Annotated in this window: 102 protein-coding genes and 1 tRNA gene (2 of these 103 running past the window's edge); 61 read left to right on the top strand and 42 right to left on the bottom strand. The window is 55.8% G+C overall.

What is annotated here, in order from left to right:
- Positions 1-446: the 3' end of an alanine racemase gene (gene alr / locus LMS44_RS16770; protein ID WP_022522361.1), read on the top strand. It extends 655 nt beyond the left edge of the window; 446 of the gene's 1101 nt are visible here — the last part of the coding sequence; the start codon falls outside the window, past its left edge; the stop codon is at positions 444-446.
- A gap of 12 nt (positions 447-458) precedes the next feature.
- On the top strand, positions 459-1373 hold the full coding sequence (gene lpxL, locus LMS44_RS16765; protein WP_022522362.1) for an LpxL/LpxP family Kdo(2)-lipid IV(A) lauroyl/palmitoleoyl acyltransferase: 915 nt from the start codon (positions 459-461) through the stop codon (positions 1371-1373).
- A 1097-nt stretch (positions 1374-2470) separates the two neighbouring features.
- On the opposite strand, the gene speD is transcribed toward lpxL, so the two are convergent.
- The 5 genes from speD to LMS44_RS16740 form a co-directional block, all read right to left on the bottom strand.
- Positions 2471-3265, bottom strand: a complete 795-nt coding sequence (gene speD / locus LMS44_RS16760) for an adenosylmethionine decarboxylase (protein ID WP_022522363.1) — start codon at positions 3263-3265, stop codon at positions 2471-2473.
- Positions 3262-3690: an OsmC family protein gene (locus LMS44_RS16755; RefSeq protein ID WP_022522364.1), complete on the bottom strand. Its 429-nt coding sequence runs from the start codon at positions 3688-3690 to the stop codon at positions 3262-3264. The genes speD and LMS44_RS16755 overlap by 4 nt, the downstream gene beginning before the upstream one ends.
- Before the next feature lie 71 nt (positions 3691-3761).
- Entirely contained in the window at positions 3762-4184 is a 423-nt protein-coding gene (locus LMS44_RS16750; RefSeq protein WP_190374749.1) for a gamma-glutamylcyclotransferase family protein, read from the bottom strand.
- A 3-nt stretch (positions 4185-4187) separates the two neighbouring features.
- Complete coding sequence (murU, locus tag LMS44_RS16745) at positions 4188-4856, bottom strand: N-acetylmuramate alpha-1-phosphate uridylyltransferase MurU (protein WP_141440747.1); 669 nt, start codon at positions 4854-4856, stop codon at positions 4188-4190.
- The gene (locus LMS44_RS16740) at positions 4853-5863 is read right to left on the bottom strand and encodes an aminoglycoside phosphotransferase family protein (RefSeq protein WP_022522367.1); all 1011 of its coding nucleotides are present in this window, start codon (positions 5861-5863) and stop codon (positions 4853-4855) included. Before LMS44_RS16740 ends, murU begins: the two co-directional genes overlap by 4 nt.
- A gap of 70 nt (positions 5864-5933) precedes the next feature.
- Between LMS44_RS16740 and LMS44_RS16735 the strand changes: the two genes are divergently transcribed.
- The 5 genes from LMS44_RS16735 (at position 5934) to apaG (ending at position 11919) form a co-directional block, all read left to right on the top strand.
- A complete protein-coding gene (locus LMS44_RS16735) occupies positions 5934-8384 on the top strand; it encodes an LPS-assembly protein LptD (protein ID WP_278371487.1) in 2451 nt (816 codons plus the stop codon).
- Between the two features lie 48 nt (positions 8385-8432).
- Positions 8433-9458: a peptidylprolyl isomerase gene (locus LMS44_RS16730; RefSeq protein WP_498945775.1), complete on the top strand. Its 1026-nt coding sequence runs from the start codon at positions 8433-8435 to the stop codon at positions 9456-9458.
- Complete coding sequence (gene pdxA / locus LMS44_RS16725; RefSeq protein WP_498945773.1) at positions 9458-10525, top strand: 4-hydroxythreonine-4-phosphate dehydrogenase PdxA; 1068 nt, start codon at positions 9458-9460, stop codon at positions 10523-10525. Before LMS44_RS16730 ends, pdxA begins: the two co-directional genes overlap by 1 nt.
- A 192-nt stretch (positions 10526-10717) precedes the next feature.
- Positions 10718-11545 carry a ribosomal RNA small subunit methyltransferase A gene (gene rsmA / locus LMS44_RS16720; RefSeq protein ID WP_498945771.1) on the top strand — a complete coding sequence of 276 codons (828 nt, stop codon included), beginning with the start codon at positions 10718-10720 and terminating at the stop codon, positions 11543-11545.
- Positions 11542-11919, top strand: coding sequence for a Co2+/Mg2+ efflux facilitator ApaG/CorD (apaG, locus tag LMS44_RS16715; RefSeq protein WP_022522372.1), 378 nt, complete (start codon positions 11542-11544; stop codon positions 11917-11919). Before rsmA ends, apaG begins: the two co-directional genes overlap by 4 nt.
- On the opposite strand, the gene LMS44_RS16710 is transcribed toward apaG, so the two are convergent.
- Together LMS44_RS16710 and LMS44_RS16705 are read right to left on the bottom strand one after the other, a co-directional pair.
- Positions 11916-13364 (bottom strand): GMC family oxidoreductase, encoded by a 1449-nt coding sequence (locus tag LMS44_RS16710; RefSeq protein WP_498945769.1) that lies wholly within the window; start codon positions 13362-13364, stop codon positions 11916-11918. The two genes, apaG and LMS44_RS16710, sit on opposite strands and share 4 nt — an antisense overlap.
- Positions 13364-13543, bottom strand: coding sequence for a hypothetical protein (locus LMS44_RS16705; RefSeq protein WP_081742558.1), 180 nt, complete (start codon positions 13541-13543; stop codon positions 13364-13366). Before LMS44_RS16705 ends, LMS44_RS16710 begins: the two co-directional genes overlap by 1 nt.
- Before the next feature lie 219 nt (positions 13544-13762).
- On the opposite strand from LMS44_RS16705, the gene LMS44_RS16700 reads away from it, so the two are divergent.
- Together LMS44_RS16700 and LMS44_RS16695 are read left to right on the top strand one after the other, a co-directional pair.
- Positions 13763-14584: a symmetrical bis(5'-nucleosyl)-tetraphosphatase gene (locus LMS44_RS16700; RefSeq protein ID WP_286902837.1), complete on the top strand. Its 822-nt coding sequence runs from the start codon at positions 13763-13765 to the stop codon at positions 14582-14584.
- On the top strand, positions 14581-15738 hold the full coding sequence (locus LMS44_RS16695; RefSeq protein ID WP_052475663.1) for a tRNA nucleotidyltransferase/poly(A) polymerase-related protein: 1158 nt from the start codon (positions 14581-14583) through the stop codon (positions 15736-15738). The genes LMS44_RS16700 and LMS44_RS16695 overlap by 4 nt, the downstream gene beginning before the upstream one ends.
- Before the next feature lies 1 nt (position 15739).
- Here LMS44_RS16695 and folK read toward each other — a convergent pair whose 3' ends face one another.
- Both folK and folB read right to left on the bottom strand, forming a co-directional pair.
- Complete coding sequence (folK, locus tag LMS44_RS16690; RefSeq protein WP_009287322.1) at positions 15740-16288, bottom strand: 2-amino-4-hydroxy-6-hydroxymethyldihydropteridine diphosphokinase; 549 nt, start codon at positions 16286-16288, stop codon at positions 15740-15742.
- A complete protein-coding gene (gene folB, locus LMS44_RS16685; protein WP_022522378.1) occupies positions 16285-16665 on the bottom strand; it encodes a dihydroneopterin aldolase in 381 nt (126 codons plus the stop codon). The genes folK and folB overlap by 4 nt, the downstream gene beginning before the upstream one ends.
- Positions 16666-16755: 90 nt before the next feature.
- On the opposite strand from folB, the gene plsY reads away from it, so the two are divergent.
- Positions 16756-17328: a glycerol-3-phosphate 1-O-acyltransferase PlsY gene (gene plsY / locus LMS44_RS16680; RefSeq protein WP_022522379.1), complete on the top strand. Its 573-nt coding sequence runs from the start codon at positions 16756-16758 to the stop codon at positions 17326-17328.
- Here the strand turns inward: plsY and tsaD are convergent.
- A complete protein-coding gene (gene tsaD / locus LMS44_RS16675; RefSeq protein ID WP_498945765.1) occupies positions 17325-18374 on the bottom strand; it encodes a tRNA (adenosine(37)-N6)-threonylcarbamoyltransferase complex transferase subunit TsaD in 1050 nt (349 codons plus the stop codon). The two genes, plsY and tsaD, sit on opposite strands and share 4 nt — an antisense overlap.
- A 223-nt stretch (positions 18375-18597) precedes the next feature.
- Between tsaD and rpsU the strand changes: the two genes are divergently transcribed.
- The 3 genes from rpsU to rpoD all read left to right on the top strand — a co-directional run bounded on the left by rpsU (position 18598) and on the right by rpoD (position 23028).
- A complete protein-coding gene (gene rpsU, locus LMS44_RS16670; RefSeq protein WP_008956349.1) occupies positions 18598-18813 on the top strand; it encodes a 30S ribosomal protein S21 in 216 nt (71 codons plus the stop codon).
- 269 nt (positions 18814-19082) lie between these two features.
- Positions 19083-20951, top strand: coding sequence for a DNA primase (dnaG, locus tag LMS44_RS16665; protein ID WP_190374758.1), 1869 nt, complete (start codon positions 19083-19085; stop codon positions 20949-20951).
- Positions 20952-21177: 226 nt separating this feature from the next.
- Positions 21178-23028: an RNA polymerase sigma factor RpoD gene (gene rpoD / locus LMS44_RS16660; RefSeq protein WP_027958016.1), complete on the top strand. Its 1851-nt coding sequence runs from the start codon at positions 21178-21180 to the stop codon at positions 23026-23028.
- A gap of 119 nt (positions 23029-23147) precedes the next feature.
- Here the strand turns inward: rpoD and LMS44_RS16655 are convergent, their stop codons facing one another.
- Positions 23148-23795, bottom strand: a complete 648-nt coding sequence (locus tag LMS44_RS16655; RefSeq protein ID WP_022522383.1) for a hypothetical protein — start codon at positions 23793-23795, stop codon at positions 23148-23150.
- Positions 23796-24004: 209 nt separating this feature from the next.
- Between LMS44_RS16655 and LMS44_RS16650 the strand changes: the two genes are divergently transcribed.
- Positions 24005-25372, top strand: a complete 1368-nt coding sequence (locus LMS44_RS16650; RefSeq protein ID WP_159177236.1) for an L-serine ammonia-lyase — start codon at positions 24005-24007, stop codon at positions 25370-25372.
- Between the two features lie 11 nt (positions 25373-25383).
- On the opposite strand, the gene LMS44_RS16645 is transcribed toward LMS44_RS16650, so the two are convergent.
- On the bottom strand, positions 25384-26280 hold the full coding sequence (locus LMS44_RS16645; protein WP_190374765.1) for a LysR family transcriptional regulator: 897 nt from the start codon (positions 26278-26280) through the stop codon (positions 25384-25386).
- 130 nt (positions 26281-26410) lie between these two features.
- Between LMS44_RS16645 and LMS44_RS16640 the strand changes: the two genes are divergently transcribed.
- The 4 genes from LMS44_RS16640 (at position 26411) to mtgA (ending at position 30227) form a co-directional block, all read left to right on the top strand.
- Positions 26411-27394, top strand: a complete 984-nt coding sequence (locus LMS44_RS16640; RefSeq protein ID WP_498945761.1) for an MBL fold metallo-hydrolase — start codon at positions 26411-26413, stop codon at positions 27392-27394.
- Positions 27395-27439: 45 nt separating this feature from the next.
- Positions 27440-28549, top strand: a complete 1110-nt coding sequence (locus LMS44_RS16635) for an S-(hydroxymethyl)glutathione dehydrogenase/class III alcohol dehydrogenase (protein WP_027958011.1) — start codon at positions 27440-27442, stop codon at positions 28547-28549.
- Positions 28550-28645: 96 nt separating this feature from the next.
- Complete coding sequence (gene fghA, locus LMS44_RS16630) at positions 28646-29500, top strand: S-formylglutathione hydrolase (protein WP_027958010.1); 855 nt, start codon at positions 28646-28648, stop codon at positions 29498-29500.
- A gap of 10 nt (positions 29501-29510) precedes the next feature.
- Entirely contained in the window at positions 29511-30227 is a 717-nt protein-coding gene (mtgA, locus tag LMS44_RS16625) for a monofunctional biosynthetic peptidoglycan transglycosylase (protein WP_009288686.1), read from the top strand.
- Between the two features lie 394 nt (positions 30228-30621).
- Here mtgA and LMS44_RS16620 read toward each other — a convergent pair whose 3' ends face one another.
- Complete coding sequence (locus tag LMS44_RS16620; protein ID WP_138801566.1) at positions 30622-31560, bottom strand: DMT family transporter; 939 nt, start codon at positions 31558-31560, stop codon at positions 30622-30624.
- A 144-nt stretch (positions 31561-31704) separates the two neighbouring features.
- Between LMS44_RS16620 and LMS44_RS16615 the strand changes: the two genes are divergently transcribed.
- The 4 genes from LMS44_RS16615 (at position 31705) to LMS44_RS16600 (ending at position 36448) form a co-directional block, all read left to right on the top strand.
- Positions 31705-32097 carry a DUF4168 domain-containing protein gene (locus LMS44_RS16615; RefSeq protein WP_022522390.1) on the top strand — a complete coding sequence of 131 codons (393 nt, stop codon included), beginning with the start codon at positions 31705-31707 and terminating at the stop codon, positions 32095-32097.
- A gap of 262 nt (positions 32098-32359) precedes the next feature.
- The gene (locus tag LMS44_RS16610) at positions 32360-34270 is read left to right on the top strand and encodes a DUF294 nucleotidyltransferase-like domain-containing protein (RefSeq protein ID WP_027958007.1); all 1911 of its coding nucleotides are present in this window, start codon (positions 32360-32362) and stop codon (positions 34268-34270) included.
- Between the two features lies 1 nt (position 34271).
- Positions 34272-34997, top strand: coding sequence for a 3'-5' exonuclease (locus LMS44_RS16605; protein WP_022522392.1), 726 nt, complete (start codon positions 34272-34274; stop codon positions 34995-34997).
- 93 nt (positions 34998-35090) lie between these two features.
- Positions 35091-36448, top strand: a protein-coding gene (locus tag LMS44_RS16600) for an IS3 family transposase (protein ID WP_223827930.1) whose coding sequence is annotated in 2 segments (ribosomal slippage) — positions 35091-35570 and positions 35573-36448 — 1356 coding nt in all. Because the reading frame shifts where the segments join, the coding sequence is not laid out codon by codon here.
- A gap of 124 nt (positions 36449-36572) precedes the next feature.
- On the opposite strand, the gene LMS44_RS16595 is transcribed toward LMS44_RS16600, so the two are convergent.
- From LMS44_RS16595 to LMS44_RS16580, 4 genes are all read right to left on the bottom strand, one after another.
- Positions 36573-38213: a BCCT family transporter gene (locus LMS44_RS16595; protein WP_498945757.1), complete on the bottom strand. Its 1641-nt coding sequence runs from the start codon at positions 38211-38213 to the stop codon at positions 36573-36575.
- Positions 38214-38456: 243 nt separating this feature from the next.
- Positions 38457-39332 carry a glycine betaine ABC transporter substrate-binding protein gene (locus LMS44_RS16590; RefSeq protein ID WP_022522395.1) on the bottom strand — a complete coding sequence of 292 codons (876 nt, stop codon included), beginning with the start codon at positions 39330-39332 and terminating at the stop codon, positions 38457-38459.
- Positions 39333-39499: 167 nt separating this feature from the next.
- Positions 39500-40330, bottom strand: coding sequence for an ABC transporter permease (locus LMS44_RS16585; RefSeq protein WP_009288360.1), 831 nt, complete (start codon positions 40328-40330; stop codon positions 39500-39502).
- On the bottom strand, positions 40330-41532 hold the full coding sequence (locus LMS44_RS16580) for a quaternary amine ABC transporter ATP-binding protein (protein ID WP_009288359.1): 1203 nt from the start codon (positions 41530-41532) through the stop codon (positions 40330-40332). Before LMS44_RS16580 ends, LMS44_RS16585 begins: the two co-directional genes overlap by 1 nt.
- Positions 41533-41928: 396 nt before the next feature.
- Here LMS44_RS16580 and LMS44_RS16575 point away from each other — a divergent pair, with 396 nt between their 5' ends.
- The gene (locus LMS44_RS16575) at positions 41929-42366 is read left to right on the top strand and encodes a hypothetical protein (protein ID WP_035538192.1); all 438 of its coding nucleotides are present in this window, start codon (positions 41929-41931) and stop codon (positions 42364-42366) included.
- Between the two features lie 161 nt (positions 42367-42527).
- On the opposite strand, the gene LMS44_RS16570 is transcribed toward LMS44_RS16575, so the two are convergent.
- From LMS44_RS16570 to LMS44_RS16550, 5 genes are all read right to left on the bottom strand, one after another.
- Positions 42528-43928, bottom strand: a complete 1401-nt coding sequence (locus LMS44_RS16570) for a sigma-54-dependent transcriptional regulator (RefSeq protein WP_027958616.1) — start codon at positions 43926-43928, stop codon at positions 42528-42530.
- Positions 43929-43939: 11 nt separating this feature from the next.
- A complete protein-coding gene (locus LMS44_RS16565) occupies positions 43940-45385 on the bottom strand; it encodes an ATP-binding protein (RefSeq protein WP_022522398.1) in 1446 nt (481 codons plus the stop codon).
- Positions 45386-45438: 53 nt separating this feature from the next.
- Positions 45439-46617 (bottom strand): PQQ-dependent sugar dehydrogenase, encoded by a 1179-nt coding sequence (locus LMS44_RS16560; protein WP_414727632.1) that lies wholly within the window; start codon positions 46615-46617, stop codon positions 45439-45441.
- Positions 46618-46709: 92 nt separating this feature from the next.
- Positions 46710-47585, bottom strand: coding sequence for an AEC family transporter (locus LMS44_RS16555; RefSeq protein ID WP_138801624.1), 876 nt, complete (start codon positions 47583-47585; stop codon positions 46710-46712).
- Between the two features lie 78 nt (positions 47586-47663).
- Positions 47664-48578, bottom strand: coding sequence for a LysR family transcriptional regulator (locus LMS44_RS16550; protein ID WP_022522401.1), 915 nt, complete (start codon positions 48576-48578; stop codon positions 47664-47666).
- Between the two features lie 203 nt (positions 48579-48781).
- Between LMS44_RS16550 and LMS44_RS16545 the strand changes: the two genes are divergently transcribed.
- On the top strand, positions 48782-50746 hold the full coding sequence (locus LMS44_RS16545) for a ligand-gated channel protein (RefSeq protein WP_022522402.1): 1965 nt from the start codon (positions 48782-48784) through the stop codon (positions 50744-50746).
- A gap of 294 nt (positions 50747-51040) precedes the next feature.
- Here the strand turns inward: LMS44_RS16545 and LMS44_RS16540 are convergent, their stop codons facing one another.
- On the bottom strand, positions 51041-51277 hold the full coding sequence (locus LMS44_RS16540; protein ID WP_498945754.1) for a hypothetical protein: 237 nt from the start codon (positions 51275-51277) through the stop codon (positions 51041-51043).
- On the opposite strand from LMS44_RS16540, the gene ltrA (LMS44_RS16535) reads away from it, so the two are divergent.
- Positions 51276-52664, top strand: coding sequence for a group II intron reverse transcriptase/maturase (gene ltrA, locus LMS44_RS16535; protein WP_498945752.1), 1389 nt, complete (start codon positions 51276-51278; stop codon positions 52662-52664). The two genes, LMS44_RS16540 and ltrA (LMS44_RS16535), sit on opposite strands and share 2 nt — an antisense overlap.
- A gap of 176 nt (positions 52665-52840) precedes the next feature.
- Here the strand turns inward: ltrA (LMS44_RS16535) and LMS44_RS16530 are convergent, their stop codons facing one another.
- Complete coding sequence (locus LMS44_RS16530; protein ID WP_498945750.1) at positions 52841-55051, bottom strand: TonB-dependent receptor; 2211 nt, start codon at positions 55049-55051, stop codon at positions 52841-52843.
- Between the two features lie 244 nt (positions 55052-55295).
- Here LMS44_RS16530 and LMS44_RS16525 point away from each other — a divergent pair, with 244 nt between their 5' ends.
- The 5 genes from LMS44_RS16525 (at position 55296) to LMS44_RS16505 (ending at position 61169) form a co-directional block, all read left to right on the top strand.
- Positions 55296-56252 carry an ABC transporter substrate-binding protein gene (locus LMS44_RS16525; RefSeq protein WP_498945748.1) on the top strand — a complete coding sequence of 319 codons (957 nt, stop codon included), beginning with the start codon at positions 55296-55298 and terminating at the stop codon, positions 56250-56252.
- A gap of 53 nt (positions 56253-56305) precedes the next feature.
- On the top strand, positions 56306-57274 hold the full coding sequence (locus LMS44_RS16520; protein WP_498947302.1) for a FecCD family ABC transporter permease: 969 nt from the start codon (positions 56306-56308) through the stop codon (positions 57272-57274).
- A gap of 8 nt (positions 57275-57282) precedes the next feature.
- A complete protein-coding gene (locus tag LMS44_RS16515; protein ID WP_498945747.1) occupies positions 57283-58410 on the top strand; it encodes a FecCD family ABC transporter permease in 1128 nt (375 codons plus the stop codon).
- Positions 58407-59225, top strand: a complete 819-nt coding sequence (locus LMS44_RS16510) for an ABC transporter ATP-binding protein (protein ID WP_089691369.1) — start codon at positions 58407-58409, stop codon at positions 59223-59225. Before LMS44_RS16515 ends, LMS44_RS16510 begins: the two co-directional genes overlap by 4 nt.
- Positions 59226-59357: 132 nt before the next feature.
- On the top strand, positions 59358-61169 hold the full coding sequence (locus LMS44_RS16505; RefSeq protein WP_022522408.1) for an ABC transporter ATP-binding protein: 1812 nt from the start codon (positions 59358-59360) through the stop codon (positions 61167-61169).
- 17 nt (positions 61170-61186) lie between these two features.
- On the opposite strand, the gene LMS44_RS16500 is transcribed toward LMS44_RS16505, so the two are convergent.
- Complete coding sequence (locus tag LMS44_RS16500; RefSeq protein ID WP_498945744.1) at positions 61187-61762, bottom strand: hypothetical protein; 576 nt, start codon at positions 61760-61762, stop codon at positions 61187-61189.
- Between the two features lie 127 nt (positions 61763-61889).
- Here LMS44_RS16500 and LMS44_RS16495 point away from each other — a divergent pair.
- Positions 61890-61966: transfer RNA gene (locus LMS44_RS16495), tRNA-Ile, on the top strand.
- A 110-nt stretch (positions 61967-62076) separates the two neighbouring features.
- Here LMS44_RS16495 and LMS44_RS16490 read toward each other — a convergent pair.
- Positions 62077-62388, bottom strand: coding sequence for an AzlD family protein (locus LMS44_RS16490; RefSeq protein ID WP_476488432.1), 312 nt, complete (start codon positions 62386-62388; stop codon positions 62077-62079).
- Entirely contained in the window at positions 62385-63107 is a 723-nt protein-coding gene (locus LMS44_RS16485; RefSeq protein WP_476488431.1) for an AzlC family ABC transporter permease, read from the bottom strand. The genes LMS44_RS16490 and LMS44_RS16485 overlap by 4 nt, the downstream gene beginning before the upstream one ends.
- A 173-nt stretch (positions 63108-63280) precedes the next feature.
- On the opposite strand from LMS44_RS16485, the gene LMS44_RS16480 reads away from it, so the two are divergent.
- The 5 genes from LMS44_RS16480 to LMS44_RS16460 are packed head-to-tail and all read left to right on the top strand — an operon-like array spanning position 63281 to position 68205.
- On the top strand, positions 63281-64417 hold the full coding sequence (locus LMS44_RS16480) for a C4-dicarboxylate TRAP transporter substrate-binding protein (RefSeq protein ID WP_035584972.1): 1137 nt from the start codon (positions 63281-63283) through the stop codon (positions 64415-64417).
- 56 nt (positions 64418-64473) lie between these two features.
- On the top strand, positions 64474-65103 hold the full coding sequence (locus LMS44_RS16475; protein ID WP_022522413.1) for a TetR/AcrR family transcriptional regulator: 630 nt from the start codon (positions 64474-64476) through the stop codon (positions 65101-65103).
- Complete coding sequence (locus LMS44_RS16470) at positions 65100-65600, top strand: TRAP transporter small permease (protein WP_498945741.1); 501 nt, start codon at positions 65100-65102, stop codon at positions 65598-65600. Before LMS44_RS16475 ends, LMS44_RS16470 begins: the two co-directional genes overlap by 4 nt.
- 10 nt (positions 65601-65610) lie before the next feature.
- On the top strand, positions 65611-66918 hold the full coding sequence (locus LMS44_RS16465) for a TRAP transporter large permease (protein WP_022522415.1): 1308 nt from the start codon (positions 65611-65613) through the stop codon (positions 66916-66918).
- A gap of 60 nt (positions 66919-66978) precedes the next feature.
- On the top strand, positions 66979-68205 hold the full coding sequence (locus LMS44_RS16460; protein ID WP_476488430.1) for a metal-dependent hydrolase family protein: 1227 nt from the start codon (positions 66979-66981) through the stop codon (positions 68203-68205).
- 136 nt (positions 68206-68341) lie between these two features.
- On the opposite strand, the gene LMS44_RS16455 is transcribed toward LMS44_RS16460, so the two are convergent.
- A complete protein-coding gene (locus tag LMS44_RS16455) occupies positions 68342-68608 on the bottom strand; it encodes a hypothetical protein (protein ID WP_236557335.1) in 267 nt (88 codons plus the stop codon).
- A 218-nt stretch (positions 68609-68826) separates the two neighbouring features.
- Here LMS44_RS16455 and LMS44_RS16450 point away from each other — a divergent pair, with 218 nt between their 5' ends.
- From LMS44_RS16450 to LMS44_RS16440, 3 genes are all read left to right on the top strand, one after another.
- A complete protein-coding gene (locus tag LMS44_RS16450) occupies positions 68827-70890 on the top strand; it encodes a TonB-dependent siderophore receptor (RefSeq protein ID WP_498945738.1) in 2064 nt (687 codons plus the stop codon).
- Positions 70891-71059: 169 nt separating this feature from the next.
- A complete protein-coding gene (locus tag LMS44_RS16445; RefSeq protein ID WP_498945736.1) occupies positions 71060-72403 on the top strand; it encodes a serine hydrolase domain-containing protein in 1344 nt (447 codons plus the stop codon).
- A gap of 36 nt (positions 72404-72439) precedes the next feature.
- Positions 72440-72649 (top strand): FitA-like ribbon-helix-helix domain-containing protein, encoded by a 210-nt coding sequence (locus LMS44_RS16440; protein ID WP_278369873.1) that lies wholly within the window; start codon positions 72440-72442, stop codon positions 72647-72649.
- Between the two features lie 50 nt (positions 72650-72699).
- On the opposite strand, the gene LMS44_RS16435 is transcribed toward LMS44_RS16440, so the two are convergent.
- Positions 72700-73536 (bottom strand): ABC transporter ATP-binding protein, encoded by an 837-nt coding sequence (locus LMS44_RS16435; protein WP_498945734.1) that lies wholly within the window; start codon positions 73534-73536, stop codon positions 72700-72702.
- A 282-nt stretch (positions 73537-73818) separates the two neighbouring features.
- Between LMS44_RS16435 and LMS44_RS16430 the strand changes: the two genes are divergently transcribed.
- Positions 73819-75957: a TonB-dependent receptor gene (locus LMS44_RS16430; protein ID WP_278369875.1), complete on the top strand. Its 2139-nt coding sequence runs from the start codon at positions 73819-73821 to the stop codon at positions 75955-75957.
- Between the two features lie 85 nt (positions 75958-76042).
- On the opposite strand, the gene LMS44_RS16425 is transcribed toward LMS44_RS16430, so the two are convergent.
- The 7 genes from LMS44_RS16425 to sstT form a co-directional block, all read right to left on the bottom strand.
- A complete protein-coding gene (locus LMS44_RS16425) occupies positions 76043-77086 on the bottom strand; it encodes a FecCD family ABC transporter permease (RefSeq protein ID WP_498945732.1) in 1044 nt (347 codons plus the stop codon).
- Positions 77083-78087, bottom strand: a complete 1005-nt coding sequence (locus LMS44_RS16420) for a FecCD family ABC transporter permease (protein WP_498945730.1) — start codon at positions 78085-78087, stop codon at positions 77083-77085. The genes LMS44_RS16425 and LMS44_RS16420 overlap by 4 nt, the downstream gene beginning before the upstream one ends.
- Positions 78081-79025 carry an ABC transporter substrate-binding protein gene (locus LMS44_RS16415; protein ID WP_414727631.1) on the bottom strand — a complete coding sequence of 315 codons (945 nt, stop codon included), beginning with the start codon at positions 79023-79025 and terminating at the stop codon, positions 78081-78083. Before LMS44_RS16415 ends, LMS44_RS16420 begins: the two co-directional genes overlap by 7 nt.
- 108 nt (positions 79026-79133) lie before the next feature.
- Positions 79134-79469, bottom strand: a complete 336-nt coding sequence (locus tag LMS44_RS16410; RefSeq protein WP_022522425.1) for an AzlD domain-containing protein — start codon at positions 79467-79469, stop codon at positions 79134-79136.
- Positions 79466-80206, bottom strand: a complete 741-nt coding sequence (locus LMS44_RS16405) for an AzlC family ABC transporter permease (RefSeq protein ID WP_022522426.1) — start codon at positions 80204-80206, stop codon at positions 79466-79468. The genes LMS44_RS16410 and LMS44_RS16405 overlap by 4 nt, the downstream gene beginning before the upstream one ends.
- Positions 80203-80733: a helix-turn-helix domain-containing protein gene (locus tag LMS44_RS16400; RefSeq protein ID WP_498945726.1), complete on the bottom strand. Its 531-nt coding sequence runs from the start codon at positions 80731-80733 to the stop codon at positions 80203-80205. The genes LMS44_RS16405 and LMS44_RS16400 overlap by 4 nt, the downstream gene beginning before the upstream one ends.
- Positions 80734-80889: 156 nt before the next feature.
- Entirely contained in the window at positions 80890-82110 is a 1221-nt protein-coding gene (sstT, locus tag LMS44_RS16395; protein WP_498945724.1) for a serine/threonine transporter SstT, read from the bottom strand.
- Between the two features lie 597 nt (positions 82111-82707).
- Between sstT and LMS44_RS16390 the strand changes: the two genes are divergently transcribed.
- The 5 genes from LMS44_RS16390 (at position 82708) to LMS44_RS16370 (ending at position 90083) form a co-directional block, all read left to right on the top strand.
- A complete protein-coding gene (locus LMS44_RS16390; protein ID WP_022522429.1) occupies positions 82708-84357 on the top strand; it encodes an SLC13 family permease in 1650 nt (549 codons plus the stop codon).
- A gap of 151 nt (positions 84358-84508) precedes the next feature.
- Positions 84509-85657, top strand: a complete 1149-nt coding sequence (locus LMS44_RS16385) for an exonuclease SbcCD subunit D (protein WP_498945722.1) — start codon at positions 84509-84511, stop codon at positions 85655-85657.
- Positions 85654-88719, top strand: coding sequence for an AAA family ATPase (locus LMS44_RS16380; protein WP_476488419.1), 3066 nt, complete (start codon positions 85654-85656; stop codon positions 88717-88719). Before LMS44_RS16385 ends, LMS44_RS16380 begins: the two co-directional genes overlap by 4 nt.
- 129 nt (positions 88720-88848) lie before the next feature.
- A complete protein-coding gene (locus tag LMS44_RS16375; RefSeq protein WP_498945720.1) occupies positions 88849-89595 on the top strand; it encodes a tellurite resistance TerB family protein in 747 nt (248 codons plus the stop codon).
- Positions 89595-90083 carry a phosphatidylglycerophosphatase A family protein gene (locus LMS44_RS16370; RefSeq protein ID WP_009288337.1) on the top strand — a complete coding sequence of 163 codons (489 nt, stop codon included), beginning with the start codon at positions 89595-89597 and terminating at the stop codon, positions 90081-90083. The genes LMS44_RS16375 and LMS44_RS16370 overlap by 1 nt, the downstream gene beginning before the upstream one ends.
- 89 nt (positions 90084-90172) lie before the next feature.
- Here the strand turns inward: LMS44_RS16370 and LMS44_RS16365 are convergent, their stop codons facing one another.
- The 3 genes from LMS44_RS16365 to LMS44_RS16355 form a co-directional block, all read right to left on the bottom strand.
- A complete protein-coding gene (locus tag LMS44_RS16365; RefSeq protein ID WP_278369886.1) occupies positions 90173-91555 on the bottom strand; it encodes an NAD-dependent succinate-semialdehyde dehydrogenase in 1383 nt (460 codons plus the stop codon).
- A gap of 200 nt (positions 91556-91755) precedes the next feature.
- Entirely contained in the window at positions 91756-92379 is a 624-nt protein-coding gene (msrA, locus tag LMS44_RS16360) for a peptide-methionine (S)-S-oxide reductase (RefSeq protein ID WP_498945717.1), read from the bottom strand.
- Between the two features lie 95 nt (positions 92380-92474).
- Complete coding sequence (locus LMS44_RS16355; protein WP_498945715.1) at positions 92475-93383, bottom strand: LysR family transcriptional regulator; 909 nt, start codon at positions 93381-93383, stop codon at positions 92475-92477.
- A 150-nt stretch (positions 93384-93533) separates the two neighbouring features.
- Here LMS44_RS16355 and LMS44_RS16350 point away from each other — a divergent pair, with 150 nt between their 5' ends.
- The 11 genes from LMS44_RS16350 (at position 93534) to LMS44_RS16300 (ending at position 108377) form a co-directional block, all read left to right on the top strand.
- Positions 93534-95045, top strand: a complete 1512-nt coding sequence (locus tag LMS44_RS16350) for a CoA-acylating methylmalonate-semialdehyde dehydrogenase (RefSeq protein ID WP_022522446.1) — start codon at positions 93534-93536, stop codon at positions 95043-95045.
- Between the two features lie 26 nt (positions 95046-95071).
- On the top strand, positions 95072-96757 hold the full coding sequence (locus tag LMS44_RS16345; RefSeq protein WP_052475598.1) for a GMC family oxidoreductase: 1686 nt from the start codon (positions 95072-95074) through the stop codon (positions 96755-96757).
- Positions 96758-96961: 204 nt separating this feature from the next.
- Entirely contained in the window at positions 96962-97168 is a 207-nt protein-coding gene (locus LMS44_RS16340; protein ID WP_022522448.1) for a cold-shock protein, read from the top strand.
- A 542-nt stretch (positions 97169-97710) separates the two neighbouring features.
- Positions 97711-99099, top strand: coding sequence for a group II intron reverse transcriptase/maturase (gene ltrA, locus LMS44_RS16335; protein WP_022521957.1), 1389 nt, complete (start codon positions 97711-97713; stop codon positions 99097-99099).
- A 235-nt stretch (positions 99100-99334) separates the two neighbouring features.
- The gene (locus LMS44_RS16330; protein ID WP_498945712.1) at positions 99335-101104 is read left to right on the top strand and encodes an SLC13 family permease; all 1770 of its coding nucleotides are present in this window, start codon (positions 99335-99337) and stop codon (positions 101102-101104) included.
- Between the two features lie 90 nt (positions 101105-101194).
- Positions 101195-101860 (top strand): alpha/beta hydrolase, encoded by a 666-nt coding sequence (locus tag LMS44_RS16325; protein WP_159177167.1) that lies wholly within the window; start codon positions 101195-101197, stop codon positions 101858-101860.
- A 40-nt stretch (positions 101861-101900) separates the two neighbouring features.
- The gene (locus LMS44_RS16320; RefSeq protein ID WP_022522452.1) at positions 101901-102599 is read left to right on the top strand and encodes a hypothetical protein; all 699 of its coding nucleotides are present in this window, start codon (positions 101901-101903) and stop codon (positions 102597-102599) included.
- The gene (locus LMS44_RS16315; protein WP_490203966.1) at positions 102596-104086 is read left to right on the top strand and encodes a complex I subunit 5 family protein; all 1491 of its coding nucleotides are present in this window, start codon (positions 102596-102598) and stop codon (positions 104084-104086) included. The genes LMS44_RS16320 and LMS44_RS16315 overlap by 4 nt, the downstream gene beginning before the upstream one ends.
- The gene (locus LMS44_RS16310; RefSeq protein ID WP_159177164.1) at positions 104083-105588 is read left to right on the top strand and encodes a complex I subunit 5 family protein; all 1506 of its coding nucleotides are present in this window, start codon (positions 104083-104085) and stop codon (positions 105586-105588) included. The genes LMS44_RS16315 and LMS44_RS16310 overlap by 4 nt, the downstream gene beginning before the upstream one ends.
- Positions 105585-107357 carry a complex I subunit 5 family protein gene (locus tag LMS44_RS16305; RefSeq protein WP_498945709.1) on the top strand — a complete coding sequence of 591 codons (1773 nt, stop codon included), beginning with the start codon at positions 105585-105587 and terminating at the stop codon, positions 107355-107357. The genes LMS44_RS16310 and LMS44_RS16305 overlap by 4 nt, the downstream gene beginning before the upstream one ends.
- A 36-nt stretch (positions 107358-107393) precedes the next feature.
- Entirely contained in the window at positions 107394-108377 is a 984-nt protein-coding gene (locus LMS44_RS16300; protein ID WP_035538190.1) for a YihY/virulence factor BrkB family protein, read from the top strand.
- Positions 108378-108451: 74 nt separating this feature from the next.
- On the opposite strand, the gene LMS44_RS16295 is transcribed toward LMS44_RS16300, so the two are convergent.
- Both LMS44_RS16295 and LMS44_RS16290 read right to left on the bottom strand, forming a co-directional pair.
- Entirely contained in the window at positions 108452-109861 is a 1410-nt protein-coding gene (locus tag LMS44_RS16295; RefSeq protein ID WP_022522457.1) for a PhoH family protein, read from the bottom strand.
- 215 nt (positions 109862-110076) lie between these two features.
- Positions 110077-110946, bottom strand: coding sequence for a LysR family transcriptional regulator (locus LMS44_RS16290; protein WP_474191849.1), 870 nt, complete (start codon positions 110944-110946; stop codon positions 110077-110079).
- 115 nt (positions 110947-111061) lie between these two features.
- Between LMS44_RS16290 and LMS44_RS16285 the strand changes: the two genes are divergently transcribed.
- Together LMS44_RS16285 and LMS44_RS16280 are read left to right on the top strand one after the other, a co-directional pair.
- Positions 111062-111928, top strand: a complete 867-nt coding sequence (locus LMS44_RS16285; RefSeq protein WP_498945706.1) for a cation diffusion facilitator family transporter — start codon at positions 111062-111064, stop codon at positions 111926-111928.
- A gap of 101 nt (positions 111929-112029) precedes the next feature.
- Positions 112030-112302, top strand: a complete 273-nt coding sequence (locus tag LMS44_RS16280; protein WP_039860484.1) for a hypothetical protein — start codon at positions 112030-112032, stop codon at positions 112300-112302.
- 62 nt (positions 112303-112364) lie between these two features.
- Here the strand turns inward: LMS44_RS16280 and LMS44_RS16275 are convergent, their stop codons facing one another.
- A complete protein-coding gene (locus LMS44_RS16275) occupies positions 112365-112550 on the bottom strand; it encodes a DUF3008 family protein (protein ID WP_498945704.1) in 186 nt (61 codons plus the stop codon).
- A gap of 331 nt (positions 112551-112881) precedes the next feature.
- Between LMS44_RS16275 and ybaK the strand changes: the two genes are divergently transcribed.
- The 3 genes from ybaK to LMS44_RS16260 form a co-directional block, all read left to right on the top strand.
- Positions 112882-113349, top strand: coding sequence for a Cys-tRNA(Pro) deacylase (gene ybaK / locus LMS44_RS16270; protein ID WP_022522462.1), 468 nt, complete (start codon positions 112882-112884; stop codon positions 113347-113349).
- A 99-nt stretch (positions 113350-113448) separates the two neighbouring features.
- Positions 113449-114882: an ATP-dependent RNA helicase gene (dbpA, locus tag LMS44_RS16265; protein WP_498945702.1), complete on the top strand. Its 1434-nt coding sequence runs from the start codon at positions 113449-113451 to the stop codon at positions 114880-114882.
- A gap of 33 nt (positions 114883-114915) precedes the next feature.
- A protein-coding gene (locus tag LMS44_RS16260; RefSeq protein ID WP_159177155.1) for a PA4780 family RIO1-like protein kinase crosses the window boundary here: on the top strand, positions 114916-115343 show its 5' end (the start). It continues 448 nt past the right edge of the window; only the first 428 of its 876 coding nucleotides appear in the window; the start codon lies at positions 114916-114918; the stop codon falls past the right edge of the window.

Here is a 115343-nt window from a genome sequence, read left to right as displayed (position 1 = left end):
CCTTGGAAGTTGCCAACGAAATCACTCAGCAACTGCAGCCGGTGATGACCCTACGCTCGGAAATAATTGCCCTGAGGGAGCTGGAAGAGGGCGAGCCCGTGGGCTATAGCGGGCGCTGGCGCGCACCGCGGCGTTCACGCATTGCCGTGGTCGCCTGCGGCTACGGTGATGGCTATGACCGTCATGCCCGCGATGGCACGCCGGTACTGGTCAACGGCCAGCGCTGTGCGATTGCCGGAAAAGTCTCCATGGATATGTTGACCGTTGATGTGACGGACGTACCCGACGCCGCGATTGGCAGCGACGTTGTATTGTGGGGCAGGGCCAGCAACGGCGAGGTGCTGTCGGTGGATGAAGTGGCCCGCTACTGCGATACCATCAGCTATACGCTGCTAACAGGGGTACTGCCTCGGGCGCCGCGGCGTTATCATGGGCGTTCTGCTTAAACGGTTGTTTGCATGTCGAAATCACGTTACCCGCGCTCATTCGCCCACCCGCGTTACTGGCCCACATGGCTGGCTATTGGTGCCATGTATATCGCTGCCTGGTTGCCTTGGCGACTAAAAATGGCCATTGGCAAAGGGCTTGGACTGCTCGCCTGGCGCTTTGCCAAACGGCGGCGCCATATTACCGCAACCAATATAGCGCTCTGTTTTCCCGAAAAGAGTCCCCAGCAACAGTATCAGCTCGTTAAAGATACCTTTATTGCCAATGGCATTGGTCTGATTGAAACCGCAACCGGCTGGTGTCGCGATGGCGAAAGCCTACGCCACCGGGTCGCTTACATCGGCGAAGAGCATATGGCCCGCGCCGAGGCCCGGCGTAAAGGCGTGATCATTGTGGGGGTTCACTTCTCTTCCCTCGATTTAGGGGGTGCCCTGCACGCGCTGTTTTTCTCTGCCGATGCGGTCTATCGACCGCATAATAACCCGCTGTTTGAGCGTTTTATGACCCGCGCCCGCGGGCGCAATTTTGGTGTTGCCCTCGACCGTTATGACTTGCGTGGCGCGGTGCGTCAGCTCAAGGATGGACGTATGGTGTGGTACTCACCGGATCAGGATTTTGGCCGCGATGTGAGCGTATTTGCGCCGCTATTTGGTCAGCAGGCCGCGACTATTCGCTTAACGGCCAAGCTTGCGCGTATGACCGGCGCGTCAGTGGTGCCGATGATGTTTCACCGCAACCCGGATAACGCCACCTATACCATTGAAAGCCTGCCTGCCCTGGAAGGTTTTCCCAGCGGCGATGAAGTTGCCGATGCCACACGAATCAACCAGTTTATTGAACTGGCCATTCGCAAGCATCCCGAGCAGTACCTCTGGCTACACCGACGTTTTAAGACTCGCCCTGAAGGCGAGCCAAGCGTTTATTAAACGGCGATAGCTCTTCCTGTCATCGCGAGCGAAGCGCGGCGATCTCGACTTGAGTGCCCACCGTAGGTAGAGATTGCTTCGTCGCAGGCTCCTCGCAATGACAGATAAGCCAGGCTCCTAATGCCCTTCCTGTCATCGCGAGCGAAGCGCGGCGATCTCGACTTGAGTGCCCACCGTAGGTAGAGATTGCTTCGTCGCAGGCTCCTCGCAATGACAGATAAGCCAGGCTCCTAATGCCCTTCCTGTCATCGCGAGCGAAGCGCGGCGATCTCGACTTGAGTGCCCACCGTAGGTAGAGATTGCTTCGTCGCAGGCTCCTCGCAATGACAGATAAGCCAGGCTCCTAATGCCCTTCCTGTCATCGCGAGCGAAGCGCGGCGATCTCGACTTGAGTGCCCACCGTAGGTAGAGATTGCTTCGTCGCAGGCTCCTCGCAATGACAGATAAGCCAGGCTCCTAATGCCCTTCCTGTCATCGCGAGCGAAGCGCGGCGATCTCGACTTGAGTGCCCACCGTAGGTAGAGATTGCTTCGTCGCAGGCTCCTCGCAATGACAGATAAGCCAGGCTCCTAATGCCCTTCCTGTCATCGCGAGCGAAGCGCGGCGATCTCGGCTTGAGTGCCCACCGTAGGTAGAGATTGCTTCGTCGCAGGCTCCTCGCAATGACAGATAAGCCAGGCTCCTAATGCCCTTCCTGTCATCGCGAGCGAAGCGCGGCGATCTCGACTTGAGTGCCACCGCGGGTAGAGATTGCTTCGTCGCAGGCTCCTCGCAATGACATATAAGCCAGGCTCCTAATGCCCTTCCTGTCATCGCGAGCGAAGCGCGGCGATCTCGGCTTGAGTGCCCACCGTGGGTAGAGATTGCTTCGTCGCAGGCTCCTCGCAATGACACATAAGTCAGGCTCCTAATGCCCTTCCTGTCATCGCGAGCGAAGCGCGGCGATCTCGGCTTGAGTGCCCACCGTAGGTAGAGATTGCTTCGTCGCAGGCTCCTCGCAATGACATATAAGCTAGTATATTTAGTTGATATGAAAAAAAGCCAGCGTTCGCTGGCTTTTTGGTGTTCTGGTGCTGCGTTGAGTCCAGTTTGGGGGCTTAATCCAGATTGCGGGAGTAGAAAATTTCCAGCATCTCTTTACGCAAACGGCCCTCGATATCCCGGGCTTCTTCAAAGGTAATATCGCGACGCGACGTGCCGAACAGGTAGTTATCCAGTTCGAAGTCTTTGAGCAGCATCTTGGTGTGGAACATGTTCTCCTGATACACGTTGACGTCCATCATCTGATACGCATTCTTGGTGTCTTCAGCGAGGTAGTCTTGAATGGAAGTAATACCGTGATCGATAAACAGTTTTTTGCCATCCACATCGCGAGTAAAGCCACGCACCCGGTAATCCATGGTGACGATATCGGAGTCGAAGCTGTGGATCAGGTAGTTCAGCGCTTTTAATGGGCTGATATGACCACAGGTGGAGACATCAATATCCAGGCGGAAGGTGCTAATACCGTTGTCGGGGTGCGACTCGGGGTAGCTGTGCACCGTCACGTGGCTTTTATCCAGGTGGCCAACCACCGTCTCCGGTAGCGGGCCGGGACCTGGCTCAATTTGCTCAGGCGCCGCCTCATCAAGCTCATGTTCGGCAATCAAAATCGTCACGCTCGCGCCGTGGGGCTCGTAGTCCTGGCGGGCGATATTGAGCACATGGGCGCCGATGATATTGGTGACGTCTTTAAGAATCTGCGTCAAACGTTCGGCGTTATACAGCTCATCGATATAGTCGATGTAAGCCGCCGTCTGCTCTTCGGTTTTGGCATAACAGATATCGTAAATGTTGAAGCTCAGCGAGCTGGTCAGGTTGTTAAACCCGTGGAGTCGGAGATTGTCTGTCACGTCCGAGCCTCCTCCATAATCTCAAAGGAATGGGTGATCTCAACGCCGCCGTTAACGAGCATGATCGAGGCACTGCAGTATTTTTCAGCGGAGAGCTCAACCGCGCGGGCCACCTGCTTCTCTTTCAGCGCGCGACCGGTCACCACGAAATGGACGTGGATCTTGGTAAAAACGGCGGGCACTTCATCGGCGCGTTCGGCGTCTAGCTCAGCAACGCAGTCGGTCACATTGGCACGCGCTTTATCAAGAATATTCAAGATATCAAAAGCGGTGCAGCTGCCCATGCCCATTAGCAGCATTTCCATTGGGCGAGGCCCTGTGTTGCGACCACCGTGGTCGGGCGGGCCGTCGATCACAACGCTGTGCCCGCTACCGGATTCCGCCACGAATTGGCGGCCTTCTGTCCATTTTACCCGTGCTTTCACGTTGCTCTCCTCATCTAGGCGACGAAAGGTAAGTCGCGCAGCATAACATTTCTTGGCCTGCGCGCCTCTTCTCAGCGCCGCTGTTGAACATTGCTAATGTTCGGCATGCGCCAGCCACTCTCATAAATAGCTGTTTTACCTGTCACACTCGGATTGTAAAGATACACCCAGGCGAGACCAAAACAGGTGGTTATCTGCTGGCGGTCATACTCACCCTCTGACGGCGCATCGATGCGGTAGTCCTCTAGCCAGTCTAGCTGGGCCAGATGGTCAATACTGATCTGATAGACTTCAATCGTCACCCCTTTTGACAGCTGCCATTTGGCACCGGGGTAGGGGCCAATATCGTAAAGCGTGAGCGCTTTAGTAACGTCGCTCCCGAGCAGAGTGGCTCCGTTTAGCCAGTGGGCATTGTTGAAACCTTGCTTGAGCGTGCCGTAGACCGCTACCCGTGGAGTGTTGGCGATTGCCTCACGTAAGTGGTGCGGATGCATAGGCTAACCCCTTTCGCTCTGTAGCTGGCGTTCCAGCGCCGCCAGTCGTTCAGGGGTTCCAACGTCGACCCAATGCCCCTTATAGTGCTCGCCGCTTACCTGGTTGTTATCGATAGCAGTTCTCAGCAGTGGCGCCAAGGCAAAAGCGCCCTGGGGGTGCCCGGCGAGCAGCCCAGGGTGAATCACGCTGATACCTGAGTAGGTCAAACGCTCAGTGCTGGTTTGATTCACGCGCCCTCCTGCTAGTCCAAAATCCCCACTGGCGTGATGAGAAGGGTTTTCCACCAGCATCAGGTGAGCCAGATCATTGCCTTGCAGCGCGTGCTGGGTGGGGAGCGCTGCGCACCAAACATCGCCGTTAATCAACAGAAACGGCGCCTCGCCAAGCATCGGCAGCGCTTGCTGAATACCGCCTCCGGTTTCCAACGGTTCGGTTTCGCGACTCCAGTGAATGTGCAGTCCATAGGCGTCACCATCGCCGAGCGCTGCGATAATCTGCTCTGCACGGTAGCTGACATTGATGACGACCTCATGAATACCTGCCTGGCGAAGACGAGCCAGGTGGTGCACGATTAGCGGCTTGCCCGCCACGGGCAGCAGCGGCTTGGGGCAGTGGTCGGTGAGCGGACGCATTCGCTTGCCTAGGCCTGCGGCTAAAATCATCGCTTTCATGACGGTATTTCCGCTAGTCGTTTCATAATGGCAGGTCTTAAGGTGAGTTGGAGCCACTCAGCGAACTCAGCCTGTTCGGTCAGAAACGAAAAGCTATCTTCCAGATGATCCAGAAAGTGGGGTAAGCGCTCGAGATAGCCACTTTTTTGATCGCGCAGGGTTAAGCGGCAGAAAATCCCCAGCACTTTTAGTGAGCGCTGGGCAGCCATCGCGTGGCACTGGAGCAGAAAAGTGGCAAAATCGACACTGCTGGGCAGTCGACCATCATGGCGGGCCTGGTGATAAAAAGCCTCGACAAAGCCAGCGAACTGCTCATTGCTAAAGCGGCAGTATCGCCCCCGTAACAGCGAGATCACATCGTAGCTGAGCGGGCCAGCCACGGCGTCCTGAAAGTCGATCATAAACAGACGCTGATCGTGCAGCATCAGGTTCATGGCATCAAAATCACGGTGCACAGTCACTACCGGCTGCGCTAAGGCATGCTGGATAAGCTGTTCACGAACAACGTGCCAGCTCTCTGGCGATGGCAGCGTTAACCAAGCGCTGAGACACCACTCGGGAAACAGGTCGAGTTCGCGGCCCAACAACGCCGTATCATACACGGGCAGCGAGTCAGGGCCTGCGCGATTTTGCAGCTCGGCGATCAGCGTGAGAGCCTGCTGATGGTAAGCCTGTATGCTAGCGTCGTCGCTAAACAAACACTGTAGGGGGGTGTTACCCAAGTCTTCAAGCAGCAGAAAGCCGTCCGCCAGGTTGGTGGCGTGCACCTTGGGTACCGGCAGTCCGGCGCTTCGCCAGCGCTTGGCAATGGTTACAAACGGCTGGGAGTCCTCTTGCTCAGGCGGGGCATCCATGACCACCTGGGTGGTGCCGTCGGGTAGTGTTAGGCGAAAATAGCGCCGAAAACTCGCATCGCCCACGGCGGATGAAAGCGAAATATCGGTCTCAGAGAGACCGTTTTGTTGGGCGGCCCACATGGTGAGGGCGTTAATCCGATATGAGGACATGCAAGCTCCTTGCTGGTCGGGCATCATGCGGGCTGTATAATACCGATTCTGGATGCCAAGGATAACGAACATGGGCAAGCGATTTTCGCGCACGTTGCCGGTTGCGCATACGCTGATGGGCAGTTTGCTTGCTGGCGCCTCGTTTACAGCGGTGGCTCAGGGTCAAACCATGTCCGCTGAAGCGTTGGATTGGCAACCCTGGGGGGAAGAGGAAGCGGCTAACCAACTGTGCCGGGGCCGCTATGTAATGCCCAGCTACCGCTTGCCAGCGGAAGATAACCCGGAAACCGTCTCGTTGGAGGCCCGGGAAGTCGATTACGCTGCCGATGGCGAAGCATTGCTACGCGGCGATGTGGTACTGCGCCGCGGCAATGAAGAAGTGGAAGCGGAGCGTATCTTTTTACCCGCTGACCGTCAGCAGGTCGACGCAGAAGGTAATATCGCCATCCGCGATGGGCGCGCTTTGGTGCGTGGCGAACAGGCGATGCTCCGGCTAAACGAAGATCGGGCCACCCTGGGTGACAGCCACTATGTGCTCTACGAGCAGCATCTGCGCGGTCAGGCTAGTCAGCTAGAGCAGACTGGGGAGGGCGAGTACCGCCTGCAAGACGCAAGCTTCACCACCTGTGATCCAGGCGCCAATAGCTGGCAACTGGTCAGCAGCGATATTCGTTTGAACCAAGCCGAAGGCTTTGGCACAGCGCGTCATGCGCGCCTGGAAGTGAAAGATGTGCCGGTATTTTACTGGCCATGGCTGCGCTTTCCCATCGACGATCGCCGCCATACAGGCTTGCTGTCTCCGTCGATTGGCTTTTCAACGGACGGTTTTGACTACGCCCAGCCGTTTTATTGGAATATTGCCGCAAACCACGATGCGACGATCACGCCGCGCTGGATGAGTGACCGCGGGCTGTTGATGAACGGTGAATACCGCTACCTGTTTGAGGAGAGCTCGGGCATCGTTGAAGGCGGCTATTTAAACAGTGATAACGGTGGCTCTGGCGGCGGAGAAAATCGCTTTGAGGGTGATGATCGCTGGTATGTGGATGCCCGCCATGCGGGGCGGGTAAATGAGCGCAGTAATTATCGGCTGCGCTACGGGGCCGCCAGCGACGGTCGCTATTTCGATGACTTCGGCGGTGAGTTTGGCGAGAGCGAGCGCGCCAGTATGGAGCGTTTGGCCCAGGTCGATTACCGCGGCCAGCGCTGGCAGTTGGATGCCCGCGCCCAGGGTTTCCAGCGCTTGGAAGACCCGCTTAGCGATAGCGATAAACCTTTTTATCAACTGCCGAGCCTGAGCGCGAATGCCAACTGGCAGTTCGACAACGGGCTATATACCCAGTGGCGATCAAACGCGACCTATTTTTGGCGCGACGTGGATGAGCGCCGCGTGCCGGAGCGCGAAGCGGCCACCGGTAGCCGTTTGCACCTAATGCCTGCGGTTGGCTGGCGTTTCGAGCGCCCTTGGGGCTATCTGGAGCCGCGTACCGAGCTATGGAACACTGCTTACGAGCTGGATTACGGCGAGCGCGACACACAGCGTAGCGACTCACCCAGCCGCAGTGTTGCGCTGACCTCCATCGACAGTGGGCTCGTCTTTGAGCGTGAACTCGCCCTGGGGGGGCGGGACTACCGCCAAACCCTGGAGCCACGTCTTAACTACGCTTATGTGCCGCGTACCGATCAGAGCGAACTGCCTGACTTTGACAGTCGCGAACGCGCTTTCTCCTGGGATCAGCTTTGGTCAGCCCAGCGCTTTTCCGGCACTGACCGCGTTGGCGATCTCAACCGGCTTTCTTACGGCGTGCAGTCACGCTTATTGGAAGATGCCTCCGGTCGTGACCGGCTCTCGTTCGGGGTAGGTCAGAGCGTTTACTTTGATGACCGCCGTATCGATAGCGAGGGCGACGCCGATACGCTGCCGGATCGGCCGGAAGACAACCCAAGCGTCAATCCGGAAAGCCGCTATCAGGCTACGCGGGATCGTTCGCCTTTGGTCACCCGCCTTGACTGGCAGATTAATGATCGCTGGAGCAGCGGAGCAGAATGGCTCTACGATGACCACCGGGAACGCACCGAACGATCAAGTGTTGATGTTAGTTACCGGCATCCCGAAGGGCACGTAGTGAACCTTGGCTACCGTTGGGAGATCGAAGGGTTCGATCCAGGCGTATTGCCGGGCGATAACGGCTTTCGCGACTATGACCGCGAAGAGTGGGATCTCTCATTTGCCTGGAAAGCCAGCACCAACATTGATTTGATTGGCCGCTACCTGCACGATCAAACCAATGAACGCTCACTGGAGCAATTGGCAGGCGTGCAGTGGAACAACTGCTGTTACGGTCTGCAGTTGGTGTGGCGCGAATGGGTAGATGACAATGACACCGCACCCATTAATGATGACTTTAATGATCGCGGGCTATTTTTACGCTTCGTATTCCGTGGCTTAGGCGGCGTTGGCCAGGATGCGGATAGCTATTTTGAACAGACCATTCCTGGCTATCGTCCGACTGCTCTGTAAATGACTTCCATCGAATGGCTAATGAAGCTAATTAAAGAGACGTTTGTTATGAAAATGAGAAAGCCCCTGCTAGGCCGTATGAAACAGCTCTCTGCGGGTAGCCTGCTCGCTCTGTGTGTAGGTGCAGGCCTTGCGCTGGCCCCGCTTGCACTGCAGGCGCAAAACTTCCAATCCACCCAGCGCCAGGCGTTAGACAGTGTGGTGGCGGTGGTTAACAACAATGTGATTATGCGCAGCGAGCTTAATGACCGTATGGCGCAAATTGAGCAGCAGGCGCAAGCCCAGGGCGGCAACCTTCCGCCGCGCTCCCAGTTGGAGCGGCAGGTGCTTGAGCGCATGGTAATGGAAGAGATTCAACTGCAGATGGCGAAAGATGCCAATTTGAGCATTGATGACACCGAGCTAAACAGACAGGTTCGCTCGATTGCTGAATCCAACGGCATGACGCTGGATGAGTTTGCCGATGCCGTGGAAGCCGACGGCATGACGCTGGCCAGCGTGCGTGAAGACATTCGCCGCGAAATGTTGATGCGCCAAGTGCAGCAGCGTCAAATCAGTAACCGCGTATCGGTCAGTGACCGTGACGTCGAGCGCTTTCTAAATCAGCAGCCCGGACAGTCCAGCGAGCAGAACTTTATTGAAGAGGCGCGTGCCCGCCACGTGCTGATTGCCCTGACCCCTAATCGCGATGAAAACCAGGCCCGCGCACGCGCGGAAGAGGTGCGTCAGCGTTTGGCGCAGGGCGAGGATTTTGCCTCAGTAGCCCGTGAGATGAGTGACGACAGCGGAACGGCCCTCAATGGCGGCGAACTGGGCTGGGTGCGCCCAGGGCAGACCGTTCCCGCCTTTGAAGAGGCGATGCGTGGGCTGGACGTTAACCAGATATCCCAGCCGGTACGTTCTCAGTTTGGCTATCACGTGATTGAAGTAGAGGAGCGTCGTCGTCAAAACGTTACCCAAGAGAGCCAGCGCGAGCAGGTGCGTCAAGCGATCTTCCAGCGTCGCGCTAACGAAGAGTTAGAGACCTGGCAGCAAGAGGTGCGCTCTCAGGCCTTTGTTGATATTCGACTCTAATGGTAGCGATGACTCTACCTTCCGATAGCGAGCTGCCCGTGGTAGTGACCACCGGCGAGCCAGCGGGTATTGGCCCTGAGCTAATGCTGATGCTGGCGGCCCAGGGTAGCCTTCCCGCGCATACAGTGGCGATTGGCGACCCGGATATGCTGCGCCAGCGTGCAGCCGCGCTGAGGCTCAAGGTCACGGTGGTAGAGTGTTCGCCCGGTGAGTACCCAAGTGGCACCCATGGTTTGCCGGTCTGGCCGGTTGCGTTGAACGAACCGGCCACGCCGGGTGTTCTTAATCCGGCCAATGCTGACTATGTGTTGGCGACCTTGGCGCTGGCGGTGGATGCCTGCCAAAAAGGGCAGGCGGCCGCCATGGTGACGGCGCCACTCCATAAAGGCGTGATCATCGACGGCGGCCATCCAAGCTTTACCGGACACACCGAGTGGTTGCGCGATGCTTGCGGTGTCGAGGAGGTGGTGATGATGCTCGCCACCGACATGGCGCTGCATGCGGCGTCACCAAGCTGGCAAGGGGGTGGCGACCTGCGTGTGGCGCTGGTGACCACTCACTTGCCATTGCGCAACGTCGCCGACGCTATCACCTTTGAGCGTGTAACTCGTATCAGCCGCTTGCTGGCGGCCGATTTGCAGCGCCAGTTTGGGATTGCCCAGCCACGCATTGCGGTGTGCGGCTTAAATCCTCATGCTGGTGAAGATGGTCACCTGGGGCGCGAAGAGCTGGATGTGATTATTCCCGCCCTTGATGCGCTACGCGCTGAGGGAGTGGATATCCTTGGCCCGCTGCCTGCCGATACGCTGTTTACACCCAGGCATTTGGCGGGTGTCGATGCAGTGCTGGCGATGTACCACGACCAGGGCTTGGCAGTGTTAAAATACGCTGGCTTTGGTCAGGCCGCTAACATTACTCTGGGCTTGCCATTTGTACGCACTTCGGTCGACCATGGCACCGCACTGGATCTGGCAGGCAAAGGCGTGGCAGGCCCCGGCAGCCTAAACGTCGCTATCACCCTTGCGCGCCGTCTAGCCGCGCAGCGGCTGTCTGCTACTGAAATTTAATCCGGCGCCAGGGTAGGTTGCAGCGAGGGTCTTTTTCCAGGGATGGAAAAAGTAGCGCCCAAGGACGGGTTCACAGCGCCCTCGCGGAAACCTACCCTGGTACTGATGCGAGCAGACAACCCGTTGCAACAGTGCTGGCTGCTACCTACTACCTACTTCCGATTGAATCCGCACTCCAAGGAACACCGTTTGATGTCTACTGTGCCCCAACACCGCGCTCGTAAACGCTTTGGTCAGAATTTTTTACGCGACCTTGGCATTATTTCGCGGATCGTTCGCGCCGTTGGCCCGCGTTCGACGGATCGCCTGGTCGAAATTGGCCCAGGCCAGGGAGCGCTGACCGAGCCGCTGCTGGAAGCCGCGGGGCACTTGGAAGTGATCGAGCTCGACCGCGACCTGATTCCCGGCCTGCGGGTGCAGTTCTTCAACTACCCCGAGTTTGTGATTCATGAAGGCGATGCGCTGAAGTTTGATTTTGCCGCGTTGAAAGGCGATGGGCCCGCGCTGCGCGTGGTGGGCAACTTGCCCTATAACATCTCCACGCCGTTGATCATTCATCTGCTGGCGGCAGGAAGTGCCATAGAAGATATGCACTTTATGCTGCAAAAAGAGGTGGTTGAACGCTTAGCCGCGGAGCCCGGTGGCGCTGATTGGGGGCGTCTGTCGGTGATGGCCCAGTACTACTGCCAGGTCGAACAGCTGTTTATTGTACCGCCCGAAGCCTTTGTGCCACGACCCAAAGTCGACTCCGCCATTGTGCGCTTAACCCCCCATGAAACGCTGCCCCATACGGCGGATGACCCAGCGATGCTGTTTGAGCTGGTGAAGCTCGCCTTTGGTCAGCGGCGCAAAACGCTGCGCAATAACTTCAAAGGGCGGGTGAGTGCAGACACCCTGGAAGATCTGGGCATTGACCCCATCCGCCGTCCGCAAACGTTGACCGTGGCGGAGTACGTGGCGATTGCCAACCGTGTCGCCGCCGATGAGCAGGCAAGCGGTGAGCGGGGCAGCCAAACGTGAGTGGCCTAGCAATCAAAGTGAGCGTCGTCCCTAGCTATCGCGCTGATGAGTCTAACGATGGAGAGTCGCGCTATGTGTTTAGCTACACCGTGACTGTCCACAATCAGAGCCCCCATAGCGTTCAGCTGATGGCGCGCTACTGGAAAATCACCCAGGGCAGCGGCGACTGCCAGGAAGTCCGCGGCAAAGGCGTCGTCGGCCAACAGCCGCTAATTGGCCCCGGCCAGAGTTTTCGTTACACCAGTCGCGCCATTCTGCAAACCCCGGTGGGGGTGATGGAGGGTGCCTATACGCTGTTGGATACCTCTACTCAGCGTGTTTTTGAGGTAGCCATTACTCCTTTTAGGTTAGCCGTACCGCTTCAGCTCCATTAGACAGTTTGGGTTAGCCTGCTCTCCAGGTGATCGCAAAGCCGCAGGGCCAGCTGTACTAGCGTTAACGTCGGGTTGGCGTGCCCGGCGCTGGCAAAAACGCTGGAACCCGCCACATAGAAGTTATCCTGGGCAAACAGTCGGCAGTCGGGGTTAACAATGCCTTCCTCGGCATTAAGACTCATACGCGTGCCGCCCATATGGTGACGGCCAGCCAACTCGCCCTCGGTAGGCAGTTGTACCGGCGTATCGGCCAGCCAGTCAGCCATTTGCAGCCTTCCCACCTCGTGGTCGCGCAGATACTCCCCTAATAGCAGCATGCTCTCGCGGATCGTATGGCGATCCAGCTCGGACTGCTGCCACACCAATCGGCTGCGGGGTACGTCCAGATCATCCAGCTCTTCGCTTAACTCTATGCGATTGTCAAAGCGCGGCTCTTGCTCCCAGGCGGCTCTGAGTACCGCGCCGTGTATCACCCGTCCCTGGGCCTGCCAGACACGCAGTCGTCCCGCCAGCGTGGGGGCCTGATCCGCGAGCTCGTCAATCAGTTCCTGGGTGGCTTCAGCGTTCATGCGGTGCAAGCGCAGCCCACAATTCAGTATTTGGCGTGAGCTGATGGATTGAGCGGTGGGGGAGAGGAACACGTTGTAATCCTCGTCCAGCCCCAGTGCCGCTGGCTCAAAAATTAGCGCCTGACCCACCGTGGCGTGGGGGTGCTCCATCCAGTAATGCCCTAGGGTGTCGGCTTGAGGTATAAGCTGGCCATTTAACTGTTGGTTGCACCACAGCAGCAAGCGCGAGTTTTCGATGCCGCCACAGGCCAGCACAAAGTAGCGCGCCTGAACCTTTCGGTAATCGCCTTGGTAGTTTTTGAAGATAGCGCCGGTGACTTTGCCATTCTGGCTTTCCAGCGCCACCAAGTTGGCCGTTAGGCAGCACTCCAACGTGTTCGATTCGCTTAGCGTGGTGGCATATTTCTCCTTCAGACGCGTCGGGTGGCCCAGTGAGAAATAGATGCGCTTGAGCCCAGAATCCGTGATCGGCTGATCAGCAGGCGTAGGCGCCAAGTCGAGCACGCTGGCCGCGGCGCGGTAGTAGGGCGATAACGCATCCCGGCCAATAGGCCAGGCCGTCTCACTGGCAGCACTTTTGGCGGTAAAGTCATAGCGATCGAGTGGTCGGCAGATGCCACCCCAGTGGTTGGTCGACCCGCCCAAATAGCGCAGGCGAGCGCCATAAAGGGGAATATAAGGGTCGCCGACGACTTCGCCCCGGTAGCACTCCTGGGAGCGTTCGCTGCAGTCCGCATCGCCACCTTCGCAGAGCAGTACGCGGTGGCCCCGCTCCGCCAGGGTAACGGCCATGGAAATGCCCGCCGCACCCGCGCCGATAATGCAGACATCCACTGCATGGCTGTGTTCGCTAATGTCCTCAAAAGCGATATACATCAGCGGTCACTGCTGCGCAGGAGCCAACCATTAACCGTCACCGCAGCGGGCGGTGGGTCAAGCTTGGGAGTGGTGGCTCGTGCGGCTGGAAGAAGCGTTGTGCCGGGGAGTATAAGTGCGCCAAGACCTGCCAGCGTTGCCGCTCGCAATAGCCCGCGTCGAGAGTAATCCATTGTCATAAGCGTACCGTTTTCCTTAACAGTTGTTGCGAGGTGGCTACTCGATTGAGTGGTTAAGCTAGCGAGAAGCTCAAGAGCGCCAAAGCGTACTTTTTATAGTGATCCAGGTTTGTACTTTTCACCAGTGCTAATCATCAACATAAGCCACCAGCGACAGGCATAGGATGTCGGTGAAGTGGTAGTATTTAGCCTACTCATTTTATTAAAAAGGCCTCGTGCATGAGCACCTATGCGATCGGCGATCTGCACGGCTGTCACGCCGAATTTGTAGCCCTTCTTGAAAAGCTTAGCTTCAACCCCGCGCGGGATACGCTATGGCTGGTGGGCGATTTGATTAATCGTGGGCCTGGTTCATTGGAGTGTCTGCGAGAAGTGCGCGCACTGGGTAGCTCGGCACGCAGCGTATTGGGCAACCACGATTTTCATTTGCTGGTCGTAGCGCGCGGGGGCGGCAAGCTGAAAAAAAACGATACCTTGAGCGATATTCTTGGCGCGCCTGATCGCGAAGCGCTGCTGGATTGGCTGCAGAGCCAACCGCTTAGCGTGTTTGAAAACAGTACGTTAATGACCCACGCGGGGCTGCTTCCCCAATGGAGCGTAGCCCAGACCGAATCTTTAGGGCGCGAAGTGCAGATGGCGCTAGGCAGTGAGGCATCCGGTGAGTTTTTAACCCAACTGTTTGGTAACCAGCCGGATAGCTGGCACGATGATTTAGACGGCATGGATCGGCTGCGCCTGACTGTCAATGTGCTGACTCGGATGCGCTTTATTGATGCCCAGGGCCGTTTGGACTTTGCGGCCAAAGAGGGATTGGACAGTGCCCCAGAGGGCTTTCTGCCCTGGTTTCAATACCCGCGTGACGATGACACCCGCCTACTCTTCGGCCACTGGGCGGCGCTGGAGGGGAATACCCCCCAGGCGCGGGTACCCGTTGAGGCGTTGGATACGGGCTGCGTGTGGCGCGGACGTCTAACCGCGCTCAATCTGGACAGCGGCGAGCGAACCAGTGTAGCTAGCCTTCAGCAGGAAAAACGACAGTGAAAGAAACAAACAGTGATCCCCGCTTAGCAGGCTTGAACGTGTATCGGGTAGGCGGCGCCGTGCGCGATGAGTTACTCGGCTGGCCGGTATATGACAATGACTGGGTCGTGGTGGGCACTACGCCAGATGCCATGCGCAAGCGCGGATTTAAGCCCGTGGGGCGCGACTTTCCAGTTTTTCTGCATCCCGAAACCGCTGAGGAATACGCCCTGGCCCGCACCGAACGCAAGTCTGGCCACGGCTATGGCGGGTTTGAAGTGCATGCCAGCCCCGATGTCAGCCTGGAAGAGGATCTATTGCGGCGTGATTTAACCATTAATGCCATTGCCCAGAGTACTGAGGGCGAATTAACCGATCCGTTTAATGGTCAAGGCGATATCGAACGGCGCGTGTTGCGGCATATCTCCGCGGCGTTTAGCGAAGACCCGCTGCGAGTGCTGCGTACCGCACGTTTTCTGGCCCGCTATGCGTCACTGGGCTTCACCATTGCCCCTGAAACCCAGGCACTAATGCGTAAGGTGAGCCACAGCGGCGAACTTGAGCACCTGGCCGCCGAGCGGGTGTGGGTCGAAACGGAAAAAGCGCTGGGTGAGCCAAGCCCAGAGGTCTATTTCACCACCCTTGAACGTTGCGACGCGCTCAACGTCTGGTGGCCAGAATTGGCGGGCGAAGCGTTAGTGAAGGGCTTGGCAGCGATGGCTGAGGTACCTGATAGCGATATGTTCCCATTGGCTCATTGGCGCCATGCGCAGTTGGTATCGCCGCTAAGCGCTGAGCAGCGCGATGCCTTGTCGGAACGACTCAAACTGCCCAATGCCGTTGCCCAATTGGCTCGCCATACCGCGCTTACCTATTCTTTAATAAACCATTCGCTAAAAAACCATGCGCTGCCTTCCGACGCATTAGAGGGCCCCAGCGTGCTACGTTGGCTGGAACGTTTGGATGGTTGGCGTAAGCCTGAGCAGGTCGAGGGACAGCTGGCGTTAGTCAAAGTGTTGGCGCCTGAGCAGGTTGGCCCGCTCGAAAACGCCTGGCAGGCTGCTCGGGAGGTAAGCCCCCAGGCACTGATAGCTGAGGGATATCAAGGCGCAGCGCTGGGCGAGGCCTTGCGAGCGCGCCGCGGGCAGGCCGTGGAGGCGGCGCTAACCAAGTAACTTACCGGCGTGCCGCCGCCAGCAGGGGCTGTTCATCCGCTTGGGAGATCCAGCGGCCGCGCCAGCTGAAATCCACCGCCCAAAGGCGCTGGCTGCCTAGCTCGAAGGCGCTCCATAGCGCGGCATAGGACGTGCCGCAGCGGGGGTGGCACTGATTGGGGAGCAGCTCAGCAAGCGGCTGTAGCACGAACGCATTATGGGTAATTTCGCTACGCGGTAAGGCGATTTCGTCAACCGTGCCGCAAAGGCTGCCCACGGTGAGCAAGTCGATATCCAGCGCGCGGGGGCTAAATTTGGCAAGACCAGGCAGGCGGCCATGCTCTATTTCCAGCTGCTTCCCCCACGCCTGAAGTTCGCCGGGTGTCCAAGCGCTGTGAAACGCCACCACCAGGTTATAGAAATTGCGGCTGTCAGCGAAACCGACCGGCTCGCTTTCAAACACACGGGAGATCTGCAGGGGGCCGAAGGTATCAGCAAGCGCATCCAGGCAGCAGCGAATATGCCGAGTAGGGTGAATATTGCTGCCTAAGCTGACGGTCACCAGGTTCATGCGCTGATCTCCTGGGTTGCCTCCGGCAGGTTGCCGCGGGTGATTTCCAGGCCGACGCTAACGGCGTTGGCAACCGCGCCCGGTTTACGTACCGTTAAGCGCAGCCAAGTGATGGGGAAATCTGTACGCAGGCATTCAGCGAGCCGTTCGGCAAAGGTCTCTACCAGGGCGAACTGATGGGCATCGGCAAACTGCTGAATGCGCTGGCAGATAGCAGCGTAATCCAGGGTAAGGCGCAGATCGTCAGTGGCTGCCGCCGAGCGAATGTCGGTCGCCAACACCAAGTCTAAGCTTAGCGACTGTTGAATCGAGCGCTCCCAGTCGTAGACACCAATCACGGTATCGACGCTTAACGCTTCAATCAAAATGCGATCCATCCAGCTTCCCCCTACGGTAACAAGCGGGCGATTGTACGTTAGGATGGGGCTAAACGACAGTATATCGGGCCACAAAGCGAGCATGGCGCCATGGTATGGATAGTGGTGGGTTATTTAAGTGGCAGTTGGCTGGCAGCGCTGAGCGTTTGCCGCCTGGCGGGTGTGGGCGACCCCCGTCAACACGGTTCATTTAATCCCGGCTTTTCCAACGTACTGCGCCTATATGGCCCCCGCTTAGCGGCAGCCACCCTGCTGTTAGACGCCTTAAAAGCCATGCCTGCTGTTTTGGGTGCCAAGCTGATGGGCTATCCGGTCTGGCTGCAGGGGCTTGTGGGATTGGCAGTATTGCTAGGCCACAGCTTTCCACTGTGGCATGGCTTTCGTGGCGGTAAAGCGGTCGCCAGTGCCTTTGGTGTGTTGTTGGTATTAGTGCCTCAGGTGGCGTTACTGAGTGCATCGATATGGGCGCTGCTAGCGTGGCGATTAAAAACAGCTGCGCTGGCGTCGCTAGTGAGTGCTCTCGTGGCGCCGCTGGCCTGCGGCTGGCTGGCACCGGAGTACGTCATGGTGGTGGGTGGATTCAGCCTGCTGGTGCTGGCACGTCACGGGCTTAATATTCGCCGACTGCGACGCGGTGAGGAGCCACCGTTTCGTGGTTCTTAGGGTGAGACAGGCGGTGTCAACTGATCGAGAGGCCAGCGGGGCGTCGCCTGCATCATGCCAGAAGTGTCGCACTCTCCCGCTGCCAGGCGTTGAGCACCCACATAGGCAATCATGGCGCCGTTGTCGGTACAGAATCGCCCGCGCGGGTAGTAGGCGCGGGCTTGGCGTTTTTCGCACTCAGTCTGCAGTCGTTCGCGCAGGCGATGGTTGGCGCTGACTCCGCCCGCCACCACTAAGCGCTTCAAGCCGGTTTGATCCAGCGCTCGACGGCACTTAATCACCAGCGTATCGACAACGGCCTCTTCAAAGGCGCGGGCAACGTCGGCGCGGGCCTGGGCGTCGAATTCGTCGGCTGTTTCCAACTGGCGAATGGCCGTCATGGTGTGGGTTTTTAGGCCCGAAAAACTGAAGTCTAGCCCTGGCCGGTCGGTCATGGGGCGCGGGAAGCGAAAGCGCTTGGGGTCACCCTGTTCCGCCAGCTTGGCGACCTGAGGGCCGCCTGGGTAGGCCAGTCCGAGCATCTTGGCAGCTTTATCAAACGCTTCACCAGCCGCGTCATCCACCGATTCGCCGAGCAGTTGATAGCGACCCAGCCCCTGAACTTCGACGAGCTGGGTATGGCCGCCGGAGACCAGCAGCGCCACGAAAGGGAACTCGGGTGGCTCGTCTTCCAGCATCGGTGCCAGTAAATGGCCTTCCATATGGTGTACGCCGAGCACGGGGATGTTCAAGGCCCGAGCCATGCCATGGGCGGTACTGGCACCCACCATTAATGCGCCGACTAAGCCGGGGCCTGCGGTGTAAGTGATGCCATCCAGGTCGCGGCGCGTTAGCTTGGCGTCGCCGAGCACTTGCTCGATCAGCGGCAGCAGTTTGCGGGTGTGATCGCGAGAGGCGAGTTCGGGCACTACGCCGCCAAATTCTGCATGCATGGCGATTTGGCTATACAGCGCATCGGCAAGCAGCCCCTGGCCGCCGGTTAACGAGGTGTCGTAAAGCGCGACACCCGTTTCGTCGCAGGATGTTTCAATGCCCAGAACTCGCATAAAAAGGGACTCTCAAAGGCTATTCAAAAGATGTAAAGGTGAAAACAGAAGGGCGCTAGTCTAGCATTATCGCCGTGGATCAGCGTAAGCATTTGCAAAGATGGTCAACGGCGACTAAACTACTGTGCGCTGTAAAACTGGGTCGTACACCGTGTTCTAAAATGTAATATCGCAGTGTACGTACTATCCGAACTCAAGACTCCTTAAGGTAGGTGAGTGCTTAATGCCTTCTGTAAAAGTACGTGATAACGAGCCGTTTGACGTCGCCCTGCGTCGCTTCAAGCGTTCTTGCGAAAAAGCCGGTGTTCTTTCTGAAGTACGCCGCCGCGAGCACTATGAGAAGCCGACTGCTGAGCGTAAACGCAAAGCGGCAGCTGCCGTAAAACGCCACGCTAAGAAAGTTCAGCGTGAGCAAAAGCGTTTCGAACGGCTCTATTGATCCGTACCCGAGGGGGCCGGAGCAGTTAGCTGGTCGTCTCAAGAGGGATGCCAAGCGGCCGCCACTAGGTGGCCGTTTGTTTTTGACTGTTGTTCTTCAAAGCTGTCGTTGCTAAAGGCCGTCGCTGTTTATGATGATCTGATCTGGCAATGGGTCTGATGACCTTAGGCAGTGTTTTAAAAAACTGGTTTTGAAAACTGGTTTTAAAAAACAGGGCTTTTAAAAACAGTCTCGAAAGTTAGCGCTTTGCGCGAGGATGCCCGTAGTTCATGGCAGGCCAAATTCCACAGCGTTTCATTGATGATCTGTTAGGCCGCGTTGACGTGGTCGAGGTGGTTGGTGAGCGCGTGCAGCTTAAAAAGGCTGGTCGTAACTACTCTGGGCTGTGTCCCTTCCATCAAGAGAAAACCCCATCGTTTACCGTCAGTGCTGATAAGCAGTTTTATCACTGCTTTGGCTGCGGAGCTAATGGTAATGCACTACGCTTCTTGATGGAGTACGACAAACTACCGTTTCCTGAGGCGGTAGAGCAGTTGGCCGGTCGCCTGGGTATTGAAGTGCCGCGTGAAGGCGCTGATGACCCGCGTGCCCAGCAGCGTGAAAAGAAGCGCAAAGAGGGTGTTAACCTGCTCGAACTCGCCGCCAGTTTTTATCGCGAGCGATTAAAGATGCAGGAGGGCCAGCCTGCCCAACGCTATTTGTCGGGTCGTGGGCTCTCGGACGAGGTGATCAAGACCTACGGCATTGGCTATGCCCCGGCGGGTTGGGAGGCGCTAAAACAGCACCTCAGCGAGCGCGGTATTGGTGAGCCAGTGCAGGTGGAGTACGGCCTGCTGATTCACCGTGAGGATACCGGGCGTACCTACGACCGTTTTCGTGATCGGGTAATGTTCCCCATTCGCGATTTGCGCGGTCGTACGATTGCCTTTGGTGGTCGAGTGATGGGCGATGACCAGCCCAAATATCTCAACTCTCCGGAAACACCCGTATTCCATAAAGGTCGTGAGCTTTACGGCTTGTATGAGGCGCGCCAAGCCTCGAACAAGCTTGAGCAACTGGTCATGGTCGAAGGCTATATGGATGTGGTGGCACTGGCGCAATACGGTATTCATAATGCTGTGGCGACGCTGGGTACCGCCACCACAGAAGACCATTTGACCCGCCTGTTTCGACTGGTGAGTCGCGTAGTGTTCTGTTTCGACGGTGATCGTGCCGGGAGGCAGGCGGCTAGCCGGGCATTGGAAACCGCACTGCCGCAAATGATTGATGGCCGTGAAGCGCGCTTTCTGTTTCTGCCCGAAGGTGATGACCCGGACACCCTGGTGCGCCGTGAAGGCACCCAGGCATTTCAGGATCGCGTGACCTGTGCCATGCCTCTGTCGGAGTTTCTATTCGAACAGGCGGCCCAAGGGCGCGACTTGAATACCGTGGAAGGGCGCGAGCGGTTTGCCAGTCAGGTGCTCGAAGCATTGAACAAAGTGCCTGAAGGCATGCTCAAATCGCTACTGCTGGAGTCATTGGCAAAGCGTAGTGGGCTGGCGCAAGAGCAGTTGAAAGTGCTGCTCGAAAAGCGTTCCCAGGCGTCGCAGCGATCCGTCACCCAAGGTGATGTTTCGCAGGAGCCGGCAGAGCAGTTGGAGTCCGAATCGGCCTCATCCGCCATGAACGGCGCTGTTTTGGCAGCGCCAGCCCGCTCATCGCGCTCACGTTCTCAGGCGCTCTCCCCGGTTGGGCGTATCGTGCAGCTGTTATTGCATGAGCCCAATCTGGTGGTCACGCTCCCTGATCATTTGGAGTGGTTGCCGGAAGATGGCGATGCGCCGCTATGCCGCGAGCTGATTGAACTGCTCAAGGCAGGGCGCTACCGCAGCCCACAAGTGGTGTTGGCGCATTTTCAAGGCAGCCAGCAGGGGCATGCCTTGGCGGCTTTCGCCAAGCGCGAGCTGTTGATTCCCAAGGCAGATCGGGAAGCAGAGCTGAAGGGATTGGTGGAACACTTGCAGTACGTTCAGCGCCAGCGTTCTCCTCAAGAGGAGTACACGGCGTTGCTGGCGCAGGAGCGCGCCGGGCAAAAGTTGGATAAGGAGCAGCGCCAGCGTTTGGCAAGCTTGGTAATGGAGCTTGCTCAGCGCCAATGAGGCGGTGTCTTGGGCGATGGGGGTTGAATTCCTAGCGTTTCAGCACCAGATATAGGGTCAGCCACCGAGCGTTGGCCTAACCGAACAAACTAACACACCTGAATTACCGCGCAAATACGTCGAGCTGGAAAATTTCTTGCTTTTTACGCTATACTGTACGGCTTGTTGAGTTTAATCGATTCAGCGCTCCAGGTGTTTCATTCTTCTTCGTCGAGATAGGGTTTCTATGGCTGGAAATGCGCAGCAGCAGTCGCGTCTGAAGGAGTTGATCGCTCGAGGCAAGGAACAGGGTTACCTGACCTATGCCGAGGTCAACGACCATCTACCTGAGGATATCGCCGACCCGGATCAAGTGGAAGACATCATTGGCATGATCAACGACATGGGTATAAGTGTCGCTGAAGAAGCGCCAGATGAAGACACTTTGATGATGTCGGATCAATCCACGGACGAGTCCGCTGCGGAAGAGGCCGTAGCGGCCCTTGCCGCCGTGGAAAGCGATGTAGGCCGCACCACTGACCCCGTACGCATGTATATGCGTGAAATGGGCACGGTTGAGCTTTTGACCCGTGAAGGCGAAATCGAAATCGCCAAACGGATCGAAGAGGGTACCCGTGAAGTGATGTCGTCTCTGGCCTATTTGCCGGGTGCCGTCGCGTCTATTTTGGACGCCTATGACGCTACCCAGGATGAAGAAGCGCCGGGGCGTCTTTCGGATCTGTTTTCTGGTTTCATCGATCCCGATGAGGGTATCCCCGGCGTTGCCGAAGCAGAGGTGCCCGAACCGGAGCCTGAAGCCGAGATTGACGACGACGTTGAGAGCGACGGCGACGATGAGGACGAGGATTCTACGGCCAGCGAGGGCGGCCCAGATCCCGAAGAGGCGCGTGCACGTTTCGAGCAGATTCGCGAGCAGAACGCCTTGGTGGAAGAGGCGTTTGCCAAGCATGGCCGCGGCAGTGCTGAGTTAAAGGCCGAGCAAGCCCGCTTGGCGGTGCTTTTCTCGCCTATCAAGCTGGTGCCTAAGCACTTCGAGCGCTTGGTCGGTCAAGTGCGTATCAGTGTTGAGCAGGTGCGTGCCCAAGAGAAAGCGGTCATGCAGCTGTGCGTGAAAAAAGCCAAGGTGCCGCGTAAGACGTTTATCAAGTCGTTTCCTGGTAATGAGTCGAGCAAAACATGGCTGGATGAATTCCAGGCAGCGCAGAGCAAGTACGCAGACCGCCTTGAGCCGTTGCGCGCCGATATTGCTCGTGCTCAGCGCAAGATCGCCTTCGAAGAGGATATGGTGCAGCTCTCGGTTGCCGACCTTAAAGAGGTGAATCGCAAGCTCTCGATTGGTGAGGCGAAAGCTCGCCGTGCCAAGAAAGAGATGGTTGAGGCTAACCTGCGCTTGGTGATTTCGATCGCCAAGAAGTATACCAACCGTGGTTTGCAGTTCTTGGATCTCATCCAGGAAGGCAACATCGGCTTGATGAAAGCGGTCGATAAGTTCGAATACCGCCGTGGTTATAAGTTCTCGACTTACGCCACCTGGTGGATTCGTCAGGCAATTACCCGCTCGATTGCCGACCAGGCACGCACCATCCGTATCCCGGTACATATGATTGAGACGATCAACAAGCTCAATCGCGTCTCGCGCCAGATGTTGCAGGAAATGGGCCGTGAGCCAACGCCGGAAGAACTCGGCGAGCGTTTGGAAATGCCGGAAGATAAAGTACGCAAAGTGCTCAAAATCGCCAAAGAGCCGATCTCCATGGAGACGCCGATTGGTGACGACGATGATTCACACCTGGGTGACTTTATCGAAGACGGCACCATGCTGCTGCCCATTGACATGGCTACCGGTGAAGGTCTTATCGAAGCAACGCGCAACGTGTTAGGCGGCTTGACCGCCCGCGAAGCGAAGGTACTGCGCATGCGTTTCGGTATCGATATGAACACCGACCATACCCTGGAAGAGGTGGGCAAGCAGTTTGACGTAACCCGTGAGCGAATTCGTCAGATTGAAGCCAAAGCGCTGCGTAAGCTGCGTCACCCCAGCCGCTCTGAGCCGCTGCGTTCGTTCCTCGACGAGTGAATGTCGTAAGTGGTGAGTGGTGAATAGAAAGTAGTCGCCGCTAAGACCCAAAAGCCCGCCGTTCTCTGAACGGCGGGCTTTTTTATGGGGACTATTGTTGAAGACGATGTGTGCCGCGCTTAATTGGGTATCTGCCGGGCTTTATAAATGCGGCGAGCCAGTAGTAGCAATTCCAGGGTGGCGATCAGAATCAGGCTATAACCGAGTAGTTCGACGACTTCTTCAGCAACACTCTTAAAGGTTCCTGAATAGCTGTCTTCAAGAACGGCTTGCCAGAACTCTTGCCGCCCATACAGGCGCGAAAATATATAAGTGGTCAGCACGCCTGCCGTAAACAAACCAAAGGCGAAGGTGTTGCTGTAATGAGCGAACTCTGCAAGAAAACGTTGGCGCTGCTTCACCACCCAAAAAAGCGATGGGAGAATAATCAGTGCAACGAGTACCTTCCAGGTGTTATCAGCCACATAGTTATCTAAAAAGTGATCCTGTTCGCGTACCAGGGAGGCGGCCACAAATGCTAGCAGCAGCAGTGTAACGGTGGGCCACACTTTAAGTACATGACGAATGTAAATCAGCATTGCACAGCAGGTGGCTAGCACCAGCGTTTGGGTAAATTCGGTAAAACCCAGCTCAGAAAAGCGTACTGAGGGGAGATAGAGCGCTTCTAAATAGGCACCTTGGGTAATCGCACCGATAAACAGTACGTACAGTACTGCACGTACTAAAATGGTTTGAAATCCGATAGGCCAGGCAGGGGGGGGAGACATACCGACATCCTTTGTGGGTAAGCAGCGTAGCTACTACACAATTTTGCAATGACATGTGCATATAAAAACATGCAGGGTTGAATGTTCATTATATCGTCACAGTTATGTGTTGGCACGTCGATATTGCGGTTAATCACTCGACGTTTGGTCATCGGCGCTGCAAAGTGTCCCATAGGCAGGTAATAACAGTGTTGTGAGGCGTAATAGACATGGCTATTAGTGTGTTTGATCTTTTTCGAATTGGCATCGGGCCATCGAGTTCCCATACTGTGGGCCCGATGCGCGCGTCGCGAGATTTTGCCTTGGCGCTTGGCGATACCCGCGTTACCCGACTGGTGGTAAGGCTTCATGGGTCACTTGCCGCCACCGGGGTGGGCCACGGTACCGATCAAGCCGTCATCATGGGACTGATGGGCGAAGCACCAGAAAGTATCGATCCAGACACGATTACGTCGCGGTTAAAACAACTTGCCGAAGGCGAGCCGCTGTTGTTGGCCAATGGCCAACAGATCGCTTTTGACGCTCATAACGATGTCGAATGGGATGAGGCCTGTTTGCCGTTCCATCCCAATGCCATGGTGCTGAGCGCCTATTGTGATGACGCGCTAGTGGCGACCAATACGTTTTACTCCCTCGGCGGCGGTTTTTATGTCGATCAAGCGAAGGCTGATCAAGGCGAGGTCGGTGAAGATGCTACTGAACTGACTTACCCCTTCAATACGGCGGCCGAACTACTCGCACTATGCCGGCAGCATCAACTGCGTATTAGCCAGCTTATGTTAGAAAACGAGAAAGCCTGGCGTAGCGAATCGGCCATCCGTGAAGAGCTGCTGACCATCTGGCACGCTATGAGCGATAGCATTGAGAATGGCCTACGCGCGACAGGCCATTTGCCCGGTGGATTAAATGTGCGCCGCCGTGCGCAACTGCTCCACCAGCAGTTGCTTCATCCACCGGAAAATCAGCGTCTGATCGTGTCGAGTTTTACCGTAATGGATTGGGTTAACGTGTTTGCGTTGGCAGTAAATGAAGAGAACGCCGCCGGGCGGCGGATGGTCACTGCGCCGACCAACGGCGCAGCAGGCATCGTGCCCGCCGTATTAGCGTACTACTTGAAGTTTGAACCCGACGCTAGCGAAGCTGATGTGGTGGATTTTCTGCTTACCGCCGGGGCCGTAGGCATTTTATGCAAAAAGAACGCCTCCATTTCTGGTGCTGAAGTGGGCTGTCAGGGCGAAGTTGGCTCCGCTTGTGCTATGGCAGCCGCAGGGCTTGCCGAAGTGCTAGGCGGCTCACCTGGGCAGGTGGAAAATGCCGCTGAGATCGGCTTGGAACATAACCTTGGTTTGACCTGCGACCCGGTCGGCGGGCTTGTCCAAGTGCCCTGCATCGAGCGCAATGCGATCGCCTCCGTCAAAGCTATAAACGCTGCAAGAATGGCGCTGCACGGCGATGGAGAACACTTTATATCGCTGGATAAAGTGATCCGCACCATGCGCGATACTGGCCGTGACATGCAGGATAAGTATAAAGAGACATCCAAGGGCGGGCTCGCCGTCAATGCCATTGAGTGCTAGGTCATCAAGTGCTAGGCCAGCGGATTAGGAGGCAGTAAGCTGTCAATATTGGTGACTAGGTAGTCGACCAGCTGGCGGATTTTGGGCGACAGGTGACGGTGGCGAGGGTATACCGCCCAGACAGCGGTATCGTGGTGCTGAAAAGGCTCAAGCACGGCCACCAGCTCACCGTTGGCCAAGTAGGGCGCTACGTAATAGTCGGGCAGTTGTGCAAGGCCGAGCCCTTTAAGTGCGGCATCTAATAAAGCAGGGCCAGAATTACCGCTCCAGCGCCCTTCTACGCGCACCTCGCGTCGTTGACCGTTGACTTCAAACAGCCAGTTGGGCCGTGAGCCAATCAAGCAGCGGTGCTGGCTAAGCTCGCTCAACGTATGCGGGCGTGGCGCTTGGCGAAAGTAGCTGTGTGAGCCGACGATATACTCGCGGCGGTCGCATAACCGTCTGGCGATCAGGCTGGAATCCTTTAATACTCCCATCCGAATGGCAATATCGTAGCCCTCTTCAATGAGTTCTACTGGTCGGTTAGTGAAGTGCATGTGAACATCCAGCTGCGGATGCAAACACTGAAAGTCATTCACCAGTGGGGCGATAAAGCGCTCGCCAAAGGTCGTGGCCGAGGTCAGTTTAAGTAGCCCGCTAGGCTTGGCCTGGAGTTCGCTAAGCGCCTGCTCGGCATCCCGCAGCCCATCAAATAGATGGCGGCAGTGTTCCACGTAGGTAGTCCCCGCGTCGGTTAAGCGAATTTGACGGGTGGTGCGATATAGCAACTGAACACCTAGCTGATTTTCGAGCTGGCTGACCAAACGGCTGATATGCGAGGTCGATACCTTTAGGTGGCGGGCCGCAGCAGAGAACGTGCCTAAACGCACCACCTCAACAAAGGCTTCGATACGGCTCCAGTGCTGCATACTATCTCCCTGGGTTGATAGCGATTGTTGCTATGTGGCAATAATCTTATGAGTGTATCCCGGTTTATCAAGAGCGCCTAGCTGGCCTACACTGCTAGCATAGCTAGCCTATCAATGGAGCCTTTTACTTATGTCTATATCTTTATCTCAGTGGTCTTACGGGGCGCTAGCAGTGGCTGTGAGCGCTGGTTGGGCAGTCAGTGCCCAGGCAGAGCTACCCACCCAGCAGCAGGAGCAGGCGCCAGGTTGGTTTCGCATGATGGTTGGGGAGTATGAGGTAACCGCGCTATACGATGGCCATACTGCTATTGATACCTCCTTGTTAAAAGGCATGGAGCAAGAAGAGATTCTCCGCCACTTGGATGCGCTATTTATCGATGCAGAGAGTGGCATGCAAACCGCGGTCAATGCCTTTCTTATTCACACTGGCGAGAACCTTGTGCTGGTTGATGCCGGCTCAGCTGCCTGCTTTGGCCCCTCATTAGGCCAGGTGGAGAGTAACCTGCGCGCTTCTGGCTACTCGCCGGAGGATGTCGACACGGTGCTGATGACTCATCTTCATCCTGACCACGTGTGTGGTTTGGCCAATGAGGAGGGTGAAGCGGTTTATCCCAATGCTGAACTGCGTGCCAGCCAAGCGGATGCCGATTTTTGGCTGGATGAGGAGCGTGCAGCACAGGCTCCCGAATCTGCCCAGCCCTTCTTTACCATGGCCCAGGATGCGGTAGCGCCTTATCAGGAAGCTGATCGTTTCAACCCCTTCACGGCTGGTGATGAAGTTCTGATGGGCATTGTTGCCCAAGATACACATGGCCACACCGCCGGACACTCAAGCTTTATGCTCAATAGCGATGATGACGCCATGCTGGTATGGGGGGACGTAGTACACAGCTACGGCGTTCAATTTGCTGATCCCACTGTCGCTATCGAGTTTGACTCAGACCCCGAGCAAGCCATTCGCACTCGAGAAGAAGTGCTCGAAAGCGCGGTTGAAGTTAAGCACTGGGTCGCCGGTGCCCACATGCCATTTCCCGGCATTGGTCATATCGTAAAAGATGAAGAAGGCTATCGCTGGCTGCCGATTGAATTTGGCCCAGTGGCTACTGACGAGTAACGCCTTAGTTTTTGTTTTTGAAGTAATGAACATTTAGGAGTCAAAATGAAATCACGCGCAGCTGTTGCACTGGAAGCGGGTAAGCCGCTTGAACTGGTTGAGATCGATGTTGAAGGCCCGAAGGCGGGGGAAGTGCTGGTTAAAATGGCCGCGACAAGCGTTTGCCATACCGATGCTTACACGCTCTCCGGTGCTGATCCCGAAGGTAACTTCCCTGCCGTGTTGGGCCATGAAGGTGCAGGCGTTGTACAGGAAGTCGGCGAGGGCGTTACCAGCCTTAAGCCAGGCGACCATGTTATTCCGCTTTACACCGCTGAGTGTGGAAAGTGTAAATTCTGTTTGTCGGGCAAAACCAACCTGTGTGGCAGCGTGCGTGCTACCCAAGGTAAAGGGGTAATGCCTGACGGTACCTCGCGTTTTTCACTCGAGGGCAAAATGCTTCATCACTATATGGGCACCTCCACGTTCAGCGAGTACACCGTGTTGCCTGAAGTCTCCCTGGCGGTGGTTTCTAAAGAAGCACCCATGGATAAAATCTGCCTACTGGGCTGCGGCGTGACCACCGGCATTGGTGCAGTGCTGAATACCGCAAAAGTAGAGCCGGGCGCCACGGTGGCGGTGTTTGGTCTCGGAGCTATCGGTTTGGCCGTCATTCAAGGCGCGGTAATGGCCAAGGCGGGGCGTATTATTGCTATCGACGTCAACGCTGATAAATTCGAGCTGGCCAAGCAATTTGGGGCCACTGATTTTGTGAACCCTAAAGAGTATTCAGATCCAATCCAGCAGGTCATTGTCGATTTGACCGATGGTGGCGTTGACTACTCCTTTGAGTGTATCGGCAACGTCAATGTGATGCGCTCAGCGCTGGAGTGCTGCCACAAAGGCTGGGGTGAATCGATCATCATTGGTGTTGCTGGAGCTGGTGAAGAGATCTCCACACGGCCATTCCAGTTGGTCACCGGGCGGGTCTGGAAAGGCTCCGCCTTTGGTGGCGTAAAAGGACGCAGCGAGCTGCCGGGCTACGTTGATCGTTATATGAACGGTGAAATCAATATAGACGATTTCATTACCCACGATATGCCGTTCGAGAAGATCAACGAAGCGTTTGAATTACTGCATGCGGGTAAGAGCATTCGTACCGTGCTGCATTACTAGGCCTAGCATTATTAAGTAGTATAGAAAGCACGTTTGAAACGCTAAAACGCGGTAGGGTAGACCTGCCGCGTTTGCTGTATTTAAAGGAACCTGCCCATGAGCATGAGTGAAACTCTAGAACTGGTGTCTGCCAACCGTAGTTTCGGGGGCTGGCATAAGCGCTACCGCCACTATTCCCGTGCGCTGGACTGCGACATGATCTTCGCCGTTTACTTGCCACCCCAGGCGGAAAACGAGCGCGTACCGCTGCTGTGGTGGCTCTCGGGGCTGACCTGTAATGACGAAAATTTCATGCAGAAAGCGGGCGCTCACCGTATTGCCGCTGAGCTGGGCGTGGCGATTGTTTGCCCTGATACCAGCCCACGGGGCACCGACTTGCCCGGCGAGCATGAAAGCTATGATTTAGGCTCTGGGGCTGGGTTTTACGTCAATGCCACCGAGTCACCCTGGAAGCCCCACTATCGCATGTACGACTATGTGATTGAGGAGTTGCCTTCTGTAGTGCGTCAGCACTTCCCGGTCAATGGGCGCGAATCGATTAGCGGACACTCGATGGGTGGGCACGGAGCATTGATCCTGGCGCTGCGTCATCCAGGTCGTTTCCGCTCTGTGTCGGCCTTCTCACCGGTGGTGAACCCGATGAACTGCCCTTGGGGGCAGCAGGCGTTTAACGCCTACTTGGGGGACGATCAGTCCCGCTGGCGTCAGTACGATGCCTGTGAGCTGGTGGCCAACGGCGCATCACGCCAGAGGCTGTTTATCGACCAGGGCGAAGCGGATCAATTCCTGGAGGAGCAGCTTAAGCCAGAGCGTTTAGAAGCCGTTTGCGAAGAGCATGATCATCCGTTAACGCTGCGCCGCCAGCCGGGCTACGATCACAGTTACTTCTTCATTGCCTCGTTCATTGAGGATCATCTGCGCTATCATGCAGATCACCTCATGAAGCGTTAAGGATAACGGGATGCTCAATCGCTTGCTGCGCCGTTTTATGCGTCTGCTATGGCGGATTGTATGGCGCGGCGTTTTAGCGTTTGTACTGTTGTCCGTCGCGCTGGTCTTGCTGTTTCGAGTCGTTCCACCACCGGGGTCGATGGTGATGGTCGAGCGCAAAATTCAGAGCTGGATCCACAGCGATCCGATTCGTATACAGCGCGAGTGGCGAGGCTGGGACTCGCTCTCGGTGAACGCTAAGCTGGCAGTGATTGCCGCGGAGGATCAGCGCTTTCCACACCACGGCGGGTTTGATCTGGTCGAACTGCGCCGCGCATTGCAGGCTAGTCGGGACGGCGGACGACTGCGCGGTGCCAGTACCTTGAGCCAACAAACGGCTAAAAACGTTTTTCTGTGGACAGGTCGCAGCTGGACGCGGAAGGGGCTAGAAGCGTGGTTTACGCTACTGATCGAGATACTCTGGAGCAAGCAGCGTATTTTAGAGGTCTATCTCAATGTCGCCGAGTGGGATCGCGGTGTGTTTGGCCTAGAAGCCGCTGCTCAGCACTATTTTGGCGTCTCTTCAGCTTCGTTAACTGAGCGCCAGGCAAGTCTTCTCGCGGCTATCTTACCCAGCCCGCTGACGCGCAGCGCCGCACGCCCCGATGCCCAGGTTGAGCGGCGAAGTCAGTGGATTCGCCAGCAGATGCGTAACTTAGGTGGGGCTGATTATTTGCAACATCTATAGCTATTTTTATATAGCTATTTTTAGCCACGCTATTCGTATTTAGCGTCGTCAATTTCCGCGAGTGCTTCCAGATTGGGATAGGAGAAGTAATAGCCCTGCTACATGGGAAGACCCAAGGGCAGCAGGCCGCGTGATTCCTCACGGGTTTCAACACCTTCAGCAATTAGCTGAGTGCCCAAGGTTTTTGCTAGTGCCACCAGGCTATGCAGTATGGCTTGGTAGCACTTGTCGTTATCGCCCCCCAATTGATGATCGGTTGAAACACCATCGTGAATGCAAAAGGTACCGGAGAATTGCAACGGTTACAGTGTCCGTTCACCCTGGCACAGTGGTGTTGTGCTGACATGTTTAGCCAAGCCCTAGAATAAAATTATCGACCATTATAAAAATCGGGTCATCGCCTACTCGCCTTAGGGCCGGGTTTCCGTATCACCATCACTACCCCAGTGATGGCCACCAACATACCCACAAGCCCTAACAAGGGAAGGCGTTCGTCAAAGAGCCACCACGCCTGAAGCGCCGTGACTGGCGGCACAAGATAAAAAAGACTCGCTACACGCGAGGCTTCCCCCTTTTTAATCAAGGCCATGAGTAACAGAATAGCGGCAATTGAGAGAATCAACACCAACCAGCCCAGGGTCAGCACAAAGGTGCTGCTCCACTCCACTTGGCGCGTCTCAAAAAGCAGGGCACCAACGCCTAGCAGAGCGCCTGCTGCCAAATACTGAATAACCGCCCCGGAAAGCAGCGGCATGCTGGTGCAGTATCTTTTCTGATAGAGCGTACCCAGCGAAATCCCCATTAACGCGGCGGTGACACACAGCAGAGCACTAATCCCGAAGCCGTCAAACAGCGACTCACCCAGCTCAAGCTTACTGCCGAGGACTAAACTGATACCTATCAGGCCCAGCGCTAGCCCTGTCCATTGGCGCCAAGAGAGCTGCTCACCCAGCAGTGGGCCAGCGAAGGCGGCGGTCAGAAGTGGCTGCAGCCCCACCAGTAAGGCCGCTAAACCGGCGGGCATGCCCAGGTAAATGCCATAGAAGACGCCACCTAAGTAAGCACCATGGACTAGAAAGCCTGATATGGCGATATGTGTCCATAGCCTGGGTGATGAGGGCCAAGGTATCCGCATCACGACGACCAGCGGAGTCAGTAGCAGTAGCGTGAGTACAAAGCGAATAAACAGAAACGTAAAAGGTTCTGCGTAAGGCAGGCCGAACTTCGCACCAATAAAGCCAGTGCTCCAAAGCAGAACAAAAAGTGCGGGCATGGCAGCAAGCCCTGCTGAAGATAAGTCGTTTTTATGTAACTTTCTGAATATGCTAGACATACTATTTCCGAGGTGGCGTGTTTAATTCGTCTTTTAGATACGTTTGGTTCTTTTTGTTACTAACTTTTACATAAAAGATTGAACCTGCTTGAGCATGGCGCGTCACAGAGGGCACATACACAACGCAATATTGAGGTTTCTTCTATGCAACGTATGACTGCTCTGTTCTCCGCTGCCCTGCTCGCGACCGGTTTGATGACGGCCACCGCCCACGCCCAGGAAGAGCAACAAGGCGCTGCACAAGATCCAATGGCAACCCAGCAAGCTCCTGCCCAGGATTTTTCTGACGACCAGCTCCAGCAGTTTGCCGATGCTTCTCAAGAAATTGCGGTTATTTCTCAGGAATATACCCAGCGTCTGCAGGAAGCGGAAGATGAATCAGCGCAACAGGAAGTGCGTACCGAAGCTAACGACCGCATGATCGAAGTGGTCGAAGACAGCGGCCTAGATGTTGATACTTTCAACGCTATTGGTCAATCCATTCAGCAAGATCCGGAAATGATGCAGCGTGTGCAGGAAATGGCTAACCAGTCATAAGTCATACTGCTAAAAGTGGCTGATGTGTTTTTGCTAATTGGGTCTGGCTAATATAGCAACCTTTATTTAGCAACGTTAATATTAGTATGGTTTCGGCCACCAAAGCCCGGTGCATAACTGCACCGGGCTTTTTTTGTGAGCCGATTGGCCTACGGTTAATTTTATTATCCTTAGTGGGGTTTACCTAACTTAGCCTTCCCGCCACACTTTAGATTATGCGTTGATTATCCAGCCTATTGACCGGCAACACCAAGGAGTCCGTATGGATGTCGAACTGTTAGAAATACGCCAACATATGGGACGGTTTCCCCCTTTTGATGGGCTGTCGGATGATCTCCTTGATGCCATTGCTGAGCAGGTGGAAGTGAGCTACTTCAAAACAGGTAGCAGCATATTAACGCTTAACGAGATGCTCAATGATCTTTGCTATATCCGCAGTGGCGCTGTGGAGGTTTATCGTAGTCAGGGCGAGCTGTATAACCGCCTGGGCGAAGGCGATATTTTCGGTCACTTCAGCCTCTTGCGTAACCATAAGGTTCGTTTCCCAGCCCAGGCGATCGAAGATACCCTGATCTATTTTATTCCCAAGGCGGTCTTCCTGCGATTGTGCGAGGAGGATGACCATTTTGCGGATTTTGTCGAATTGGAGCGACCGCGGCTTGAGAGCGCTGCCGAGCAGCAAAAGAAGTCCAACGACATGATGGTGACGCGGATACGCAAGCTGCTAACCCGCTATCCAGTAATGGTGGAAACGTCTACCAGCGTTCAGCACGCCGCGCAGCAAATGAGCGAGGCTCAAGCCTCCGCCCTGCTGGTAATAAAAGAGGGGAGCGATAACCCTCGCTACAGTTTTAAAGATAGCGAAGGCCAAACTTGGCAGATGTGCGGTATTTTAACCGATAGTGATTTTCGTACCCGCATTGTGGCCGAGGGGTTATCGCCACAAACCTCCGTCGGTGAAGTGATTTCCTCGCGGCTAATTACTATCCAGTCTGACGCCTCTGTTTATGAAGCGATGCTGACGATGTTGCGCAGTAACGTGCATCACCTGCCTGTGCTCTATCGTCAGCGCCCTGTGGGCGTAGTGCATCTCTCCGACATTATTCGCTACGAGACCCACAGTGGTCTCTATCTGGTCAGCAATATTTTTAATCAGTCCAGCGCCCAGGGGCTGGCACGCTTGGCGCCGGATGTGAGCGCGGCGTTTGTGCGTATGGTGCAAGAGGGCGCTAACTCGCAGATGGTGGGTAGCGCCCTTTCCACGATCGGACGCAGCTTTACTCGACGGTTGCTGGAAATGGCTGAAGCTGAACTTGGCCCCCCGCCGGTGCCTTATTGTTTTATGGTGAATGGCTCAATGGCCCGCAATGAGCAGAGCATCGTCACTGACCAGGATAATGCGCTGATCCTCTCCGACGAGTTTAATCCCGAAGAGCATGACGACTACTTTTACGCCCTGGCAAAAATTGTCAGCGATGGCTTAGATGCCTGCGGTTACACCTACTGCAAAGGTGACGTTATGGCGACCAACGTTCAGTGGCGTCAGCCGCTCAGCGTTTGGAAGGGGTATTTTCAGGATTGGATGGCCAATCCCACGCCTGAACGGCTGCTGCACAGCTCGATTTTCTTTGACCTGGATAGTTGCTATGGCGAAGACCTTTATGTGGAAACGCTGCAAGATTTGATTGCCGAGACAGCGCCAAAATCACCGCTGTTTTTAGCTGCCATGGCGCGCAATGCCTTAAACCGTACGCCACCGCTAGGGTTTTTCCGTACCTTTGTGATGGAGCAAGATGGCAAGCACAACAACTCGATCAACTTGAAGCGCCGGGGAACTGCGCCGATGGTGGATTTGGTGCGTATTCACGCTTTGGCCTGCGGTTCCAAAGCGCAGAACTCCTTTCAGCGCTTGAATGACATCAGTAAGACCCAACTATTGGCGACCGGCATGAGCGACAAGCTAAGTTATGCGTTTGAGTTTTTATGCATGTCGCGGATTCGCCATCAAATGATTGACCTACAAGAGGATCGCCTGCCGGATAACAATATCGAGCCCGAAAACGTGGCGGACAGCGAACGCCACACCCTGAAAGACGCCTTCCAGGTGCTTAGCAACGCGCAAAAATTCCTCAAGTTCCGCTATCCCATGCCTGCACAACGGCAGGGGCGCTAAGATGCGCGGTATACGTCCACGTCAAAAAATCGTCCAGGCCGATTGGAAGGGCTATATGGCCCAACGAGCGCAACAAGCGAAAAATCCTGCCCTTCAGCAATTCTTTGGTACGCCGTTGCCTGATCCTGAAACGCCCATTTCTGAGGTGCCCATGGTGGCGCTGGATATGGAAACCACTGGGCTGGATGAGAGGCGCCATGCGATTGTTAGTATTGGCCTCGTGCCCTTCACGTTAAATCGTATCAAATTGGCTGAGCGGCGCTATTGGGTAGTGAACCCTTCGCGGCCGCTAGCAGAAGCCTCAATTACCTACCACCACATTACCCATTCAGAGATCGCCCAGGCGCCGGACTTAGATGCGATACTGGACGAACTGCTGGCCCAGCTAGCAGGTCGCCTAGTGGTCGTTCATTTTCGCAATATTGAACGGCCCTTTTTGAATGCAGCTGTCAAAGCCCGACGTGGGGAAGGGGTGCTGTTTCCGATGATTGATACCATGTCGCTGGAAGCGCGGATGCACCGCCAAACCCTATGGGCGCGGTTCCGCCGCTGGCTGGGTCGCCCACCGGTTTCCATCCGTATGCATGCGAGTCGTGAGCGCTATGGCTTGCCCCCTTATCAAGGACATCATGCCCTAGTGGATGCATTGGCCACCGCAGAGCTATTGCAGGCGCAAATAGCCACCCATTATCGACCTGAAACGCCATTGAAAGATATTTGGTGTTGATGCTTAGCTGTCGACATACCAGCAAAAACGGGCAACCCATTGTGAACTGCACCCCAAAAGTTGGACGCTCATCCAACGATTGGGGTGTTTTTCATGACGAAACATAATGAAGCGTTCAAGTTACTAGTAGTGCAACGCTACGCAGAAGGACAGCAGGGTTACAAGAGTCTGGCCAGACAGTACGGTCTTGGCCCTACAACCGTCAGGCGTTGGGTTAAACACTTTGAACAGCATGGTCTAAGTGGCTTGCAGAAAAAGTTCACCCACTACAGCGCTGAGTTCAAATTAGCGGTGTTGCAACAGATGAGGCAAGAGGAGCTATCAGCCTTACAAGCGACGACTCTGTTCGATATTCGAGGTGGTACGAGCGTCGTACGACAGTGGGAAAGCCAGTATCATGAAGGAGGCTTCCAAGCGTTGGAGCCTAAAGCCCGAGGACGTCCGACGAAGATGCCTACAACAGAGCCCCCAAAGCCCCCACTTCCACTGACGGATAAGAGCTCGCTGGAGCAGCTGCTCCAAGAGAATGAGTACTTGCGTGCTGAGGTGGCCTACCTAAAAAAGTTGAGGGCCTTGCGTCAGGCAAAAGAACAAGCCGCGCAGAAAAAGCGCAGATAGTCCTTGAGCTGAAGCAAGGCCACCCTTTGGCGGTGCTGCTAAAAGTAGCAGAATTGTCGCGTAGTACGTTCTATTATCAGGCAAGGGCTCAGCAGTTGGAAGATCGGCATGCTGGTCTGAAGCGACGCATTCACGTCCTCTACGAGCATCACAAAGGCCGCTACGGTTATCGCCGAATCACAGCAGCGTTGCGTCAGTCGGGCGAGCAGGTCAACCATAAGACAGTCCAGCGCCTAATGCAGCATCTAGGCTTGAAGTCGCTGGTACGCCCGAAGAAATACCGCTCCTATCGTGGACAACAGGCCAGTGTTCCCAATCTTCTTGCCCGCCAGTTTCATGCTGAACGACCCAACCAAAAGTGGGTAACCGACGTCACGGAGTTTAATATCCGAGGCGAAAAGCTGTACTTGTCGCCTGTGATGGATCTCTACAACGGGGAAATCGTGTCCTACTCAATGCAGAAACAGCCGCAGTACTCGCTGGTAGGGGGGATGCTCAAGAAAGCCTTGGCTAAGTTGGCCGACCAAGACGCGCCTTTACTGCATTCTGATCAAGGCTGGCAATATCAGATGTCAGCTTACCGGCGTAAGCTCAGCGAGCATGGCGTGATTCAGAGCATGTCACGTAAAGGCAATTGCCTGGATAATGCCGCAATGGAGAGCTTCTTTGGTACGCTGAAGTCAGAATATTTTTACCTGAACCGCTTTGACACCATTGAGCAATTACAGGCGGGCATTCGGCACTATATCCATTACTACAATCACGAGCGGATTAAGACCAAATTAAAAGGCCTGAGTCCGGTGCAGTACCGAAATCAGGCCTTGGCTGCTTAGTTTTTCACTGTCCAAGTTTATGGGGTCAGTTCATTGGGTTGCCCGTTTACTAGCTAAATTTGAACAGTACCAGCAAGCTTTAAACTTATGATTGGTTTAAAACCATGGTCGGTTCAAAGCATCGCTAGACGGCTTTAGGTTCGCTCATCAACCCCTTGATAATGGCATAGCAGGCCACTAGCAGAATGATGGTGAACGGGAAGCCGGTAGAAACAGCCATGGTTTGCAGCGCTGTCAGGCCACCGCCTAGCAGTAGCGCAATGGCAATCGCGCCTTCGATGATCGCCCAGAAAACGCGCTGTGGCGTCGGTGCATCGACCTTACCGCCAGCGGTGATGGAGTCAATCACCAACGAGCCAGAGTCAGACGACGTCACGAAGAACACGATGACTAGCACAATGGCTACGAATGAGGTGATTTGTGATAACGGCAGCTGCTCGAGCATTATGAATAGCTGCAGATCAACGCCTGCATCGCGAACGGCCTCAATGCCTTGGCTGACGTACTGATCAATGGCTGTGCCACCAAACGTGGTCATCCATAGTACTGATACAGTGGACGGCACCAGCATCACCGAGACCAGAAATTCACGCACTGTACGACCGCGGGATACCCGCGCAATAAACATACCGACATACGGAGACCAGGAGATCCACCAGGCCCAGTAGAAGGCTGTCCAGCCCTGGCTGAAGTCGGCATCTTCACGACCAAAAGGATTCGATAACGCAGGTAGATGAACCGCATAGTTCCAAAGGTTTTCAAAGAAGCCCGTGGCAATCATCAGGGTAGGGCCAACAGCAATCACAAAGAAAAGTAGCATTGCCGCAAGAATAATATTGATTTTGGAGAGCAGCTGTACGCCCTTATCAACGCCTGCCACGATTGAGCCGATGGCGATCATCGTAATACCGATGATCAACAGGATCATGGTGATATCACTTTCCGGCGCACCAAACAGGTAAGTGAGGCCTGCTGCTGCTTGGGTTGCCCCTAAACCAAGGGACGTAGCCAAACCAAATAAAGTGGCAAACACTGCCAAAATATCAATCACGTGGCCTGGCCAGCCCCATACGCGCTCACCCAAAAGGGGGTAGAACACTGAACGCATAGATAGCGGTAGGCCCTTATTGAAAGAGAACAGCGCCAGGGAAAGCGCGACCACCGCGTAAATCGCCCAGGGGTGCAGGCCCCAGTGGAAGATGGTTGCGGCCATAGCTAACGCTTCAGCACCGGCAGCATTGCCTTCCGCACCCGCAAGCGGCGCCCAACTGCCACCGTCAAATGAAGTGCCAAAGTGTGTCAGCGGTTCGTTAACACCGAAGAACATTAGGCCAATGCCCATGCCCGCGGCGAACAGCATTGAAAACCAACCCATATAGGTAAAATCAGGCTTGGCATCGGCGCCACCAATGCGGATTTTACCTAGAGGAGAGAAGATCAGACCAATACACAAGATGACGAATATATTCGCCGCTAAAATAAAGAACCACGCAAGGTTGCCGGTCAAAAAACCAAAAATAGCATCATAAATAGGCGCAATCGTATCTTGCAGCGCCAGGGTTAGCACCACAAACAGCAGCACGATGATTGCCGAAATGCTAAACACCTTGCCGTGCAGGTCAAGATTGAGACCCATGGTGTTAGTAGTGATGTTGTCTTGGCCGATGACATAATCGGTATCGATCAGGTTAGCCGGACCGTCTGGGGCGGGTATGCCCTCAGAGGCGGGCTCTTTAGGGGGGCGTTTATCGTCGTGGTTATCCACAGGAACCTCTCTATTTCGATCAAGAAGTGTCGATCAAAAGGGTGAACAGAAACCAAAATGTGGTCATCAACCCACATTGCATGGTGCGCGCTTAGGTGCTCACAGTAGCAAATCTATTATGAGAGTATTCAACGTAATGTGAACCTTGGCGCTTAAACAGTACTTAATAGCAGGGCTTAAAACAGTTCTTAAAACGACAACAGAGGGCCACCCGCCCCCTGCTACCGTAACTGCTTGGCTCGTTTAGCTATCGAGCCACTCTGTGACTACGTCTTGGTTATCTTCAACCCACTGCTTCGCGTTCTCATAGGGATCGCTGCCATCTTCCTGGTTCATCAGCATGACTTCGCCCATCTGCTCAGGCGTCCACTCGAAAGCGTCGAGAATGGCATAGGCTTCTGGCATGTCGTCTTCCAGGCCTTGGCGAACTGCGGTGTGAATCTGCTCTGCACCGCCATAGACGTTTTCAGGGTCTTCTAGATATTTGAGATCAAAGCGGGCAAACATCCAGTGGGGCGTCCAGCCAGTAACAACGACATCTTCCTCGTTATTAATTGCACTCGACAGTGCCGCTGTCATGGTGGCACCGCTGCCACTACGCAGATTCAGCTCAAGGTCATAGGTATCCACAACCTCTTCGGTGAGGCTCATTAAACCTGCACCGGGGTCAATACCGATGATCTCGCCGTTAAAGCTGTCGGCGTTATCGTTAAGGTCTGCAATCGAATCGACGTCAGTATACTCTGGAACCACAAGGCCCAGTTTGGTGCCGTCCAGGTTGGGGCCAAGGTCTTCAATACTATCGCCCAGGCGTTCCATGTAATCGGCGTGAGTGGTTGGCAACCAAGCAGCGACGATGGCATCCGCATCGCCAGTGGAGAGCGCCTGGAACATAGCCGCCGCTGAGAGTGAGGTTAGCTCGACGTCATAGCCCGCTTGCTCAAGTACTGCAGCGACCACGTTAGTTGAAGCGACTTCGGAAGACCACTCTACGTAGGCCAGGTTAACCATGCCTTTCTCTTCTTCAGCCTGCGCCGCGCTGCTGACGGTCACACCAGCACCTGCTAGCAGTGCCAGCGAAGCAAGACGGATACGGAGGTTCAATGTGCGATGTTTCATTCACTTTCTCCCTTGTGTATTAAAATATAAATGTACTGTTTATTAACGTGCATGATGCTTAACGAGCACGGTTGCTGCAAAACACAGCATGGTAAGCAAAGAGCGACTTAGCAAGCTAATGGCTCAACGCAGCCGCTTCTGCTGTTTTACTCTATCGCGCGTTTTCGCTATTGCCGGGTTTTTCTAAGCGATTGCGTCAGGCGGTCAAGCAGCATGGCCAGGATGACCACCGCGATGCCTGCTTCAAAGCCGTCGCCAGGGCGCAAGCGTTGAATTGCGCGCCACACTTCGCTGCCCAAACCATCTGCGCCAATCATGGCGGCGATCACTACCATGGAGAGAGCGAGCATTATCGTTTGGTTGATACCTGCCATTACTGTGGGCAGTGACAGCGGTAGCTGCACTTTGAATAGCTTTTGACCACGGGTAGCGCCGTAGGCATCGGCGGCCTCAATCAGCTCCACCGGTACTTGACGAATACCCAGGGTGGTAAAGCGAATGGCCGGAGGCATCGAGAAGATCACCGTGGCAAAAATCGCCGACACCGAGCCAATACCGAAAAATGGAATAGCCGGGATCAAATAGACGAACGCTGGCATGGTCTGCATAAAGTCGAGAATTGGCATAATGACCCGGTAAAGCCGGTTAGACAGCGCCGCGGCAATACCCACAGGTAACGCGATGACGACTGCCACCATGGTAGCGAACACTACCAGCGTGAGCGTTTCAATCATCGGGTTCCAGAGCCCCAGGTTCCAGATCAGTGCCAAGCCCGCAGCAGCGCCTATGGCTAGGCGAGTGCCCGCCAGCTTCCAGCAGAGCAGGGCGATCAAGCCAAGCAGCGCCCACTCGGGTAACCACATCAAGCCGTCATTTAAAACATCGATACCGGTTTGAGTGAAACGAGAGATGCCGCGGGTAACCAAAGAGTATTCGCTGGTCAACCAAGTCAGGCCGCCTTCAATCCAATCACCTAGCGGGATGCGTGGGATATCCATTATTGCTCTCCTGCTCGTGCCAGTTCGTCGAGTACTGCGCCTTTAACCACCACGCCTAGCAGTTGCTCTTGCTTATCAATAACGGCGATAGGGAAACTCTTTTCACTAAACATGGCAAACAGGTTATGCAGTGGCTCATCCATGGGGACTTTGCGGAAATCCTGGGTTAAGTAGGGAATAATCGAATCGGCACCCTCTTCAATGGCCCGGCTGGCGGCATCGGCCTCGAGTAGCCCGATAAGGCGGCGGTTGCGATCAACCACATAAATAGAGTCGATAGCATGGTCGCGCATGCGGTGTAGCGCCGTGCGTGGGCCATCGCTTTCCCGAGCGGTGGAGCGCAGTGGCCGCATGGCGCTCTCGGCGGTCAAGATACGTGCCCGGTCAACGCCTTCGATAAAGCGACGCACGTAGTCATCCGCAGGCTTGGTCAGAATCTCTTCCGGCGTGCCGATCTGCACCACTTCGCCATCTTTCAGCAACACGATACGGTCGCCAATGTTGAGCGCCTCATCCAGATCGTGGGTGATGAAGACCGTGGTTTTTTGCATTTTGGATTGCAGCTGCAAAAGCTCTTGCTGCATGTCTTTGCGAATTAGCGGGTCAAGTGCTGAGAAAGCTTCATCCATTAACAGTACGGTGGCATCGTTTGCCAGAGCACGGGCGAGGCCAACGCGCTGCTGCATACCGCCGGAAAGTTGATTCGGGTAGGCGTCTTCCCAGCCCTCCAGGCCCACTTGCTTAAGCGCATCATGGGCAATTTTATGGCGCTCTGTTTTCTCTACGCCGCGAATTTCCAAACCGAACTCGGCATTTTGCTGCACAGTGCGGTGGGGAAATAGCGCGAAATTTTGAAATACCATAGAGAAGTGACGGCGGCGGCACTCCAGTAACGCTTTCTCTTTTAGCGTCGGGATGTTTTCGCCGTCGATAATGATCTCACCTTCGGTGGTCTCAATTAGACGGTTAAGACAACGGATCAAGGTCGATTTGCCTGACCCCGAGAGTCCCATGATGACCAGCAGTTCGCCTTCATAGACATCAAACGAAATATTGGATAGCCCCAGCGTCTGGCCGGATTTCTCCAGAATTTCGGGGCGCTTCATTCCTTGATCACGTAGCTCAATGGCTTTTTGTGGGTGCTTACCAAAGACTTTGCTTAATCCGCGCACTTTAATTTTGACGGGTCGTGTCTCGTCCATCGGCGATGCCTTTTTGTTGAGCTGAATGGGCGTGTGTCGTTATTGCGCCATTCATAAAGAAATAAGAGCTTGAGTCGGATAATTTATTAAAAATTATTATACATAGGTGGGGCCTGTGTGTCACAACGGCTCGCTCAACGGGGCAATTAACGCTACATGTGTCATTTTTTACCCACTCGCGCGGGCTGCCTATAAGTACATAATGGCATTGCTAATGTTTTATAAGGCATTGATTATTAATTGTTTATATTGGTTTTTTATGTTTTTGGCACGTAAAGTGATTGTAGTTTAAGTAGAGTGTTGTGAATAACTTGTATACGTGTACGGAAAGCTGACTGTCGATTTTTCCAGTGAAATGTTTAGAAACAAGCAGCGTAAGTAATGGAGGTGGGTATTATGGATAAGCAACACGACCACATTGAGAGCAAGCAAATTTCCAATCGCCCACGCTGGTTAACGCTGTGCATGATGGCGACAGCGGCAAGTGTAATTGTGTTAGCTGGTTGCGGTGATAACGAAGAAACAGCGCCACCTGCTGAAGAGCCTTCACCATTAGAGCAGGATGCCACCACTCAGCCGGAACCGGGTATGAGTGAAGAGTCAGCGATGGAGCAGGATCCAGGCTTAAGTGAAGAGCCAGCAGCAGAAAACAGCATGACGCAATCTGAAGAAACGATGTCAGAAGATCCTATGTCAGAAGAGTCCATGCCGGATGACACCATGGACGAGCCCGCAGAGGGCACTATGAACCCTGACGACGAGCCTGGCTTTGGTGAAGGAACCGAACCTATGCCTGGCGCTGAGGAAGAGGATGAAAATTCGACCAGTAACTAGTCTTTAGCAAGTGTACCGCTCCCTACGATGGTAAATCGCCTCAGCTGTTTGTTCCCTGCGGCTGCTCCACACGATTTGCCATCCTTTCCGCCCCCGCGCCCGCGGGGGTTTTTTTGTCTGTTTTCTAGCTAGCGCATCCCGCCTTATCAGTATCCTGGTAGTTACTCTTCACTGTCTTCCAGGCGACGATAGAGTGTCCGACGAGCAATGCCCAGCACTTCTGCGGTGCGTCGCTTGTTGCCACCCGTTGCTTCTAATACCTTGTTAATATAGCGCTTTTCAACTTCTTCTAGGCTAGGCCAGCGGATTGGCGTTGCCGAGGGCACCTGGCTCCCTGCCAGCACTTCGCCACTGACGGTAGGCACCAGTGGGGTACCGCTTTCCACCGTTGATTGTTCGCGCAGCCGTTCGGGCAGATCTTTATGGCTGAGCGAGCCATCTTCGCTCAGGGTAACTGCCCGCATGATGGCGTTTTCCAGTTCGCGAACGTTACCGGGATAGGCATAGTTGAGCAGGTTGTTGAGCGCTTCTGGCTCGATTTGCTCGATCTGCTTGCCCTGGGCCTCGGAGTGCTTGTCGATAAGGGCAAAAACAAGGTGCTCAATATCGGTACCGCGCTCGCGTAGCGGAGGAATGCGCAGCGAGAACGTTTCCAAACGGTAGAACAAGTCGCTGCGGAAATTCTCCTGCTCGATTTCCTTCTCCAGGTTGCGGTGAGTCGCAGCGATGATGCGGACATCTACTGGCTCTTCGCGCTCGCCGCCCACTGGGCGCACGGTTTTCTCCTGCAAGGCCCGCAGTAGTTTAGCCTGCAGATTGATGGGCATTTCACCAATCTCATCTAAAAACAGGCTGCCGCCCTGAGCGCTTTGAAAGAGCCCTTTGCGCGCCTCATTAGCCCCGGTAAAGGCGCCTTTTACATGACCAAAGAACTCACTCTCCATCAAATCTGCGGGAATGCTCGCACAGTTAACCGGCACAAAGGGTTGGTCATTGCGAGGGCTTTCCTGGTGAATGGCGCGGGCGAGTAACTCTTTGCCGGTACCGCTTTCCCCTAAGATCAAAATGGGGGCATCGCTTTTGGCAAGGCGGGAGGCGTCATGAAACAGTGTCTGCATGACCTGGCTTTTACCCACAATGCCGTGGAAATGGCTGATATCCGTGTCGTGGAAAACCGCCAGGCGTTGGCGTTCCAGCACACGAAATACGGCATCGCGGATGGCATCAAGGTCTAACGGCTTGGTTAAAAAGTCGTCAGCCCCTAGCTTAAGTGCCTCAACCGCCTGATCGATGGTACCGAAAGCGGTAATCACAATAATGCCCAGCTCACTGCCTGCTTGGCGGAGCTGCTGGAGTAGCTGAATGCCGGTCATACCCGGCAGTCGCACGTCGGTAATTACCAGTGAGACGGTGGTGTGGCTTAGTAAGGCGATCGCCTCTTCAGCGCTAGGTACGCCGAGCGTCGTGTAGCCTGCATCCTGCAGTTCTTCTTCTAATAACTCACGTATAGCGGCGTCATCTTCAACCACCAACAAAGGTAAAAGGGGATCCTGTTGGGTCACAAACGTTGTCCTCACGCGGATGCGGTTTCACTAATAGGTAGTGTGATTTCAAATCCAGCGCCGCCAAGGGCGCTGTCAAACACGCCGATCGTACCGCCGTGGTCGTTAATAATGCGATGTACCATAGAGAGTCCCAAACCGCTGCCTTGACCGACCGGTTTGGTGGTGAAAAATGGGTCGAACACTTTGTGATGATGGGCACTGGGTATCCCTGGGCCATCATCTTCCACCCACAGTATTAATTCGTGCTCTTGCTGCTGGGCGCGCACTCGAATTCTGTTCACTTCGGGGGCTTGCGCTGCATTGCGCAGCAAATTGGTCAGCACCTGCACAATTTGTTGGCCGTTGGCGAGTAAGTTGGGTGTCGGCGACGGTAATTCAATGTCTAAACGAATATTGCGTGGCTCCAGCTCGTCTTCAACCAAATCGCTGGCATTCATAATAAGCTGATCAAGCGCCAGTTCGCCTTTCTCTACGTTATGTTGGCGGCCTAATTCCATCAACTGGCGCACAATTTCAACGATGCGCTCGACTTCGCCACGAATACGCCCTAGTCGTGCGCGTTCGTCATCGCCAATCACATCGCGGCGAGCCAAACGCTGGGCCTGGCCATTGATCACCGTTAACGGCGCACCTATCTCATGGGCAACGCCGGCTGCCAGTACGCCCAGTTCAGCCAGCTTTTTCGATTTGCGCAGGCGCTTTTCAAGCTCAATTTCGCGCCGTTGGCGATTTTCGATCTCTTGGTCTTTTTCGGCCATCGCATCCAGCATGCCATTCAAACCGGAGGCAAGGTGGCGATATTCGATAGGGCCGTCTTCGGTGGCGCGTTGGCTGCGGTCACCTTTTTCTACTAACTGCATTACGTGCAGCAGCCGGTTAAGCGGGCGCTCGATATGGCGGCGAAACCCCCACCAAATACTAAACACGATTCCGGCGGCGCCAATCACAAACACCAACACGGCCACAATACTGATAAAACCCGTGTAGTTCTCAATACCGGTATTTAGCCGATTAACCTGCAGTACCCCATATACAGTGCCATCTTGTGAGCGCAAGGGTGTCAATGCAGAGTAGTAATTCCATCCATCGTGTTGGCGATAGTTGCTATATAAGTCATCGCGCTCAATGATTTGTTGAATCTCTTCACGGCTGAAAATATCTTTGCCTAGGCCCAGCCCGTAAATATCGCGACCCTGGGTATCGAATACATAGGCACCGTAAATTCGATGGAAGGAGAACGCCGACTGTAACGCTTCTTCAAGCGGCGTATTGCTATCTGGCGTAACCGCGTAGCTGAGCGACGAGCTCAGCGTACGGGTAATAATCTCAACTTCCGTTTGTAGCTTTGAGCGTACGTTATCTTCGAGCGACTTGATTGCCACTAAGCTAAAAACCACCAGGATGACAAACAGCGGCACAATCACAGTCAAAATAATCAAATTGCGTAGTCGCATGGGGCATCCATGGTGGTTTTAATACGTTTTAATATCAGCCAGTGAATGAAGCGCTACTGGTTCGTTGGCGCTAGGCGGTACAAGCCGCCCTGGGGGGCGTCAGTGAGTAAGTAAATGGCATCATCAGGGCCTTGGCGAACATCGCGAATGCGACCCACTTCGCCTTGTAAAATCAGCTCTTCCTCGGCGACACGGCCCTCTTCCAAGCGCAGGCGCAACAGCCTCTCGCTACCTAGCCCACCGGCTAATAAGTTGCCTTGCCACTCACCAAAGGCGTCACTAGTCACTTCGGCAAGCCCGGCGGGGGCGAAGCGGCCTTCAAATACATACACTGGGTCAACCATGCCGGGGAGCGAATCTTCGCCAATCGGCTCGTTGGTTGCATAGTCATTGCCCTGGCTGACCTTTGGCCAGCCATAATTATTGCCCGCTTCGATATGATTCAGCTCGTCGCCGGTGCGGGGGCCATGCTCTGACGCCCAGGCTTCGCCGTTACTGAGCACGACCATGCCTTGAATATTGCGATTACCCATGGAGTAAATTTCATCCAGGGTGGTGTCATCACCAACGAAAGGGTTGTCATCGGGAACGCCGCCAGTAGCGGTAAGACGCAGGGTAGAGCCCGCGTGGTCATCGCTTGCCTGGGCGCGGGGCGGTTCACTGCCGCGATCCCCAATACTCATTAGCAGGGTACCGTCGGGCAGCCACGCCAACCGCGAGCCGTAATGGCGGCCCGGCCCAGAGGCGCGATCTTGTTCAAACAAGTGTTCGACCTCTCCTAGCTGGCCATTGTGCCATTTTATTCGCGATAATGCTGAACGGCTGTTATTGCCCTCGGGCTTGCTCCAGGTGAAATAGATCCAATCGTTATCACCCTCGCTATTTCCGCCTTCAAAATCAGGATGTAACGCTATGTCTAGCAAACCGCCCTGGCCCTGAGTACTCACTTCGGGCATGCCTTCCAACGTACTGGCTTCACCGCTTTCGGGATCGACAAGTTTCAGTTGCCCGCTGCGTTCGCTCACCAAGTAGCGGCCATCGGGTAAAAACGTCACCGCCCAAGGATGCTCAAAACCATCGGCGATACTCTCAATGGAAAGGTTTAAATGGTCGGTTTCCAGCGATTCCTGGACGATTTCCGCATTTGCCGTGTTAATAGCGCCCGCCAGCACTAGTCCACTGATCCTTGCCCAAGCCCCAGGGGGCAGTGGGCGTTGGGTATGGTTGTTCATGTGAAGCATAGCGTGCCCTCTGGTGACGTTAATCATTGGCATCCTTGCCAGTAGTCTAGCAGTGACCTTTTAGTCACGTGTGGGTTCCACTATTACATGAGCAGGGCGAGTAGCACGGGCAGGTAAAACAGCGCTAACAACGTCGAGCAGAAGACCAAACTGGCTACATAGACGGGTTCGCGCTGGGCGCGCTGAGCAAAGAGATAGTTGAAGACCGCCACTGGCATGCACATCTGCACCACTAAAATGCTTTGGGCCAGTGGCGGAAGGCCCACCCAGCCAGCAATCAACCAGGCGACCACGGCAGCGAGGGGCACGCGCACCAGACTAAATCCGAGCCCTGAACGCAGGTTCTTCACCTGAATGCTGGCTAGCGATACGCCCAGAGTAATGAGCATGAGCGGTACCGTGAACCCCGACATTAAGTCCACCGTATTCGCCAGCCAGGGGGGCAGGGAAGTGCCCGTTAGCAGTAGCGCCATGGAAATCGCAATGGCATACACCGTAGGCGTTTTGGCAAGGGTTTTAAGCGGGTTGCCTTGGCTATTAAGCACAGCGCCTAGGGTGAACTGAAAAAGCGAGACGGTCACCATCACGGTGATGCCGTAGGCAAACCCGGCACTACCAAAGGCGTAAAGCACCACGGGTAAGCCCATGTTGCCGGTGTTGGGGTACATCATGGGCGCAAGCAGTACCCGCCAACTGCGGCGCAGCAGTTTTGCCACGCCAAAGGTCGCCGCCCCCATGGTGATAATCACCAGCGCGGCGGCCAGCATCGTCTGGCCAAAGGTGGTGGCATCGATATCGGCACCCGCCAGGGATGCTAATACCAGTGAGGGTGTGCCAATGTTAAACACTAGCCGGGTAATGAAGTCGACCGGGTAGGGATGGCCTAGGCGTACCCACAGGTAGCCGAGCCCTGCACCCGCCAGCACGGGCGCCATGACGGCAAAAAGTTCGGCAAGCATTGGCTGTCCTTGGCAATCGTTAGCCGCCCATTGTCGTTAATAAGCGGGCTAACTGGCAAGGCAAACACTCGAATTAACCTAGACGGCGGCGGCTGACGTGCGCCACGGGGCGGGCACCTGGCTGCGTAAAAACTCTAACAGCGCGTGGGTACGGCGGGTCTGGTGACCGTAAGCATAAAGCAGTGTGATAGGAAGTGGCACCGGCTCCCAGCCGGACAGGCAGTTAATCAGCTCGCCTGGATGATGCTGTTCGCGTTTTGCGGTTAACCAGTGTGAGAGCAAGCCGATACCCTGGCTGCGCGCAATGGCATCTATATGCAGGGTAGTGAGATCTACCCGCAGCCGTGAACGGGGCGGGTTAAAGGTGTATTCGCCATGCTCTGGATGAGTGAGCAGTAGCCCGTCAGAAGCCGTGCCCAGCAGGTCTATCCAGGCGTGCTGGTTCAGTTCGTCGGGGTGTTGAGGCGTGCCAGCCGCCTCTAAATAGTGTGGGCTGGCATAAAGCCCGCGGGTTAAATGCCCCAAGCGCTCCTGGTTTAGCCCGCACTCATGAGTCGGCCCAAGCCAGACATGCACGCTATTGCTGTGCATTTTAGTGGGCGGTGTTTCCCTGGTGTGTAGCGTTAACTCTACCTTGGGGTGGCGGTTTAAGAAGGCATCAATGGCACTGGCTAACCAGCTGCGGGCCAGGGCACCGTGCACTTCAAGGGTAATTTCTCCGCTAATCTCCTCACGCAGCTCTGCCAGCGCCTCCTGGCTATGAGCCGCCATTGCCAAAAGCTCGGTGCAGTAGTTGTGAAACAGTAACCCCGCCTCGGTAGGAATCAAGCGGTTGGCCTGACGGCGCAGCAGTGGCTGGTTAAGCCGGGTTTCGAGCTGGCTGATACGGCGGCTAAGGGTCGATTTGGCTAATCCGAGCTTTTGAGCGCTGCGAGTCAAACTGCCCGTGGTCATCACATCGGCAAAGGCGGTAAGTTCGTCAAAGTCATACATGGTCAGGCCCACGGAAAAGGGTGAGCGCTAATTGTGCCATTTTTCGGTGCGAATGAAAATAATAGGCATTTGTGTTCCGGTATGCTGAACGTACCGTCTCACCCCAGTGTGCAAAGAGTGTGTAAAAATATTAATGCTAATAATTCGCATTTAATAGAGCAAATGCTTACCCACATTGCTCACACACTATAAAGGACGAAGTTATGTCTCCCTGTTTGCGCCGTACGCTGCTGGCCAGCGCTATCTCTTCGCTTGCCAGTAGTGCTCTTTGGGCACAAGACGCGCCCCGCTTAGACGATATGGTGGTAACTGCGTCAGGTTTTGAACAGCAGATTACCAATGCCCCCGCGTCTATCAGCGTGGTTTCCCGCGAAGAGTTGGAACAAGGCCACTATCAGAGTGTTACCGATGCGCTGCGCGATGTGCCCGGTGTGATTGTCACCGGCGGTGGGAGAGGGGATAACGGCCAGGATATCTCTATTCGCGGCATGCCCTCCCAGTACACCCTGATATTGGTCGATGGGCGCCCGCAGAATTCCCGCGAGTCTCGCCCTAATGGCGATGCAGGTTTTGAGCAAGACTGGCTGCCGCCGTTACAGGCTATTGAGCGTATTGAAGTAGTGCGTGGGCCAATGTCGACGCTCTACGGCTCCGATGCCATCGGCGGGGTCATTAACGTGATTACCCGCAAGGTTGCGCAGGAGTGGCACGGTAATGTGCAACTCGACACCGTGCTTCAGGAAGACAGCGACTCCGGCGATAGCCGCCAAGCCAATTTTTATCTGAGTGGCCCGCTGGTAGGGGAGCGTTTAGGGCTCCAGCTCTATGGCCGTGCCTCTCAGCGCGATGAAGACAATATCCTTAACGGCTACGAAGATAAAAGCCTGCAAAGCCTCACCGCTCGATTTAGTCTTGCCGCATCAAAAAACCACGACTTCACTTTTGAGGCCGGTATCACGGAGCAGGAGCGCGAATCGCTGATGGGCAACTCGGCGCCATCGGAGGGCTGTCGCGGTGGTTGTGAGGATAGCTACAACAACTATACCCATCAGCACGTTGCGTTAACCCACAGTGGCCGCTTCGATTGGGGTACCAGCGAAACTTACCTGCAACGTGAGCGCAGCGAAAATAAATCGCGGGATATTGAAATCACCAACACTACCGCCAAAACCAGCGCGGTCATTCCGCTAGGCATGCATATGGTGACGCTAGGCGCTAACTACGAGGAAGAGTCGCTTGAAGATAGTACAACGAACAGACTGCCTGACTCTGATCGTAGTGAGATTGAGAATAGCCAATGGGCAATTTTTGTTGAAGATGAATGGATGCTTACCGATTCCTGGGCATTGACCGGCGGTTTACGTGTTGATGATGACGACAACTACGGTAGTCATTTAAGCCCGCGTCTTTATAGCGTGTGGAATATGACGCCTGACTGGACGTTGAAAGGCGGCGTTTCAACCGGTTATCGAGCGCCCAACCTGCGCGAGATCACCCCCGACTGGGGGCAGGTCAGTCGTGGTGGCAATATTTACGGTAATCCTGACCTTGAGCCAGAGACCTCGCTCAATAAAGAGCTGGCCCTGCTTTATGCCAACGACTCTGGCCTGAGCGGCAGCGTCACGCTATTCCATAACGACTTTGACGATAAAATTACCCGAATAGCTTGCCCCATCGATATCTGTACGGATGGCGCTAACCAGTTTGGCAGCGACCCGACTTATCGCGTTAACGTTGATGAAGCGGTGACCCAGGGCGTAGAGGCGAGTGTGGCTGCGCCTTTAACCGATACCGTTGAGTTAACGGCCAGCTACACCTATACCGATAGCGAGCAAAAAAGCGGTGAGTATGCAGGCGAGCCGTTAACACAGCTGCCTAAGCACCAGGTATCCGCCTCGTTAGATTGGCAAGTCTCTGCCAAGTTGAGTCAATGGACAAAAGTCACTTACCGCGGCGAAGAGAGCCAACCGACTACTGGCCCTTCGAGCAGTGCCATTGTGGCTCCTTCCTACACCTTTGTAGATGCAGGTATTGGCTACCAGCTAAATGAATCGACTCAACTGAACGCGGGTATCTACAACCTGTTCGACGAAGCGATTGACTACGATGAGTACGGCTATGTGGAAGATGGCCGCCGGGTTTGGTTAGGTCTCAACGTCGCCTTCTAAACGCTAGGTTCCCGTTATAAACGCAGTACTGCAGCGGCTATCCAGCGATGGCCGCTTTTTTTGTGGTGCGCCAGGCATGGCGCGCAGCGCCTTGACTGGCGCTGTTCCTGAGGGTGGTGCCTCAGGATGACTTGGGGGTGAAAGTCCCCTGCACGCCCGGCAAGGGGAAGTGCTAGCCGACGGCAAGGGTGTCCCTCGCGAGGGGGAATCTGAAGGAAGCCCAAGGCAAAACGCTGGCCTGACGAACAGGAAGCGGATACGAGGCGTCATGGCGGGGTGAGATGGCCACAATCATCAAAGCCCAGTACTTGCACGGAACGCCATGACGTAGATCCGACAGGCATAAGCGGGAAGGTCGCGCGTCTTACCCTGGGAGGTCTGGTGATCTGCCACGGTGCTACCGGCGTCGAGAGGCGACGGGAGGGACCACCAGACGCCAGCCGAGGCCATAGTAAGTGCCGGTTCACCGCGGCACCAAGGGCCGAACATGAAGAACCGCGAGTAGGCGATAACGTCTCGAGGATCGATCATGAAGACAGAAGCTGACGCTAATACCGTCACTCACCCAGAGGGGCAGGGGCAGTACTCCGAGTCCCAGCCGGTGAGCGTCGAGACGAGCCCGGCGTCGTTATCGTGGACGAAAGCGGAGCCAACCTCGCTCATGGAACGGGTCGTTGACCCGGAAAACATGGAGCGAGCTTACCGTCGGGTGGTTGCCAACAAAGGCGCACCGGGTGTCGATGGCATGACGGTGTATCAGCTAGCCGACCACCTAAAGACGTACTGGCCAACGCTGCGCGAGCGGCTGCTGGCCGATCAGTACCACCCCAGCCCGATCCGAGCAACCACGATCCCTAAGCCCAAGGGTGGGACGCGGCAGCTCGGTATTCCCACGGTTACCGACCGCCTAATCCAGCAAGCGCTGTCCCAGGTACTGATGCCGATCTTCGACCCGGGCTTCTCCGAGTCGAGTTACGGCTACCGCCCCAAGCGGAGCGCCAAGCAGGCCGTCTCGGCCATGAAGGCCCACGTCACCGCCGGTCACCGCTGGGTGGTCGATCTTGACCTGGAAGCCTTCTTCGACCGAGTGAATCACGACCTGCTGATGGCACGGGTCGCGCGGCGCGTTGACGACAAGCGTGTACTGCGTCTGATCCGTCGCTATCTGGAGGCGGGTATGTTCCAGCATGGCTTGCCCACGCCGAGGCGGCGGGGGACACCCCAAGGCGGGCCCCTCAGCCCGCTACTGGCGAACATCCTGCTGGACGACATGGACAAGGCGTTGGAACGCCGAGGCCACCGCTTCTGCCGCTACGCCGACGATATACAAATCTATGTACGGAGCCGACGAGCAGGCGAGCGGGTCATGGGCAGCTTGAGTGAGTATCTCGAGAGCTCACTTCGGCTGACGGTCAATCGCCGTAAAAGTGCGGTGGATCGGCCATGGCGACGCGGATACCTGGGCTACAGCCTCACTCGGCACAAGCAGTCGAAACTGACGCTCGCCAAGACAAGCCTGACACGCATGATGCAGCGTGTCCGTGAGATCCTGAAACGTGGTAGGGGGCGTAACATCCAACGGATAATCGAAGAGCTGAGGCCCATCCTGCGAGGATGGGCCCACTACTTCAGTCTCGTTGACGTGAAACGCCCCTTGGAAGCGCTGGATCAATGGATACGTCGCCGCTTACGCGGTCTGATCTGGCGGCAATGGAAGCGCCCAAAGACCCGGTGTTGCAAACTTATGACACTGGGCCTGGACGCGCGTCGTGCTTGGAAATCGGTGGGTAATGGTCGAGGTCCCTGGTGGAATGCCGGGGCTTCGCACATGAACCAGGCCCTGCCGAGGAAATGGTTTTATGACCAGGGACTGATCTCGGTACTGGATACGGTAAGATGGCTTAACCGTTCTGCATGAACCGCCGTGGTACGGAACCGTACGCCCGGTGGTGTGAGAGGACAGGGGAGGCGACTCCCCTTCCTACTCGATCTGTTAGGAAAGGACAGGGTAGTCAACAAAAAAAGCCCCGGCGTATGGCCGGGGCGGAAGGAGAGCATCGAAACAGAAAGTGGAACCTTAAGTGTTAGAACTGATTAAAACTCATAGGTTGCAGATACCCAGAAGCTGCGCCCATCCAACGCTACCCCATCGGTAGAACGACCTGACTGTGTAAAGTTGTAGGCACGCAGCGTTTCGCCGTTATGCTCAAAGGTATCGGAGCTGGTGAAGTCTTTATCAAATAGGTTGTAAATAGAGCCGGTTAACCGCACGTTGTCGGAGAAGCGGTAGGAGCTACGCAAGTTAAACAGCTCGTAACCATTCAGCTTGTTACCCAACTGCTCATAAAGAGAAAGCGATTCGCCCGAGGTAGGCAAGCCAGCGGAAAAACGCTCGCGAGAAGAGTAGTACTCGCCTTCTAGGGTAGTGCTCCAGCGCTCATTAATCGCCCAGGTTAGGTCGGCAGTTAGTTTGTGGTCAGGCGTGTTAGTTAACACCATGCCTTCGTTTTCGCCGGAGGTGATTTCAGAGTCAGTGAAGGTGTAACCGCCGCTAACGCGCCAGGCCGGTGCGATTTGATAACTGGCTGTTAGCTCAACGCCGCGGGTTTCAGCTTTGTCGATATTGGTCAGTTGTCCAAAGCTTTCCTGCTGAGTAAAGTTGCCTATGCTCAAGCAGTTACCCAGCCCCGCATTGGGGGTGTCGCCATTGCTGTCCACAAACTGGCAGTTGGGTAAGTCAGCGGCGCTAGCAATACGATCAGAAAAGCGGTTGTAGAAAAGCGTTGCCCCGGCTGAAAAGCTATCTTGGTTGTCGTAAATGGCGCCGATTTCGTAGTTGGTACTTTTTTCCGGCTCAAGATCAGGCGAACCAATAGTGACCGTGGTGCCTTGGCCTGTAAAACCGTTAATACCATCATGAAGATCATTTAACGAAGGTGTTTTATATCCTCGGCTAACGCCCCCTTTCAACGTCCACTCAGGGGTTGTGTTCCATACTAGGTAACCACGTGGACTGAAGTGCCCACCAAACGCATCGTGATGCTCATAACGACCGCCGAGCGTTAGGGCTAAACCGTCATTTAGTAGCCACTCATCCTCAGCAAACAGTGCCCAGCTGTTTTGCTGAAACTTTTCACTACCTGCAATGGCATCTTCTAACTCGGCATCAACGTACTGTCCACCGATAGTGGCTATATGGTCGCCAACTGGTGCCACAAATTTGGTGTCAACGACAATGTCACGGTTTTCAAGAATCCGGTCTTCGCCGCCCTGAGCTTCATAGCCGTAGTCAGGTGCGCTGCCTGCGGGCAGGGTGCGGCCTAAGGATTCCGTCGTGCTATGGGTAACGCTGCTTTCCCAGGTGCCTGGTGCGTAGTGACCGGTATGGCCAACCGCAATTTGGTCGCGGTTAAAACGCAATTCGTCTTTATAGCCATTAAAGGTACCGGGGGAGGGAGCGCCGCTGCGGTTCGTGCCGTCTTGAGTTCCCAGCCGGTTATCGTCGTTGGAGTAGGTCTGACGTGAGCGTTCGGCATCTAGCCATAATTCATTTGACTCATCCGGGGACAGGTTCAAGCGCCCACCGATAGAATAAATACGCGCCTCCACTGGGCGTGGATCGCGACCTGAACTATCTGCAATCATGCGCTCAGAGCTGTCGCGATCAAACAGACGACCACGCAGTTGTAATCCCAAGGTATCTTCTACCAGCGGGCCTGCCGTGTAGAGGTTAATGGCCGAGCTGTTGCCCGCGTTGCTATCTTCCTGAAAATTGTTCTCAACCGTGACAGAGCCCGCCCAGTCTTCACCTATACGGCGGGTAATAATATTGATGACCCCACCCATAGCGTCAGAGCCGTAGAGGGTCGACATGGGACCACGAATCACCTCAATACGCTCAATAGCAGACAGTGGCGGCATAAAGCCTGTCGATGTTTCACCGAAACCATTGGGCGTGACACTGCCAGAGGTATTTTGACGGCGTCCGTCGATCAAAATAAGCGTGTATTCGCTCGGCATGCCCCGAATAGAGATATTGAGGCCACCTGTTTTACCCGTGCCAGAACGCACATCAACACCTGGCACATCGGCAATGGCATCCGCGATGTTGGAAAACTGCTTCTGCTCAAGTTCCTCGCGAGAGATTACCGAAATACTAGCTGGCGCATTATTTAGCGATTGCTCATAGCCAGCCGCTGTCACCACCATATTATTGAGCTGCGTATTTTCCTGGGCCTGGGCGCCTGCAGCAGTGACGGCGAGCGTGACGGCGCTAGCCAGAACAGAGCGAGTAAAGCGTGGCATGTCATTCCCCTTGGCGACGATAATTATTAGCTAATGATACGTATTATCAAATGAGTTAGAGAGTCTAAAAAGAAAAGTTCCCAAACGCGAGGGAATGATCAAGGAACGTTACGTTGCGTAAAGTGAAACGCCTGGGCGGAAACAGGGTTGCGTGAAATGGAACACGCTATTCCCAGGAATAGTAGTGCAAGTGCTTTTGAGAATCGTTATTATCCTTGTCAAAGTACCGTATCGAGAGAAACTTATGTTGGTAAAAACGACATCAATGGCCGCCACCCTCGCCAAGAGTGGGCGTTTAGGTATGGTCGGCATATTGCTAAGTATTTTTGTGGCAGGCACTGCGCAAGCGCGCACTCTGGAAACCGCCTTTGGCGACGTAGACGTTGAGGGAACCCCAGAGCGCGTAGTAACACTCTACGAAGGCGCTTTGGACGCTGCCGTAGCGGCAGGCGTGAACCCGCTAGGCGCTGTGACGACGCGCGGTGGTGACAACGTGGCAAGCTACATTGAAGCGCATCTTGGTGAGAGCCCGCCGGCGATTATGGGCGTGGTGCGCGAGATCAATATCGAGGCCGTGCTGGCGCAGCAGCCGGATCTAATTTTGGCGCCTGCTCAGCTTTCTGATGAGCAGTATCAACTGCTGTCACGTATTGCACCTACGGTGGTGCCACCGACCCAGCCGCTGGCGCCGGATAACTGGAAAGCTGAAGCCCGCCTTTACGGCGAAGCGCTTAATCGCCAGGCCGCTATTGCAGAAGCGATTGAGGCCGTTGAACAACGTGCCGCCGAGGTCGCCAAGGCAGTAGAAGAGGCCGGTGTCGGTGGTAGCGCCTTCTTGGTGCGCTGGATGCCCGGTGGCCCCATGGTGATGTCGGAAAACCTTTTTTCTGCAGGTTTGTTAGCCCAAGCGGGCCTGAAGGTTCAGGATGCTGGCCTGGTCGGCGAGCGCGGCGTACATAGCGATGTGCTGAGCCTGGAAAACCTTTCCCAAGTGGACGGCGACTGGCTATTCCTGGCAACGCTCAACGAAGATGGTCAAGCGGCGGTGGACGCAGCCAAGCAAAGCAGCGCCTTTACGCGCCTAAACGTGGTACAGCAAGACCACGTAGTGCCGGTGGATGGCCAGCTATGGACAAGCGCCAATGGCCCCCTGGCCGCCCAGGCGATTCTTGACGATATAGAGGCAGCGCTGTTGCCGTGACGGTTCCACGTTTTGCAACGCCTAGTGTTAGGCGTGCCGCTCCCCGTACGCTAATGATGCTACTACTCACCGCCCTTGTGGCGGTGAGTCTCGTTAGTCTATTAATCGGCGCGGGTAGCGTTGGCCCCGGCAGAGTCCTGGCGCTACTCAGCGGTGCTCAGGACAGTGAGGCGCACTTTATTGTCTGGGAACTGCGTGCACCGCGCACCTTGATAGGCATTGCGGTGGGCATGGCATTGGGTGTGGCGGGGGCCTTATTACAAGCGGTGGCCCGCAATCCGCTGGCCGAACCGGGGCTTTTAGGGGTTAGCGCGGGGGCGGCGTTTTCCGTGGCGCTGGCCTTAGTGCTGGGTGCCAGCGCCGCCACTTTACGCATTTCAGTCGCGCAGTTAGGTGCGCTGGTGGGTTGCGTGTGCGTGTTGAGCGTGGCGCGTTTTCGCGGTGTGGGTAACGACCCAATCCGGCTCGTGCTCGCTGGTGCCGCGTTTTCGGGTCTGCTGGCATCTTTAACCTCATTGATACTGCTTTACGACCAGCGTGCCGCTGATGAAATTCGTTTCTGGGTGATTGGCAGCCTGGCAGGCCGCCGCATAGACGACCTGCTGGCCGTGCTGCCCAGTATGCTGGTCGCGTCAGTGATGGTTGCGCTGATTGCTCGGCCGTTAGCCGCCCTGGCGCTAGGCGAGCGGGTTGCCTCTGGTTTGGGCCACCACCCCACCCTGATTCGTTGGTTGGTCATCGCCTGCGTGGCGCTATTGGTGGGTGCTGCCACCGCCATCGCCGGGCCCATTGCCTTTGTTGGGTTGGTGGTGCCGTTTGTCGCACGGGCCTTTGCCGGGCCTGATATTCGTCGCACGCTATGGTTTTGTCTGCCCATCGGGCCGCTGATCGTCCTCGCTGCCGATATCATCTCTCGGGTGGTGGTCGCTCCTTCGGAACTACCGCTGGGCGTACTCACCGCGCTGTGCGGCGCCCCCGTACTAATAGCGGTCGTACGTGCGCGCCGCCTACCGATGCTATGAATTCGCTAATGAAAACCACGCCGATAAAAAGCTCGTCTACGCCTTTCACTTCGGAAGACCAGTTCCGCGCGGACGGCAATAACAACGTACCGCCTCCGCAAGGTTACTGGCGATTCGCTTGGCGAAGCGGGAACGGTGCGAACAGCCTATTGTTTGAGCAGCGTGCGGTAGCCGTTAACCTGGGGCTGTTTGGCGCGTTACTGCTTGCCAGCGTTATTTACCTAAGCCTGGGCAGCGTTAAGGTCGCTCCTATGGCAGTGCTGCAGGCGCTGTTTGGCAATGCAGATATGATGGCGAGCTTTGTAGTGCAGGAGCTACGCTTGCCGCGTTTGGCCGCCGCCGCTAGTACCGGGGCGGCCTTCGCGTTAGCGGGCATTTTGATGCAAACCCTGGCCCGCAATCGCTTGGCGACGCCGGGTATTATCGGCATTGATAATGGCGCGACAGCGTTTGCAGTGGCCTCCATCGTAGGCCTTGGCGTTTCCATCGCGCCGCCTGCCATGGCGTTAGCCGGGGCAACCACCGCAGCGGTACTCACCTTCGGGCTCGCCGCGGGCAACGGCACCCAGGGCTATCGCTTTATCGTGGCGGGGATTGGCGTGGGCGCAGTGTTTGGAGCGATAACGCAATTGATGCTGGCGCGAGTTGCCATTGATACCGCCAATGCCGCTTACCCATGGACGGTGGGTTCGCTCAATGCCCGCCCCAGCGGCGCACTGCAATTACTCATGCTCGGGTTGGCGTTAGGGCTGGCCGCTGCCATGGCATTAGCCCGTTCGCTAACGCTACTGCGTTTCAAGGATGCCACCGCCAGCGGGTTAGGCGTGAACGTCAAGCGGCGCCGGTTGGAAGTGCTGCTGCTGTCTGTCGCCTTGACGGGTTTGGCGGTGGCTGTGGCAGGCCCGGTGGGCATGGTGGGGCTGATTGGCCCCGAGATTGCCCGGTCGCTGTCCAGTTCACGCAGCGTGCCTATTTTGGCGGCAACCCTGGCGGGGGCGTTGGTGATGGTACTCGCCGACCTAGCCGGGCGTACGCTGCTGGCGCCTATCGAGATTCCCGTCGGTATCGTTACCGCCGTGGTCGGCGGGCCCTGGTTACTTTGGATATTAATGCGCCCGCAACGGAGCTTCACATGAGCCAATCTCCAACACCCACTATGCCATCTCTTGCCACGCAGTCGCTCGGCATGAGTTATGGCACCCGGCAGGTGATCGATGGCTTGGATATCACCCTGCCCAGCGGCAAAGTCACCGCCATTGTGGGCCCCAACGGCTGCGGAAAATCGACGTTGTTGGCCGGGCTTGCTCGTTTACACAAACCCGATAGCGGTGCTGTATTGCTCGATGGCGCCGATATTCAGCGCTTGCCCACGCGCCAATTGGCCACTCAGCTGGCGCTACTGCCCCAGGAGGCCGTCGCACCGGAGGGGCTAACCGTGACCGAACTGATTCGTTTTGGTCGCCAGCCCCACCAAGGCTGGCTGCGCCAGTGGTCAGCAGAAGACCAGCGCGTGGTGCAGCACGCGCTAGCGGCGGCAGGGCTTGAACAACTCGCTGACAGGCCAATTGATGCGCTTTCCGGTGGACAGCGCCAACGCGCCTGGATCGCCATGACCATCGCCCAGCAAACCCCGCTGCTGCTGCTGGATGAACCCACCTCCGCGCTGGATCTTGGCCACCAGATTGAAGTGTTCGAGCTGGTGAAACATCTTGCCCACCACGGCCGTACCGTGGTGATGGTGCTGCACGATCTCGCCAGCGCCTGCCGCTACGCTGACCATCTCATCGCCATGCGCGAAGGTCAGATTATCGCGGCAGGGGCTCCGGCTACGGTGGTTACGCCTGACCTGGTGCGAACGCTCTATCAAGTGGAGTGCACGTTACTCACCGACCCTGATACCGGCAGCCCCTTGCTGGCCAATGTGCACCGCTCCCCGGCACCTGCTTACTAGGCAGTCTCCAGCCTTTCGCCGCATTGCTAAAGATGCATTAAGTTGATGCCCTGCTAGAGATAGCGGGGCGATTTCATTACTCTATCGCTTCTAAACCTATTTCAGCTATAACAACCTCAGTAAGGAACACTCGTGTCCTCTCCTGCACACAGTTTTCAAGCGTTGCTGCGGCTACTGCGCTACGCCAAAGGCTATCGTCGGCGCATCATTGCCGCCACCGCCTGTTCGATTATCAACAAGCTGTTTGATATTGCCCCAGAGATTCTGATTGGTGTCGCCATTGATGTGGTGGTCAATCAGGAGCAGAGTTTTGTGGCCAGCCTCGGCTTCGAGACGCCCCAACAGCAGATCACCATGCTGGCGGTGCTGACGTTTGTTATCTGGGCGGGGGAATCGCTGTTTGAGTACTTGTTCCAAATTCTCTGGCGTAACTTAGCCCAACGTTTGCAGGCGGATATGCGCCAAGATACCTACGAGCACGCTCAACGGCTGGATATGGCGTTCTTTGAATCAAGAAGCTCCGGCCAGCTAGTGGCCACCATGAACGACGACGTTAATCAGCTTGAGCGCTTTCTGGACGGTGGCGCCAACGCGATGGTTCAGGTAGTGGTGACGGTGGTGGTGATTGGCGCGGTATTCTTTGTGCTTTCGCCGTTGATTGCGCTGCTGGCGTTTACACCTATTCCGTTGATCATTTGGGGGGCGTTCTTCTTCCAGCGCAAAGCCGGGCCGCTCTACAGCGACGTGCGTGAAAAGGTGGGTGATTTAGCCAGCCGTTTATCCAACAACCTAAGCGGCATCGCGACGATTAAAAGCTTTACCAGTGAAGAGCGCGAAGCGGAACGCCTGCGCGAGGCCAGCGAAGCCTACGTAGAAGCCAACAGAAGGGCGATCAAGGTTAGCTCCGCGTTTATTCCTGTGATCCGCATGGCGATTTTGGCGGGCTTTCTGGCCACCTTTACTGTGGGCGGCATGATGGCGCTCAACGGTTCACTCAATGTGGGTGCTTACGGTGTGTTGGTATTCCTGACCCAGCGTCTGCTCTGGCCGCTCACTGGCCTGGCTCAGGTGATCGACCTGTTCGAACGCGCCATGGCCAGCACGCGACGGATTCTTGATCTACTTGAAGTGCCGATTACCGTTAAGGACGATAGCACCACCCCGCTCGTTCAGCCGGTGCGCGGTGAAGTGACCATCGACAATGTGAGCTTTCACTACGCTACCAGTGGTGTTGGCGTGGAAAACATTCATTTACACGCACCGGCAGGCAACACTCTGGCATTAGTAGGCGCGACCGGCTCGGGTAAATCGACCCTCATCAAGCTGCTGCTGCGCTTTTACGACCCGGAAAACGGGCGGGTACTCATCGATGGCCAGCCGATTACCGAGGTCAGCATGAACTCGCTACGCCAGTCGATCGGCCTGGTCAGCCAGGATGTTTACCTGTTTGAAGGCAGCATTCGCGACAATATCGCTTACGGCAAGCCCGATGCCGACGAAGCCGCGATTATCGATGCGGCAAAAACCGCCGAGGCGTGGAGCTTTATCGAAACGCTGCCCCAAGGATTGGATACGCCGGTAGGGGAGCGGGGCGTGCGGCTTTCCGGCGGCCAACGCCAGCGGCTTTCTTTAGCGCGGGCGCTACTTAAAGACCCGCCTATTTTGGTGCTGGATGAAGCCACCAGCGCAGTGGACAACGAAACCGAAGCGGCCATTCAGCGATCGCTAAAGCGCATCGCCCATGGCCGCACGGTGATTATGATTGCTCATCGGCTTTCGACCATTGTGCATGCTGATGAGATCGTGGTGATTGAGAAAGGCCAAGTGGCCGAGCGGGGCACCCATTCCAGCCTATTGGCAGCTAACGGCCACTACGCCGCCCAGTGGCGGGTACAAACCGGCGAAGCCCAGGCGGGGGATGTGGAAGCACTCAGTAACCTTTAACGACTACTGATTAACTATTACCTATTAACCAGGAGCGCATTGAGGGTGACGGGCACATGCTCTTCAATCTCCTGGTAGCCTAGTAACGACATCACGGTGCGCACCGTGGTGTTGGCCATCAGTGCTCGGCCATCCATCGCCATGGGCTCCGCGTGGGTGACGCGTATCTCATTTAGGCCTTCGCGGGTAAACCGCAGCGGCACGGATTCCTGTTGGTTAACCATGTCTGATTGAACGCTAAAGGTCAGCGTCTCCATCAGTGATTCGCCAATATCCAAACCGTCCAAGCGTTCTGGCGGCATTTGCGCTTCTAGCGTCACCAAGGTGGTGTTCGCCAGCAAACCTATCCAAGGTGGCAGCTCGCCAAAGCGTTCCAGCACATCCGTTTGGCTGAGCTTTAACGGCAAGCGCAGGGTGCCATCGCTGGAGATATCACCCTGCAGATCGCGCACTTGATGGTGATGAGTTTGCGGTGCTTCGCCGTTCAACTGAGTAATCGATGCCTGCACCCGCGACTGTCCAGGATCAAGCTGCCAATCAGCGTGCACGGGCAGCGCCAACAATAAGGGGAATAGAGCAATCAATGCTTTCACAGCGCGTCTCCGTATAAAGAACTACTCACCAGACTGCCCAATCCACATAAAGTGCCGTAATGACATCAAGATAGCGCAAAGGGGCTAGCCTCTCTCGGCCACATTCGCTATGATATGTACGCTTTTCGGGCCTATAGCTCAGTTGGTTAGAGCAGGGGACTCATAATCCCTTGGTCGTAGGTTCAAGTCCTACTGGGCCCACCATTTCTATATTTACCTTTTTCAAAAGCAGGGAGTAATTAGTCCCTGGAGCTGCGGTATATCTGATTCTAGTTACGCCCTGCGCACGTCTAAAACTTTCAAGTCCCCCAATATTACCCAACCCACCACCGCCAACCCGCAGCACAAAGCATACCCATCGCAATCGATACCAACGGATTCCTCATCACTACCGCCACCGTACCCGCCGCAATGGCTGCGAGCCGAACGCCGCCGTCACCATGCACGATGATGGGCGTAATAACGGCAATCAGGACTGAGCTAGACATGGCATCGACGAATTGCCGCACGCGGGGCCCTAGCGGTACATGCGACATGACCAGTAGCCCCAGCACTCTGGAGCCATAAGCAATGACTACCATTAGCATGATGGCTATCAACGACTGCCACACTGATGATGAACTCATAAGGCGCTTTCCCTGAACCAGCGTCCAGGCAATAGCACGGCTACCACACCACCGGTAATGGCACCCACCATCACATGTAGGTAAGGCGGCAGCCACCAGTACGCCATTAATGCACTCGCCGCTGCTGCCAGCCAGGGTAGGGCCATTGCCGCTCTTGGGTTCCCACCGACAACGATCATTAACAAAAAGCACAGCATGATCACATCAAGGCCGAAGCGTTCGGGCTGGGTAATGCCTCCGCCAAAGGCTAGCCCTACCGCCGTGCCGACGACCCAGGCGCCCCATAGCGCGATCCCGCCACCTAGAAGAATGCCCAGGTTTCGCTCACCGCGCTGATACTCGCCCAGCGCCATTGCCCAGTTGGAGTCGGTTAGCAGTATCACCATAGCGAATTGCTGGCGTTGAGGTAACGCCTTGAGCCAGGGGTAGAGCGCCGCACTCATTAGCATATGCCGGGTATGAATCGCGAGTGTGACCGCCGCCAGAGCAAGCAGTGGCAGAGGCGAATGCCACATCTCTAGGGCAGCAAATTGCGATGGAGCCGCGAAGACAAACAGGCTCATTAGCATCGCCTCCCAACCAGCCAACCCCTGGTGCACAGCGGCTACGCCAAACGCCAATCCAAAAGCGATGGTAAAAACCGCCAAAGGCAGCATCATGCGAATCCCTCGCCAGGTGCCCGTGATATCCAGCCGAGTAGGATTTTCTTTTATTTTCATTGCTTAACCGTTCTAAGTGAAACAGGCCATATCAAAAACAAACAGACCTGCTTGTTTTTTTATTATTTGAAGTCTAGATTGAATTATGAACACGCGCCACAGCTGGTGACGTGTCAACAAGATGAAACAATACAACAGATAAAACAGCCGATTAAATCGGCCCGGGAAACTATATGAACTTCACTCGTAATACGCTGACACTCGCCGTTGGAGCGCTGGTTTTACCTGTCGTTGCTTCTTCAGCCCATGCCGCAACATCCTTTATTGCCAATTCGTTCTACGACCAACAACACCCCCATTCCCGCTACGGTTACATAGAGTGGGCCGAAATGGTCAAGGAGCTCTCGAACGGTGAACTGCAACCCGAGGTTTATACCGGCACCGTACTGCTGGCACCGCGGGCTAACCTGCAGGGTATCCAGGATAACGTGGTTCAGGTTGCTCACCATGCGGCTATTTATACGCCTTCTGAAATGCCGGTTGCGAATGCTGTTCAGGAGTTAGGGTTTAACTATGATGACCCACTGATAGGCATACTGGCGGTGACAGACTTCAGCCTTAATAATCCCACTCAGCTAGCCGAGTGGGAGGAGCTGGATATTGTCTACCTGGGCGCCTATAACACGCCTTCCTATGTGCTGTTCTGCCGCGAGCCAGTCCGCAATCTTGAAGAGCTACGCGGTAAGCGTATTCGTACGGCTGGCTCGACTGTTTCTGCCTGGGTCGAGCAAGCCGGGGGAACACCTGTCAATGTGCCTTCCAGTGAGATGTATAGCGGCCTTGACCGTGGCTCGTTGGACTGCGCCTCAAATGCGGCTAACGACTTGATTGACCGCTCACTGTGGGAGGTTGCCGAACACACCACCCTGCTGCCTACCGGCATGTATTGGTCTGGCCCTCAGTGGGGCTTCAATTCGGGTTTTTGGGCTAGCCTCAGCGATGAGGAGCGTGATGTCTTCAAAGAAGCGACTGCCAAGGCAATGACACGCATGATTGTCCAGTATCTGGGCGCTTCTGAAGCCGCACTGGAAGAAGCCGCCTCCCACGGCAACAACATCTACGAGCCCGAAGAGGATTTGATGGCTTCCGTGGAGGCTTTCCGCGATGAGGCCTTGGCCAATGTCTACGATAAGGCCCGCGATGAGTACGGCGTTGAAGATCCAGAGGCGTTGATTGATGATTTTATCGCGACCTACGAAAAGTGGGATGCCTTAATCAGCGAGGTTGATCGCGAAGACGAAGAGGCTCTGGCCGAACTGGCCATGGAAGAGATCTACAACAAGCTTCCTGCTGACTACGGAATCTATTAACGCTGCAACACTGAGGCCGCCGCATTGAGGCGGCCTAGGCCAAATAAGGGTTCGCTATGACGAAGCGACAGAATCAAGAAGAACGCTCACGCCAAACCCAGGCTCGGGTGACGCAAGCGACTATCGAGTGCATTCTCGAGAAGGGCATTCGTGCCACTTCAACTGTGGATGTCGCACGTCTGGCGGGCGTTTCCCGTGGCGCTTTAGTTCACCACTATCCTTCTAAGACATTATTGATGCAGGCGGCGCTTGAGGACTTGCTGAGTCGCGAAGTCGAAAGCGTAAGAGAGATGGCCGTGAAGGTTAAAGCAGGCGAGCTTAACTTTGACAACTTACTGAAAGCATTGCATGAGCACTTCAAGGGTGACCTTTATATGGTGACCCTCGAATACCTCACTAACGCGCGTACCGACCCCGACATAATGAAAGTGTTAGTGCCGCTGGCAGCCAATTTCAATGACTCTTTGGAGCAGATTTGGGAGCAACTGGTTGCCAGCGCCAAGCACACGTCACATCAGAATCGCGTCGCCCTGAATGCCACTTTGTGCATGATGCGGGGTATGGGGGCACAAAGCATCTGGCGAGATGACCCCGAACTCTACCGCGACATGCTGCTGTTCTGGAAAGAGACCCTGTTAGAACTGGGCTTTTCTGCCCCGGATGCGCAGAGGAGTGAGCCCGCATGATGGCCAAACACGTCGAATCACTGAGCCAGTGGGTTGCCAAAAGTGCCATGGTGCTGGCGGCCCTCTTTCTGGTGCTTATGGCACTGCATGTCTCACTCGATGTTGGGCTGCGCTACTTATTCGGAAAGTCGTTTACCGGCACCTTGGAGTTTGTGTCTTTTTACTACATGGTCGCCGTCGTCTTTCTGCCGCTCGCTTATGTCGAGCTTCAGCGGGAACACATCAGCGTGGATGTGTTGGTGGGAAGGCTCCCGCCGGTAGCCCAACTGACGCTTTACCTATTTGCCAGCACCCTTGGGCTCCTCTATTTCGGCATGCTCTGCTACCAGAGCTATCTAGATGCCGTACGCGCTACGGTTCGAATGGAAACGGCCATGGCTAATTTTACCTTCTATTTATGGCCCAGCCGCTGGGCGTTACCGGTTGGCTTTGCAGCTATGTGCCTGGCCATCCTCGCCAACATGATTAAGGCGCTGAAACAACGCCAAGCCCTGTAGGAGTTTCCTAATGAGTAATATCGAGATAGGTGTGGCAGGCATTGCCATCGCCTTGGCCCTTATCGCCCTGCGCGTACCAATCGGCGTGGCACTGGGGTTAGTGTCGATTATCGGCATTGGCGAAATGACCAGCATGCGTGTGGCCTGGGGGATGATTTCGGCCACTCCGTTCGACTTTGCAGGCACCTGGGAACTGACCGCGGCACCTATGTTCCTGTTTATGGGCTATTTGTGTACCAGCACCAATATGACCCAAGGTCTGTTTCATGCCATGCGCCTTTATCTGGCGCGCCTGCCTGGCGGTCTGGCTGTTTCCAGTGTTATGGCCTCTGCCTTCTTTGCTGCAGCCTCCGGCTCTAGCGTCGCAACATCGGCGGCGATGTCGCGTATTGCTGTGCCCGAAATGCTCAAGCATAACTACGACAAGGGGCTGGCCACCGGTACCGTCGCCGCCTCTGGAACACTTGGCTCGCTGATTCCCCCAAGCGTGCTGCTGGTGCTCTATGGCGTTTATGCCCAGGTGTCGGTGGGTCAACTGTTTATGGCGGGATTCATCCCCGGTGTGCTTTCGGCGCTGCTTTATATCGCCATGATTATGGTGCGAACCAAGCTTAACCCCAGCCTGGCGGGCAACACCGATGTACGCTCTAGCTGGGACGAGAAGTGGGATGCCTTTAAGCATATCTGGCCGTTGCCGTTGCTGATCGGCTCAGTCCTTGGCGGGATTTTTCTGGGTGTTTTCTCACCTACCGAAGCGGGGGCGGTGGGTACCTCCATTGCCGCTCTGATTGCCTTGGCACGTCGCACGCTAACCTTTTCAGCCATTCGGGAAGCGCTGATTCGCACGGCGGTGAGCACGGCAAGCATCTTTATTATTCTCATCGGGTCGCTGTTTTTCACCCGCTTTCTAGCCATGAGTGGCGTGCCCGCTGCTTTCTCCGAAATAATCCTCGGCGTCAGTACCGAGACCTGGTGGATCATTCTCGCGGTGGCAGTGATCTATCTTGTGCTGGGTATGTTTATCGACTCCATAGGCTTACTGCTCCTCACTCTGCCGTTAATTCTGCCCTTAGTGGAAGGCGCAGACCTCAACTTGATCTGGTTCGGCATCATCGTCGTAAAGCTGCTTGAAGTGGGGTTGGTCACTCCGCCTATCGGGCTCAATGTGTATGTCATCAAAGGTGCCTTGGGCAATAGCGTCACACTGTCTGAAGTCTTTAAGGGCGTCGCCTGGTTCATCGTTATGGATATTGTTGCCCTATTGCTAATCGTGCTGATTCCAGCGCTTTCGCTTTACCTTCCGCAAAAGATGTTTTAACGCCACTCTCACAAGAACTCTCACAAGAACACTCACAAGGAATACTCACAAGGAATACTCATGACAACGACACGCTTTATTAATGCCAACGTCATCGACACGCGCAACGGAAAGATACTCGCCAACCAGCAGGTGCGTATTCAGGATGGCCGTATCGTCGATGTGAGCGATTCGCCGCTAGAGGGCAGTGATGATCACGTCATCGATATTCAAGGCCACTTCCTGATGCCCGGTCTGGTTGATTCGCATGTACACGTCACGGCAATTACACCCAATTTTGCTCTGCTTGAGACGCTTTCGCCTTTCTATGTCGGTGCCAAATCAAGCGAGCTGCTGGAAGCTATGTTGATGCGCGGATTCACGACCGTGCGCGATGCTGGCGGTGCAGATTACGGGCTCGCCAAGGCTGTCGATGAAGGCGCTCTGGTCGGCCCGCGCATCATGTACGCAGGGAATGCACTCTCTCAGACAGGTGGCCATGCCGATATGCGTGGCCCAGGTCAGCAAACCTTTGAAGGCTGCTTCTGCTGCGCGGGTCTAGGTCGTGTTTGTGACGGTGTTAGTGAAGTACGCCGGGCCGCCCGGGATGAGATCAGAAAGGGGGCCACCCAGATTAAGATTATGGCGTCTGGCGGCGTCTCTTCACCGACCGACCGTATCGACAGCACTCAGTTTTCGCTTGAGGAAATTGACGCCATTGTGGAAGAAGCCACTGCCGCCAATATTCACACCATGGCACATGCCTATACGGCGCGCGCTATCAACCGGCTTATCCCCAGAGGCGTCAAGACCATTGAGCATGGCAACCTTATGGACGAGGAGAGCTGTCGGCTATTCCTTGAGTATGACGCTTACCTAACGCCAACTCTCTGCACTTACGATGCCTTAGCGAAGGAGGGCGTTGAAGCGGGCATGGCCGAGCACCTACAACGCAAGGTTTATGATGTCTTGGATGCTGGTGGTAAGGCATTAGAAATGGCCCAACGTTTCGGCGTTAAGATGTTATACGGTTCCGATTTGCTGGGCCGGATGCAGCGCCACCAGCTTAATGAGTTTAATTTGCGTAAAGACGTTGTGCCCACCGATGAACTGATTCGGGCAGCGACTAGCCACGCTGCCGATGCCTATGGCCACACAGGTGATTTTGGCGAGATTATCCCAGGCGCAAGGGGAGACGTAATCGTGCTTAAAGACAATCCTTTGGACGATATTAATGTTCTTACTCAGCCCGATGAGCAGCTCATGCTAATTATGAAAGGGGGAGTAGCTTACAAAAATGTTCTGTAGTCAGGCTTAATGCTGCTTAATAAAACGCTGCGTAATGAAGAGGCCAGCCAATGGCCTCTTTACCTAGCCCGTTGGCGTTACAGAGGAAGGGGGCTTATTAAATGCTTGATCAAGCGTTACGCTTCCTTTCTTTATATCACCGGTAACATTTTGGCGTATAACGCGCAATCATCGTTATAGCACTCGCAGGAGTGCCTCGATTTAGATGCAACTGATCAGTTCCAGCGCGATCCTGAGTCATCAGCAGCCATCGCGATTTCCAGCCGCTTGCAGTATCGATGACGACAATCAGTGACATGAAGCTATCGATGGGAAAGTAGATGTGGGTAAACGCCTCTGTGGGCTGTAGCAGTACTTCGCCAAAGCCAAGCTCTAATGGTATCGCAGGCAGCCCTAAAGGCATTTCGCTCGACTTCCGGCAGCCCAACAAGCAGTTAATTGGCAGCGGGAACGAGCAGAGTACGTATGTTGGTATCGCCCTCAGTCAGCGTTGAAAATCCCCGCATTAGGCCATTGAAAGCAACTATTCAAAAGCGCTATCATGAATGCTAATAACAACGATTATCATGATTCTTATTTCTCTGCTTCCTCTTTGCTCCTAATTCCAACTGAGACTCTATCATGCCTCGTCTGCCGTTTGCCCGTCATCCTTTGGCGCGCTCAATTTCCGCACTGATCCCCGTCACTGCGGCGCTCTTTTGTGCATCTGCCTATGCTCAGGAAGAAACCACTTCCAACGATACTGTGGTGGTTACCGCCACGGCGCTGAAAGTCGATACCCCGCTAGTAGAGACGCCACGTCCGGTCTCAAGCGTTGACCGTGAAGAACTGGAAGCCCGTAACGTCCAACAGCTAGATGAAACGTTCCGCTATCGTGCGGGCGTGTTGTCGGGCCATTACGGTAGCGATAACAATACCGATTGGCTCAAGGTGCGCGGTTTTGATCAATCGACTTACCAAGATGGTCTGCGAATCTACCGCGAAGGGTTTTATCAGTGGCTACCCGAGCCTTATGGGTTGGAGCGTATCGAGGTATTTAAAGGGCCTTCATCGATTCTATACGGTGAGGCACCTCCTGGGGGCTTGATCAATGCGGTCAGTAAGCGTCCGACTGAGACTCCTCAAGGGGAGGTTAATTTACAGCTCGGCAACCGCAACCACCGCCAAGTCGGCATTGATACCAGCGGGCCGCTGGGAGAGTCAGACGATGTGCGCTATCGTTTGGTGGGGTTATATAAAGAGCGTGACGGCGATTTAAACGCCACCGATAACGAGCGCTACTACTTTGCTCCGAGCCTGGCGGTTGATCTTAGTGAAGACACTACCGTTACCTTTTTAGCCAGTGTGCAAAAAGATGACGGCGTTCCCGTTAACGGCTTTAAGCTGCCCTATGGCACTGTAGAAAACACTCCTTTTGGCCACATCGACCCGCAGACCAACTTGAGCGAGCCTGGTTACGACCAGGATAAACGCACTCAGTGGGGGCTTGGTTATGAGCTGCGCCATGCTATTAACGACACCTGGTCGTTTGAGCAAGATCTGCGCTATAGCGAACTGGACTTAGAGCTACGTAGCACCTATGCACTTTCCATGGTAGATGATCGACGCGCATCCCGTGGATTGGTTTATCGCGATGGCTCTATTGATAGCTGGACGATTGATAACCGCATGGTGGGTACTTGGTACGGTGATCGCACCGAGAATACGCTGCTGCTGGGGGTTGATTATCAAAACTTGAGCTTGCGCGGCCAGGAAGGGGATAACTATGCGTTCGGCGAGCCGATTGATATTTTTAACCCAACCTATGGTAACTTCACGCCGATTGCGGAAGAAGATCTGCTGACTCGGGAAATCGATAAAGAGCAGACCGGCCTGTATGCCCAAAACCAGCTGCGTATCGATGACCGTTGGGTGCTACTGGGTGGCGTACGCTACGACCAAGCGGAAACGGATAATCGTAATCAAACCGCAGGCACCACTCAGCGCTCAGATGACGACCAAGTGTCTTGGTCAGGTGGCGCGATGTACCTGAGTGAAAACGGCGTTAATCCTTACGTTAGCTACACTGAGTCATTTGACCCCGTGGGTAGAGTCGATGATGCGGGCGACCTGTATGATCCCCGCGAAGGTCGTCAGTGGGAAATAGGCGCTAAGTTGGCGCCGTTCGACTGGGATGGCTATGTAACGGCGGCAGTTTTTGATCTGGAAGAGACCAATACTCTAGTGACCTCTCCAGCAGGCTTCCAGGTACAAGAGGGCAAGCGTACCTCTCAAGGCTTTGAGCTGGAAGGTGTTGGTTATATTACCGATGCGTTAAAAGTCACCGCGGCCTACACCTACACCGATGCTCGCCTGGAAGGCGATGAGCGTGCGCCGTTAATCCCGCGCCACCAGGCTTCTACATGGTTGGATTACGCTTTCACTGGCGGCGCGTTAAATGGCGTGACGCTGGGTGGTGGTGTGCGCTATGTGGGCAGCACCGTTGATACTAGCGTCGCCGACAACACAGCCGTGGATAGCTACACTCTGGTTGATGCCATGGTGGGCTATGAGTTTGCTGATGGTTGGCAGGCCCAGGTCAACGTCAACAACCTCACCGATAAAGAGTACGTGGCCAGCTGCGAGTATTGGTGCTACTACGGTGAATCCCGCAGTGTGATTGGCAGCGTGAAATATAGTTGGTAAAGCCCATTGCAAACCACAGCGCCCGGCCATATAGGTCGGGCGTTTGCGCATCTGGGTTATGTCTTAAGGGCTTGAGGTATATCTAGGTACGGTATCGTGCATTTCTATCTATACTGAGGACGCTGCCTGTCCGCTTTATGTGCAGGACAGCCTAATTTAGGAGTTGATCATGCCGCGTTTAACCCGTAGATTCATCAGCGTTCTACCGCTTGCGATGTCCACCATATTTGTTGGTTGGGCAGCACCAGCCTTCGCGCAGGCATTTAATAGTGACGTGTTAAGCGCCGAGGAATCAGACCCTAACCGGTTGGGCTGGATGCAGGGATTTCCGCCTGTTTCTGAACGGGTAATTGGCCAACCTGACTCCAATTACTTTAGCTTTCCTAAAATGCGCTGGACGGTGTGCCACTTCCGCGAATTGCTGCCCACTAAACAGGTAAGCCGTGGGTTAGGATCACCTTCGCCGCTTACCTACGCGCTGGATGACGCTATCAATGATGTGATGTTTACCCCGCTTGACGGCAGTGAACCCATGTCTTGGCAGGCATCCTTGAACGAGAATTACACCGATGGCTTGCTGATTCTGCATCAGGGGAAAGTGGTGTATGAGTACTATGCAGGCTGTTTAGATGAGGCGGGCCAGCATGGGGCAATGTCGGTGACTAAGTCGATGACCGGCCTGTTGGGGGAAATACTGGTAGCGGAAGGAGCGTTGGATGAAGAGGCGCTCGTCGGCGATATATTGCCAGAGCTGGCCAATAGCGCTTTTGGCAATGCCACCGTGCAGCAGCTGTTAGAAATGACCACAGGCCTTGCCTATAGCGAAGATTACAGCGACCCCAGTGCGGAAATATGGGCGTACAACGCAGCGGCAAGCCCACTTCCTAAGCCAGAAGGCTACTCTGGGCCACGCACTTACTATGAGTATTTAGCCACCGTGCAGCCGGAAGGTGAGCATGGTCAGGTGTTTGGCTACAAAACAATCAATACCGATGCGCTCGGTTGGGTAATTGCGCGCACCACGGGCGAGTCGGTGACGTCGTTACTGTCGTCGCGAATTTGGCAACGTATAGGCGCCGAGCAGGATGGCTACTTTACCGTTGACTCCATCGGAACACCCTTTGCTGGTGGTGGCTTAAGTGCAGGCCTAAGAGATATGTCTAGAGTAGGGCAGTTGGTGCTGAATGAAGGCGTTATAAATGGCGAACGGCTCTTTCCCGCTGCCGCGGTAAAGCGCATTCGTCAAGGGGGCAACAGGCAAGCGTTTTCCGCTGCAGGCTACCGCACTTTACCCGGCGGCAGCTACCGTGGCATGTGGTGGTCACTGCATAATGATCATGGTGCTTTCGCTGCCCGCGGCGTGCATGGGCAAACGATATATATCGACCCCACCGCGGAGATGGTAATAGTGCGCTTTGCCTCTCACCCGGTGGCAGGCAATGCTGCTAACGACCCCTCCTCGCTCCCAGCTTATCAAGCAGTGGCTGAGTATTTGTTGGAGAATGCACCGTAGGCTAGAGTTGCCAGTTTTTCTTTGTGGGGTAATTAAATGATGGTGACTATTACGGTGCATAATTTAGAGGGTGACCTCAAAGCGCAGCTCCGCATTCAGGCGGCGAGCCAGGGACTCTCTATGGAAGAAGATATTCTTCGCAATACGCTAGTAAAGCCGCAAAAGGGTGGGTTGGGAAGTCGTATTCATCAGCGTTTTGCCACTGAGGGCGGGCTGGAATTAGCGTTGCCAAAACGTGTCAACTAGCTATCGCCTCCTCCTGCGTAAGGTGGCTTATACTTTTATGATCCGCAGCGTTATTGCACAACTGTCTCCGTTTTCGCAATGGATTGGCTGCGTTTCCGTGGCACGCAAATCGGGCTGCCGCTTTCGGGGTCGTGGATCACATGGGCATCCAGGTCGAACACGCGCTTAAGGTTGGTGGCGGTAAAGACCTTGCTGGGTGCGCCGCTGGTAACGATACGGCCATCGCACATCATTACTAAATGATCAGCGTAGGCGGCGGCCAGGTTTAGATCGTGGAGCACCAGTAGCAGGGTGCGGCCTTTCTCATGGGCCAGGCGCGAAAGCAGTTCCAGCAAATCCACCTGTACCTTCAGATCCAGAAAAGTAGTGGGCTCATCAAGCAGAATCAGATCGGTTTGTTGAGCCAGCACCATGGCAATCCAGCAGCGCTGGCGCTGGCCGCCGGAGAGCGCATCGACATTGCGCTCGGCAAACTCAGTCACGTGGGTATAAGCCATGGCTTCACGAATAGCAGCGGCGTCTTGCTGAGCATTTTTCTGCCATAACCCCTGATGTGGAAAACGGCCCATCCCCACTAACTGCTTTACGCTCAGCCCCTCGGGCGCTACCGGGCCTTGGGGCAGAATTCCCAGGCGCTTGGCGACCTCCCGCGTTTTGCTGCGATGGATATCCTTGCCGTCCAAATACACATGCCCGCCACTAGGCGTAAGCGTGCGGGCAAGAGTTTTTAGCAGCGTCGACTTGCCACTTCCATTCGGCCCCAAAAGCACCGTAAGCTTGCCTTCCTCAATCGAAATGTCGACACCATCCAGTACACGCCGAGTGTCATAGCCCGCGTGCAGGGCTTCGCCCGTCAAGCGAGGTGGCTGATGAGAAGGCTGGGTCATGAATGTGCTCATTGGGGTTGTTTAAGCAGCCAGAACCGTAAGCCAAAATATTCTCATTTTCAATACTTGCCATTGCTCAGCAAGCAATTGCTCACTGCTTTAAACGTCGGCCGTAGAGGAAAGAGGGGGTAAGAAAGGGGAGAAATAGTGTCGTTATCCTGAACGGTTCGTTCCGCTTGAGTAGACCTTTGTGACTTATATGCATAAAATAATCATTATTATTTAGATGTAGATTACGTTTTCAGAGTAGGGTTCACTCAAAAGCAGGGGGATAAAAACTAGATGTACACTAAGAAACGCCAGGTATTTTGGCCTACGGTAACTCTTGCCGGTTTGGTAGCTGCCAGCCACGCTTATGGACAGGAGTCTGCTGCCACAGGATCGCAAAGCGGCGCCAGTGATGCCGACTCGACCATGGTGGTGACGGCCACCCGCAGCCATAGCGAAGCGGGCCAAACGCCGCAGCGGGTAACGATCATTACCCGTGAACAGATCGAGCAGCAGCTAGCGATTACTGATGATCCGGGCCAGGTGCTCAGTAATCTTATTCCCTCTTACTCCCCCAGCCGCCAAAAGCTCTCCAACGCGGGCGAGACATTCCGCGGCCGTGATGCCCTGTTCCTGATTGACGGAGTGCCGCAGTCCAACCCCCTGCGCGACAGCTCGCGGGATAGCTATACCATTGACCTTTCCATGGTAGAGCGTATTGAAGTGATCCATGGCGCCAGCGCCGAGCATGGTTTAGGCGCTACGGGGGGCTTGATCAACCTGGTGACCCGGCGTGCCGAAGGCGGAGGCATTAGCCAGCACGCAGGCATTAGCCTGACCACGGACGATGATTTTCAATCGGGTGGGCTAGGCCACAAGCTGGACTACCGCATTAGCGGTCAGCAAGGCGACTGGGATTTCGTTGCCGCGGCGACGCGTCAGGAGCGCGGGGTTTTTTACGATGGCAACGATGAGGTGGTCGGTATCGCCTACCCAGGCGAGCTGCAAAACTCGGAAAGCTACGACCTTTTCGGCAAGCTGGGCTACTGGATCGACGACAATCAGAATATTGAGTTCTCGCTGAACCACTTCGATTTGGAAGAGGGCAACGACTACGTACCGGTAACAGGAGACCGCTCCGCAGGTGTTCCCACCACGGCACGCAAAGGCCGTCGTGACGGCGAGCCTGGATTTAATGAAGTGACCTCCGCTCGGCTTTCCTATTCCCACGCGGATTGGTTTGGCAACGAGCTGGATGCCCAGGTCTATCACCAGCGCTTTCGTGCACGCTTTGCCACCACGCCGTTTTTCCCCTATGTGGATAGTGCGGGGGATACCCAATACGACCAAACGCGAAATGAATCTGATAAAACAGGCGCCAAATTCACCTTGAACCGTGACGGCATGCTGGACGACCGTTTGGGTGTGACGGTTGGTTTGGATGTGCTGGAAGACGAAACAAGCCAGATGCTGGTGCATACCGGGCGTACCTACGTGCCGGAAAGCCGTTATCGTAATTTGGCTCCTTTTCTGCAGGGCCAGTTTAAGCTCGCGGATCCGCTCACGCTGCACGCCGGGGTGCGTCACGAGTATGCTGAACTTGATGTGGATACCTTCCAAACAATTGATCGCAGCAATGTCACTCAAGACAACGTTACCGTTGATGGCGGCAATCCCAGCTTCGATGAGACGCTTTACAATGTCGGCGTAACCTATCAAGCCACTGATTGGGCTCAGCTGTATGCCAACTATTCGGAAGGTTTCGGCATGCCCGACGTGGGCCGAGTGCTGCGCGGTATTGGCACGGCGGGCCAGGATGTGGATACCCTGCTGCAACTTCAGCCTATTGTTACCGATAACCGGGAAATCGGCGCGCGTTTTGACTGGGATGGCTACGGGCTAGAGATTAGCTACTATGAGTCCAATTCGGATTACGGCCAGCGGCTTACCGAGCAGAATGGCACCTGGGTAGGCAGCCGTGAGAAGACCGAAATCCAGGGCGTTGAGATTACCGGCGACATGCAGGTGGCGGACAAGCACGATCTATCGCTCTCCTATGCCCACACTGAGGGCAAGTCGGATCAGGATGGCGATGGCAGTGTGGATACCAAACTCACCGGTATCAATATCGCCCCGGATACGCTCAAACTGGGCTGGAGCGCTACCTGGAACGACCGCGTTTCCACGCGCTTGCAGGGTAGTTACTACTTCGATCGAAGCGTCGATAATCCTGAACTTGATTTTGACGGCTACGGCTTAGTGGATGCTTCTCTAGCTTATCGCCTGCCCACCGGCAGGGTGTCAGTAGGTATCGAAAACCTCACCGATGAGGATTACCTCACTTACTACTCTCAAGCCGCACGCATCAGCGATGAGTACTACTTCACTGGGCGGGGCCGCACTTTCACTCTGGGGTACCAGCTGGATTTCTAGTCAGCCGCTTTCTATTTTCTATGTTTTGTGCTCGATACTGTTTGGCGGCGCCTTTGGGGCGCCGCTTTTTTTTCGTCAATTCGCGCTAAAAGCGAGCTCGCGATCTATGCAGTAAATAAACGAAGAAGGGCGCGCCTATCCCGGCAACAAAGATGCCCGCAGGTAAATCTTTGGGCAAAAACGCTACCCGGCCCAGCAGGTCGGCGTAAAGCACTATCAAGGCGCCGACCAACGCTGATGTAGGCACCAGGCGTGCCATGTTCCGCCCCACCAGCCTAGCGGCCAGGTGGGGGGCAATTAATCCCACAAAGTTTAAGCCACCGGCAAAAGCCACAGCGGCACCTGCCAGCGCCACGCTGCAGGCCAGCAATACCAATCTGCTGCGCAGAATCGCCACCCCAAGCCCTTCGGCAACGCTATCACCCAGGGCCATGGCATCCGCATGGCGGGCGAAGAGTAGGCTGATAGGCACCGCGACGACTAACCACGGCAATAGGCTCCACACATCGTCCCATTGCGCCGCGTAAAGGCTGCCGGTTAGCCATACATAGGCGGTCATGGCGGCAGAGTCATCGCTGATCACGATTAACAGGGTGGTGCCAGCGCCCATGGCCGCGGCCAGGCCAATGCCGACCAGTACCATGCGCGATGGGCTAACACCGTTTTTCCAGGCCAAGCTCACCACCAGCAGTGCAGAAACCAGTGCTCCCAGCATGGCAGCAACGGGCAGCCAGTGAATGCTAAGGGTCGAACTCAATAGGGATAAGAACACCACCGCCGCCAGCGCCGCACCGCTGGTAATGCCGATGACATCCGGGGAGGCCAGCGGGTTACGCACAATGCTTTGCAGAATCGCCCCCGCGATTGCCAGGGCGGCGCCGACCAATACCGCTAGAGCGATGCGCGGAAGGCGCAGCTCCCAAATAATAAAGGTAATATCACTACTTAGCGGGGCTGCTAGTGCATTTAGCACCTGCAGCGGTGGTGTGGGAAAACTGCCTAAACAGAGCGACAGCCCGGCGCTTGCTAGCAATAAAAGGCTTAGCATCAGCAGGCGACGTAGTAAGCGTAAGCGATTACTGTCGCTTTTTGCTTCGCTGTTAAGGTTTAACGTGGCGTCTGCTCTCATTGGCCAGCCATCTTGCGTCGTGCCAGATAAATAAAGAAGGGCGTGCCGATCAGCGCGGTCATTACACCCACCGGGATCTCCTGGGGTGGCATTAAAAAGCGCGAGCCAAGATCGGCCAGCAGCAGCAAACAGGCACCCAATAGCGCGCAGGCTGGCAGCAGCCAGCGATGGTCGATGCCAAATAACCCCCGCGCCATATGGGGCACAATCAGGCCCACAAACCCGATCATGCCCGCCAGCGCTACGGCGCTGCCCGCCAGCACAATCACAATCAGCCCGAGCAGCAGCTTGATGGTGGTGGCCTGCATGCCCAGCCCGGTGACCATGTCATCGCCCAGTAACAGTGCATTGGCGTGACGTACCAGCAGTGCGCTGAGCAGCAGTGCTCCGCCGAAGAGCGGCAGTAAGGGCGCTACCAATGAGAGGTCGCGCCTCGACACTGAGCCCGCCAGCCAGTAAAGCACGCTTTCAAAACTTTGCTGATCAATCACCAACAGCCCTTGGCTGAACGACACAAACATTGCTGTCACTGCTACACCTGCCAGCACGACCCGCAGAGGGGAGAGCTCACCGTGGCGGCCGCGGCTAAGCACCACCACCAGTATGGCCGCAACGAGTGCCCCTAATAGCGCGGCCCATACGTAGTGAGCGGGCGTGTGCAGCGGCAATAGCGAAACTGCCACCACCACAAAAAACATCGCGCCGGCGTTAATGCCTAGAATGCCCGGCGACGCCAGCGGGTTGCGCGTCATGGTCTGCATCAGCGCCCCGGCAATGGCTAAGCTGGCGCCCACTAGAGCGGCAATCACCGCTCGGGGTAAGCGCTCAGTTAAAAGAATGATGTGGACGATGTTGGTAGGATCGTAATGGGCGAGCGAGCCATACAGAGAGGAAAGGGAGATCTCCGTTGTGCCTAACATCACGCTGGCGAAAAAGGCGCCTAGTGCCACCAGCACGCCGAGTAGCAGGCCAATACTTTTTGCGGTAGTACTGTTTAGCATGAAGCAGGCTCCCCACGGCCACTGGCGTGAGGCAGGCAAGCCTGATGCGGCGCCGCTTCGGGTTGCAACAGCCCGTAGTGACTATACAGATCATCCAGCATGGCGTTGGCCGCCAGTATGCCGCCACCCATCATCCAACTCACCGGCTCAACTTCAAATACGCGCCCGCTTTGTACCGCTGACAGCTGTTGCCAGAGTGGGTGGGAGGCCCAGTGCTGGTAATTATCTGCAATAGCGGGGTCATCGGGCTCAAGCAGAATAAAGAGGGCATCGGCATCCAGCACCGGAATGTTTTCAGTACTGGAAAGCTTCATCCCCCAGCTCTGGCTTTGCAGTGTATCGGGTTGCTCAAAACCCAGCTCATCAAGGATCGAACCCGCAAAGCCGCTGGTATAGATACGCACGTGGTCGCTTTTAAAACGCACCACGGCCACTTTTTGCGGCCATTCGCTGCCCAGCCTGGTGGCAATCTGCTGACGAAAGTCTGCGACACGATCATCCCATTGCTCAAGGAGCTCATTTGCCTGCGCTTCGCGGCCAGTAGCATTGGCCACCATGTTCAGCGTGGTCTTGAAGTTAAACACTGTCGGGGCAGATACAGTGGGGGCGATGGCCTCCAGTAGCGGCGCTATGCGCGCATGGCGAAAGTCGCTGGCAATGACCAGGTCTGGATTCAGCCAGGCAATCTTTTCCAGGTTCGGTTGGGTTTCCAGCCCCACATGCTCGACGCTATCAAGCGCATCGCGCAGATAGCGGTACATGGGCTTTTCCAGCCAGGAATCGACTACGCCAATAGGCGTCAGTCCAAGGGCTACGGCGCTGTCGGTAGCCCCCTGGTAAAGCGTCACAATGCGTGGCGGTTCCGGGGGGCTGCTCGGCGTGTCAGCGGCTGCCATAAAGGGCATTAGCGCCGCCTGCGTTAACAGCAACACACTCATAAAAACCTTCTTGCGATGGGTGTGTGCTTTTAACATTAATGTCACTTTACGATTGGCTCGGACTTAAGAGCCAGGATGATGGCATGACGTAAAAGCTAATGCAAAGCATTACCAAATGAAGGCCGCGACCTCAACTATCCCAAATACCGCGACGCCGGCCGCGACCGGCCAGCCAAGTGAGCGTACCCGCGACCACACCAGCAGCGTGACAGAAAGCCCGATGGCGGTGGCGATCCAGGAAACAGCGCTTGGGTTAACCGGTACAATGGATACCCCCAGCACGGCGGCAATCATCAGTGGGCCAAGAATACCCAGCCACTGGGGCATGTTATTAAGGCCACTTTCGCTGTTGAGGCGGCGCTGCATCCATAAAAACGGCACTACCCGCATCAACAACGTGCCGATGGCGGAAATCGCGACCGCTAGCCAAAGTGCAGTGCTCATGATTCACGCCTCCTGCTGGTGGTGAATTTCACCGTATAGAACTGCATGGAGTAGAAGCACAGCGCGCCGCAGGCGGCGGCTAAGGGAATCGCCACGTTGCCCCAGCCGACCAGGGTCAAACACAGCGCCGCTAAAATGGTGCAGCCCATGGCGACTGCCCAACGCTTGTCGGTAAAGCGCGGCGCCACCATGGTCAAAAACAGCGCGGGCAGCGCGAAGGGCATAATCTCACCCAGCAGCGGCCAGCGGGCGGTAAAGGCCTCACCGGCGGTAGCCCCCACCGCGGTGCCAATTATCCAGGCGCCCCAGGCCAGCAGTGATGCGCCCAAAAACCAACTAAAACGCTTTACCTCAGGCAGTTGGGGCAGTCGGGTTAGGGCCAGTGCAAACACCTGGTCGGTGAGGCCGTGCATTAACCAGGGCCAGTGGCGGCTGCGCGGCAGTAGTCCCGCCAGGTTAGGGCCGTACACCACATGGCGCACGTTAATCAGCAGCGTCATCGCTACCACCAGCCACAGCGGGGCGCCTGTAGCGATCATACCGACAAATAGAAATTGCGAAGCACCGGCGTAAATCAGCGCTGAAATAGCCGTGGCCTCCAGCGTGCTAAAGCCGGCCTGGGTGGCGACTAAGCCAAATGACAGCGCCACGGGAATGTAGCCGCCCAATAGTGGGATGGCTTCTCGCACGCCCTGCAGCGCGCTACGAACAGGAGAGTGGCTGGCAGCTTGGCTCATGATGTTTGGCCTTCCAAACCATAGGTGATGGTCATCATCAACGTGGCCTCCGCTTCGTGGGTACGGTAAAGGTGCGGTTGATCGGCGGCGAAGGTGATGGCCTCTCCCGGTGTCAGTACCGTGGTTGCCCCTTCGGGCCCCGCTTCCAGCCAGCCGCTGATCAGCGTGAGTGATTCACGGGTGCCGGGTGTATGGGCTTCAGCATGACGCAATGTATGCGGTGCGCAGCGCATCCAGTAGGCGTCCACCTGAGGGGAATCCTTGCCTTGATCGATTAAACGCACCTGTACGCCATCTTCACCCAGCGGCACGCTGATTGGCGCTACCAGAGTGCCGAAAGGCACATTGAGCTGCACCGCCAGCCGCCAAATGGTATCCAGGGTCGGATTGCCGTTGCCTTGTTCAAGGCGACACAGGTTGGATTTGGCAATCCCCGCCTCATTGGCTAACTGCGACAGTGACCAGCCCCGCTCCAGGCGAAGTGCTTGAAGGTGCTGGCCCAACGTGTTGCGTGAGAGCTTATCCATAAGGCTGTCCGCTGTTCTTTATATAGAACGTTCTATATAAGGAACGTTCGTCTGTCAATGGCCTCGCTCGGCAACAATAGCCTTATTCGGAAGTGGCACCCTCTAGCGGCGGCGCGCTGGGAGTATGCCTAATGGGGCACTATGCCCCAGGCAGTGCTAGTTGTTCGCTTCCTTGGAGCGGCAGGTCGCTGCAGTAAACAGCACATCGGTAGAGGAGTTGAGCGCAGTTTCGGTGGAGTCCTGTACCACGCTGATCACAAAGCCAATCGCCACCGCCTGCATGGCCACTTCCGTGGGAATACCGAACAGGTTGGCGGCCATGGGAATCAGCATCAGTGAACCGCCCGCCACGCCTGAAACGCCGCAGGCCGCCAGCGCTGAAACCACGCAAAGTAGCAGCGCCGTGGGAAAGTCGACGCTAATGCCTAGCGTATGAGTGGTCGCCAGAGTGATGACAGTAATGGTGATGGCTGCGCCACACATATTGATCGTTGCACCCAACGGAATGGAAATGGAGTAGGTGTCAGGGTCGAGCTTTAGGCGGCGGCAAAGCTCCAGGTTCACGGGGATATTCGCGGCCGAACTGCGGGTGAAAAAGGCAGTAATCGCACTACCGCGCAGGCACGTAAACACCAGGGGATAAGGGTTTTGCCGGGTGGTGAAGTAAACAAGCAGCGGGTTGCTAACCAGCGCGACAAACAGCATACAGCCCACGATCACACCCAGCAGTTGGGCGTAGTTGAGCAGCGACTCAACGCCGGATTCTGCCAGCGTGCCTGCCACTAAACCAAAGATACCCAGCGGCGCTAAACGAATCACCAGTGTCACAATGCGGGTGATCGCTGCGGATAAATCGCTCAATGCTTGGCGGGTGGTATCGCTGGCTTGGCGCAGCATTAAACCCAGGCCGATAGCCCAGGCCAAAATAGCGATAAAGTTAGCCTCCATTAGCGCACTAACCGGGTTGGCAACCGCGTTTAGCAGCAGGTCGCGTAGAACGCTAAAAATATCCCCGGGCGGGTTGCCGTCAACTTGGCCCAAATCTAACGTAAGCTCCGTGGGAAACAGGAAGCTGGCTGCCACCGCAATCAGGGCGGCGATCAGCGTGCCCACCACATAGAGCACCAGCACGGGGCGAATATGGGTGGGTTGACCTTTTTGATGAGCAGAGATCGCAGCGGCTACCAGTACAAACACCAAAATGGGCGCCACCGCCTGCAATGCGGCGATAAAGAGCTGGCCAAGTAGGGCCACGTCGCTTGCAATGTTTGGCGCAAACAGGGCGAGCACTACCCCGGCAACGATACCGATTAAAATCTGTGGGATAAGGCCCAGCCGAATAAGTGGCCGGAAAACGGTGCGGGCGGTGGCGATCATTGCGCAACTCTCAGGTAGTAAAAGGTGGGTGGCGTATCGGCATTTAGCCGCTAACGCGCCTGAAAGGGGCGGTATTCTATCAGCTACGGCCTGCCTTCGTTACGCTGATCTTTGTTTAGCCGATGAGATGACTATATTTAAGATCCAGCGATTAGACGCTGAGTTGATTCAATAAAAATGCCCCTGCCGCGTAAGCGGGCAGGGACATTAATAGATAATGCTGGTTGCCTTAGCCCTTTAGGTCAGGCCGCCACGACCTCAGCAGCAGCGCAGCGGCGAGGGCGTTCTGGCTGGGTAAGCGGCATTGTCCAGCGGTCAAGCACGCGGTTCTCCTCAACAGGTATGGGAAAGTCTAGGTTAATAATACCGACAACCTACCTAGTTCGTACGCTTATGTCATCGTTAGCATTTGCGCATAGTTAAACTAAAGTTGTTAGACTTTGGTTGTAATTAATGGCAAATCACTGGACTAATTGCCTATTGCAGTTAATAAAGGGCGCCAAAGGAGGTTCCGTGTCGCCCATCGTGCGGCATATATATCGGAATGTTGATCCTCGATTTGTTCTTTTCACTCTGACCGTAAGTGGCGCAAATTGTATGCATAAAACTGCCCTGATGACGGTATGGGATCAGCTATGGCACTCCCACTACCAAGCCAAAAACCTATTGATGTGCGCGCTACCTACGGGCGGGGCCGCCAACGCCGCGGCTTCGAATACCAAGCGTAACCCTTCCCCTCAACCTAAGCCGCCTGCCTACACCACGCCGCAGAAGATTGGCCTGTTGCTTGGCCCGCTGCTGTTCGCTTGTGTGGTGATGTTCTTTCACCCTGAAGACTTAAGCTTTGAAGGGCGCATGGTGCTCGCTACCACTCTGTGGGTGGCCGTATGGTGGATCACCGAAGCTATTCCTATTCCCGCGACCTCGTTGCTACCCATTGTGCTTTTACCGATTACCGGCGCGTTGGATGGTAATACCGTTACGGCCGCCTACGGTAACCCAATAATTTTCCTGTTTCTGGGCGGTTTTATGATCGCGCTGGCAATGGAGCGATGGGATCTTCACAAGCGTATCGCGCTGTCGATTATTGCCGTGTTGGGCACCAGTATTAATAGCATCGTGTTTGGTTTTATGGCCGCGACGGGCTTTTTGTCAATGTGGGTCTCCAACACCGCGTCGGTCATGATGATGCTGCCGATCGGTACCGCTATCGTGTATCAGGTGAGCCAAGAGCTGGCGAAAAGTGACGGCGACCACAGTGCCGAAATCGATAAGTTCAGCAAAGCGCTGATTTTTGGTATCGGTTATGGCGGTACCATTGGGGGGCTGGGCACGCTCATTGGAACCCCACCGAATATCATACTCGCCGCAATTGTAAATCAGCTGTTTGGCATCGAGATCTCCTTTGCCGGTTGGCTCATGTTTGCATTTCCCATTGTGTGTGTACTGCTTTTTATCACTTGGCTGCTACTTACGCGGGTGTTTTTCCGCATTGACTTTAGTCACCTACCAGGTGGCCGAGAGCTGATTAACAAAGAAAAAGCGGCGCTGGGTAACACCAGCTTCGAAGAGAAAGCGGTGCTAGTGGTGTTTTTGTTCGCTGCCTTTATGTGGATCACCCGCTCGTTCTTGTGGCAGGGGCAGATCATCAATATCCCCGGCATCAATGACACCATGATCGCGATTGTCGCTGCGCTGCTGCTGTTTTTGATTCCCTCAAAAAACAAAGGTGGCTGCCTGCTGGGTTGGGACGTGGCGAAAGACGTACCCTGGGGCATTCTGCTGTTGTTCGGGGGCGGTTTGGCGATTGCCGCAGGCTTCGGCTCTTCCGGCCTGGCGGAGTGGATCGGTGGGCAAATGAGCGTGCTGGAAGGCGCCAACTTCTTGCTGGTCATCCTGCTGGCGACCGGCATGGTGCTGTTCTTGACCGAAATCACCTCGAATACCGCCACGGCCACCATGATTCTGCCGGTGTTGGCGTCGCTGGCGCTGGCGCTGGATATCCACCCCTTCGTGCTGATGGTGCCCGCCGCCATGGCTGCCAACTGTGCCTTTATGCTACCTGTTGGTACGCCGCCCAACGCCATCATCTTCGCCACTGGCAAACTGAAAATTATCGAGATGGTGCGCACCGGATTCTGGATCAACATCATCGCCATGCTGCTGATTGTGGCGGCGGTTTACTTCCTACTGCCGGTCATGTGGGGAGTTGATCTCACCAGCTATCCAGACGCCTTCCGTCGCTAGCGCTGGTTGAGCCTAGAGCCTTTAGAGAAACGATTAGCCCCGCCATTGAGCGGGGCTTTTTGTCGGTCGTTTATGTAGGAGAGGAGTTTTGTGGGTAGATTGAGTATCGGGTTGTTATCATGCCGCTACACTATTTTTTGCTGAGCCTGTTATGCGTCTACTTCACACCGCCGATTGGCACCTGGGGCGGCTGTTCCACAACCTGTCGTTGCTAGATGATCAGCGCTATGTGCTCGACCAGCTTATCGAGATTGTCGACCGGGAAAACGTCGATGCGGTGCTGATTGCGGGCGATATCTACGACCGTTCGGTGCCGCCTGCGGCGGCGGTAACGCTGCTGGATGAGGTGCTCCACGCGCTCTGCGAGGAGCGCAAGCTGCCGGTGATCATGATTTCAGGTAACCACGATGGTGCTGAGCGGCTTCGTTTCGGCGCGCGCCACCTGCGTCAGGCCGGTCTGCATATTCTTTCCGACTTAGTTGATTTTGACACACCTGTAACGCTGACGATTAAGGGCGCTGAGATGGATGTGTTCGGCATTCCCTACGCCGACCCCGAACATGTTCGCAGCCAGTTTAACGTGGAGGTGCGCGATTTTGACGGCTCCCACCGCTATTTGGTTGAGCGCATCGAAGAGCAGCGTCACCCGACACGCCCGTGCATATTGATGAGCCACTGCTTTGTGGATGGCGGCAGCGCCTCGGACTCTGAACGCCCGCTGACCCTGGGCGGTGCCGAAAGCGTCGCCTGGGAGCCTATGCAAGGCTTTGACTATGTGGCGCTTGGCCACCTTCACGGCCCCCAGTACCGCGGCGGCGAGCATATTCGTTACAGCGGCTCGCTGCTCAAATATAGCTTTTCCGAAGCCAGCCAGCGTAAAGGCGTGACGCTGGTGGATCTTGATGCGAGCGGCGTCACCAAGATCGAGCAGATACCCCTTATTCCCAGTCGTGAAGTTCGTGTATTAGAGGGCGAGATCGATGCGTTGATTGCCCAGGGGCGAACGGATGCCAATGCCGACGACTATCTGCTGGTGCGGTTAACCGACCGCCACGCCATTCTCGACCCCATGGGCAAGTTGCGTGAGGTATATCCCAATGTGCTGCATCTCGAGAAGCCCGGCATGCTGGATGCCCAGGGTAATCAGCAGCTTGACCGTGAGCGGCTGAAGTTCAGCGCACTGGATATGTTCAGTGACTTTTTCGCCCAAACCAGCGGTGAGCCCATGACCGACCAACAAACTGAGGCGATAAGCGAACTGATAGGCGAGCTTAGTCGTGACGAAGAGGCTCAGGGATGACACCGTTAATCCTCACCATGCAAGCGTTTGGGCCCTTTGCGGGCAGTGAGACCATCGACTTCACCGCGCTGGGAAGAAGCCCACTGTTCCTGATTAATGGCCCTACCGGCGCCGGTAAAAGCTCGATTCTTGATGCCATCTGTTTTGCGCTTTACGGCCAAACCACGGGCAATGAACGCGATCCGGCGCAGATGCGTTGCGACCAGGCTGACGCTTCGCTGCTAACGGAAGTGACGCTGGATTTTCGTCTGCGCGGTGTGGATTACCGGGTTCGCCGCGTGCCCCAGCAGGAGCGTCCCAAGGCGCGAGGCGAAGGCACGACTACCCATAATGCTGAAGCCCAGCTGTGGCGATTAAAGGCAGATGGCGATGTAGAGACTTGCCTGGTAGCGCGCAAAGTTAACGATGCCACCGCGGAGCTGCAAACCCTGATCGGCCTGGATGCCAACCAGTTTCGTCAGGTGATGGTGCTACCCCAGGGCAAGTTTCGTGAACTGCTGCTGGCAGGCTCCAAAGAGCGCGAAGTAATTTTTTCCCAGCTGTTTCAAACCCAGATTTTTCAGCGAATCGAAGAGCGTCTGCGCACCCAGGCCAACCAAATCGAGCGGGCAGTGAGTGATCATCGCCAGCATATCAGCGGCATCCTCGCTGGGGGTGAGCTTGAGAGCGAAGACGCGTTAGCGCAAGAGCTTGAAGAGCTAACACCCCAGGTAGATCAAGCGCGGCAACGTTTTGAAACCGCGCAGCAGCAGCGCCGTAGCGCCGAAAAGCAGCGCGATGAGGCGTTGGCGCTGCAGCGTCAATTTGAGGCCCGCGATCGGCTGGCGGCGGATAAAGCCCGTCATCTTGAGCAGCACACACAGATAGAAAGCACTAAGGAGCGCTTAGCGCAAAGCACCCACGCCCAGGCGCTGCGCCCACAGAGAGCTGCCTTAGACCAAGCGCAGCAGACGCTGATCACCGCCCAGGCCGATCAGCGACAGGCGCAAGCCGCATTAGCCACTCAACGTAGTAACGCCGAACAGGCGCAGCAGGCGTTAGAAGTGGCACGCCAGCGTCAGGCAGAGCTCCCCGCGCTCCGGGAGCGCCACCGCCAATTGGGCGAATTTATTCATAAAAGCCAGCAGTTAAGCGAGTTGCAGGCGCGTTTTAAAACGGCGCAGGACTCCTGGCAACAAGCCGATAGTGCGCTCAAGCGTGATGAGGCGCAGCTAGATAACATTCGCCAGCAGGGCGAAGCGATTAGCGTTAACCTGGAACGCTTACAGACAGAGTTTCAGCAACTGGCCAGTGCCCCCGCTGAGCTCAGCCGACATAACGACCTGCTGACCCAGCGCCAAGAGCTGGATGAACTCACCCGGCAAGCGCATGAGTTAACCAGGCAACAGCAGCAGGCGACGGAGGCACTCAACCGCCAGCAAAGCGAAGCAGAACGAGCGCAACGCCACGCCACTGAGCAGGAGATGCGCTGGCACCAGGGGCAGGCCGCGCTGTTAGCGCTCACCCTTGAACAGGATGTCCCTTGCCCGGTGTGCGGCAGCCTGGAGCATCCAGCCCCAGCGGTTAACAGTGCCGACGTGGTTAGCCAAGCGCAGGTTGAAGAAGCCAGGGCGGCGCAAGAGCAGGCTCGTCAAGCACAACAGAGCGCCGAGCGTCACCACCACCAGCTCACTCAGCAGATTAACTACAATACAGAGCAGGCCCAGCGGCTTACCCAACAGCTGGGCGAGTGGGCTAGCCAACCGCTGGCTGAGCTGCAAACTGCCTGCGAAGGCTTGCGCCGCCAAGTGCAGCGCCGGGAAAGCGTTGAACGTGAGATTAGCCAGCAAACCGTTGCTCGCGAAGCGCTGCGCCGCGAGTGGGGCGCGCTGGATAAGCAGCTTAAAACCCAACGGCCCGCGGTGGAGAAGGCAAAAGAGGACGCGTTGCGCCTAGAGAGTCAGCGCGATCAACTGAGCCAATCGCTGCCGGAAGATGCCCGCGACCCTGAGGCAATGCGCCGAACCCTCACTGAGCTTGAACACCAGATCGCACAGCTCGAAAAAGCCTGGGAGAGCGCCCAGCAGATGCTCTCGACCAGCCAAACCCAACTGGCGCGGGCGGAAGAGCAGCTACGCGGTGCGAACGAGCGAATCGAACGTAGCGAGCAGACGCTTCAGCAGGTGCAAGCTGAGTGGCAAGCCGCCCTGCAGGCCAGCCCCTTTGAAGATGAAGCAGCGTTTCAGGCTGCGCAGTTGGATGATACCCAGCGGCAAGAGTTGACTCGCCAAGTAGAGGCGTACCAACGCCGCCTGGCTGAGCTTGAAGGCGCGCTGGAGAACTACCAAACTCAGCTTGCGGAAAAAACGCCGCCGAATATGGCCGCGTTGACCAGCCTAACCGAGGCGGCCCAGGTCGAAGAGAACACCCAGCTAGAGGCGTGGCGGGGGCTGGATGGGAGGCTGACCACGCTGCGCGGTATTCGTCAAAAGCTTGCGACTGCCCACAGGGCGCAGGCAGAGCTCGAAGCCCAGTATCAGCTGTGGGGCACGCTCAGCGAGGTCGCTAATGGTCGTACGGGGCACCGTATTAGCCTGCAGCGCTTTGTGCTGGGTGTGCTGCTGGATGACGTATTGATTCAAGCTTCGGAGCGTTTGGTGCGCATGAGCCGCGGGCGTTATCAGTTGGTGCGTCGGGAAGATCCCTCCAAAGGTAACAGAGCGTCGGGTCTGGAGCTTGATGTGGCCGACACCTACACCGGCAAGAACCGTTCGGTAGCGACACTCTCCGGCGGGGAGTCTTTTATGGCCGCGCTCTCGCTGGCGCTAGGGCTCTCGGATGTAGTGCAGGCTTACGCTGGCGGTATTCAACTGGATACGCTATTCATTGATGAGGGGTTTGGCAGCCTGGATCAGGATGCGCTGGATCAAGCGATTGCCATGCTCAGCGAACTGCAAATGGGCGGGCGCATGATTGGAGTGATCTCCCATGTCAGCGAACTCAAAGAGCAAATGCCAGTTCGTATAGACGTAAGTGCCAGCCGCCACGGGAGCACGGTGGAAGTAAAGGGCGTACTTCTCTAACGCCGCATGGCCGAGTGCAAGCAGTTTTCTTACAAGGCCTGGTTCATGCTGGGTTCATATAGAATGTTTTATAAAGTAAATGAATCGTCAAACGAGCCCTAAAGATACTATCTACTTAGGAGTACAAGGATGAACGCAAGCAAAATTTTACAGCAGCTGATGCAGCAAGCTGGCGGAAGCCAGAAGGGCGGCAGTAGCAGTGGTGTCGATGTTAAAGGCATGCTGAGCGGGCTTTCTAAGCAGCTAGGCGATGGCAGTAGCAGCGGTCAAGGTGGCGGCTCCTCCAGTAGCTTTGATATGAAAAGCCTGCTTGGTGGCGGTGCCATGGGTTTACTGGTGGGTTCCAAACGTGGCCGTAGTATGGGAGGCAAAGCACTAAAATACGGCGCGATTGCTGGGGTGGGCGTGCTGGCATGGAAAGCGTGGCAGAGTTCTCAGGCGGCGAAAAATGGCAATGCGCAGCAAAATACGACCCAGAATGCGACAGAGGGCGAGCGGGTAGAAGCGCTTAGTGGCGAGTACCAAGAGCGTCGCAGCCTGGAACTGCTGCAGGCGATGATTATGGCCGCCCGGGCCGATGGCCATATTGATGAGCAGGAGCAGGCGCTGATTACTGAACAGATTGACGCCCTAGGTGCTGATCAAGAGATGCATAACTGGGTGGAGCAGCAGCTAAAAGCACCGCTGGATGCCCAGGAACTGGCCCGCGAAGCGGACTCCCCTCAAGCGGCCCGTGAAATGTACCTGATCAGCGTGGCCGTGACCGATGATCAAAACCCCATGGAGCGTGCCTGGCTTGATCAGTTGGGCAATGCACTTAACTTACCCAAAGAGATGACTGACGAACTTGAGCGTCAAGCGCAGCAGGCGGGTTAATGCTGGATACGGTTAATTTTTGGCTAGCTACCGGCTTTGGCCTGGGGCTAGCGCCGATGGCGCCGGGTACCTTCGGCTCGCTGCTGGGCATCCCCCTGGCGTGGTGGCTGTTAAGCCGCCCGCTAGGTCAACAAGGCGCTATCATGGCAGCTCTGCTGCTACTTGCGATACCGGTTTGCCACATCGCCGCCTGGCACTATGACGGTTTGGATCATGGCAGCATCGTCGCTGATGAGTACTTTGCGTTCCCGCTGGCGGTCATCGGGTTGCAAGCTGCGCGTCACCCGCTGGTTATGGCGTTGGCATTCGTTGTCTACCGCTTTTTCGATGCGCTGAAGCCGCCGCCGATTCATCTGGCAGAGTATGTTCATGGCGGTTTTGGCATTGTTTTGGATGATGTTATCGCGGCGTTGGTGACCTGGGTGGTGATTGCTATTGGGCTCAAGCTTTGGCAGCGTCGAACCTCTGGGCAACAGTTAAACTCGTAATAGAACACGCAACGAAAAAAGCGCCGCTAGCTTAATAAAAAGCTAGCGGCGCTCTATCTTATCGCTCATGATTTTGAGCGCTTACAGGCTTACTCTTGAACGACAATCACCGACTTGGCATTGACGAACTCGTGCATGCCGAAACCGCCGTGTTCGCGACCGTAACCGGAGTTTTTAACGCCACCGAAAGGCATTTCCGGTGTCGCAACACCAAAGCCATTGATAAACACCATGCCGGTATCAAAGTACTTGCTGGCAAGCTCGGTAGCGCGTTTCACATCTTTAGAGATGATTCCGCCGCCCAGGCCGTAACGGCTATCGTTGGCAATGCGCATGGCATCTTCGTCGTCTTTGGCACGAATCAGCGCAGCGACAGGGCCAAATAGCTCATCGTCGTAAGCGGGCTGGCCGGGGGTGACGTTGTCCAGCACGGTGACTGGGTAAAACGCGCCCTTACCGGATGGCTTTTCGCCACCGCAGAGAATTTTCGCGCCTTTGCGCACGCTCTCTTCCACTTGGTCGTGGAGACCATCGCGGAGATCCACGCGAGCCATGGGGCCCAGATCGCTGTCTTCTTGGGTCGGGTCACCCGCTTTAAGCGACTGCATACGTTCTACATAGCGCTTTTTAAACGTCTCGTAGTTCTTTTCAGTGACCACAAAACGCTTGGCTGCAACGCAGGTTTGACCGCCATTGTAGACACGCCCCTGGACGCAGGTATTGATGGCGACATCCATATCGGCGTCATCGAGCACCAGGTAGGCGTCGTTAGAGCCCAGCTCAAGCACGGTCTTTTTAAGATGCTCAGCCGCTTTACCGGCGACTTTGCGGCCTGCGCCATCGCTACCCGTTAGCGTTACGCCACGTACCGCAGAATGAGCAATCACCTCATCAGAAACATCGTGAGAGATCACCAGCGTACGGAAGACGTTTTCCGGAAGACCCGCTTCGCGGTAGATTTTTTCCAACAGCAAGCCGCTACCGGTCACGTTTTCAGCGTGTTTTAGTAGCACGCCGTTACCCGCCATGATATTGGCGATGGAGTAACGTACAACCTGATACGCGGGGAAGTTCCAGGGCTGAATGCCGTAGATCACACCCATCGGTGAGTAGGTCACGAAACCGCGTTTACCATTGCCAGGCTGACGCTCTTCGTCGGCTAGCTTTTTGGGGCCATGTTCAGCGGTGTAATCACAGATGCCGGTGCAAAGATCGACTTCCTGGCGGGCCTGAGAAGGCAGTTTACCCATCTCATTGACCATCAGGTCGGCAAGCTCTTCTTTATGCTTTTGCAGCGCTTGGCCAATGGCTTTGACCGTTTTAGCGCGGCTTTCCAGCGATTCTAGGCGCCAATCGAGAAACGCCTCGTAGCAGGCGTCCACTATCTGCTTGGCTTCCGCGCTGCTCATTAGCGTATAGGATTCGAGGGTTTCACCATTGGTGGGATTGATCGTCTTGATACTGTTGCTCATAAGATCTCCTATCTATAGATCAACGTGGGGTCAAAGCGCCTAGCTCCAGGGCGCCTAATCGACCAGTCTATTACTGGTGCACGGTCACTGTAGTACAAAAAGAACGACCATGCATAACATTGGCGTTACCTTTCCGGCAGTGGTTAAAGCAAACAGTTCAACCCATTACTTCAATCAATGTGTTCATGGTGTACCGCTTGTTACTCAAACGAAGGCCCTCCGGCTTCTTCGCCCCACACTTCTTCCAGGCGCCCGTCGCGACCACAGCTGTAGCGGTAGAACTTATAGCGCACGGGGTTCTTTTGATAATAGTCCTGGTGGTACTCCTCAGCAGGCCAGAACTTGGTGGCTGGTACTATCTGGGTGGCGATCTCCCGGTCGAAGCGTGCTTCCATTTCGGCTTTGGACGCTTCGGCCAGTTCACGCTGGGCTTCGTCATGATAGAAGATCGCCGAGCGGTATTGATCGCCTACATCACAGAACTGACGGTCGACCGCAAAGGGGTCGACGTTGCGCCAGAAGATTTCTAATAGCTGCTCGTAACTGATCTGTTCGGAGTCGTATTCGATTTGCACGACTTCAGCATGGCCAGTACCGCCCTGGGAGATTTCTTCGTAGGTGGGGTTCTCTAGCTCGCCGCCGATATAGCCGGAAATGGTGGAAGTGACGCCGGGTTGGTTATCGTACGGCGGTTCCATACACCAGAAGCAGCCACCGGCAAAAGTCGCTTCTGCACTGCTCTGAGCTTGAAGCGAAGGGCTGGCTAGGCCAGCGGTCGCCAATACGCCAAGCGTAAATGGACGAAGAGGGGACAGACGGATCATTGCAAGCACTCCGGTGGTGGGGGCGAGTTACTGCTTAATTAGTGAGCTGATTAGTCGCTTGGTGTTCCTTTTCCTTACAGTCCCTTTATCACTACCTAGCCTAGACGATGGGACCATACCTCATCCAGCGTACTGAGCGCAGCGTTGACAGTCGATTCGTTGGTGCTTTCATGACGCCAGATAAAGCTTAACGCGCAGGGCAGGCGAATATTCTCCGCCACTGCCAGGCCGCTCTCCTGGCGTTCGGTCATCGCCAGGGCGTCCCGGGCCAGGCTTAAGCCAACGCCTGCGCGCACCAGGTCAAGCATGCAGGCCTCCTGATCCACCTGGGCCACCCGATTGGGAACTGCGCCGCTCGGTGCCAACGCCTGTTTTAACAGCCGGTGGTGGGCGGAATCCTGTGGCGTAACAATCCAGGGCAGCGTGGCTAAGTGCTCCCAACGAGTATCAATGAGTCGATTTTCCCAGCCTGCTGGGGCAATTACGTGATAATCAAAATGGGTTAGCTCACGCCAAGCAAGCGTCTCATGGCCTTTTCCAGGGCCTTGAGCGGGTGGCGCCAGGTAAAAACCAACGTCTAAGTCGCCTTGTTCAATGCGATTAAGCACGCTACCGCTCATCCCATGGTGAAGTTCGGTTTCTAACTGCGGTGCACGGGCCATCAAGCGGCTCAAAAAGGCGCCTAGACGGAGAAATTCGGGGTCGACAATGGTGCCAATTGAGAGCTTGCCGCGCAGCGTGCTGTGTAATGTCCCGGCGGTTTGCTCAAACGACAGGGCGCTGGCCAGCGCCTTTTCAGCGGCAGGCAGCAGTGCATGGCCGTCGGGCGTCAGAGCAAGGCCTTGAGGACGGCGGCTAAACAGCGTGAGGCCTAAATTCGACTGCAGTTGCTTCAACTTTAGGCTAATGGCCGGCTGAGTCAGGTGCAGCTGTTCTGCGGCGCGTGACACGCTGCCTGTTCGTGCAACGGCCACGAAGGCGCGCAGGGTGGCGTACTCTTGCATGATTAGCCTCAAATACTCGTCGTGATATTAGTAAAGCTTATAACTGGCTTTTAAATAACTCAATTGATCCGTTCACTAGGCCCAGTAGGCTAGGCTGAAAGTAAGCTTTTTGCACACGCTTTAAACATGCGTTCTTAACTAGGTACTCCCATGACAACAACAGCGATTCAGCACTTTATTAATGGTCAGGTCACCGCGGGTGAGTCTGCTCAATCCCAGGACGTCTTTAACCCTGCCACTGGCCGAGTTACCGGTCGTGTGTCGCTCGCTTCCCCGGCGGACGTCAATACGGCGGTAGAGGCCGCACAAGCCGCTTTTCCTGCCTGGGCCGATACCCCTCCGATCCGCCGCGCCCGGGTGATGTTCAAGTTTTTAGAGCTGTTAAACGCTCATAAAGATGAGCTAGCCGAAGCAATTACCAAAGAGCACGGCAAGGTGTTCACCGACGCCCAGGGTGAAGTGGCCCGTGGTATCGATATTGTTGAATTTGCCTGTGGTATCCCGCAGTTGTTAAAGGGTGACTACACCGAGCAGGTGAGTACCGGGATCGATAACTGGACGATGCGCCAGCCGCTGGGCGTCGTTGCAGGTATAACGCCATTTAATTTCCCTGCCATGGTGCCGATGTGGATGTTCCCGCTGGCAATTGCGGCGGGTAATACATTTATTTTGAAACCAAGCCCGCTCGATCCCAGTGCTTCGCTGCTGATGGCTGACTTGCTTAAGCAAGCTGGCCTGCCCGACGGCGTGTTTAACGTTGTGCAGGGTGATAAAGACTCTGTGGAAGCGCTGATCGACCATCCGCATGTTAAGGCGCTGTCGTTTGTAGGCTCAACGCCAATTGCCAACCTGATCTACGAGCGCGGCGCGCGCAACGGCAAGCGCATTCAAGCCTTGGGCGGGGCCAAAAACCATATGGTAGTGATGCCGGATGCACATTTGGATAAAGCCGTCGACGCACTGATTGGCGCCGCCTATGGCTCCGCCGGCGAGCGCTGCATGGCGATTAGCGTGGCGGTGTTGGTAGGTGATGTGGCGGATAAAATCGTGCCAGCATTGGCTGAGCAGGCTAAAGCGCTGAAAGTAAAAGATGGTATGCAGCTGGATGCGGAAATGGGCCCCATTGTGACTCGTCAAGCCCACCAGCGGATTACTGGGTATATCGAAAAAGGCGTGGCTGAAGGTGCTGAACTGGTGGTTGATGGACGCAACTTTAATGCTTCATCGGCAGGCGAGGACTGCGCCGACGGGTTCTGGATGGGCGGCACGCTTTTTGACAATGTCACTCCCGAGATGACGATCTATAAAGAAGAAATTTTTGGCCCGGTGCTGGTTTGCGTGCGGGTGCCGGATATCGCCACTGCAATCCAGTTGATTAACGACCATGAGTTTGGCAACGGCGTTAGCTGCTTTACCGAAAGCGGTACGGTGGCGCGGGAGTTTGGCCGCCGTATTCAGGTCGGCATGGTGGGTATCAATGTGCCCATTCCGGTACCTATGGCATGGCACGGCTTTGGTGGCTGGAAGCGCTCGCTGTTTGGTGACACCCACGCCTATGGGGAAGAAGGCGTGCGTTTCTACACCAAGCAGAAATCGATTATGCAGCGTTGGTCGGATTCGATTGATGCCGGGGCTGAATTTGTAATGCCCACGGCGAAGTAGCGACTAAACGTTACCGGAGCCAACCAATGTCAGAATCTACCCATAACAATATCGACCATATCAGTTACTTCGACTATATCGTGATCGGCGCAGGCACCGCGGGGTGCCTGATGGCTAATCGTTTGAGTGCCAATCCCAATAATAAGGTACTGCTGATAGAGGCGGGCGGTCGCGATAACTACCACTGGATTCATATTCCGGTGGGCTACCTCTACTGCATTAATAATCCACGTACCGACTGGCTGTTTCGCACCGAGCCCGATAAAGGCCTCAATGGCCGTTCGCTGATCTACCCACGGGGGAAAACCCTGGGCGGCTGCTCTAGCATCAACGGCATGATCTATATGCGCGGCCAAGCGCGTGACTACGACCACTGGGCGGAAGTCACCGGCGACGATGCCTGGCGCTGGGAGAACTGCCTACCCGACTTTATCAAACATGAAGACCACTACCGTCTGGACGAGGGCGGAGATGCAGACGCCCAGCACCGGGATTTTCACGGCCACGGTGGGGAGTGGAGGATCGAAAAGCAGCGCCTCAAGTGGCAGGTGCTGGATGATTTCGCCGAAGCTGCCGTGCAGGCGGGCATCCCGCGTACCGACGATTTTAACCGTGGCTCTAACGAAGGCGTGGCCTACTTTGAGGTCAATCAGCGCTCGGGCTGGCGCTGGAATACCGCCAAAGCGTTTTTGCGCCCCGCGCTTAAGCGCAAAAACCTCACACTATGGCACTCCACTCAAGTCAATCGGCTGCTGTTCGAAAAAAGTGCCAACATGCTGCGATGCACAGGGGTGGAGGTGGAGCGTGAGGGCAGCCCGCTTCGCGTCATGGCGAACAGGGAAGTAGTGCTCTGCGCAGGCGCGATTGGTACGCCGCATCTGCTGCAGCTTTCCGGTGTGGGGCCCGCAGAGTCGTTGCGTAAGCATGGCGTTGAGGTAGTGCATGAGCTGCCGGGCGTCGGCGAGAACTTGCAGGATCACCTGCAGATTCGTTCGATATATCGAATTACTAATGGCAAAACCCTCAATGCCATAGCCAGCACGCTGTGGGGTAAAGCGGGAATTGGCCTTGAGTACCTGTTTAAGCGCTCTGGGCCGATGAGCATGGCACCTTCGCAGCTGGGGGCTTTTACCCGCAGCACGAAGGATCAGCCGCACCCCAATATTGAGTACCACGTGCAGCCGCTAAGCCTGGAAGCCTTTGGTCAGCCGCTGCATCCCTACCCAGCGATTACCGCCAGCGTATGCAATTTGAACCCTACCAGCCGGGGCACCGTGCGACTTAAAAGCAGCGACCCGCGCCAGGCACCGGCGATTTCTCCCAATTACTTGAGCACCCCTGAAGATCGCAAAGTGGCGGCGGATTCTCTGCGGGTGACGAGGCGTATCGCCGAGCAGCCTGCGTTTGCCAAATACGCGCCGGAAGAGGTGAAGCCCGGCCTTGAGTACCAAAGCGACGATGAACTAGCCCGGCTGGCTGGTGATATCGGCACGACTATTTTCCACCCGGTGGGCACCGCACGTATGGGCCAGGAAGATGATGCGATGGCAGTGGTCGATGCACGGCTGAGAGTGCGCGGTATTAGCGGGCTAAGAGTGGCTGACGCCAGCGTTATGCCGACCATCACCAGTGGCAACACCAATTCTCCGACGCTGATGATTGCCGAGAAGGCCGCCGGTTGGATACTGGCTGAGAGGCGTGAGGTTTACTAGCGACAAAATCTACTAAGCAGCGTTTTATGGGGGTGTTGACGCAGGAGGGTGGTTGAGCGCAGAATAGTTACAGTTGGTTAGCAAGTCGAACGTTGTCAGCAGTATAGAAGCGCCTCTAGCGTTAAATCTGGTGAAAGTCTCTTGTTATACCCACTGCAATTCGGGTATTTCCCGGTTTAATTAGCAACATTGAGGATTTCGATCATGGCAACTGGTACCGTTAAGTGGTTCAACGACACTAAAGGTTTCGGCTTCATTTCTCCTGACGACAATGGCGACGATCTGTTCGCGCATTTCTCAGAAATTCAGGCAGAAGGCTTCAAATCCCTGCAAGACGGCCAGAAGGTTTCCTTCGACGTCACCCAGGGTAAAAAAGGCCTTCAGGCTTCTAACATCAAAGTAGAAGGTTAATTCCTTTACTAAGGTGTTAACAATCACCGCCTAGCGTTGATTGACCAGAAAACCCCGCCGAGCGCGGGGTTTTTTGTAGTGCGCCAGGCATGGCGCGCAGCGCCTTGACCGGCGCTGTTCCTGGGGGTGGTGCTTCAGGATGACTTGGGGGTGAAAGTCCCCTGCACGCCCGGCAAGGGGAAGTGCTAGCCGACGGCAAGGGTGTCCCTCGCGAGGGGGAATCTGAAGGCAGCCCGAGGCAAAACGCTGGCCTGACGAACAGGAAGCGGATACGAGGCGTCATGGCGGGGTAAGGTGGCTACACTCACCAAAGCCCGATACTTGCACGGAACGCCATGATGTAAATCCGACAGGCATAAGCGGGAAGGTCGCGCGTCTTACCCTGGGAGGTCTGGTGGTCTGCCACGGTGCTACCGTCGTCGAGAGGCGACGGGAGGGATCACCAGACGTCAGCCGAGGCCATAGTAAGTGCCGGTTCACCACGGCACCAAGGGCCGAACATGAAGAACCGCGAGTAGGCGATAACGTCTCGAGGATCGATCATGAAGACAGACCATGACGCTAATACCGTCACTCACCCAGAGGGGCAGGGGCAGTACCCCGAGTCCCAGCCGGTGAGCGTCGAGACCAGCCCGGCGTCGTTATCGTGGACGAAAGCGGAGCCAACCTCGCTCATGGAACGGGTCGTTGACCCGGAAAACATGGAGCGAGCTTACCGTCGGGTGGTGGCCAACAAAGGCGCACCGGGTGTCGATGGCATGACGGTGCATCAACTGGCTGACCACCTGAAGCAGTACTGGCCAACGCTGCGCGAGCGGCTGTTGGCCGATCAGTACCACCCCAGCCCGATCCGAGCAACCACGATCCCTAAGCCCAAGGGTGGGACGCGGCAGCTCGGTATTCCCACGGTTACCGACCGCCTAATCCAGCAAGCGCTGTCCCAGGTACTGATGCCGATCTTCGACCCGGGCTTCTCCGAGTCGAGTTACGGCTACCGCCCCAAGCGGAGCGCCAAGCAGGCCGTCTCGGCCATGAAGGCCCACGTCACCGCCGGTCACCGCTGGGTGGTCGATCTTGACCTGGAAGCCTTCTTCGACCGAGTGAATCACGACCTGCTGATGGCACGGGTCGCGCGGCGCGTTGACGACAAGCGTGTACTGCGTCTGATCCGTCGCTATCTGGAGGCGGGTATGTTCCAGCATGGCTTGCCCACGCCGAGGCGGCGGGGGACACCCCAAGGCGGGCCCCTCAGCCCGCTACTGGCGAACATCCTGCTGGACGACATGGACAAGGCGTTGGAACGCCGAGGCCACCGCTTCTGCCGCTACGCCGACGATGTACAAATCTATGTACGGAGCCGACGAGCAGGCGAGCGGGTCATGGGCAGCTTGAGTGAGTATCTCGAGAGCTCACTTCGGCTGACGGTCAATCGCCGTAAAAGTGCGGTGGATCGGCCATGGCTACGCGGATATCTGGGCTACAGCCTCACTCGGCACAAGCAGTCGAAACTGACGCTCGCCAAGACAAGCCTGACACGCATGATGCAGCGTGTCCGTGAGATCCTGAAACGTGGCAGGGGGCGTAACATCCAACGGGTAATCGAAGGGTTGAGGCCAGTCCTACGAGGATGGGCTAACTACTTCAATCTTGTTGATGTGAAACGCCCCTTGGAAGCACTGGATCAATGGATACGGCGGCGCTTACGCGGCCTGATCTGGCGACAATGGAAACGCCCATCGACTCGGCGTCGGAAGCTGCGAGGGCTAGGCCTAGACGGGCACCGCGCCTGGAAATCGGCGGGGAACGGTCGAGGCCCCTGGTGGAATGCCGGGGCTTCGCACATGAATCAGGCCCTGCCGAGGAAATGGTTTTATGACCAGGGACTGATCTCGGTACTGGATACGGTAAGATGGCTTAAACGTTCTGCATGAACCGCCGTGGTACGGAACCGTATGCCCGGTGGTGTGAGAGGACAGGGGAGGCGACTCCCCTTCCTACTCGATTCTGTATAATTAAGGCAATCCTTATGCTTTCCTCACACCTCACACCTCACACCTCACACCTAATATTCCATTTTGATCTTTAAATGTTTCTAAAAATAACTTTTTAGAATATGCGATTGGCTTCACAATACCGCCATGCTTATTTGTTAAGGATGTCGTGGTTATGTCGCTGGATGCTTGGATAGCGGTCGGGGTGGTGCTCACCATCTTCCCGTTGATGGCCTTTTCACGCCTGGGGCCGGATATTATTTTGCTGGGCGCGGTGATTTTGCTAATGACGCTGGGGGTGATTGACCCACAGCAGGCGCTGGGGGGCTTCTCCAATAGCGGCCTGTTTACCGTGGCGTTTATGTATGTGCTGGTGGCCAGCATTCGCGAAACCGGCGGCATCGACCTGATCATTCGCTATGTGCTCAAACGGCCAAAAAGCGAGCGAGGCGCGTTGGTTCGCCTGCTGCTCCCCGTGGCCACGCTTAGCGGTTTTGTCAATAATACCCCCGTCGTTGCTACCTATATTCCCGCGGTCATGAGCTGGAGCCGTCGGCTGCGCTTGTCTCCCCAGCGGCTGCTGATGCCGCTCAGTTTCGCCTCTATCCTCGGCGGCACCATCACGCTCTTTGGTACCAGCACGAACTTGGTGGTGCACGGGCTATTGCTGGAGCGTTACCCAGAACTCGGTATGGGCCTGTTGGATTTGGCCTGGGTCGGTGTTCCCGTCGCCGTCGTAGGGCTTGGCTATCTTATTTTGCTCGGGCCGCGGTTGTTGCCTGCCAGGGAAGGGCTGGCCAATGCGTTTGCCAACCCACGCGAATTCACTATCGAAATGGAAGTCGACCCGTCAGGCGTGTTGGTGGATCGCACTGTCGAAGAGGCGGGACTACGCCACCTGCAGGAGTTGTTTCTGGTTGAGATTGAGCGCGCAGGCAACGTGGTTAGCGTTGTTGGTCCTGGCGAGCAGCTAAAAGGTGGCGATCGGCTGGTGTTTGCAGGTACCTCTGATGCGGCGGTGGAGTTGCAGCAAATTCGTGGCTTAATCCCTTCCCGGGATGGTACTTCCAGTTTGGAGAAAGAGTTTAAAGAGCGTCGCTTGGTCGAGGCGGTGGTCTCAAATCAGTGCCAGTTTATTGGCCAGCGTATTCGCGATGGTCACTTTAGAACCCTTTATGGGGCAGCAGTGCTGGCGATCTGCCGTGGCGGTGAACGGGTTAAGGGTAATCTTGGCCAAGTGCGGCTGCAGCCTGCCGATGTGCTGTTGCTGGAGGCGCGTCCTCCTTTTATTGAGCGGCACCGTCAGTCGCGGGATTTCCTGCTGATTAGTGAGTTGAATGGCGCGGCGCGGCCGATCCATGAGAAGGCGCCGCTAGCGTGGGGAGTGCTGTTAGGCGCCGTGCTGCTCGCCGCCTTCGGTGTGCTGAGCATGCTCAACGCTGCCATGTTGGGGGCGGCATTGGCGCTACTCTCGGGCTGCTGTTCGGTGGGCGCCGCTAAGCGTGGCTTGGATACCCAGGTGTTGCTTACCATTGCCGCGTCGTTTGGGGTGGGGGCCGCGCTGCAAAGCTCTGGTGCTGCCGAGGTAATGGCCGGCGGGGTGCTCACCTTAGTGGCCGGGAACCCTTTGCTACTGTTAGTGGGCACTTACTGTGTGGTGGCGCTGCTCACCGAGCTGGTGACCAACAATGCAGCGGCAGTGATTATTTTTCCGGTGGTGATGAGCGCGGCCGAAAGCTTGGGCGTGAACCCGATGCCCTATGTGGTGGCGGTAATGTTTGCCGCCTCAGCGAGCTTTTTAACCCCCATCGGCTATCAAACCAACCTGATGGTGTATGGCCCAGGTGGTTACCGGGTGAGCGATTTTCTACGTTTGGGCGGTGGATTAAATATACTGACGGGTGCCATAGCGCTCGTTTTGATTCCCTTCGTGTGGCCCTTTTAAACGTGGCGTGGCCTTTTTAAGCATGCCATGGCTCGCTGTTAACGCGGGTTTGCGCTAGGGTGGCCCTTTTTGAATAAGGAATACGATGTCATGACTGCTCCTGGCGAACTGATTATTGAGCCGAAAGATGGTCAACCCGCCGATGCCTGTGTGTTTATTATTCACGGCTTAGGCGCGGATGGGCACGATTTTGAACCCTTGGTGCCCGCGTTAGCGCTGCCTAAAGATTCCCACGTACGCTTTATCATGCCCCATGCGCCACGGCTGCCGGTGACGATTAATGGCGGTATGGTGATGCCCGCTTGGTACGATATTTTGGCCATGGATTTGGGGCGTCGGGTCGATGAGATCCAGCTCAAGAAATCTGCTGAGCGAATCCAAGTGCTGATTCAAGAGCAGATCGACCAGGGCATCGATAGCCAACGTATTATTGTGGCGGGCTTTTCGCAGGGTGGTGCTGTTGCCTACCACGCCGCGCTGACTTTCCCAGCGCCGCTAGGGGGCTTATTGGCCATGTCGACCTACTTCGCGACCGCGGACAATATCGACCTGGCGGAAGCCAATCGTCAAATCCCTATAGAAGTGCAGCACGGTAACTTTGACCCCATTGTGCCTGAAAGCCTGGGTCGTAGCGGAGCCGACCGCTTGAAAGAGATGGGTTACGCGGTCAACTACCGTCAATACCCCATGGCCCATGCGCTCTGCCCCCAGCAGGTGAATGATATCGGCAAGTGGCTGAGTTCTCGCCTACACTAAGCGCCTATTCGTGACCGATGCAAGGATGTAGCGAAAACGAATGACAGCCTCCTTAGATGCAATAGAATCTTTTGACGCAATAGAAGTGCTGCTGGCGCTGTTCCTCACGGCATCAGCGCTAGTATGCCTGTTTGACCGCCACCTGGTGCGCGCCTGCTACTTTTTTGTGGCTTTTACGGCCGCAATGACTGCGGCCTGGTGGCAGCTCGGTGCCCCCTGGCTGGCGGCTGTCGAGCTGGTGCTAGGGGTAGGGTTAACCGGGCCCTGCTTTTTTTATGCCCTGGGCCATGTCTTACCCGGCGCTTCCTCACCTTTAGAGCGCGATAAATTCAGCGAGCCTTGGTCGCGGGTGGCGATGCGGGTGTTGTTGGCACTGGCTTGGTTTGTCATGGTCGGCGCCGCGATTCGCTATGTCGTCGCCGATATGGCGTATGCACCGTCAGAGCATCCGCTGCTTGTTGCTGGAGTAGTGATTGCCGCTACCGCCTTAGGGGCGTTTGCGCTACACCGTCATCTGCTGCGTCGGCTGCTGGCGTTTAATCTGCTCGGCTCGGCGGTATTTATACTACTGGCTGGCGTGGCAGGCACCTCGGCGACTGCTCAGGCGTTAATTAGTGTAGGGCTGCTAGTCGCCTGGCTGGGGTCAATGCTGGGTGCGCTGTTGATTCGGCAGCTTTTGCATATCGAAGGGGTCGAGGCTTTGGGGCGTGACGGTCGAACTGAAGAGGGCGCCACATGATTTGGCGCTTTGGCCTTTTCGATAGCACCTTTGAACCCCTTCTCCCTACCCACTGGGCGCTGTTAGTTGCGCTTGGCTTACCCCTGCTGCTGGGCATGCTGGCGGCACTATTCCCCCCTAAGCGGGCATGGCCCGTGGTGCTGGCGAGTGTTCCGGTGTTGGCTTCTGGGCTAATGCTGCTATCTGCTTACGATCAAGCGGGACTACTGCGCTGGCATTGGGACATAGCAGGCGTTCAGCTGTCGCTGCGCTTAAACGGGCTGAGCGCGCTGTTGCTATTAATGACTCAGATGATTGGCGTTGCGGCAGCGATCTATACGCCAGGGTATCTGCGCTTAAGCGAAACCGGGCCGTTGGCACGCTGGCTGTGGCCGCTGATGGGCGTAGTGCTGAGTGCGCTTTCGTTAATTTGGTTGGCCACTGACCTGTTGACCCTCTATGCCGGGCTGGAGCTGTTGGGCCTTGCGGCGGTCGGCATGCTGATGCTATCGGGCAAGGTAGCCGCGTTGGTGGCGGGAATGCGCTATTTGCTCTTGGCCCTGATGGGCTCGTTAACCTATTTACTCGGGGTCGCGCTGATTTTGGGCCACTGGGGGCGGTTGGATTTGCAGGGCTTGGCTGAGGTCGTCGAGCCTGGGCCGGTGGCGTGGTTTGCCGCCGCATTGATAGGCGCCGGGCTGGCCTTGAAAGCCGCGCTGTTTCCACTGCATGCCTGGCTGACTCCTGTCCACGAGAATGCCTGGACACCGGTGAGCGCGCTGCATGCGGCGCTGGTGATCAAGGCGTCGCTGTTTATATTGCTGCAGCTGTGGAGCATTCTGCTCCCCGATACTTTCTACGCCCCGCGTGTTATCGCTTGGTTAGGCCTGCTGGCGATTGTATGGGGCGGGTTACTGGCGTGGCGTACCGATTCACTTAAAACCCTGGTCGCTTCTTCTACCGTAGGTCAGCTGGGTTACCTGATGGTGGCTTTTCCGCTACTACTGGGGCCGGATATTGCCCCGCTAACCCGCGCTTTGGCTTGGGAAGGGTTCTGGCTGCAGCTAATGGGCCATGCCTTTGCTAAAGCCGCCATGTTCATGGCTGCAGGTAACCTGATATTGGCCACCGGGGAGAGCACGCTCAAAGGCCTGGCCGGTACCAGCCGCCGCTTGCCGCTTTCGCTATTAGTGTTTGGTATTGCCTCCATTACTTTGATGGGGCTGCCGCCCAGCTCGGGGTTTACCGCCAAGTGGATGCTGCTACAGGCGATGGTGATATCCCAGCAGTGGTGGGCGGTGGCCGCGCTTTTAACCGGTACGCTACTCACTGCTGCCTATATATTTCGCATGTTTCGCTACTGCTTTGATGAGACGGCCCCACGGCATCGTTATCAACCCTTGGCGCCGGGCATGGATCTGATCGCACTAACGCTTGCTCTGATTGCGTTCGCTCTAGGGTTATTGGCGCATTTTCCGCTGGAATTGATGCATGGAGGTAGCCCATGAACGCCGCCTGGTTACCGCTAACGGCTCTGGCCACTTCGCTATTGGTGGTGGTGATTATCTTTGCGCTGCCGGAAGACGCCCGGCGGCTGCGCACGACGATTAACCTAGCGGCGGCAGTGGTTAAGATTATTCTGGTTACTCTTATGGTCAGGCGGGTCGCCGCGGGGCATGAGGATATTTTTAGCTTTCAAGTGATCGGTGGCGTTGATTTTGTACTGCGCAGCGATGCACTGGGGGTGATGTTTGCTGGACTATCGTCACTGTTGTGGCTATGCACCACCATCTACGCCATTGGCTACTTGGAAGGTTCAGCTAACCGGAAGCGCTTTTTTGGCTTTTTTAGCCTCTGCGTTGCGAGCACGATCGGCATTGCGCTGGCTGATAACCTGTTTACCTTCCTGATTTTCTACGAAATGTTGACGCTCTCCACCTACCCCTTGGTGGTTCACAACGGTACCCAGCAAGCACTCGATGCAGGGCGTGTCTATTTGCGCTACACCTTAAGCGCTGGAGTGGTACTGCTGCTTGGCACCGTGTTGCTATATAGCCTGACCGGGGATCAGTCATTCTCCTCAGAAGAGGGGTTGGGCGACTATTTAAACGATCATCGCGGTCTGCTAACGCTAATATTTGCCCTGCTAGTGGGTGGGTTGGCGGTAAAAACGGCCATGGTACCTCTGCATGGGTGGCTACCCAGGGCGATGGTCGCCCCCGCGCCGGTGAGTGCGCTGCTACACGCGGTAGCGGTGGTGAAGGCGGGGGCTTTCGGGATTCTGCGGGTAGTTTACGACCTGTTTGGCATTGAGCTGAGCGTGGAGCTTGGTGTTATTACCACGCTGGCGGTAGCTGCCTCATTTACGATTATTTATGGTTCATTAAGGGCTATTGCCCAAGAGGAGCTCAAGCCCCGCCTAGCGTTCTCCACCGTCAGTCAGGTCTCCTATGTCATTCTCGGTATAGGCCTGTTTGGCCCTTTCGGCACCGTCGGTGCTTTAGCGCACTTGCTGCATCAGGGCTTAATGAAGGTCACGCTATTCTTCTGTGCGGGCAACTATGCCGAAGAGCTGGGGATCCATCGTATTGATGAAATGGATGGCGCCGGTAAACGTATGCCGTTGACCAGCATCGCGTTTACTATCGGCGCGTTTGGCATGATTGGCCTTCCGCCCGTTGCGGGGTTTATTACCAAGTGGTACCTCGGCGTTGGCGCGATTCAGGCCGAGATGTACTGGGTCGTCGCCGTGCTAGTGGCGAGCAGTACCCTCAATGCCATGTACTTTTTGCCCATTGTGCACCGCTTATGGTTCCGTTCAGGGCCTGCCCATGGCAAAGGCAGTTGGCCCAAAGAGCAGCGTCTAGGCCGTTTTGAAACCCATAGTTGGCTGCTGTTACCGATGGTGTTTACCGCCTTGGTGAGTTTGGGGGCCGGGCTGTTTGCCGGGCTCCCCTTTAGCCCCTTGGATTGGGCGGCTCGGGTAGCCAACGGGGAGTATCTGCCATGATGACCATGCTGCTTGCCCTGGCGCTACTTTGGCCGCTGGTCGTCATCGGCTGGACGCTATGGAGCGCCTACCGCGCTCCGGCTGCTTATCAGAGCTATTTTTCAGCACTATGGCTAAGCGCCGCTTGGCCAGCGCTGCTGCTAGCCTATGGCGGTGAAGCGCAGTGGACGATGGATGCCTGGATGCTAGGCGGCGAATGGGCGCTTAACTCGCTAAGCCGCCCCTGGCTTGCGTTTACCGCGCTGCTCTGGGGGTTGGCAGCCATCCACGCGAGGGGCTATTTTGCGACGGAACAGGCGAAGGCCCAGGAGGGTGATCAGGATTCTCAGCGACGCCTGTTGCGCTTAGCGCTGCTTTGGCCGCTGACACTGCTGGGCAACGTACTACTGATTATTGCCCAGGATATCGCCAGTTTTTATCTAGGCTTTGCGCTGATGACCTTCGCCGCCTACGCACTGGTAGTGCATAGCGGTACCGCAGAGGCCCGGCTGGGGGCCAAGGCCTATTTGATGTTAGCCGTGGTGGGTGAAGGGCTTATTATAGGCGGCTTTCTATGGGCAGCCGGTGAAGCTGACACATTAACGTTGCAAGGCCTGCGTGAAGGCATTTTAGTCGCAGAGCAAGGCGCATGGATGGCCGCCTTGTTGTGCTTGGGCTTTGGCGTGAAAGCAGGGGTTATTGGCTTACACGTATGGCTACCGTTAGCTCACCCGGTGGCACCGGCCCCTGCCAGCGCGGTGCTTAGCGGCGCGATGATTAAAGCAGGGCTGCTGGGCTGGATCAGTGTGCTGCCGTTAGGTGATGAGCAGATTTCAGCTTCCTTAGCCCAGTTTGGCAACATCATGTTAATGGCAGGGCTGGCGGCAGCGTTTGGCGCCGCGCTGTATGGCGTTTTTCAGCGTCATCCTAAAGCTGTTTTAGCCTACTCCAGTATCAGCCAGATGGGCATGATGACTGCTTTGGTGGCCATGGGATTAGTCGCGCCAGAGGTGTGGCCGTTGCTGTGGCCAGGCTTGGTGCTGTTTGCTGCCCACCACGCGCTGGCCAAAGGCTCACTGTTTATGGGCACCAGTATCAGTGAGCATCTACCCCGGTGGCCGCTGCCGTTGGTCTGGGGTTTGCTGGCACTGCCGGGTATCTCGCTGGCGGGTGCCATTGGGGCGGGCATGATCAGCAAGTGGGGGGTGAAGAGTCCACTCTACGAAATGCATCATGAATCGTTAATCAAACTGCTCAGCTGGGCGGCTGTTGGCACGGCGGCTCTGGTAAGCGTTGCTTTATGGCGTCAGTGGCAGCAGCACCATAAAGGAGGCAGTAACCGAGAGCAGTGGGGTGCCTGGTTAGTTGCCATAGCGGCAGCGCTGTTAACGCCATTTTGGCTTCCCCTCCCTGCGGGGAGTATCGAGATGCCGCCGCTTAAAGAGTGGTTGGGGATTATGTGGCCATTCCCGGTGGGGGTACTTTTCGCTGCGGTGGGCTGGCTATTAACACGCCCGCTTAAGGGTAAATCCCTCCCCGCGGGAGATCTATGGTGGCTCTATGCGGGGATGGTCGGCGCTGCATTGGTGCCAATACGGCGGCTTGGGCACTACTGCGCCAAGCTTAAAGCGACGAGTGTGGCAAGCGCACAAAAAACTGAAGAGATATTAATGGGCCATTTAACTCGCCTGTTGTCGACGGAGTCCTGGTTGCGTCACCATGTCAGTGGGCTGATGATGTTGCTTGCCGTGCTGCTTGCGGCGCTAATGATGTGGGAAGGTCAGCGATGAGACGACTGTGTGGACTGTACTTGTCAGGAGCCTGCTATGGGTAAGCTCCCGCGCGGTCGCCGGGCGCAGGTACCCGGTGATATTCCCCAGCGGGGTTGGCACGATATTACTTGGCGGGTAGTGCGCGCCGCTCGTCGTAACCGCCTGACCATGCTGGCCGCCGGTGTGGCTTTTTACGCCTTGCTGGCGCTGTTTCCCACTATCGCCGCGGTCATTTCCCTCTGGGGGTTACTGTTTGACCCTTATGAAGCCGGTCAGCAGTTGTATGAAATAAGCCGGTTCATGCCGCCGGATGCTGCCAAACTGATTGATCAGCAGGCTCAAAAGGTCGTGGAGAGTGCGGAATCGGGTAATTTTCTGGGCGCATTAGCCGGGCTGCTGATTGCGATGTTTATCGCTTCCAAAGGGGTGGCGGTGTTGGTTATTGGCCTTAACGTGGTGTACGGCGAAACTGAAAAACGCAGCCTGTTACACCGTAGTACGGTATTGGTCGCGCTGACTTTTGGTTTGATTTTTATGACGCTGATCTCGCTAGCGTTTATTGCCATCGTACCGGTGCTGGTCAACTCCTTGGCGATTAATCCTCCGTTGGATCAAATCCTGCAATGGCTACGCTGGCCTGCACTGTTAGTGGTGATGAGCATGCTGATTGCGCTGCTCTACCGCTACGCCCCTTATCGGCGCTCGGCCCAGTGGAGTTGGTTAAGTTATGGGACGCTGCTGGCAACGGGGATGTGGCTGTTAGGTTCCGGTGGGCTTTCGCTCTACGTGCGCTATTTCTCTACCTTTAGCGAGCTTTATGGCTCACTGGGGGCAGTGGTGGCGCTAATGCTATGGTTTTGGCTCTCTGCCTTTGTGGTGCTGTTTGGTGCGGAAGTCAACTGTGAGATGGAGCGGCAAACCTTCACTGACACCACCATTGGCGAGGCGCGCCCGTTAGGTGAACGCGAGGCGTTTGCCGCGGATACCATTGGTGCCCCCCGGCCGTGGAAGGACATTGAGGAGAGTAACGATACCTGAGGGTGTGGAGAAGCACCTCCCACCAGCGGTGGGAGGCAGTTGGTTTTAAAAAAAGCAGGTTTAAAGAAGAAAGCTTAAAGCAGTTCTTCCGCCGCCAGGGCCAGGCGCGAGCGTTCAACACTTTTCAGCGTAATATGCCCGGCATGGGGCCAATCACGGAAGCGCTCCACCACTGCGGCCATGCCGCAGGTGTTTGCGGTAAGGTAGGGGGTGTCAATCTGCCCGACATTGCCCAGGCAGACGATTTTGGTATTGCGCCCCGCCCGTGTTACTAGCGATTTAAGCTGTTTGGGGGTGAAGTTTTGCGCCTCATCAATGATTAAAAAGGTGTCGTTTAGGGTACGACCGCGCATAAAGCTCGGCGAGCGGATTTGTACCCGTGAACCAATCAACTGCCGCGTGGCGCCGTTATCCCAACTGGTTTCTCCCTCCTCGTTGCGCAGCAGGTTATCCATATTGTCGTGGAAGGCACCCATCCACGGTGACATCTTCTCCTCCTCGGTGCCGGGTAGAAAGCCAATGTCTTCCCCCATGGGGATCGGCGCGCGGGTAAACACAATACGCTCAAACAGCTTGGCATCCAGGGTTTGCTGAAAGGCGGCGGCCAGGGTCATAAAAGTTTTACCCGTACCGGCATTACCCGCAATGGTAACCAGATCAATATCGGGATCCATGAGTAGATTTAATGTGAAGTTTTGCCGACTGTCGTGGGCGTGAACGCCCCAAACGCCCGCGTGGTGGCGATAGTTCGTCAGCAATTGCAGGCGCGCCGAAGAGGGCCCCAGTTCACGAACGATTGCTTCGAACTCCGCCCCGTTTTCGCTATCCGAGACCAGCATGCCCACGTGCCAGTGGCGGGGCATAGTGCCGGTGAGTTGGTAGAAAGTGTGGTGATCGAGTCGTTCCACTGTGACATCAACATTCAACGCTTCCCACAGTGAAGCGCCATGCTGGCCAGCGGAGGCGTAGACCTGGGCGCCCTCAATCATGGCGTCGCTGTCGGAGAAGGCGCGATCGTTGAGGTAATCCTCAACGGGCACTTTCAGCGCGGCGGCTTTAACGCGGAGGTTGATATCTTTGGTAATCAGGATGACCGAGGCGTCGGGGCGTTCTTCGCGAAGGCGGCAGGTCTCCGCCAGTATGCGGTTATCGGGGCTATCGTCGAGGGCGTCAAAGAGCTTTAAATCGTTGTAGCATAAAAAGTGCAGGCGTCCTGTGTCGCCGCTGATACGGGGAATCGGAATACCGCGTTGGATCTCATCAAAGGTGACTTGGCTGGTAAGGTCGGAGAGCGTACGGCTGATTTGGCGAGCCGTGCGGGCAATTTCACGTACACCATTTTTGTGCTTATCAAGTTCCTCCAGGACGGTCATGGGGATAACAACGTCGTGCTCATCGAAGTGGTAGAGCGCGGTGGGGTCATGAATGAGGACATTGGTGTCCAACACATACAGCCGAGTGGCTTTCTTATCGAGTCGTACCATCGTTGGAATCACTCCTTGGTTGACGGCAACATCGACACTGGCAGGTGCGTATTACGCCCAGATGACACTTACCAGTGTTCCTCACGTGGTGTGTCCTGGCGGCTCCTTATTTAGCTCTTTGTAATAGCGTGGAAGGCTTTGGTATTTTTTTCCATAAAAAGATTTCAACGATATGTCAGCAAGTCCTGAGTGTTAGCCTGGTATTCGCCCGGGGCTCAGTTCTGGGAAGCTAAGAAGTGCGCCACTTTGTTTAACAAGGCGGTGGCCACCACGCCGCGGTTATCGCTCTCCACATAGCGGTAATAGTGGCTGTCTAGCACTAGATCGTGATTTAGCATGCAGAGCGTGCCTGCCTCTAGGGCGCCTTTAACCAGCGGGTAAGGCAGCAGCGCCCAGCCGGTCGCGTTGATGACGGCATCGCGGATCACCTCAAACATGGTTAAACCCAGATAATTACCTGAAAACAGCGCTTCGCTGATCAGCTTGTCATCCTGTACGTGGGTCAAACACACTTGGGTGTATTGGGCTAAGTCGTCGCGGTTAACGCTAGGGAGGCGACTCAAAGGATGATGGGGCGCTGCCACTAAACGCATGCTGACGGGAGCAAGGTTGGCCGCGTTGGTATCAATGCCTTCAGCGGTATACAGACCGAAGGCAATATCCACCGTTTGGCGCTGCACAAACTGGGTGTGTTCCTGGGGTGGCACTAGGTACACTGAAATCGCGGTTAGCGGAAACTGCTGTTTTAAATCATGCATTACCTGACGCCAAAACACCTCGGGCAGGGCGTCATCACGGGCGATGCCGAGTTGGCTTTCAACGCCCTGCAAATGCTGGTGGCAGTGTTTTTTGATTCGGCTTGCGCTGGTCAGCAGGCGGTAGCAGTCAGGAAGCACGCTATCGCCCACGGCGGTGAGCGTTAGGCTATTGCCCGAACGCTCAAATAGCGCCACGCCCAGGCTATCCTCAAGCGCATTGACGGCGGCACTCAGTGTGCTCCGTTTAAGGCCGGTATGTCTTGCTGCTGCGGCAAAGGAGCCATGCTCGGTGACATCAATAAAGGCCTGTACCTGTTCTGCACGCATAGTCGCCTCGTTTAACGCTTTGAGCGCCAGTTAACTTGGCGCTGAGCGATTCGTGATTGTCATAACTCTTCTCTATTATGGCGCATAATTCGCTTAAAGTGATGGAGTTATCCGCGTGACCCCCTTTGTTGCCGAGCGCCGTGCGCTAAGATTTTCAGCCATTTCAGCCAGCCTATTTGCGTTTACCGGGCTTACGCTAGGGCTAACCAGCGGTTCTATAACGATTCTTTTTGACAGCGGCTACTCGCTGCTGAGCCTTGTGCTGGCATCGTTGTCTCTGTTTGCACTTCAGCAGGCGCGTAAACCTGCGGATGAACACTACCCCTTTGGGCGGCTGACGGTAGAGCCGCTTGCAGTGCTGCTCAAAGGCGTAGTGATCGTGATGGTGTGTATCGTGTCATTGGTCTCCGCGCTATGGAGCCTGCTCGATGGTGGGCGGTTGGTCACGCTGGATTTGGCGCTGATGTTTGGCGTGGTCAACGTCACGGGTTGTTTATTAACTTGGTGGTGGCTGGCGCGCTACGCCGGTGTAGCGCGCTCTTCGCTGTTGACCGCCGAGCTACGTCAGTGGCAGATGGATACCTGGCTAAGTGCCGCTGTCATGTTGGGGTTTGGGCTTACCTGGCTGTTAACCCAGTCGCCATGGGCCAGCTACGCGCGCTTTGCCGACCCGGTGATGGTGCTGATCATTGCAGGCTACTTCTTGCCCATGCCGGTTCGCATGGTGAAGGGAGCACTGCGTGAGCTGATGTTTGGCGGTTCATGCAGCAGCGTGCGACGTGATGTGGTGGAGGATATAGCTGACTTTGATGTCACTGCCGACGATGTGCGTCTGGCCCAGGTGGGCAGCTTTTTAATGGTCGATATCCAGCTCGACAAGCAGCAGTTCGACGACGCTCAAGAGATAGTGGAGAGTGTAGAGAAGCGCTGTAAACGGCTAAACCTGCGCCCTATTACCAGTCTTACCTTAGTCGCTGGCTGAGAAGGGTGAAAAAAGATTGACGTTCTGTTACAGGCAGTGCTATTTAGCGCTACCGACAATAGGTGTCGGCTTAATAGTGCTACGTTGAGGGTTGTAAAAACATGCCACTGCGCCGCTGTTTACCCGTACTGCTACTGACCACACTGGTCGCTGGCTGTGCAAGCTCTACCATTGCGCCAAGTTATACTACCGACAATCCTGACGTTATGCGGATTGGCGGTGAGCGCCCGGCTAACCGCGATGCGAGCGTTGAAAGCGCCGGATCGTTCTGCCTGGAAACCGCCGAACGTTGGAATGAGCATGGCCGTACGCCGGATGGCCAAACGTTATGGGCAAAAGACACCCTGCGTAAAGTGGTGCCTTGCAAGCAGTAGTCGTTAGTAAAGCCAAAACCGCCAGCTTCGCTAAGCTGGCGGTTTTATATCAAAAAGGATAGTTAATCCTGTTTCTTTTCCGGTTTGCCTTTGCACTTTGTACTCGCAAAATCTTCTAGCTCCTCCTCGCTCATGGAGTCATACATCTCTTTAGACGAACCATAAAGCTCACTGGGCTTGGTTTCTCCGCGCTTAGCGGATAGTGCCGCGCCCGCCGCTTTCTGTTGCGCTTTGGAGGTTGCTGGCATTGTTGAACTCCTTTCATTTAGCTTCCGTTTACCTATGCACTATTGAGCATTGCATTTTTAAGCATAGTCACTGGTGCTCAGCTTTCCATTCATAGCGTACTAGGCTTTGTACGAAAACTGACTGCGCTCGACAATACTGCGTTAAAAATCGCCTCGTGCGCGAGTCCGATCGAAATGCTCATTTACACGCTCAGCTTTCCATTTATAGCGTGCTAACATTCATGCTCAGCCACCGGTTGACTTCCATTTGCCTGTCGCGCTATTAACCTATCGGGCGAAGTGTGCCATTCAGTAAAGTCATCGTATCAACGCTATTAATGAAGAGAACGCCATGACACCGGCTATCAATAGTGCAAAACACGCAGGCATTGCCTTTCAAATCCATGAGTACGATCACGACGCCACCGCGCACTCCTATGGATTGGAGGCGGCGGAAAAACTGGGCGTCGCGGTGGAGCAGGTTTTTAAAACCTTAGTGGTAAAGCTGGATGGTAAACAGCTGGCGGTAGGTATTGTGCCGGTGAATGGCCAACTAGGGTTAAAGCAGATCGCTAAAGCCGCCGGCGCAAAGAAAGCGACCATGGCGGAACCGTCGGAAGTCGAGCGCACAACCGGTTATGTGCTGGGCGGTGTTAGCCCGCTGGGTCAGAAAAAGCGCTTGGCCACCTTTATTGATCATTCTGCCGAAAGCTTTGCCAGTATCTATGTAAGCGCCGGGCGTCGTGGACTTGAAATCGAGCTGGCCCCGGGGGATTTAGCCACGCTGAGTCAGGCTACCTTTGTGCCCCTGGCAACCTGATGTCACTGTGATGGCGGCGCAGCCCCGGGCACTTTCTGGTATGGTGCGGTAATATTTGCGCGTGTCGTTTGTCTTTTAGGCTGCGTGCGCTGTTTTCCGATGGCCATCTACCTGTGGCCCAAGCAAGGTAATATCGTGTCTGACTCCTCTTTCTCCTCGTTAGCGTTGCCAAAAGCTCTGCTGAGCAACCTTGCGTCCCTTGGCTACCACGAAATGTCGCCGGTGCAGGCAGAGAGCCTGCCACCGATGCTGGCCGGGCGCGATGTGCTGGCGCAGGCGAAAACCGGTTCAGGCAAAACGGCAGCGTTTGGTTTGGCACTGCTGGCTAAATTGAGAGTCGAGAGCTTTGCGGTGCAAGGCCTGGTGCTGTGTCCTACCCGGGAACTCGCTGACCAGGTGGCTGAAGAGCTGCGCCGTTTAGCCCGCGGCATGGCCAATGTAAAAATACTGACCCTCTGCGGCGGTGCGCCCTTTGGCCCGCAGCTCGGCTCTTTGGAGCACGGGGCACACATTGTCGTAGGCACACCAGGGCGTATTGACGAGCACTTGCGCAAAGGCTCGCTCACTTTGGAATCTCTCGCCATGCTGGTGTTAGATGAAGCGGATCGCATGCTGGATATGGGCTTCCAGGCAACCATTGATGACATCATTGCCGAGACCCCAACTGACCGCCAAACGCTGCTGTTCAGCGCAACCTTCCCAGACGAGCAGTCATCGGGCGGTTTAACCGAGATGACCCGCGGCGTCATGCGTGAACCGGTGATGGTGAAAATCGCCGAGGTGCACGACGCCACGACGATTCAACAGCACTTTTACAGTGTCGCCAATGAAGAGGCGCGATTTGACGCCCTGCGCCAACTGCTGCTGGTCTATCGGCCCGCGACCAGCGTGGTATTCTGCAACACTAAACGCGAAACCCAGGCAGTGGCTGAGCAACTGACCGATGCTGGTTTTAGCGCCGTGGCGCTCAATGGCGATTTAGAGCAGAAGGATCGTGATCGCATTCTGATTCTGTTCTCTAACCAGAGCGCGTCTATTCTGGTGGCCACGGACGTTGCCGCCCGCGGCCTTGATATTGCCCAGCTGGACGCCGTGTTTAACTACCAAATTGCCCGCGAGCTTGATGTTCACGTGCACCGGGTAGGTCGCACCGGTCGTGCCGGGGCCAGTGGCATTGCCTGTACGCTGGTAACCCCTAAAGAGAGTTACCGGCTGGAGCGACTGGAAGGGTTGCTGGAGCAGGCGATTAAAACTGAGCCCTTGCCTAAACCGAAGCACTCGGTGCCGTTCGAGCCGCTAATGGCGACATTGCAGTTAGCCGGTGGCAAAAAAGACAAGCTGCGCCCCGGCGATATTCTTGGCGCACTGACCAGTGAAGGCGGCTTGCGCGGCGATCAAGTGGGTAAAATTAAAGTGCTCGCCCGCAGCGCCTATGTGGCCGTTGAGCGCGATGTGATTCAGCAGGCTCAGGCCAAACTCGAGCGTGATAAATTAAAAGGGCGGGCTTTCCGTGTTCGCCGTATCCGTTATTGAACGCGTACCAAAGAGGAGCCGACGCAGCTAACCATGAAAATCCCTAAGCGATTACAACCCCTGGTCGATGATGGAATGATCGACGAGGTGTTGGTGCAGTTAATGAGTGGCAAGGAAGCGCAGGTCTACGTGGTGCGCTGCGGTGAAGAAGTGCGCTGTGCCAAGGTATTTAAGGAGGCCAAACAGCGTAGCTTTAAACAGGCCGTTCAATATCAAGAGGGGCGTAAAGAGCGCAATAGTCGCCGTTCACGGGCGATGGCCAAAAAAACCCGTTACGGCCAGAAAGAGCAGGAGCAGGCGTGGCTGAATGCCGAAGTCGACGCGCTCTACCGTCTTGCCTCGGCGGGTGTGCGGGTACCTGAGCCTCATGGCTTTGTGGACGGCGTACTGTTGATGGAGATGATCAGCGATGCCGAAGGTAACGTCGCGCCTCGCTTGGACGAAGTCACGCTTACCCCAGA

It is taken from the genome of Halomonas profundus (genome assembly GCF_020865425.1).
GTDB classification, from domain to species: domain Bacteria; phylum Pseudomonadota; class Gammaproteobacteria; order Pseudomonadales; family Halomonadaceae; genus Vreelandella; species Vreelandella titanicae.
The sequence above is the reverse complement of the archived record's forward strand: the minus strand, read 5'-3'. Positions and strand labels throughout refer to the sequence as shown.

Excerpts from the sequence above, each read along its gene's own strand:
- LMS44_RS16470 (WP_498945741.1), top strand. The coding sequence starts at position 65,100 with ATGATGGCCAAACACGTCGAATCACTGAGCCAGTGGGTTGCCAAAAGT.
- LMS44_RS16710 (WP_498945769.1), bottom strand. The coding sequence starts at position 13,364 with ATGTATATCGCTTTTGAGGACATTAGCGAACACAGCCATGCAGTGGAT.
- LMS44_RS16355 (WP_498945715.1), bottom strand. The coding sequence starts at position 93,383 with ATGCAAGAGTACGCCACCCTGCGCGCCTTCGTGGCCGTTGCACGAACA.
- LMS44_RS16740 (WP_022522367.1), bottom strand. The coding sequence starts at position 5,863 with ATGTCCTCATATCGGATTAACGCCCTCACCATGTGGGCCGCCCAACAA.
- LMS44_RS16705 (WP_081742558.1), bottom strand. The coding sequence starts at position 13,543 with ATGACAATGGATTACTCTCGACGCGGGCTATTGCGAGCGGCAACGCTG.
- ltrA (WP_022521957.1), top strand. The coding sequence starts at position 97,711 with ATGAAGACAGACCATGACGCTAATACCGTCACTCACCCAGAGGGGCAG.
- LMS44_RS16365 (WP_278369886.1), bottom strand. The coding sequence starts at position 91,555 with ATGAGCAACAGTATCAAGACGATCAATCCCACCAATGGTGAAACCCTC.
- LMS44_RS16460 (WP_476488430.1), top strand. The coding sequence starts at position 66,979 with ATGACAACGACACGCTTTATTAATGCCAACGTCATCGACACGCGCAAC.
- LMS44_RS16520 (WP_498947302.1), top strand. The coding sequence starts at position 56,306 with ATGATGCTACTACTCACCGCCCTTGTGGCGGTGAGTCTCGTTAGTCTA.
- LMS44_RS16510 (WP_089691369.1), top strand. The coding sequence starts at position 58,407 with ATGAGCCAATCTCCAACACCCACTATGCCATCTCTTGCCACGCAGTCG.
- LMS44_RS16340 (WP_022522448.1), top strand. The coding sequence starts at position 96,962 with ATGGCAACTGGTACCGTTAAGTGGTTCAACGACACTAAAGGTTTCGGC.
- murU (WP_141440747.1), bottom strand. The coding sequence starts at position 4,856 with ATGAAAGCGATGATTTTAGCCGCAGGCCTAGGCAAGCGAATGCGTCCG.
- dbpA (WP_498945702.1), top strand. The coding sequence starts at position 113,449 with ATGGCCATCTACCTGTGGCCCAAGCAAGGTAATATCGTGTCTGACTCC.
- plsY (WP_022522379.1), top strand. The coding sequence starts at position 16,756 with ATGGTATGGATAGTGGTGGGTTATTTAAGTGGCAGTTGGCTGGCAGCG.
- LMS44_RS16455 (WP_236557335.1), bottom strand. The coding sequence starts at position 68,608 with ATGCCTTTAGGGCTGCCTGCGATACCATTAGAGCTTGGCTTTGGCGAA.
- LMS44_RS16420 (WP_498945730.1), bottom strand. The coding sequence starts at position 78,087 with ATGCTAAACAGTACTACCGCAAAAAGTATTGGCCTGCTACTCGGCGTG.
- sstT (WP_498945724.1), bottom strand. The coding sequence starts at position 82,110 with ATGATCGCCACCGCCCGCACCGTTTTCCGGCCACTTATTCGGCTGGGC.
- LMS44_RS16325 (WP_159177167.1), top strand. The coding sequence starts at position 101,195 with ATGACTGCTCCTGGCGAACTGATTATTGAGCCGAAAGATGGTCAACCC.
- msrA (WP_498945717.1), bottom strand. The coding sequence starts at position 92,379 with ATGATCCGTCTGTCCCCTCTTCGTCCATTTACGCTTGGCGTATTGGCG.
- LMS44_RS16405 (WP_022522426.1), bottom strand. The coding sequence starts at position 80,206 with ATGAGCCAAGCTGCCAGCCACTCTCCTGTTCGTAGCGCGCTGCAGGGC.
- LMS44_RS16385 (WP_498945722.1), top strand. The coding sequence starts at position 84,509 with ATGCGTCTACTTCACACCGCCGATTGGCACCTGGGGCGGCTGTTCCAC.
- LMS44_RS16475 (WP_022522413.1), top strand. The coding sequence starts at position 64,474 with ATGACGAAGCGACAGAATCAAGAAGAACGCTCACGCCAAACCCAGGCT.
- LMS44_RS16730 (WP_498945775.1), top strand. The coding sequence starts at position 8,433 with ATGAAAATGAGAAAGCCCCTGCTAGGCCGTATGAAACAGCTCTCTGCG.
- LMS44_RS16650 (WP_159177236.1), top strand. The coding sequence starts at position 24,005 with ATGGCTATTAGTGTGTTTGATCTTTTTCGAATTGGCATCGGGCCATCG.
- LMS44_RS16275 (WP_498945704.1), bottom strand. The coding sequence starts at position 112,550 with ATGCCAGCAACCTCCAAAGCGCAACAGAAAGCGGCGGGCGCGGCACTA.
- LMS44_RS16350 (WP_022522446.1), top strand. The coding sequence starts at position 93,534 with ATGACAACAACAGCGATTCAGCACTTTATTAATGGTCAGGTCACCGCG.
- LMS44_RS16445 (WP_498945736.1), top strand. The coding sequence starts at position 71,060 with ATGCCGCGTTTAACCCGTAGATTCATCAGCGTTCTACCGCTTGCGATG.
- LMS44_RS16490 (WP_476488432.1), bottom strand. The coding sequence starts at position 62,388 with ATGAGTTCATCATCAGTGTGGCAGTCGTTGATAGCCATCATGCTAATG.
- rpsU (WP_008956349.1), top strand. The coding sequence starts at position 18,598 with ATGCCTTCTGTAAAAGTACGTGATAACGAGCCGTTTGACGTCGCCCTG.
- rpoD (WP_027958016.1), top strand. The coding sequence starts at position 21,178 with ATGGCTGGAAATGCGCAGCAGCAGTCGCGTCTGAAGGAGTTGATCGCT.
- folK (WP_009287322.1), bottom strand. The coding sequence starts at position 16,288 with ATGAACCTGGTGACCGTCAGCTTAGGCAGCAATATTCACCCTACTCGG.
- LMS44_RS16370 (WP_009288337.1), top strand. The coding sequence starts at position 89,595 with ATGCTGGATACGGTTAATTTTTGGCTAGCTACCGGCTTTGGCCTGGGG.
- LMS44_RS16635 (WP_027958011.1), top strand. The coding sequence starts at position 27,440 with ATGAAATCACGCGCAGCTGTTGCACTGGAAGCGGGTAAGCCGCTTGAA.
- LMS44_RS16295 (WP_022522457.1), bottom strand. The coding sequence starts at position 109,861 with ATGGTACGACTCGATAAGAAAGCCACTCGGCTGTATGTGTTGGACACC.
- LMS44_RS16415 (WP_414727631.1), bottom strand. The coding sequence starts at position 79,025 with ATGAGTGTGTTGCTGTTAACGCAGGCGGCGCTAATGCCCTTTATGGCA.
- LMS44_RS16345 (WP_052475598.1), top strand. The coding sequence starts at position 95,072 with ATGTCAGAATCTACCCATAACAATATCGACCATATCAGTTACTTCGAC.
- LMS44_RS16280 (WP_039860484.1), top strand. The coding sequence starts at position 112,030 with ATGCCACTGCGCCGCTGTTTACCCGTACTGCTACTGACCACACTGGTC.
- LMS44_RS16550 (WP_022522401.1), bottom strand. The coding sequence starts at position 48,578 with ATGTATGACTTTGACGAACTTACCGCCTTTGCCGATGTGATGACCACG.
- dnaG (WP_190374758.1), top strand. The coding sequence starts at position 19,083 with ATGGCAGGCCAAATTCCACAGCGTTTCATTGATGATCTGTTAGGCCGC.
- rsmA (WP_498945771.1), top strand. The coding sequence starts at position 10,718 with ATGTCTACTGTGCCCCAACACCGCGCTCGTAAACGCTTTGGTCAGAAT.
- LMS44_RS16465 (WP_022522415.1), top strand. The coding sequence starts at position 65,611 with ATGAGTAATATCGAGATAGGTGTGGCAGGCATTGCCATCGCCTTGGCC.
- tsaD (WP_498945765.1), bottom strand. The coding sequence starts at position 18,374 with ATGCGAGTTCTGGGCATTGAAACATCCTGCGACGAAACGGGTGTCGCG.
- LMS44_RS16540 (WP_498945754.1), bottom strand. The coding sequence starts at position 51,277 with ATGATCGATCCTCGAGACGTTATCGCCTACTCGCGGTTCTTCATGTTC.
- lpxL (WP_022522362.1), top strand. The coding sequence starts at position 459 with ATGTCGAAATCACGTTACCCGCGCTCATTCGCCCACCCGCGTTACTGG.
- LMS44_RS16700 (WP_286902837.1), top strand. The coding sequence starts at position 13,763 with ATGAGCACCTATGCGATCGGCGATCTGCACGGCTGTCACGCCGAATTT.
- LMS44_RS16575 (WP_035538192.1), top strand. The coding sequence starts at position 41,929 with ATGGATAAGCAACACGACCACATTGAGAGCAAGCAAATTTCCAATCGC.
- LMS44_RS16620 (WP_138801566.1), bottom strand. The coding sequence starts at position 31,560 with ATGTCTAGCATATTCAGAAAGTTACATAAAAACGACTTATCTTCAGCA.
- mtgA (WP_009288686.1), top strand. The coding sequence starts at position 29,511 with ATGCTCAATCGCTTGCTGCGCCGTTTTATGCGTCTGCTATGGCGGATT.
- LMS44_RS16515 (WP_498945747.1), top strand. The coding sequence starts at position 57,283 with ATGAAAACCACGCCGATAAAAAGCTCGTCTACGCCTTTCACTTCGGAA.
- LMS44_RS16655 (WP_022522383.1), bottom strand. The coding sequence starts at position 23,795 with ATGTCTCCCCCCCCTGCCTGGCCTATCGGATTTCAAACCATTTTAGTA.
- LMS44_RS16425 (WP_498945732.1), bottom strand. The coding sequence starts at position 77,086 with ATGAGAGCAGACGCCACGTTAAACCTTAACAGCGAAGCAAAAAGCGAC.
- LMS44_RS16320 (WP_022522452.1), top strand. The coding sequence starts at position 101,901 with ATGACAGCCTCCTTAGATGCAATAGAATCTTTTGACGCAATAGAAGTG.
- LMS44_RS16480 (WP_035584972.1), top strand. The coding sequence starts at position 63,281 with ATGAACTTCACTCGTAATACGCTGACACTCGCCGTTGGAGCGCTGGTT.
- LMS44_RS16735 (WP_278371487.1), top strand. The coding sequence starts at position 5,934 with ATGGGCAAGCGATTTTCGCGCACGTTGCCGGTTGCGCATACGCTGATG.
- LMS44_RS16615 (WP_022522390.1), top strand. The coding sequence starts at position 31,705 with ATGCAACGTATGACTGCTCTGTTCTCCGCTGCCCTGCTCGCGACCGGT.
- LMS44_RS16375 (WP_498945720.1), top strand. The coding sequence starts at position 88,849 with ATGAACGCAAGCAAAATTTTACAGCAGCTGATGCAGCAAGCTGGCGGA.
- LMS44_RS16750 (WP_190374749.1), bottom strand. The coding sequence starts at position 4,184 with ATGCATCCGCACCACTTACGTGAGGCAATCGCCAACACTCCACGGGTA.
- LMS44_RS16380 (WP_476488419.1), top strand. The coding sequence starts at position 85,654 with ATGACACCGTTAATCCTCACCATGCAAGCGTTTGGGCCCTTTGCGGGC.
- LMS44_RS16450 (WP_498945738.1), top strand. The coding sequence starts at position 68,827 with ATGCCTCGTCTGCCGTTTGCCCGTCATCCTTTGGCGCGCTCAATTTCC.
- LMS44_RS16315 (WP_490203966.1), top strand. The coding sequence starts at position 102,596 with ATGATTTGGCGCTTTGGCCTTTTCGATAGCACCTTTGAACCCCTTCTC.
- LMS44_RS16300 (WP_035538190.1), top strand. The coding sequence starts at position 107,394 with ATGGGTAAGCTCCCGCGCGGTCGCCGGGCGCAGGTACCCGGTGATATT.
- LMS44_RS16305 (WP_498945709.1), top strand. The coding sequence starts at position 105,585 with ATGATGACCATGCTGCTTGCCCTGGCGCTACTTTGGCCGCTGGTCGTC.
- pdxA (WP_498945773.1), top strand. The coding sequence starts at position 9,458 with ATGGTAGCGATGACTCTACCTTCCGATAGCGAGCTGCCCGTGGTAGTG.
- LMS44_RS16440 (WP_278369873.1), top strand. The coding sequence starts at position 72,440 with ATGATGGTGACTATTACGGTGCATAATTTAGAGGGTGACCTCAAAGCG.
- LMS44_RS16605 (WP_022522392.1), top strand. The coding sequence starts at position 34,272 with ATGCGCGGTATACGTCCACGTCAAAAAATCGTCCAGGCCGATTGGAAG.
- LMS44_RS16585 (WP_009288360.1), bottom strand. The coding sequence starts at position 40,330 with ATGGATATCCCACGCATCCCGCTAGGTGATTGGATTGAAGGCGGCCTG.
- folB (WP_022522378.1), bottom strand. The coding sequence starts at position 16,665 with ATGGATCGCATTTTGATTGAAGCGTTAAGCGTCGATACCGTGATTGGT.
- LMS44_RS16525 (WP_498945748.1), top strand. The coding sequence starts at position 55,296 with ATGTTGGTAAAAACGACATCAATGGCCGCCACCCTCGCCAAGAGTGGG.
- LMS44_RS16435 (WP_498945734.1), bottom strand. The coding sequence starts at position 73,536 with ATGACCCAGCCTTCTCATCAGCCACCTCGCTTGACGGGCGAAGCCCTG.
- fghA (WP_027958010.1), top strand. The coding sequence starts at position 28,646 with ATGAGCATGAGTGAAACTCTAGAACTGGTGTCTGCCAACCGTAGTTTC.
- ybaK (WP_022522462.1), top strand. The coding sequence starts at position 112,882 with ATGACACCGGCTATCAATAGTGCAAAACACGCAGGCATTGCCTTTCAA.
- LMS44_RS16590 (WP_022522395.1), bottom strand. The coding sequence starts at position 39,332 with ATGAAACATCGCACATTGAACCTCCGTATCCGTCTTGCTTCGCTGGCA.
- LMS44_RS16560 (WP_414727632.1), bottom strand. The coding sequence starts at position 46,617 with ATGAACAACCATACCCAACGCCCACTGCCCCCTGGGGCTTGGGCAAGG.
- LMS44_RS16555 (WP_138801624.1), bottom strand. The coding sequence starts at position 47,585 with ATGCTTGCCGAACTTTTTGCCGTCATGGCGCCCGTGCTGGCGGGTGCA.
- LMS44_RS16390 (WP_022522429.1), top strand. The coding sequence starts at position 82,708 with ATGCATAAAACTGCCCTGATGACGGTATGGGATCAGCTATGGCACTCC.
- LMS44_RS16330 (WP_498945712.1), top strand. The coding sequence starts at position 99,335 with ATGTCGCTGGATGCTTGGATAGCGGTCGGGGTGGTGCTCACCATCTTC.
- LMS44_RS16290 (WP_474191849.1), bottom strand. The coding sequence starts at position 110,946 with ATGCGTGCAGAACAGGTACAGGCCTTTATTGATGTCACCGAGCATGGC.
- LMS44_RS16430 (WP_278369875.1), top strand. The coding sequence starts at position 73,819 with ATGTACACTAAGAAACGCCAGGTATTTTGGCCTACGGTAACTCTTGCC.
- LMS44_RS16310 (WP_159177164.1), top strand. The coding sequence starts at position 104,083 with ATGAACGCCGCCTGGTTACCGCTAACGGCTCTGGCCACTTCGCTATTG.
- LMS44_RS16545 (WP_022522402.1), top strand. The coding sequence starts at position 48,782 with ATGTCTCCCTGTTTGCGCCGTACGCTGCTGGCCAGCGCTATCTCTTCG.
- LMS44_RS16580 (WP_009288359.1), bottom strand. The coding sequence starts at position 41,532 with ATGGACGAGACACGACCCGTCAAAATTAAAGTGCGCGGATTAAGCAAA.
- LMS44_RS16565 (WP_022522398.1), bottom strand. The coding sequence starts at position 45,385 with ATGCGACTACGCAATTTGATTATTTTGACTGTGATTGTGCCGCTGTTT.
- ltrA (WP_498945752.1), top strand. The coding sequence starts at position 51,276 with ATGAAGACAGAAGCTGACGCTAATACCGTCACTCACCCAGAGGGGCAG.
- LMS44_RS16485 (WP_476488431.1), bottom strand. The coding sequence starts at position 63,107 with ATGAAAATAAAAGAAAATCCTACTCGGCTGGATATCACGGGCACCTGG.
- LMS44_RS16645 (WP_190374765.1), bottom strand. The coding sequence starts at position 26,280 with ATGCAGCACTGGAGCCGTATCGAAGCCTTTGTTGAGGTGGTGCGTTTA.
- LMS44_RS16400 (WP_498945726.1), bottom strand. The coding sequence starts at position 80,733 with ATGGATAAGCTCTCACGCAACACGTTGGGCCAGCACCTTCAAGCACTT.
- LMS44_RS16410 (WP_022522425.1), bottom strand. The coding sequence starts at position 79,469 with ATGAGCACTGCACTTTGGCTAGCGGTCGCGATTTCCGCCATCGGCACG.
- LMS44_RS16530 (WP_498945750.1), bottom strand. The coding sequence starts at position 55,051 with ATGCCACGCTTTACTCGCTCTGTTCTGGCTAGCGCCGTCACGCTCGCC.
- LMS44_RS16610 (WP_027958007.1), top strand. The coding sequence starts at position 32,360 with ATGGATGTCGAACTGTTAGAAATACGCCAACATATGGGACGGTTTCCC.
- LMS44_RS16640 (WP_498945761.1), top strand. The coding sequence starts at position 26,411 with ATGTCTATATCTTTATCTCAGTGGTCTTACGGGGCGCTAGCAGTGGCT.